Annotated in this window: 84 protein-coding genes, 1 tRNA gene and 1 riboswitch (2 of these 86 running past the window's edge); of the genes, 41 read left to right on the forward strand and 44 right to left on the reverse strand. The window is 70.7% G+C overall.

Features of this window, described 5'->3' with window-relative positions:
• From ACFO6S_RS12810 to ACFO6S_RS12830, 5 genes are all read right to left on the reverse strand, one after another.
• Window positions 1-23,422 carry the 5' portion of a non-ribosomal peptide synthase/polyketide synthase gene (locus ACFO6S_RS12810; protein ID WP_378417480.1) on the reverse strand. Its footprint begins 3,398 nt before the window's first position, so 23,422 of the gene's 26,820 nt are visible here — the first part of the coding sequence; the start codon lies at window positions 23,420-23,422; its stop codon lies off the left edge, out of view.
• 149 nt (window positions 23,423-23,571) lie between these two features.
• The gene (locus tag ACFO6S_RS12815; protein ID WP_378417481.1) at window positions 23,572-24,390 is read right to left on the reverse strand and encodes an SCO1664 family protein; all 819 of its coding nucleotides are present in this window, start codon (window positions 24,388-24,390) and stop codon (window positions 23,572-23,574) included.
• A gap of 1 nt (window position 24,391) precedes the next feature.
• Complete coding sequence (locus ACFO6S_RS12820; protein ID WP_378417483.1) at window positions 24,392-24,985, reverse strand: DUF3090 domain-containing protein; 594 nt, start codon at window positions 24,983-24,985, stop codon at window positions 24,392-24,394.
• 36 nt (window positions 24,986-25,021) lie between these two features.
• Window positions 25,022-25,756, reverse strand: a complete 735-nt coding sequence (locus ACFO6S_RS12825) for a histidine phosphatase family protein (RefSeq protein ID WP_378417484.1) — start codon at window positions 25,754-25,756, stop codon at window positions 25,022-25,024.
• Between the two features lie 9 nt (window positions 25,757-25,765).
• Window positions 25,766-26,608, reverse strand: coding sequence for an undecaprenyl-diphosphate phosphatase (locus ACFO6S_RS12830; RefSeq protein WP_378417683.1), 843 nt, complete (start codon window positions 26,606-26,608; stop codon window positions 25,766-25,768).
• 105 nt (window positions 26,609-26,713) lie between these two features.
• On the opposite strand from ACFO6S_RS12830, the gene ACFO6S_RS12835 reads away from it, so the two are divergent.
• The 6 genes from ACFO6S_RS12835 to ACFO6S_RS12860 all read left to right on the forward strand — a co-directional run bounded on the left by ACFO6S_RS12835 (window position 26,714) and on the right by ACFO6S_RS12860 (window position 31,931).
• Window positions 26,714-27,631 carry an aldo/keto reductase gene (locus ACFO6S_RS12835; RefSeq protein ID WP_378417486.1) on the forward strand — a complete coding sequence of 306 codons (918 nt, stop codon included), beginning with the start codon at window positions 26,714-26,716 and terminating at the stop codon, window positions 27,629-27,631.
• 29 nt (window positions 27,632-27,660) lie between these two features.
• Window positions 27,661-28,098 carry a TIGR03668 family PPOX class F420-dependent oxidoreductase gene (locus ACFO6S_RS12840; RefSeq protein ID WP_378417487.1) on the forward strand — a complete coding sequence of 146 codons (438 nt, stop codon included), beginning with the start codon at window positions 27,661-27,663 and terminating at the stop codon, window positions 28,096-28,098.
• 72 nt (window positions 28,099-28,170) lie between these two features.
• Window positions 28,171-28,848, forward strand: coding sequence for a biliverdin-producing heme oxygenase (locus ACFO6S_RS12845; protein WP_378417489.1), 678 nt, complete (start codon window positions 28,171-28,173; stop codon window positions 28,846-28,848).
• 169 nt (window positions 28,849-29,017) lie between these two features.
• Window positions 29,018-29,986: a heme/hemin ABC transporter substrate-binding protein gene (locus ACFO6S_RS12850; protein WP_378417684.1), complete on the forward strand. Its 969-nt coding sequence runs from the start codon at window positions 29,018-29,020 to the stop codon at window positions 29,984-29,986.
• A gap of 71 nt (window positions 29,987-30,057) precedes the next feature.
• Window positions 30,058-31,086: a FecCD family ABC transporter permease gene (locus ACFO6S_RS12855; protein ID WP_378417686.1), complete on the forward strand. Its 1,029-nt coding sequence runs from the start codon at window positions 30,058-30,060 to the stop codon at window positions 31,084-31,086.
• Window positions 31,083-31,931, forward strand: coding sequence for a heme ABC transporter ATP-binding protein (locus ACFO6S_RS12860; RefSeq protein ID WP_378417491.1), 849 nt, complete (start codon window positions 31,083-31,085; stop codon window positions 31,929-31,931). Before ACFO6S_RS12855 ends, ACFO6S_RS12860 begins: the two co-directional genes overlap by 4 nt.
• Here ACFO6S_RS12860 and ACFO6S_RS12865 read toward each other — a convergent pair.
• Window positions 31,846-32,247 (reverse strand): hypothetical protein, encoded by a 402-nt coding sequence (locus ACFO6S_RS12865; protein ID WP_378417492.1) that lies wholly within the window; start codon window positions 32,245-32,247, stop codon window positions 31,846-31,848. The two genes, ACFO6S_RS12860 and ACFO6S_RS12865, sit on opposite strands and share 86 nt — an antisense overlap.
• Before the next feature lie 177 nt (window positions 32,248-32,424).
• Here ACFO6S_RS12865 and ACFO6S_RS12870 point away from each other — a divergent pair, with 177 nt between their 5' ends.
• The 5 genes from ACFO6S_RS12870 to ACFO6S_RS12890 all read left to right on the forward strand — a co-directional run bounded on the left by ACFO6S_RS12870 (window position 32,425) and on the right by ACFO6S_RS12890 (window position 36,748).
• The gene (locus ACFO6S_RS12870) at window positions 32,425-33,441 is read left to right on the forward strand and encodes a YncE family protein (protein ID WP_378417494.1); all 1,017 of its coding nucleotides are present in this window, start codon (window positions 32,425-32,427) and stop codon (window positions 33,439-33,441) included.
• Between the two features lie 38 nt (window positions 33,442-33,479).
• Window positions 33,480-34,550 carry a quinone-dependent dihydroorotate dehydrogenase gene (locus ACFO6S_RS12875; RefSeq protein ID WP_378417495.1) on the forward strand — a complete coding sequence of 357 codons (1,071 nt, stop codon included), beginning with the start codon at window positions 33,480-33,482 and terminating at the stop codon, window positions 34,548-34,550.
• A gap of 197 nt (window positions 34,551-34,747) precedes the next feature.
• The gene (locus ACFO6S_RS12880; RefSeq protein ID WP_378417497.1) at window positions 34,748-35,155 is read left to right on the forward strand and encodes a hypothetical protein; all 408 of its coding nucleotides are present in this window, start codon (window positions 34,748-34,750) and stop codon (window positions 35,153-35,155) included.
• A gap of 172 nt (window positions 35,156-35,327) precedes the next feature.
• Window positions 35,328-35,768, forward strand: a complete 441-nt coding sequence (locus ACFO6S_RS12885; RefSeq protein ID WP_378417498.1) for a hypothetical protein — start codon at window positions 35,328-35,330, stop codon at window positions 35,766-35,768.
• 293 nt (window positions 35,769-36,061) lie between these two features.
• Window positions 36,062-36,748, forward strand: coding sequence for a DUF8020 domain-containing protein (locus ACFO6S_RS12890; RefSeq protein WP_378417499.1), 687 nt, complete (start codon window positions 36,062-36,064; stop codon window positions 36,746-36,748).
• A gap of 77 nt (window positions 36,749-36,825) precedes the next feature.
• Here ACFO6S_RS12890 and ACFO6S_RS12895 read toward each other — a convergent pair whose 3' ends face one another.
• Both ACFO6S_RS12895 and ACFO6S_RS12900 read right to left on the reverse strand, forming a co-directional pair.
• Complete coding sequence (locus tag ACFO6S_RS12895; protein ID WP_378417500.1) at window positions 36,826-37,359, reverse strand: YbhB/YbcL family Raf kinase inhibitor-like protein; 534 nt, start codon at window positions 37,357-37,359, stop codon at window positions 36,826-36,828.
• Between the two features lie 46 nt (window positions 37,360-37,405).
• Entirely contained in the window at window positions 37,406-38,788 is a 1,383-nt protein-coding gene (locus tag ACFO6S_RS12900; protein ID WP_378417502.1) for a M20/M25/M40 family metallo-hydrolase, read from the reverse strand.
• A gap of 178 nt (window positions 38,789-38,966) precedes the next feature.
• Here ACFO6S_RS12900 and ACFO6S_RS12905 point away from each other — a divergent pair.
• Window positions 38,967-39,052 (forward strand) — tRNA-Leu (locus ACFO6S_RS12905).
• A 103-nt stretch (window positions 39,053-39,155) separates the two neighbouring features.
• Here ACFO6S_RS12905 and ACFO6S_RS12910 read toward each other — a convergent pair.
• Entirely contained in the window at window positions 39,156-40,355 is a 1,200-nt protein-coding gene (locus ACFO6S_RS12910) for a S8 family peptidase (protein WP_378417504.1), read from the reverse strand.
• 154 nt (window positions 40,356-40,509) lie between these two features.
• On the opposite strand from ACFO6S_RS12910, the gene ACFO6S_RS12915 reads away from it, so the two are divergent.
• Both ACFO6S_RS12915 and ACFO6S_RS12920 read left to right on the forward strand, forming a co-directional pair.
• Window positions 40,510-41,952 (forward strand): SDR family NAD(P)-dependent oxidoreductase, encoded by a 1,443-nt coding sequence (locus tag ACFO6S_RS12915; protein WP_378417506.1) that lies wholly within the window; start codon window positions 40,510-40,512, stop codon window positions 41,950-41,952.
• 24 nt (window positions 41,953-41,976) lie between these two features.
• Window positions 41,977-43,215, forward strand: a complete 1,239-nt coding sequence (locus ACFO6S_RS12920; RefSeq protein ID WP_378417508.1) for a saccharopine dehydrogenase family protein — start codon at window positions 41,977-41,979, stop codon at window positions 43,213-43,215.
• Here ACFO6S_RS12920 and ACFO6S_RS12925 read toward each other — a convergent pair.
• Window positions 43,196-43,909, reverse strand: coding sequence for a lysoplasmalogenase (locus ACFO6S_RS12925; protein WP_378417510.1), 714 nt, complete (start codon window positions 43,907-43,909; stop codon window positions 43,196-43,198). The two genes, ACFO6S_RS12920 and ACFO6S_RS12925, sit on opposite strands and share 20 nt — an antisense overlap.
• 34 nt (window positions 43,910-43,943) lie before the next feature.
• On the opposite strand from ACFO6S_RS12925, the gene ACFO6S_RS12930 reads away from it, so the two are divergent.
• The 4 genes from ACFO6S_RS12930 to ACFO6S_RS12945 all read left to right on the forward strand — a co-directional run bounded on the left by ACFO6S_RS12930 (window position 43,944) and on the right by ACFO6S_RS12945 (window position 47,763).
• Window positions 43,944-45,293 carry a CoA transferase gene (locus ACFO6S_RS12930; protein ID WP_378417512.1) on the forward strand — a complete coding sequence of 450 codons (1,350 nt, stop codon included), beginning with the start codon at window positions 43,944-43,946 and terminating at the stop codon, window positions 45,291-45,293.
• Between the two features lie 40 nt (window positions 45,294-45,333).
• Window positions 45,334-45,819: an OsmC family protein gene (locus ACFO6S_RS12935; RefSeq protein ID WP_378417514.1), complete on the forward strand. Its 486-nt coding sequence runs from the start codon at window positions 45,334-45,336 to the stop codon at window positions 45,817-45,819.
• A 1-nt stretch (window position 45,820) separates the two neighbouring features.
• Window positions 45,821-46,867 (forward strand): nucleoside hydrolase, encoded by a 1,047-nt coding sequence (locus ACFO6S_RS12940; RefSeq protein WP_378417515.1) that lies wholly within the window; start codon window positions 45,821-45,823, stop codon window positions 46,865-46,867.
• A gap of 104 nt (window positions 46,868-46,971) precedes the next feature.
• A complete protein-coding gene (locus ACFO6S_RS12945; protein ID WP_378417517.1) occupies window positions 46,972-47,763 on the forward strand; it encodes a BPL-N domain-containing protein in 792 nt (263 codons plus the stop codon).
• Here ACFO6S_RS12945 and ACFO6S_RS12950 read toward each other — a convergent pair whose 3' ends face one another.
• On the reverse strand, window positions 47,764-50,235 hold the full coding sequence (locus ACFO6S_RS12950; protein ID WP_378417519.1) for a LuxR C-terminal-related transcriptional regulator: 2,472 nt from the start codon (window positions 50,233-50,235) through the stop codon (window positions 47,764-47,766).
• Window positions 50,236-50,721: 486 nt separating this feature from the next.
• Here ACFO6S_RS12950 and ACFO6S_RS12955 point away from each other — a divergent pair, with 486 nt between their 5' ends.
• Genes ACFO6S_RS12955 through ACFO6S_RS12970 form a run of 4 tightly spaced genes read left to right on the forward strand, consistent with a single transcriptional unit; the run spans window position 50,722 to window position 57,380 of the window.
• Complete coding sequence (locus ACFO6S_RS12955; RefSeq protein ID WP_378417521.1) at window positions 50,722-54,702, forward strand: Pls/PosA family non-ribosomal peptide synthetase; 3,981 nt, start codon at window positions 50,722-50,724, stop codon at window positions 54,700-54,702.
• Window positions 54,699-55,373: a BPL-N domain-containing protein gene (locus ACFO6S_RS12960; protein WP_378417523.1), complete on the forward strand. Its 675-nt coding sequence runs from the start codon at window positions 54,699-54,701 to the stop codon at window positions 55,371-55,373. Before ACFO6S_RS12955 ends, ACFO6S_RS12960 begins: the two co-directional genes overlap by 4 nt.
• Window position 55,374: 1 nt before the next feature.
• Window positions 55,375-56,607: a heparan-alpha-glucosaminide N-acetyltransferase domain-containing protein gene (locus tag ACFO6S_RS12965; RefSeq protein ID WP_378417525.1), complete on the forward strand. Its 1,233-nt coding sequence runs from the start codon at window positions 55,375-55,377 to the stop codon at window positions 56,605-56,607.
• Complete coding sequence (locus ACFO6S_RS12970) at window positions 56,604-57,380, forward strand: BPL-N domain-containing protein (RefSeq protein WP_378417527.1); 777 nt, start codon at window positions 56,604-56,606, stop codon at window positions 57,378-57,380. The genes ACFO6S_RS12965 and ACFO6S_RS12970 overlap by 4 nt, the downstream gene beginning before the upstream one ends.
• A 72-nt stretch (window positions 57,381-57,452) precedes the next feature.
• Here the strand turns inward: ACFO6S_RS12970 and meaB are convergent, their stop codons facing one another.
• Genes meaB through mutA form a run of 3 tightly spaced genes read right to left on the reverse strand, consistent with a single transcriptional unit; the run spans window position 57,453 to window position 62,564 of the window.
• Entirely contained in the window at window positions 57,453-58,442 is a 990-nt protein-coding gene (gene meaB / locus ACFO6S_RS12975) for a methylmalonyl Co-A mutase-associated GTPase MeaB (RefSeq protein WP_378417529.1), read from the reverse strand.
• Window positions 58,432-60,687, reverse strand: coding sequence for a methylmalonyl-CoA mutase (gene scpA, locus ACFO6S_RS12980; protein ID WP_378417531.1), 2,256 nt, complete (start codon window positions 60,685-60,687; stop codon window positions 58,432-58,434). The genes meaB and scpA overlap by 11 nt, the downstream gene beginning before the upstream one ends.
• Window positions 60,684-62,564 carry a methylmalonyl-CoA mutase small subunit gene (mutA, locus tag ACFO6S_RS12985; RefSeq protein ID WP_378417533.1) on the reverse strand — a complete coding sequence of 627 codons (1,881 nt, stop codon included), beginning with the start codon at window positions 62,562-62,564 and terminating at the stop codon, window positions 60,684-60,686. Before mutA ends, scpA begins: the two co-directional genes overlap by 4 nt.
• 179 nt (window positions 62,565-62,743) lie before the next feature.
• On the opposite strand from mutA, the gene ACFO6S_RS12990 reads away from it, so the two are divergent.
• Window positions 62,744-63,436, forward strand: a complete 693-nt coding sequence (locus ACFO6S_RS12990; RefSeq protein WP_378417535.1) for a TVP38/TMEM64 family protein — start codon at window positions 62,744-62,746, stop codon at window positions 63,434-63,436.
• Here the strand turns inward: ACFO6S_RS12990 and ACFO6S_RS12995 are convergent.
• The 3 genes from ACFO6S_RS12995 to ACFO6S_RS13005 are packed head-to-tail and all read right to left on the reverse strand — an operon-like array spanning window position 63,423 to window position 65,916.
• Entirely contained in the window at window positions 63,423-64,616 is a 1,194-nt protein-coding gene (locus tag ACFO6S_RS12995) for an SPFH domain-containing protein (RefSeq protein ID WP_378417537.1), read from the reverse strand. The genes ACFO6S_RS12990 and ACFO6S_RS12995 overlap by 14 nt on opposite strands.
• Window positions 64,616-65,047: an NfeD family protein gene (locus ACFO6S_RS13000; RefSeq protein ID WP_378417539.1), complete on the reverse strand. Its 432-nt coding sequence runs from the start codon at window positions 65,045-65,047 to the stop codon at window positions 64,616-64,618. The genes ACFO6S_RS12995 and ACFO6S_RS13000 overlap by 1 nt, the downstream gene beginning before the upstream one ends.
• Window positions 65,048-65,106: 59 nt before the next feature.
• The gene (locus ACFO6S_RS13005; protein ID WP_378417688.1) at window positions 65,107-65,916 is read right to left on the reverse strand and encodes a DUF3097 domain-containing protein; all 810 of its coding nucleotides are present in this window, start codon (window positions 65,914-65,916) and stop codon (window positions 65,107-65,109) included.
• Window positions 65,917-65,998: 82 nt separating this feature from the next.
• Between ACFO6S_RS13005 and ACFO6S_RS13010 the strand changes: the two genes are divergently transcribed.
• The gene (locus ACFO6S_RS13010; protein ID WP_378417541.1) at window positions 65,999-66,811 is read left to right on the forward strand and encodes a hypothetical protein; all 813 of its coding nucleotides are present in this window, start codon (window positions 65,999-66,001) and stop codon (window positions 66,809-66,811) included.
• Window positions 66,812-66,814: 3 nt separating this feature from the next.
• Here ACFO6S_RS13010 and ACFO6S_RS13015 read toward each other — a convergent pair whose 3' ends face one another.
• From ACFO6S_RS13015 to ACFO6S_RS13025, 3 genes are all read right to left on the reverse strand, one after another.
• Entirely contained in the window at window positions 66,815-67,705 is an 891-nt protein-coding gene (locus ACFO6S_RS13015; RefSeq protein WP_378417689.1) for a class I SAM-dependent methyltransferase, read from the reverse strand.
• An 81-nt stretch (window positions 67,706-67,786) separates the two neighbouring features.
• A complete protein-coding gene (locus tag ACFO6S_RS13020; protein ID WP_378417543.1) occupies window positions 67,787-68,293 on the reverse strand; it encodes a hypothetical protein in 507 nt (168 codons plus the stop codon).
• Between the two features lie 67 nt (window positions 68,294-68,360).
• Window positions 68,361-69,029: an AIM24 family protein gene (locus ACFO6S_RS13025; protein ID WP_378417545.1), complete on the reverse strand. Its 669-nt coding sequence runs from the start codon at window positions 69,027-69,029 to the stop codon at window positions 68,361-68,363.
• A 196-nt stretch (window positions 69,030-69,225) separates the two neighbouring features.
• Between ACFO6S_RS13025 and ACFO6S_RS13030 the strand changes: the two genes are divergently transcribed.
• Window positions 69,226-70,776, forward strand: coding sequence for a hypothetical protein (locus tag ACFO6S_RS13030; protein ID WP_378417547.1), 1,551 nt, complete (start codon window positions 69,226-69,228; stop codon window positions 70,774-70,776).
• Window positions 70,777-70,785: 9 nt separating this feature from the next.
• Here ACFO6S_RS13030 and ACFO6S_RS13035 read toward each other — a convergent pair whose 3' ends face one another.
• Window positions 70,786-71,388: a TetR/AcrR family transcriptional regulator gene (locus ACFO6S_RS13035; protein ID WP_378417549.1), complete on the reverse strand. Its 603-nt coding sequence runs from the start codon at window positions 71,386-71,388 to the stop codon at window positions 70,786-70,788.
• Between the two features lie 103 nt (window positions 71,389-71,491).
• On the opposite strand from ACFO6S_RS13035, the gene ACFO6S_RS13040 reads away from it, so the two are divergent.
• Window positions 71,492-71,959 (forward strand): PaaI family thioesterase, encoded by a 468-nt coding sequence (locus ACFO6S_RS13040; RefSeq protein WP_378417551.1) that lies wholly within the window; start codon window positions 71,492-71,494, stop codon window positions 71,957-71,959.
• Window positions 71,960-72,102: 143 nt separating this feature from the next.
• Here the strand turns inward: ACFO6S_RS13040 and ACFO6S_RS13045 are convergent, their stop codons facing one another.
• A complete protein-coding gene (locus ACFO6S_RS13045) occupies window positions 72,103-72,834 on the reverse strand; it encodes an alpha/beta fold hydrolase (protein WP_378417553.1) in 732 nt (243 codons plus the stop codon).
• 73 nt (window positions 72,835-72,907) lie between these two features.
• On the opposite strand from ACFO6S_RS13045, the gene ACFO6S_RS13050 reads away from it, so the two are divergent.
• Together ACFO6S_RS13050 and ACFO6S_RS13055 are read left to right on the forward strand one after the other, a co-directional pair.
• A complete protein-coding gene (locus ACFO6S_RS13050; protein WP_378417555.1) occupies window positions 72,908-73,606 on the forward strand; it encodes a helix-turn-helix transcriptional regulator in 699 nt (232 codons plus the stop codon).
• 121 nt (window positions 73,607-73,727) lie between these two features.
• On the forward strand, window positions 73,728-75,044 hold the full coding sequence (locus ACFO6S_RS13055) for a type I glutamate--ammonia ligase (RefSeq protein WP_378417556.1): 1,317 nt from the start codon (window positions 73,728-73,730) through the stop codon (window positions 75,042-75,044).
• An 8-nt stretch (window positions 75,045-75,052) separates the two neighbouring features.
• On the opposite strand, the gene ACFO6S_RS13060 is transcribed toward ACFO6S_RS13055, so the two are convergent.
• From ACFO6S_RS13060 to ACFO6S_RS13100, 9 genes are all read right to left on the reverse strand, one after another.
• On the reverse strand, window positions 75,053-75,385 hold the full coding sequence (locus ACFO6S_RS13060; RefSeq protein ID WP_378417558.1) for a hypothetical protein: 333 nt from the start codon (window positions 75,383-75,385) through the stop codon (window positions 75,053-75,055).
• Between the two features lie 104 nt (window positions 75,386-75,489).
• Window positions 75,490-76,548 carry a ferrochelatase gene (locus tag ACFO6S_RS13065; RefSeq protein WP_378417560.1) on the reverse strand — a complete coding sequence of 353 codons (1,059 nt, stop codon included), beginning with the start codon at window positions 76,546-76,548 and terminating at the stop codon, window positions 75,490-75,492.
• A gap of 4 nt (window positions 76,549-76,552) precedes the next feature.
• A complete protein-coding gene (gene inhA, locus ACFO6S_RS13070) occupies window positions 76,553-77,386 on the reverse strand; it encodes an NADH-dependent enoyl-ACP reductase InhA (RefSeq protein ID WP_378417562.1) in 834 nt (277 codons plus the stop codon).
• Between the two features lie 51 nt (window positions 77,387-77,437).
• Window positions 77,438-78,160 (reverse strand): 3-oxoacyl-ACP reductase FabG1, encoded by a 723-nt coding sequence (gene fabG1 / locus ACFO6S_RS13075; protein ID WP_378417564.1) that lies wholly within the window; start codon window positions 78,158-78,160, stop codon window positions 77,438-77,440.
• A 53-nt stretch (window positions 78,161-78,213) separates the two neighbouring features.
• On the reverse strand, window positions 78,214-79,194 hold the full coding sequence (locus ACFO6S_RS13080) for a VWA domain-containing protein (protein ID WP_378417566.1): 981 nt from the start codon (window positions 79,192-79,194) through the stop codon (window positions 78,214-78,216).
• On the reverse strand, window positions 79,191-80,147 hold the full coding sequence (locus ACFO6S_RS13085) for a DUF58 domain-containing protein (RefSeq protein WP_378417568.1): 957 nt from the start codon (window positions 80,145-80,147) through the stop codon (window positions 79,191-79,193). The genes ACFO6S_RS13080 and ACFO6S_RS13085 overlap by 4 nt, the downstream gene beginning before the upstream one ends.
• Window positions 80,144-81,217: an AAA family ATPase gene (locus ACFO6S_RS13090; RefSeq protein WP_378417691.1), complete on the reverse strand. Its 1,074-nt coding sequence runs from the start codon at window positions 81,215-81,217 to the stop codon at window positions 80,144-80,146. Before ACFO6S_RS13090 ends, ACFO6S_RS13085 begins: the two co-directional genes overlap by 4 nt.
• An 86-nt stretch (window positions 81,218-81,303) precedes the next feature.
• Window positions 81,304-82,983, reverse strand: a complete 1,680-nt coding sequence (locus ACFO6S_RS13095; RefSeq protein ID WP_465269192.1) for an NlpC/P60 family protein — start codon at window positions 82,981-82,983, stop codon at window positions 81,304-81,306.
• A gap of 368 nt (window positions 82,984-83,351) precedes the next feature.
• Window positions 83,352-83,870, reverse strand: coding sequence for an Rv1476 family membrane protein (locus ACFO6S_RS13100; RefSeq protein ID WP_378417571.1), 519 nt, complete (start codon window positions 83,868-83,870; stop codon window positions 83,352-83,354).
• Window positions 83,871-84,184: 314 nt separating this feature from the next.
• Here ACFO6S_RS13100 and ACFO6S_RS13105 point away from each other — a divergent pair, with 314 nt between their 5' ends.
• Both ACFO6S_RS13105 and ACFO6S_RS13110 read left to right on the forward strand, forming a co-directional pair.
• Window positions 84,185-86,989, forward strand: a complete 2,805-nt coding sequence (locus ACFO6S_RS13105; protein WP_378417572.1) for an aconitate hydratase — start codon at window positions 84,185-84,187, stop codon at window positions 86,987-86,989.
• 108 nt (window positions 86,990-87,097) lie between these two features.
• Window positions 87,098-87,664, forward strand: coding sequence for a TetR/AcrR family transcriptional regulator (locus ACFO6S_RS13110; RefSeq protein ID WP_378417574.1), 567 nt, complete (start codon window positions 87,098-87,100; stop codon window positions 87,662-87,664).
• Window positions 87,665-87,710: 46 nt separating this feature from the next.
• Here ACFO6S_RS13110 and ACFO6S_RS13115 read toward each other — a convergent pair whose 3' ends face one another.
• Window positions 87,711-89,792, reverse strand: coding sequence for a hypothetical protein (locus ACFO6S_RS13115; protein ID WP_378417576.1), 2,082 nt, complete (start codon window positions 89,790-89,792; stop codon window positions 87,711-87,713).
• A gap of 106 nt (window positions 89,793-89,898) precedes the next feature.
• Between ACFO6S_RS13115 and ACFO6S_RS13120 the strand changes: the two genes are divergently transcribed.
• From ACFO6S_RS13120 to ACFO6S_RS13130, 3 genes are read left to right on the forward strand one after another with little or no spacing between them, the layout of a single operon-like run.
• Complete coding sequence (locus ACFO6S_RS13120) at window positions 89,899-91,416, forward strand: competence protein CoiA family protein (RefSeq protein WP_378417578.1); 1,518 nt, start codon at window positions 89,899-89,901, stop codon at window positions 91,414-91,416.
• 9 nt (window positions 91,417-91,425) lie between these two features.
• Window positions 91,426-93,576, forward strand: a complete 2,151-nt coding sequence (locus tag ACFO6S_RS13125; protein ID WP_378417579.1) for a hypothetical protein — start codon at window positions 91,426-91,428, stop codon at window positions 93,574-93,576.
• Window positions 93,577-93,602: 26 nt separating this feature from the next.
• A complete protein-coding gene (locus ACFO6S_RS13130) occupies window positions 93,603-94,592 on the forward strand; it encodes a hypothetical protein (protein ID WP_378417580.1) in 990 nt (329 codons plus the stop codon).
• A gap of 51 nt (window positions 94,593-94,643) precedes the next feature.
• Here the strand turns inward: ACFO6S_RS13130 and ACFO6S_RS13135 are convergent, their stop codons facing one another.
• Window positions 94,644-94,862 carry a helix-turn-helix domain-containing protein gene (locus ACFO6S_RS13135; protein WP_378417581.1) on the reverse strand — a complete coding sequence of 73 codons (219 nt, stop codon included), beginning with the start codon at window positions 94,860-94,862 and terminating at the stop codon, window positions 94,644-94,646.
• Between the two features lie 78 nt (window positions 94,863-94,940).
• On the reverse strand, window positions 94,941-96,572 hold the full coding sequence (locus ACFO6S_RS13140; RefSeq protein WP_378417583.1) for an ABC-F family ATP-binding cassette domain-containing protein: 1,632 nt from the start codon (window positions 96,570-96,572) through the stop codon (window positions 94,941-94,943).
• Window positions 96,573-96,644: 72 nt separating this feature from the next.
• Between ACFO6S_RS13140 and ACFO6S_RS13145 the strand changes: the two genes are divergently transcribed.
• The 4 genes from ACFO6S_RS13145 to ACFO6S_RS13160 all read left to right on the forward strand — a co-directional run bounded on the left by ACFO6S_RS13145 (window position 96,645) and on the right by ACFO6S_RS13160 (window position 100,110).
• Complete coding sequence (locus ACFO6S_RS13145; protein WP_378417585.1) at window positions 96,645-97,415, forward strand: SDR family oxidoreductase; 771 nt, start codon at window positions 96,645-96,647, stop codon at window positions 97,413-97,415.
• Between the two features lie 26 nt (window positions 97,416-97,441).
• Window positions 97,442-98,566, forward strand: a complete 1,125-nt coding sequence (locus tag ACFO6S_RS13150; RefSeq protein WP_378417587.1) for a lycopene cyclase family protein — start codon at window positions 97,442-97,444, stop codon at window positions 98,564-98,566.
• A gap of 9 nt (window positions 98,567-98,575) precedes the next feature.
• Window positions 98,576-99,709, forward strand: a complete 1,134-nt coding sequence (locus ACFO6S_RS13155; RefSeq protein WP_378417589.1) for a DUF222 domain-containing protein — start codon at window positions 98,576-98,578, stop codon at window positions 99,707-99,709.
• A gap of 68 nt (window positions 99,710-99,777) precedes the next feature.
• Window positions 99,778-100,110, forward strand: coding sequence for a hypothetical protein (locus ACFO6S_RS13160; protein WP_378417590.1), 333 nt, complete (start codon window positions 99,778-99,780; stop codon window positions 100,108-100,110).
• Between the two features lie 122 nt (window positions 100,111-100,232).
• Here ACFO6S_RS13160 and ACFO6S_RS13165 read toward each other — a convergent pair whose 3' ends face one another.
• Window positions 100,233-100,583: a hypothetical protein gene (locus tag ACFO6S_RS13165; protein ID WP_378417592.1), complete on the reverse strand. Its 351-nt coding sequence runs from the start codon at window positions 100,581-100,583 to the stop codon at window positions 100,233-100,235.
• Between the two features lie 341 nt (window positions 100,584-100,924).
• Between ACFO6S_RS13165 and ACFO6S_RS13170 the strand changes: the two genes are divergently transcribed.
• The 4 genes from ACFO6S_RS13170 (at window position 100,925) to ACFO6S_RS13185 (ending at window position 107,434) form a co-directional block, all read left to right on the forward strand.
• A complete protein-coding gene (locus ACFO6S_RS13170; protein WP_378417593.1) occupies window positions 100,925-101,722 on the forward strand; it encodes a class I SAM-dependent methyltransferase in 798 nt (265 codons plus the stop codon).
• 438 nt (window positions 101,723-102,160) lie between these two features.
• On the forward strand, window positions 102,161-104,344 hold the full coding sequence (locus tag ACFO6S_RS13175) for a malate synthase G (RefSeq protein ID WP_378417595.1): 2,184 nt from the start codon (window positions 102,161-102,163) through the stop codon (window positions 104,342-104,344).
• A gap of 144 nt (window positions 104,345-104,488) precedes the next feature.
• Window positions 104,489-106,270, forward strand: a complete 1,782-nt coding sequence (locus ACFO6S_RS13180) for a substrate-binding domain-containing protein (RefSeq protein WP_378417597.1) — start codon at window positions 104,489-104,491, stop codon at window positions 106,268-106,270.
• 3 nt (window positions 106,271-106,273) lie between these two features.
• Complete coding sequence (locus tag ACFO6S_RS13185) at window positions 106,274-107,434, forward strand: metallophosphoesterase (protein WP_378417599.1); 1,161 nt, start codon at window positions 106,274-106,276, stop codon at window positions 107,432-107,434.
• Window positions 107,435-107,720: 286 nt separating this feature from the next.
• Here ACFO6S_RS13185 and ACFO6S_RS13190 read toward each other — a convergent pair whose 3' ends face one another.
• From ACFO6S_RS13190 to ACFO6S_RS13230, 9 genes are all read right to left on the reverse strand, one after another.
• On the reverse strand, window positions 107,721-108,188 hold the full coding sequence (locus tag ACFO6S_RS13190; protein WP_378417601.1) for a DIP1984 family protein: 468 nt from the start codon (window positions 108,186-108,188) through the stop codon (window positions 107,721-107,723).
• Window positions 108,189-108,275: 87 nt separating this feature from the next.
• Window positions 108,276-108,449, reverse strand: coding sequence for a hypothetical protein (locus tag ACFO6S_RS13195; RefSeq protein ID WP_378417603.1), 174 nt, complete (start codon window positions 108,447-108,449; stop codon window positions 108,276-108,278).
• A 197-nt stretch (window positions 108,450-108,646) separates the two neighbouring features.
• Entirely contained in the window at window positions 108,647-111,499 is a 2,853-nt protein-coding gene (gene gcvP, locus ACFO6S_RS13200) for an aminomethyl-transferring glycine dehydrogenase (RefSeq protein ID WP_378417605.1), read from the reverse strand.
• A gap of 176 nt (window positions 111,500-111,675) precedes the next feature.
• Window positions 111,676-111,774: riboswitch (glycine riboswitch) on the reverse strand.
• Window positions 111,775-111,881: 107 nt separating this feature from the next.
• Window positions 111,882-112,421, reverse strand: coding sequence for a MerR family transcriptional regulator (locus tag ACFO6S_RS13205; protein WP_378417693.1), 540 nt, complete (start codon window positions 112,419-112,421; stop codon window positions 111,882-111,884).
• Between the two features lie 336 nt (window positions 112,422-112,757).
• The gene (locus tag ACFO6S_RS13210) at window positions 112,758-113,231 is read right to left on the reverse strand and encodes a bifunctional nuclease family protein (RefSeq protein WP_378417607.1); all 474 of its coding nucleotides are present in this window, start codon (window positions 113,229-113,231) and stop codon (window positions 112,758-112,760) included.
• A gap of 114 nt (window positions 113,232-113,345) precedes the next feature.
• Window positions 113,346-114,083 (reverse strand): transcriptional regulator FtsR, encoded by a 738-nt coding sequence (gene ftsR / locus ACFO6S_RS13215; protein ID WP_378417609.1) that lies wholly within the window; start codon window positions 114,081-114,083, stop codon window positions 113,346-113,348.
• Window positions 114,083-114,568 carry a glycogen accumulation regulator GarA gene (gene garA / locus ACFO6S_RS13220; RefSeq protein ID WP_378417611.1) on the reverse strand — a complete coding sequence of 162 codons (486 nt, stop codon included), beginning with the start codon at window positions 114,566-114,568 and terminating at the stop codon, window positions 114,083-114,085. The genes ftsR and garA overlap by 1 nt, the downstream gene beginning before the upstream one ends.
• Before the next feature lie 168 nt (window positions 114,569-114,736).
• On the reverse strand, window positions 114,737-115,141 hold the full coding sequence (gene gcvH, locus ACFO6S_RS13225) for a glycine cleavage system protein GcvH (protein WP_378417613.1): 405 nt from the start codon (window positions 115,139-115,141) through the stop codon (window positions 114,737-114,739).
• Window positions 115,142-115,206: 65 nt separating this feature from the next.
• Window positions 115,207-115,343, reverse strand: partial view of a DUF881 domain-containing protein gene (locus ACFO6S_RS13230; protein ID WP_378417615.1) — the 3' portion only. Its footprint extends 622 nt past the window's final position; the window shows 137 of its 759 coding nt (coding positions 623-759); its start codon lies off the right edge, out of view — the gene reads right to left on this strand; it ends in the stop codon at window positions 115,207-115,209.

Raw genomic sequence — 115,343 nt, forward strand, 5'->3', positions numbered from 1 at the left:
GCTGCCACAGTGTGTAGTCGGCGTACTGCACCGCGAGCGGCGACCACTCGGGGGCGCGGCCCGCCGCCCTCGCCGCGTACGCGCGCACCAGGTCCCGGGACAACGGCCCCGTCGAGAACCCGTCGACCACGATGTGGTGTGCCACCAGCACCAGGACGTGCTCGTCGGCACCGAGTGCGAACAGCGCGCCGCGCACGGGCACGTCGGCGGAGACGTCGAACCCGGCGGACACCTCGGCGTGGATCCGCCGGGCCAGCTCGTGCTCGTCGGCGACCGGTACCGGCCGAATGGCGGGCGCGGCCGCGACCGCGGCCCGAATCCGCTGCACCGGGCCGTCGTGACCGACCGGGAAGGCGGTGCGCAGCGACTCGTGCCGGTCGACGACGTCGGTCAGCGCCGCGTCGAGAGCCGGGGCGTCGAGGGCACCGGACAGGCGCACCACGAGCGGGACGTTGTACGCGGGCGAGTCCGGGTCGAACTGGTTGATGAACCACATCCGCTGCTGCGCCGGCGACAGCGGGATCTCGTCCGGGCGTTCGGTCGGCTCGAGGACGGGGCGCCCGGACGCGTCCGCCGCCAGGTGCTCGATGCGCTCGGCGAGTGCCGCCGCCGTCCGAGCCGCGAAGAGCGCGCGGACCCCCAGATCGATGCCGAGGGTCTCCCGGAGCCTGGCGACGACGCGCGTCGCGGACAACGAGTTGCCGCCGAGTTCGAAGAAGTCGTCGCCGGTCCCCACCCGGTCCACCTCGAGCACCGTCGCGAACACCTCGGTCACCGCCTCCTCCACCGGGTTGGTCGGCGCCCTGAACACCGCCGCGGCGTGACCGAACTCGGGATCGGGCAGCGCGCGACGATCGAGTTTGCCGGTGGGGCTCAGCGGGATGTCGCCCAGCACCACGATCGACGTCGGCACCATGAAGTCGGGGACTCGCGCGGCCAACCACGCCCGGAGGTCGTCGACGGCGACGTCCCGGCCGTCGGCCGCCGCCACGTAGGACACCAGCACGGTGTCACCGCCCGGCCCTGGGCGCCCGAGTGTGGCAGCGAACCGCACGTCGGGATGCGCCGCGAGCACGGCATCGATCTCGCCGAGCTCGATGCGGAAGCCTCGGACCTTCACCTGGAAGTCGCTGCGCCCGCGGTACTCGAGCTTCCCGTCCGGGGTCCACACCCCGACGTCCCCGGTGCGGTACATCCGCCCACCGGTGCCGAACGGGTCCGCAACGAAGCGTCCGGCGGTCGTACCGGCCCGCCGGTGGTAGCCGCGAGCCAGACCGGGGCCGGCGATGTAGACCTCGCCCTCGACGCCCGCCGGCACCGGCTGAAGCCGCGCGTCCAGGACCGTCTCGGCGACGCCGCGGATCGGCCCGCCCAGCGGAATCGGCGCGACTCCCGGCACGCAGTCCTCGATGTTCACCACGATCGTGGTCTCCGTCGGCCCGTACACGTTGACGATGCGTCGCCGCGGCATCCAGTCCGCGATCAGTTCCGGCGGCCACGCCTCCCCGCCGACCATCACGCACTGCAGATCGTCGAGCCCGGCCGGGTCGATCGAGGCGAGGGCAGCCGGCGTGATGAAGGCGTGGGTGACGCGCTGCTTCTTCAGGACCGCCGCCAGATCCGCGCCGCCGTAGACGGTGCGGGGCGCGATCACCATGGTCGCGCCCGCCGCGAAGCACAGCAGGTACTCGAGCAGCGAGACGTCGAAGCTGGGCGACGAGAAGTGCAGCGTTCGGGAGTCCGCGGTCACCGCGCACCGATCCCGCTGCTCGTCGGCGTAGTTCCCCAGGCCCCGGTGGGTCAGGGTGACGGCCTTGGGCACTCCGGTGGAGCCGGAGGTGTAGATCAGGTAGGCGGGATTGTCGACCCGCAGCGGCGCCGTGCGCTCGCTGTCGGCCACCGGCGCGGATGATCGCGAGGCGCAATCCGCGGCGAATCCCGGGTCGTCGAGGGTCAGCCACGGCACGGTGTCGGGCAGCCGGTGCCGGTGCGCCGCGACGGTGAGCCCGACGAGGGCACCGGAGTCGGCGAGCATGTGCGCCACCCGTTCGGCGGGATAGTCCGGGTCCACCGGGACGAATGCGGCCCCGGTGCGGGCCACCGCCCACATCGCGAGAACCGATTCGACAGACCGTGGAATACCGAGCGCCACGTAGGTTTCCGGCCCCGCACCTCGGTCGATGAGCGCCCGCGCGATTCGGTTGGACCGAGTGTCGAGGTCCGCATACGTGAGCTCGCGCCCGCCGGCGGCCAGCGCGACCGCCTCCGGGTTGCGGGCGACCGCGGCCGCGAGGATCTCCGGGAGGGTGCGGGCGGCGGCGACCGGGGCTCCCCGAACCGGCGCCAGCACCCGGCGTTCGTCCGCGGTCAGCAGGTCCAGTCCGGCCAGGCGCCGCCCCGGATCGTCGCCGATCGCGCGCAGCACGTGCAGCAGTCTGCGGGCGGCGGCGTCGACCGTGGTCTCGCCGAGGAGGTCGGGGCGGAACTTCATCGTCAGGCGCAGGCGGTCGGTCGGGGACGCGACCACACTCAGCGGGTAGTGGGCGGAGTCGCGGACCTCGATGCCGGTCACCCGCATCCCCGCGATGTCGGCGTCCGCGGACAGCTCTCCGGGCACGGGATAGGACTCGAACACGGTGAGCGTGTCGAATCCGGCACCTGGTCCCGCCGCGCGCTGGATGTCGGTGAGCCCGACGTGGTGATGGTCGAGCAGGGACGACTGCTCCGCCTGCACCCGGTCGAGCAACGCGCCCAGCGTCTCCGCGGGATCGAGCCGGATCCGGACCGGCACGGTGTTGATGAACAGCCCGACCATCGATTCGATGCCGGGCACGTGCGGGGGCCGCCCGGACACCGTGCTGCCGAACACGACGTCGTCGCGGCCGGTGAGGAGTCCGAGGACGATCGCCCACCCGACCTCGACGACGGTGTTGAGCGTCAGATCGCGCTCCCGCGCGAGGTCCCGCAGCCGCTCGGTCGTCTCGACGTCCAACTCGTAGGGCAGGTCCCGCGACGGGGTGGACTGCGCGGCCGTGGCGGATCCGGCGCGGACCAGCAGGGTCGGCTCGTTCTGACCGTCGAGGGCATCGGTCCACCCCCGCAACGCCGCCGACCGGTCCTGGACGGCGAGCCATTCGAGATAGTCACGGTGCGGGTGCACCCGCGGCAGCGCCGAGGGGTCGCCGTCGGTCGCGTAGAGGACGACGATCTCCTCGAGCAGCAGCGGCGTCGACCAGCCGTCGAGCAGGATGTGGTGGTTGGTCAGGACCAGCTGACAGGTGCCACCGGGCAGGCGCACCAGACGAATTCGCAGCAGGGGCGGCGACGCCATGACGAACGGGGCGGCGCGGTCCTCGACCAGGATCTCGGCGAACCGCTCCGACGCCGCCGACTCGGTGGACGCGCGCAGGTCCGTCTCCGCCCAGGGCGCGGCCACGCCGACCTGGACGATCGCCACCGCCTCCCCGTCCGGAGCGCGCACGAATCCCGTGCGCAGGTTCGCGTGCCGGTCCAGCACACCCTGGAACGCACGCCGCAGGCGCGGGGAGTCGACGACGCCGCCGAGGGTGAGGATCAGCTGCACCAGGTACGCGTCCACCGAGGTGCCGGCCAGTTCCGCGTGGAAGAACAGGCCGCGTTGCATCGGCGTCAGCGGCCACACGTCGGACAGCGACGGGAACCGGTCCTCGAACCGCTCGACCGCGGACTGGTCCAGATGCACCAGGTCCAGGTCCGACGGCGTCCGACCGCCCGCACCCGGCGCGCCCGCCTGCGCAACCACCGCGCGCGCCGCGACGGTCCACCCCTGCGCCAGCCGTTCCACGTCCGCGGTATCGAGCACCCGGCGCGGGAACGCCCACGTCGCCCTGATCCGCGGGCCGTCCGGACCGGGCACCGTCACCGCGTTGACGTCGATCGCGAACGCCACCGGCATCCCGGCCGCGACGGCGTCGTGCAGACCGGACTCCGTGACGGGCAGCCAACTTCCGTCCCCCCGCGAAACGGAGCCGCCGTCGAGCCGACCGAGGTAGTTGAAGCTGATCTCGGGCTCGGGCAACCCGGTCAGCTCGGGCCGGATCTCGTCGCCCAGGTACCGGAGCAGTCCGTAGCCGATCCCGTGGTCGGGCACGGCGCGCAACTGCTCCTTGACCGACTTCACCGCCGCACCCGCGGCGGCGCCACCGCCGCGGGCCTGGTCGATGTCGATGCCGGACAGATCCAGCCGTACCGGGTAGATCGAGGTGAACCACCCCACCGTGCGGGACAGGTCGGCGCCCGGCACCACCTGGGGCTCGCGGCCGTGTCCCTCGAACGCCACCACGACATCGTCGGTGTCGACGCCGCGGTCGCGCCGCCAGTGCGCGAGAGCGAGTGCCAGCGCGGCGAGGAGTCCGTCCTCGACGACGCCGTGGAACACCCGCGGCACCGTGGTCGTCAGTCCCAGGGTCACGTCGGCAGGCAGCTCCACCTCGACGCGCTCGAGGGTGCCGGCGGTGTCGACCGACGGATCGAGTTCTCCCGCAGCGCGTCCCACCGATGCTCGGGAGACCGTCGACAGCCACAGGTCCAGCTCGCCGGTGCGGTCCCGTGCCGCTCGCACGAGCCCGTCCGCCCACGTCCGCATCGAGGTTCCGATCGCCGGTAGGTCCGGCTCCGCGCCGTCCGCGACCTGCGCGCAGGCGAGCGCGAGGTCGGGGATCAGGATTCGCCACGAGACCCCGTCCACCACGAGGTGGTGGGCGACGACGAGCAGCCGGTCCGCGTCGACACCGACGAAGTGCACCAGCTCGATCATGGTCCCGGACTCCGGGTCCAGCAGATCCGCGGCGGCTTCCACCGCGTCTCGGGCGACCGCGACGAAGCCCGCGCCGGCGACGGTCTCCACTGGGATCCGCCGCACGGCCGCGTCGGCGGGCACCGCGCCCGGCGGACGCACCTCGAGCCGCCATCCGGACTCCGAGCGGGCGTCCGGGCGCAGCCGGGACCGCAGCATGTCGTGCCGGTCCAGGACCGCGCCCAGCGCGCGCGTCAGGGTGCCGCCGTCGATTCCGGCGGGCACCTCGAGCAGGACCGACTGCGAGTAGCGGCGGAAGTCGCCGCCACGCTCGACCATCCAGCGCATGATCGGGGTGAGGGGAACGTTGCCGACGCCGCCGCCCGGCAGTTCCGGCAGCTCGACGACGTCGTCGGGATCGGTGCGGTCGGCGACCCCGGCGAGGCCCGCGACGGTACGGCGCTCGAACACGTCGCGCGGGGTGAACGTCACCCCCGCTGCCTTCGCCCGGGACACCAGTTGGATGGACATGATCGAGTCACCGCCGAGTCCGAAGAACGAGTCGTCGGCACCGACCGTCTCGACGCCGAGGATCTCCGCGAACAGCTTCGCCAGCACGCGTTCGGTGCCGGCGCGAGGTGCCGTCCCGCCGACGCTCTCGGGTCGCGGTTCGGGGAGTGCGGCGCGGTCGAGCTTGCCGTGCACGGTGATCGGGAACTCCGCGAGGACGGTCGTCACGGACGGCACCATGTGTCCGGGCAGCCGACGGCCGACGGCCTCGGTGACCGCAACCGGGTCGAGGTCGGCGCCGGACTCCGGGACCACGTAGGCGACCAGCCGCGCGCCGCCGCCGACCCGTCCGGGTTGCGCGAGCACGACCGCGGACGCGACACCCGGAACCGCGGACAGCGCCGACTCGACCTCCCCGGGCTCCACGCGGAAACCCCGGATCTGGACCTGGGAGTCGCTGCGCCCCAGGAACTCGAGCTCGTCGTGCGGGGTCCACCGGGCGCGATCGCCGGTGCGGTACATCCGGTGGGACGCCGCGAACGGGTCGGCGACGAAACGTCCGGCGGTAAGTCCGGGTCGCCCCCGGTAGCCCCGCGCCACCTGCGGGCCCGACACGTACAGCTCGCCCGCAACCCCGAGCGGTGCGGGACGCAGTCGATCGTCGAGCACCCACACCCGCACCCCGGGAAGTCCGCCGCCGATCACCGACCCGGTGGGACGCGGCCCGGTGACCGTCGCGACGTCGAGCACCCGCCACGTCACGTGCACGCAGGTCTCGGTGATGCCGAACATGTTCACCAGAGCCGGTGCGGCGCACCCGTGCCGGTCGACCCAGGGGGCGAGGCGGGCGACGTCCAGCGCCTCGCCGCCGAACACCACCCAGCGGAGCGCGAGGGCGCCCTCGTCGGCCGCGGCATCGGCCCGCGCGAACTGGTAGAACGACGAGGGCGTCTGGCTCAGCATCGTCACCGACTCGGCCACCAGCAGGCGTCGCAACTCGTCCGGGGACCGTGCGGTGTCGTGCTCGACGACGACCAGCCGGCCACCGAACCCCAAGGCCCCCCACAGTTCCCACACCGCGAAGTCGAACGCGAACGAGTGGAACATCGTCCACACGTCGGCCGCGCCGAAGCCGAGCACGGCACGGGCTCCGGTCAGCAGCGTCACCGCGTTCCGATGGGTCACCTCGACGCCCTTGGGCCTCCCGGTCGAACCCGACGTGTAGATCACGTAGGCGACGGAATCCGCGTGCAGGGGCCCGGTGCGGTGGGCATCGGTCACCGGCGCGCCGCTCAGGGAGTCCAGCTGTGCGCGCATGTCCGGGTCGTCGAGACGCACCACGGGTGCACGGGCAACCTGGTCCACCGGCACGCCCGCGTCGACCAGCACACAGGCCGGTGCCGCGTCGTCGAACAGGAACTCGATGCGCGCCGCCGGATACGACGGGTCCACCGGCAGGTACGCCGCACCCGACCGCGCGACCCCGACCAGCGTGGCGACCAGGTCCGCCGACCGGCCCATCATCACCGCGACCACCGACTCCGGACCGATGCCGCGGTCGATCAGCCAGCGCGCCAGCCGGTTCGAATGCTCGTCGAGCTCGCGGTACGTCACCCGCACGCCCGCGGCGACCACGGCGACCGTGTCCGGGCCGGCGGCGGCCGCCGCGGCGAACAGGTCCGGCAGTGTCCCGTACGCCGGCACCGCCGGCAGCGTCCCGTCCGCCGACGCGCGTCCGCCGGCGAGTTCCGCCGCCACCTCGCGCGCGAACTCCCCCGCGATGTCGATGTCCCCGACCCGGACGGAGGGCTCCGCCGCGACCGCCGCGAGCACCCGGCCGAACATGTCCGCGAGCGCCCTCGCGGTGGATTCGTCGAACACGTCGGATGCGAACAGCAGCTCGCCCGTCAGGCCCGCCGGCGCGCCGGATTCGTCGAATCGCTCGCCGATCCCGAACTGGAGGTCGAACTTCGCCTCGCCCATGGCGACGTCGAGCACCTCGACGGTCAGGCCCGGCAGGTCGACGCGGGGCCGGTCGACGTTGCGGAACTCGAGCATCACCTGGAACAGCGGGGCGTATGACGTCGACCGCGCCGAGGCCGCCCTCTCGACGAGCCGCTCGAACGGCACGTCGGCGTGTGCGAAGGCGTCCACGTCCGCCTCGCGCGTGTCGGAGAGCACCGCGTCGAACGGGGCCGCCGGATCGACCGCGGTGCGCAGCACCAGGGTGTTGACGAACATGCCGACCACGTCGTCGAGTTCGGCCTCGCCGCGCCCGGCGACCGGGGTTCCGACCACGACGTCGCGTCCGGCCCCCACTCGGGACAGCAGCACCGCGAGCGCCGCGTGCACCACCATGAACAGCGTCGAATCGTGCCTGCGGGCGAGTTCGGCGAGCCCGCGGTGGACACCGGCTTCCGCAGAGAGCCCGACCCGTCCGCCGCGCGTCGAGCGCCGGGGCTCGCGCGGACGGTCCAGGGGCAACCCCGTCACCGGCGGCGCGCCCGCGAGTCGCTCGTCCCACCAGGCGATCGCGCCGGAGACGCGCGGGCCCGCGTCGTGCCGCGAACCCAGCGTCGCGCGCTGCCACACGGCGAAGTCCGCGTACTGGACCGGCAGCGGTCCCCAGGTCGGTGCGGCGCCGCCGACCCGGGCCGCGTACGCCGTCGCGACGTCACGGGCCAGGGGTCCGATGGAGAAGCCATCGGCCACGATGTGGTGGACCACCAGCACGAGGACGTGCTCGTCCGGAGCGGTCCGCAGCAGGCGTACCCGCACCGGGACCTCGCGTGCCACGTCGAATCCCTCGTGCACGATCTCGCCGACGCGGGCGGTCACCCGGTCCGCGGTGACCGGTTCCGGCGTCAGGTCCCCGACCACGCCGGGCGCGGGCACCGTCACCTGGGACGGTCCGGCGGCCGACGACACGAACACCGTCCGCAGCGATTCCTGCCGCTCCACCACGTCGACCAGTGCCAGCCGCAGGGCCGGCCCGTCGAGGATCCCCGAGAGCCGCAACACCATCGGCACGTTGTACGCCGCCGACGCCGGGTCGAACTGGTTGACGAACCACATGCGTTCCTGTGCCAGCGACAACGGGATGCGGTCGGGCCGGACGCCTGTGCGCAGCCCGTCCTCGGGCAGTGCGGTGGTGGCCGTGCACCGCGGCGCGAGCGCGGCCGCGGTGCCGCACTCGAACAGGTCGCGCAGCCCGATCCCGCTGCCCAGCCTGCGGTTGATCCGGGCCACCGCCCGCGTCGCGCTGAGGGAGTTGCCACCCAGCGCGAAGAAGTTGTCGTCGACCCCCACCGTGTCGATGCCGGTCACCTCCGCGAACACGGCGACCAGTCCCGCCTCGGTGGAGTTGCCCGGTTCCCGGAATCGCGGTGCCGCCGAGGCGAGTTCCGGTTCGGGCAGAGCGGCGCGGTCCAGCTTGCCCACCGGGGTGAGCGGGACCGCGTCGAGCGTCACCACCGCCGTCGGCACCATGTGCGCCGGCAGGTGCCCGCCCGCGAAGTCCGTGAGGGCCGCGACGTCGACGCCGGCCGCGGAGTTCGGGACGACATAGGTGACCAGCATCGGGTCGCCGGCCTCGCGTGCCCGCGCGGCCGTGACGGCGAACCCGACCGCCGGGTGAGCGGCGAACACCGCGTCGATCTCACCGAGCTCAACTCGCAGACCCCGCACCTTGACCTGGAAGTCGCTGCGGCCCAGGTAGTCGAGCGTCCCGTCCGGCCGGCTCCGGACGACGTCACCGGTGCGGTACATCCGGCTGCCGGGCACGCCGAACGGGTCCGGGACGAACCGCGCGGCGGTCAACCCGGCCCGCCGGTGGTAACCACGGGCCAGTCCCGCTCCCGCGATGTACAACTCGCCGGGCACGCCGGCCGGGACCGGCCTCAGGAAGCCGTCGAGGATGAGCAGGTCGGTGCCGCGCACCGGCCCCCCGATCGGCACCCGCGCCCCGGGCACCAGCGGCGTGCTGATCGTCGTCAGGACCGTCGACTCGGTCGGCCCGTATCCGTTGAGCATCGTCCGACCGGGCGCCCAGTCGGCCACCAGTTCCGGACCGACGGCGTCGCCCGCGACGACCAGCACGTCGAGGTCGTCGAGGCGCTCGGGCCCGACAGTGGCCAGTGCGGCAGGTGTGATGCAGGCGTGGGTGATTCGCTGACGGCGCAGCAGTCCGGCGAGATCGTCCCCGCCGTACACCCGCGGCGGCGCGATCACCAGCGTCGCGCCGGCGGACGCGGCCTGCAGCAGCTCGAGGACCGAGACGTCGAAGCTCGGCGAACACACGTGCAGGCAGCGCGCCGTGGTCGGAATCACGTAGTGGTCGCCTTGGGCGGCGAGCAGGGACGACAGCCCGCGATGGGTGACGCTCACGCCCTTCGGTGTGCCCGTGGATCCCGACGTGTAGATCAGGTACGCCGCGTCGTCGACGCGCACCGCCCTCGCCCGCTCCTCGTCGTGGACGGCATCCGCCGGCCGTGCGGCGAGGTCCGCCGCGCAGTCCGGGTCGTCGAGCACCAGCCATGCCGTGGAGTCCGGCATCCGCCCGCGATCGGCGGCGAGCACCAGTCCCACCGCGGCATCGGAGTCGGTGAGCATGTGCTGGACGCGGGCGGGCGGGTAGGTCGGGTCCACCGGGACGAACGCCGCACCGGTCTTCGCCACCGCCCACACCGCCGTCACCGACCGCGCCGACCGCGGCAGCGCGATCGCCACCACCGCGCCCGGTCCCGCGCCCGCACCGATCAACTGCCGCGCCAGTCGATTCGACTCCGCGTCGAGGCCCCGGTACGACAGCCGCGTGTCCTCCGAGTCCACCGCGACGGCGTCGGGATCGATCCCGGCCCCGGCTACGAGGATCTCCGGCAGCGGGCGCGGCGGACTCGCCGCACCCCCGCGGATCGGCGCGGCCGCGGCCCACTCGTCCGCGGACAGCAGGTCAACCCGGGCGACGGGGCCTGCACTTTCGTGCGTCACGGTCGCGAGCGCCCGCCGCAGCCGGTCGGCGATCGACTCCACCTCGGCCGGGTCGAGCAGGTCCGGCCGGTACTTCAGGACCAGCCGCAGGCACTCGTCCACGCTCGCCAGCACGGTCAGCGGATAGTGCGTGGCGTCGAAGCCCTCGACACCCGCCACCCGCAGGCCGGCGACGTCGGTCTCGCTCGCCAGCGCCGCGCGGTCGACGGGATAGGACTCGAAGACCGTCAGGGTGTCGAACACCGCCGCCGGACCCGCCTCCCGTTGGATGTCGGCGAGCCCGACGTGATGGTGGTCGAGCATCGCCGCCTGCTCCGCCTGCACGCGGCTCAGCAGCTCACCGACGGTTTCGCGGGGATCGAACTCGATCCGCACCGGCACGGTGTTGATGAACAGCCCGACCATCGACTCGATCCCGGGCACCTGTGGCGGACGGCCCGACACCGTCGCACCGAACACCACGTCGGTGCGTCCGGTCAGGGCGGCGAGCACCAGCGCCCAGGCGACCTGGACGGCGGTGTTGACCGTCACGCCTCGCTCCCGGGCGGCCGCCGCCAGCGCCGCGGTCTCCTCGGCGGGCAGAGTCAGCGTCACCGCCCCTGGTTCGGCCGGGACCGCGGCACCGTCCGCCCGCGGCACCAGCAGCGTCGGCCCGTCGGCGCCGGCGAGGGCCCGCCGCCAGGCCTCGACGCCGGACGCGTGGTCCTGCGCGGTCAGCCACGCCAGGTAGTCCCGGTAGTCGCCCGCCGGCGGCGGCTCCCGGTCCGCGGCGTACAGGGTGAGCAGCTCCTCGAGCAGCAGCGGCGTCGACCAGCCGTCCAGCAGGATGTGGTGGTGGGTGAGCAACAGCCGATACTCCTGCGGTCCCGTCCGGATCAGGGTGAAGCGCAGCAGCGGTGCACGGTCCATCGAGAACGGCGTCGCCCGATCCGCCGCCAGCAGTTCCCGCCAGCGTTCCCGACCCGTTGCCCCGTCGAGTCCGGGCAGGTCGATCTCGCTCCAGGGCACCGGAATCCGGCCCTCGACGACCTGGTACGTCTCGCCCGCGCCGTCCTGCACGAAGCACGCCCGCAGGTTCGGGTGACGGTCGAGCAGGGTCCGCGCGGCCCGGCGCATCCGCTCCCGCACGGGTCGGCCGTGCAGCTCGACGACGAGCTGGACCAGGTACGCGTCCACCGACCGCTCCGCGAGGCGGGCGTGGAACAGCAGCCCGGACTGCAACGGGGTCAGCGGCCACACGTCGGTCAGCCCTGGTCGCCGCGCCTCAAGCGCGTCGATCGCCGCCTGGTCGAGCGGGACGAGGTCGGCGTCGGACGGGGTGAGGCCGCCCGCGCCGGGGCTGTCGGCGTAGGCGGCGAGCGCGCCGAGCGCGCGGTGCCACAGGTCGGCGAGCCGGCGCACCTCGTCGGCATCGAGGACCCCGGTCGGGAACGTCCAGGACGACTGCAGGACGGCGCCTCCCGGCCGCGGCACGAACCCGGCCGCGATGTCGACGACGGCCGTCGCCGGCATCCGTGGGTCGGCGGCGCCGCCGAGCCCGTGCCGCCCGGTGGGCAGCCACGCCTGTGGATCGTCGCCGGAGCCCGCCGTGATCCGCCCCAGGTAGTTGAGGACGATCTGGGGCTCGCGCCACCCGCGCACCCGGTCCCCAGGCTCCCCGGCCATTCCCGCCCCGGGTTTCCCGGCCAGTTCGCGGAGCAGTCCGTACCCGATCCCCCGGTCCGGGATCGCCCGCAGCGCCTCCTTCACGAGCTTGACCGCCGCACCCGCCGCCGCGCCGCCGGTGAACGCGGCGGCGATGTCGATCGACGACAGGTCGGGGCGCACCGGCGACAGCGTGGTGAACCAGCCGACCGTGCGCGTCAGGTCCGCACCGGGCACCGCCGTCTCCTCCCGCCCGTGTCCCTCGACGCCGAGCAGGACGTCGGACCTCGGGGCCCCCCGCTCGCCGCGCCAGCGGACCACCGCCATCGCGAGGGCCGTGAGCAGCCCGTCCAGCACGGCGGTGCGGAGCGACTCCGGCAGCGCGGTGAGCACGGCGGCGGTGACCTCGGGCGGCGCCTCCCAGGTCAGCACCTCGCTCGTGGCCGCGACGTCGCGCGCGGGATCCAGCGGCCGCGACCCCATCGCCGGGTCCGGTCCGTCGAGGATCCGCTCCCACATCGGCAGTTCCGGGACCCGCTGCGGGGCAAGTTCCTCCAGCGCGATCGCCCACCGGCGCATCGACGTGCCCACCGGCGGCAACGCGGGCACCCGCCCCGCCGACGCCTGCGCCCACGCCGACGCCAGGTCCGCCACCAGCACTCGCCACGACACGCCGTCGACGACGGCGTGGTGGACGACCAGCAGCAGCCGGCCGACGCCGGACGGTCCGTCGAACCACACGAGTTGCACCATCGTGCCCGCGGCCGGATCCAGGCGGTCGGCCGCGGCATCGGCGGCAGCCGCAGCGCGGACGTCGAAGGCGGCGTCGTCCACCGAATCCACCTCGTCACGCGTCAGCACGGCCCGGGCGGTGACACTGCCGGTGCCGGAAACCGTCATCCTCCAGCCACTGGCGCCGTCGGGTGCGAGCCGGGCCCGGAGCATGTCGTGCGTGTCCAGGACGGCCTGCACCGTCACCTCGAGCACGGCCCGGTCGGCTCCGTCGGGCAGCGCCAGCAACACCGACTGGGAGAACCGGTCGATCCGTCCGGCGCTGCGGCCGAGCATCCACGCGAGGATCGGGGTGAGAGGCACCTCCCCGACACCACCGCCGGGCAGTTCCTCGAGCGTCGACGGCGCCGCGGCGGTGTTCGAGTCGGCCACCGCGGCGAGCCCGGCGACGGTGGGGTGATCGAACACGTCGCGTGGGGTGAGTGACAGCCCCGCCGCCTTCGCGCGCGCCACCAACTGGATCGACATGATGCTGTCGCCGCCCAGGGCGAAGAACGAGTCCTCCGTCCCGACGGTGCCGAGCCCGAGAACCTCCGTGAACAGTCGGCCCAGGGTCTCCTCGGCCGCGCCGGACGGCGCCCGGCCCACCGACACCTCCGCCCCGCGGTCGGGCGTCGGCAGGGCCGCCCGATCGAGCTTGCCGTGCACGGTCATCGGCAGCTCGGGGAGCACCACGAGGTGTGCGGGAACCATGTACCCGGGCAGCCTCGCCGCCAGCGCCTCGCGCAGGCGCGCCGTGTCCACCTCCGCCCCCGCGGCGGCCACCACGTACCCGACCAGGCGATCTCCCCCACGCCCGACCGCGCGCACGTCGGCCACCGCCTGAGCGACGGATCCGTCTGCCGTCAAGCACGATTCGACCTCGCCGAGCTCGATCCGGTTGCCGCGCACCTTGACCTGACGGTCGGCGCGACCCAGGCAGACCAGCCGACCGCCGACGGTCCAGCGCACGAGGTCTCCCGTGCGGTACATCCGTTCGCCTGGATCCCCGCCGGGTTCGGCGACGAACCGGCCGGCCGTCAGCCCCGAACGCCGGTGGTAGCCGCGGGCCAACGCCGGGCCCGCGAGGTACAGCTCGCCGGGCACCCCGACCGGTACCGGCGCCAGCCTGCGGTCGAGTACTCGCACCCGGAACCCCGGCCCCGGGCCACCTATCGTGACGGGCTCGCCCGGGCACAGCGGGTCGCTGACACTCGCCGCGACGGTCGCCTCCGTCGGACCGTACGCGTTGTACATCTGCCGGCCCGGGGCCCAGCGGGCCACCACCTCGGGCGGGCACGCCTCACCGCCCGACAGCACGCACACGAGGGAATCGAGTCCGGCCGGATCCGTCGCCGCGAGCGCCGTCGGCGTGAGCATGCAGTGGGTCACCCGCTCGGCGGCGAGCAGATCCCTCAGCTCGCCGCCGCCGTACACGGTGGGCGGCGCGATCACCATGGTCGCCCCAGCGCCGAACGCGAGGAGGAACTCGAGGATCGATGCGTCGAAACTGGGTGACGCGCAGTGCAGTGTCCGGGAGCCGGGCATCGTCCGGCACCGCCGCTGCAGGTGGTCGGCGAACGCGGCGAGCCCGCGGTGAGTGACCGTCACGCCCTTCGGGGTTCCCGTCGAGCCGGACGTGTAGATCAGGTAGGCCGCGTGGTCGAGCCGCAGCGGGGCCGTCCGCTCGGTGTCGCGGATCGGTGCGGCGGCGGTGGATTCGCCGATCAGGCGGCCGGCGTCGAGCGCCCACCAGCGCGGTCCGTCGGGCAGGGCGTCCCGGGACCGCGCGAGCGTCAGTCCGAGGACCGCACCCGAGTCGTCGAGCAGGAAGGCGATCCGCTCCGCCGGGTGCGCCGGGTCGACCGGGACGAAGCCGGCACCGGTCTTCGCGACGGCCCACAGGCCGATCACGAACTCGACGCTGCGCGGCATGGCCAGCGCGACCACCGATCCCGGTCCGACGCCCGTGCCGATCAGGCTGCGGGCGAGCCCGGTCGACGCGCGGTCCAGGTCGCGGTAGGAGATCTCCTGGCCGTCGAATCGGATCGCAGGCGCGTGCGGATCGATCGCCGCGCCCGCCGCGAGCACCTCGGCCAACGTGCGCGGCGCCGCGCCCGGCGGGCCCTCCACCGCGGTGAGCCCGGTGCGCTCGGCACCGTCGAGAATGTCGATGTCCGCAACCGGCAGGTCCGGGGACTCGGCCGCCGCCTGCAGGATTCGTACGAACCTGTCGGCGAGGGTACGCGCGGTGGCCTCGTCGAACATGTCGGTCGCGAACACCAGGCCGGCGGCCAGGCCCGCTGCGCCGCCCGCGTCGTCGAACTCCTCCGCCACGGTGAGCTGCAGGTCGAAGTTCGCGGCCACCTCGCCGGAGTCGAGTGCCTCCACCCGCAGACCCGGCAGCGCGAGGTCCGGCCGAGCGATGCTCCGGAACTCGAGCATCACCTGGAACAACGGCGTGTGCGCGCGCGAGCGGGGCGGATCCAGCGCCTCCACGATCCGTTCGAACGGGATGTCCGCGTGCGTGAACGCACCCAGGTCGGTCTCCCGGACCCGGTGCAGCAGCTCACCGAACGAGCACGCGCCGCCGACATCGCAGCGCAGGACCAGGGTGCCGACGAACATCCCCACCAGGTCGTCGAGGGCGGCCGCGCCGCGGCCGGCGATCGGGGTGCCGATCGCGATGTCGTCGCTGCCTGCGAGCCGGGACAGCAGAGCGGCCAGCGCGGCGTGCACCACCATGAACACGCTCGCGTCGTGGCGGTGGGCGAGCGCGACGAGGCGTCGGTGCAGCCGCCCGTCGACCGCGAACTCGACGCGCCCACCGGACTGTGAACGGTCCGCCGGCCTGGGCCTGTCGCTCGGCAGGTCCAGCACCTCGGGCAGGCCGGCCAGCGTGGTGGTCCAGTAGTCGAGCTGACGGGCGAGCGGGGACGACGCGTCGTCCTCGCTTCCGAGCCAGTCACGCTGCCACAGTGTGTAGTCCGCGTACTGCGCGGGCAGCGGCGGCCACTGCGGTGCGCCGCCGCCGAGGCGCGCCGCGTACGCCGCGGCTACGTCCCGCGCCAACAGGGTGAGCGAGAAGCCGTCCGCGAGAATGTGGTGCAACACCACGGTGAGCACATGGTTCGTCTCGTCGACCCGAAAGAGGCTTGCCGACAACGGGACCTGCGCCGCAACATCGAAGCCGCGGGCCACCGTCGCCCGCACCCGGGAGCGCAGGTCGTCGCCGTCGCGCACCCGGGAGACCTCGAGTCCGGGGCCCGCGAGCTCGACCGGCAGGATCCGCTGGCAGGGCCCGTCGCCGGTGAGGGGGTAGACCGTGCGCAAGGATTCGTGCCGGGCGACGACGTCGCCGAGCGCGGCCCGCAGCGCCGGGGCGTCGAGGTCGCCCGACAACCGAAGCGAGAACGAGATGTTGTAGGCCGGGGACTGCGGGTCGTACTGGTTGACGAACCACATCCGCCGCTGCGCCGGCGACAACGGGATCCGGTCGGGCCGGGCACCCGGGTTCAGCGGTGGCCGGTGCACCCCGCTGCCCTCGCCACCGGCCCGCAGGGCGAGCTCGGCGACGGTCGGGCCGTCGAACACGTCCCGGATGCCGAGCGCGGCGCCGGTCGCGTCGTTGATCCGGGCGACCAGTTGCGCCGACACCAGCGAGTTGCCGCCGAGCGCGAAGAATCCGTCGCCCGCGCCGACCCGGTCGACGCCGAGCAGATCGGTGATCACGCCCGCGACGATCTCCTCGACCGGGTTCCGCGGCGCGACGTAGGAGTCCGCGGCGGCACCGGGTGCAGGCAGGCCGGCGCGATCGAGCTTGCCGTGGGCGGTGACCGGCAGACGGTCCAGGGTCACCACCGTCGACGGCACCATGTAGCCCGGAAGCGATCGGGCGACGGACGCCCTCACCTCGTCCGGGTCCAGGGCCGCACCGCCGTCGGGCACCACGTACCCCACCAACCGGATCCCGAGGGGGCCCTCGTCCGCCACCACGACCGCGGACGCCACCCCCGACGCGGCCGCGAGCGCCGACTCCACCTCCCCCAGCTCCACCCGGTAGCCGCGCACCTGCACCTGGTGGTCCGAGCGGCCCGCGTACTCGAAGGTGCCGTCCGTCCGCCACCGGCCCTGGTCGCCGGTGCGGTACATCCGTGCGCCGGACCCGGACGGGTCGGCGACGAACCGCGCGGCGGTCTCCGCCGCGCGACGCGGATAGCCGCGCGCCAGCTGCCCGCCCGAGACGTACAGCTCGCCCACCACACCGGGCGGGACGACGTGCAGTCGCTCGTCGAGCACCCGCACCCGCAGCCCCGGCAACGGACGGCCGATCGACCCCCGGCCACGGGCCGCCGACGCCCGGGTCAGCGGGGCGTGGGTCACGTGCACGCACGTCTCGGTGATCCCGTACATGTTCACCAACTGCGGTGCCGAATCCCCTCGGCGCGCGAACCACGCGGTGAGCCGCGCCGGATCCAGCGCCTCCCCGCCGAAGATCACGTACCGCAGCCGCAGCAGGGCGGCGTCCACGTCGTCGGCGCGGGCCCGCTCGGCGGCGGCGAGCTGGTAGAAGGCGCTCGGGGTCTGACACAGGACCGTGACCGCCTCGTCCTGCAGCAGCCGGAGGAGCTCGCGTGGCGACCGAGCCGTGGTGTGGCCGACCAGCACCACGGTGCCTCCGTGGATCAGCGCTCCCCACAACTCCCACACCGCGAAATCGAAGGCGTACGAATGGAACATCGTCCACACGTCGTCGCCGTCGAATCGGAACAACTCCTGCGCGTGGGCGAACAGCGTGGTCACGCTGCGGTGCGACACCGCAACCGCCTTGGGCCGTCCGGTCGATCCGGACGTGTAGATCAGGTAGGCGAGCGAATCCGGGTGCAGCGGCGCGGTCCGGTCAGCGTCGGTCACCGCCGCCGACGACAGCTCGTCGATCGCGGCCGTGACCCGGGGATCGCCGAGGTCGACGACCGGAATGTCGTTGCGCCGCAGAACAGAACCGCTTGCGGCGCCGTCGACCAGGACACACGTCGGAGACGCGTCCGCGAGCACGTAGGCGATACGGTCCGCCGGATAGTCCACGTCCACCGGGACGTAGGCGGCGCCAGCCGTGAGGACCGCAAGCAGCGCGACCGGAAGGTCGACCGAACGCGTCATCGCGATCGCCACCAGGGACGACGGCCCCACGCCCCGGCCGATCAGCAGACGGGCCAGCCTGTTCGCGCGGTCGACCAGGTCCGAGTAGCTGACGCGAGTGGTCCCGGAGACGACCGCGCACGCGTCCGGTCTCCGTGCCGCGGCTGTCGTGACCAGCTCCGGCAGTGTGCTCGCCGGTACCGCGGCAGCGGGCGGCTCCCGCGCGACGAGCGCCCGCTCCTGCTCACCGGTGATCTCGATGTCGCCCACCACCGCGGTCGGATCGGCGGTCACCGCGGCGAGGATCCGCACCAGCCGGAGGCCGATCGCGGCGACCGTGGCCGGGTCGAACAGGTCGGTCGCGAACCGCAGGACCGCCGACAGGCCGGCGGCACCCCCCGATTCGTCGAACCGTTCCCGCACACCCAGCTGGAGGTCGAACTTGGCGACACCCGGATCCACCTCGACCGCCTCGGCGGACAGTCCCGGCATCGCCACCGCCGTGGGCTCGCCGTGCGCAAACTCGAGCACCACCTGTACCAGCGGCGCATGCGTGGGAGACCGGTCCGAGGCAAACTCGTCGACCAGCCGCTCGAACGGCAGCTCGGCGTGCGCGAACGCTCCCAGGTCGACATCGCGTACCTGCGCGAGCAGGTCGGCAAAGGTGACCTCGGGCCGGACGTGGCTCCGCAGGACGAGTGTGTTGACGAACATGCCGACCAGCTCGTCCAATTCGGGTTCACCGCGACCGGCGACCGGCGTCCCCAGTGCGACGTCGGGCCCCGCGCCGAGCCGGGCGAGCAGCACCGCGAGCGCGGCGTGCAGGACCATGAACAGCGTGCAGTCGTGCTCTCTCGCGATCCGGACGAGATCACGGTGGATCCGGGCCTCGACATCGAACTCGACCCGGTCGCCGTCCGCAGTCGCACGCGCCGGCCGCGGGCGGTCGTGCGGCAGCGAGATCGTCGCTGGAAGATCGGCCAGCCGGTCGCCCCAGTAGGCCAGTTGCCGGGCCGCGAGCGACTGTGGATCGCCCTCCGCGCCGAGCAGTTCGCGCTGCCACAGGCCGTAGTCGGCGTACTGCACCGGCAGTGGATCCCAGTCGGGCGCGCGTCCGGCCGCCCGCGCCGCGTATGCCACCGCCACGTCGCGGGCCAGTACCTCGACGGACCGCCCGTCCGCCGCGATGTGGTGCAGCACCACGGCCAGGACGTGGCATCGCGGCGCGGTGCGGAACAGGGCGACTCGCAGCGGAACCTGTTCGCGGAGGTCGAATCCCTCGGCGGCCGTCGCCGCGACCGACTCCGCCAGCCGTGCCGGGTCCGCCGCGACCGGTGTCAGGTCCACGGCCGCGCCTGAGTCCGGCCGGATCACCTGGTACGGCCCCCGCGCGTCCGCGGGAAACACCGTCCGCAGGGTCTCGTGCCGCTCGATCACGTCGCGCAGCGCCGCCTGCAGCGCAGCCCGGTCGAGTTCGCCCGTCAACGTGACCGCGAAGGGGACGTTGTATGCCGGCGACGCGACGTCCAACTGGTTCACCAGCCACATCCGCTGCTGCGCCGGGGACAGCGGGAGCCGGTCCGGGCGCTCCCGGCCGACCAGCGCGGGCCGGTCCCGTCTCGGCCCACCGGTGCCCGCCCCCTCGAGGAGCCGGTCGACGTGGTGTGCCAGTCCCTCGACGGTCGGTTCCTCGAACAGGTCGCGCACGCTCAGCTGTACCGGCAGCGTCGCGTTCACCCGCCCGACCACCCTCGTGGCGACCAGCGAGTCGCCGCCGAGGTCGAAGAAGCTGTCGTCGGTGCCGACCCGCTCCTCCCCGAGCAGGTCCCCGAACACCCTCGCGACGGTGCCCTCCGTCGCGGTGCGCGGCGCCCGGTACTCGGCGGCGAATGCGCGCGAGCGGGGCGGCGGCAAGGCCTTTCGGTCCAGCTTGCCCGCGGGAGTCAGTGGCATCTGGTCGAGAGTGACGACGGCGGCAGGCACCATGTGCGCGGGCAGCGACTCCGCGGCGTGGGCGAGGAGTTGGGCCTCGTCGATCTCGACGCCGGCCGCGGGCACCACGTATCCAACCAGCACGACGTCGCCCGAGGGCCGGGTGTGCCCCACGGTCGCCGCGGACGCGACGCCCGGATGCGCCCGGAGCACGCCGTCGATCTCGCCGAGTTCGACCCGGAAGCCGCGGATCTTGACCTGGAAGTCGCTGCGGCCGAGGTACTCGAGCTCGGGTGCGGCCTCCGCCGACGTCACGTCGCTCGTTCGAGCCTGCCACCGCACCAGGTCGCCGGTCCGGTACATCCGCTCACCGGTGTCGCTGAACGGGTCCGCCACGAAGCGGTTCGCGGTCTGCCCCGGCCGGTGCCGGTAGCCGCGGGCCAGCCCGTCGCCCGTCAGGTACAGCTCCCCCACCACGCCCACCGGCACCGGCTGGAGCCGCCGGTCCAGGACCATCTCCCCGCACCCGCGGGACGGTCCGCCGACGGTGACGGCGGCGCCGGGCCGCAACGCGGTGCTGATGCCGGCGACGACGGTGGCCTCGGTCGGACCGTACGCGTTGAACATCCTGCGCCCGGCACCGCGGGAACTCGGGGATACCGATGCGGCCCACTGCCGGACCAGCGCGGGCGGGCACACGTCACCGCCGGTGACCACGCACTCGAGACGGTCGAAGCCGGTGGGATCGACCGACGCCAGCGCCGCGGGGGTGACGAACGCGTGGGTGACCCGCTCGCGGCGCAGCAGGTCCGCCAACTCCTCGCCGCCGTACACGCTCGGCGGTGCCACGACCATCGTCGCGCCGGAGCCCGCCGCCATCAGCAGTTCGAGCACGGACGCGTCGAAGCTGGGCGACGAGAAGTGCAGGGTGCGAGAGTCCGCGGTGATCGCGAACCGTTCGCGTTCCTCCGCGGCGAGGTTTGCCAGCCCGCGGTGGGTGACCACCACCCCCTTGGGCAGGCCCGTCGACCCGGACGTGTAGATCAGGTAGGCGGCGTCGTCGAGATGGACCGGACGGGCCGCGCCGGAGGCCGTGCGGACCGGCGCGGAGATCGGGTCGTCCAGGACCAACCACGTGGCGGTCTCGGGCAACTGGCTGCGATGCGCCCGGACGGTCAGGCCGATTTCGGCGCCGGAATCGGAGAGCATGTACTCGATCCGGTCCACCGGGTAGTTCGGGTCGACGGGCAGGAAGGCGGCCCCGGCGCGCGCCACCGCCCAGAGCGCGGTCACCGATTCGACCGAGCGAGCAATCGCGACGGCCACAACGGAATCCGGCCCGACACCGTGATCGAGCAGACGGGCGGTCACGGTGTCGGCGAGCTCGTCGAGTTCACGGTAGGAGAGCCTGCGCCCGTCGGCGACGACCGCCTCGTGGTCCGGATCGAGGGCGACCGCATCGGCGAGGATCTGCGCGAGGGTCCGCGGGGCGACGTCGGCCGGGCCCGCCACCGGGGTCAGGCCCGCGGTCTCCGCGGCGGTCAGGATGGGCACGTCCCCCACCGGCCGGTCCGGATCCTCGGCGACACCGGCGAGCAGGCGCTCGAACCGGTCGATCAGCGTGGTGACGGTGTGCTCGTCGAGCGTCGCGCTGTCGTAGGTCAGTCGCGCGTCGATGCCGGCGGGCGTGCCCTGCGCGGTGAAGTGCTCGGTGAAGTCGACCGTGAGTTCGCTGTCCTCCGGAGCGATCGCGGCGGAGGGGGCGGTGTGGACGCCGACGCTCACCTGGGGCCGGGGTGCGCCCGACGCCTCGATGACCCGCTCGAGCGGGGTCTCCGGGTGCGCGAACGCGCGGCGCTCCCGCTCGTCGGTCTCGTGCACCAGGTCGGTGAACGCGGCGGACGGGTCGACCGGGGTGCGCAGGGCCACGGTGTTGCGGGTGCCGGGCGGGTCCCGGTTCATGTCGGGCGACCTGGCGGACCGGGACGGCACCGGAGCGGCGACGACGATGTCGTCGGCGTCGGCGTCGGCGTCGGCGAGCCTGCTCAGCACCGCGGCCAGTGCGGTGTGCAGCATGGTGAACGGCCCGACGTCGAGACTGCGAGCGAGCGCCGTGGTCGCGGTGTGCAGGTCCCGGTCGAGTACGCGCGCGACCGATCTCCGACCGGTCCGGCCGGTCGGCGCCGGGCCGGCGCGGGGCAGCACCGCCGATTCCGGCTGCCCGGCCAACTCCTGCGTCCAGAACGCCAGCTCGGCGGTCTCGTGCAGCATGCGCTCCCCGAGCTCGGCAGACTCGGCATGGAGGTCCGACAGCACCGCGGTCGGCTCGGCGGCGAGCAGGGCCTCGACGAGTTCGACGAAGCGCCGGTGGTGGGTGCGCAACTCCTCCTCTTCGTATCTGTTGGGGTTGCCGCGGAAGTCGACGAGTGTCCTGGCCGGCGAGCCGCTCTGGTAGATGTTGACCAGTAGGTCCCGCACCGGTCCGGAGGTCACGATGTGGTACTCGCCGACGATCGACCCGAGGGTGATCTCCTGGCGGAAGAGCATCACGTTGACCATCGGCCCCGACAGTCCCTGCTGCGCGCCGGTCAACCCGGCATCGCGCCGGATGTCCTCGAGACTGCACCGCTGGTGACGCAGCGCGCCCATCAGCTCCAGCTGCACCCGTCGCACGAGGCCGGCGACGGTGTCGTCGGGATCGACGGTGATTCGGAGCGGGGCGACGTTGACGAGCATGCCGCCGGAATGCTGCAGCGGCGCGGTGGTGCGCGCGGACACCGGCATGTTCACCAGGACGGCGCGGCTGCCCGTCATCCTCGACAGGTAGCAGGCGAACCCCGCGATCAGTACGGCCGCGGACGTGGCGCCGACCAGGGCGTCGGAGGAGTTCAGCCGATCGAGCGCCGAGTCGCTCAGCTCTGCGCTCGCCAGCCGGCTCCGGGCCGCCGCCGGGCCGTCCCGGTGCGCGAGCGTGGAACCGTCCTCGATCCCGCGCACGTGCTGGGCCCAGTACTCCCGGTCACCCTCGAACCGGCTCGACGAACGGTACTTCTGGTCCAGCTGGTAGAGCGTGCGCAGGTCGAGTGCCCGGTTCGGTTCCGGCTCAACTCCTTTGGATGCGGCGGTATAGAGGGCCGCGATCCGGTTCAGCATCGTCATGCCGCTGTAGCCGTCGAGCGCGACGTGGTGAATTCGCGTGTACCACAGATAGTCCCTGTCGCCGACCTGGAGGATGGTCATCTCCACCAGACGGTCCCGTGTCAGTTGGATCGGGGTGACGTAGTCGTGGTCGATCCACGTATGAGCCGCGCCGACCGGGTCCTTCTCCTGTCGGAAGTCGAACAACGCGATCGTGGTGTCGATCGAGTGGTCGACCGTCTGGCTCGGTTCCCCGCCGGTGTCCACCAGACGCAGGAACGGCGACCCGAACTCACGGGCCGCGGTCACTGCCGCCGAACGCAGCAGGTCGAGGTCCACGTCGCCGTGCAATTCCACGTACTGCGCAATGAAGATCGGCGCCGTCGGGCCGAGTTGCTGACCGAACCACACACTTCGCTGGACCGCAGACAACGGAAACGCGTCCGACGAGCCGTACGGTTCGGGTACGACTGCCAGCGGCTGCGCGGCGTCGCGGTGCGGATCAGGCGATGAGAAGTTCTTCATCCGGATCCTCACGCAGTGGGAATCACTTCATTATCGGCACAGGCTGCTCGTCCAGGGTATAGGGACGCGACGGTCGTCGCCTCAATTGGTCGACGCGAGGATTCGGCGGTTCGTGGTGTCACGGTGGCATCCACCGGCAACCGGCGATCTCAGAAAGGCGGCCAGGGAATGGTGCGGTGCCCGAACGGCCTCGGCATCACCGGCCGGGCCAGCAGCGCGGCGGTCCGGGCCCGCAACGCGTCCACCTCGTCACCGGTGATGTGCTCGTGCAGTCGGTCCGCGAGCTCACCGTCCAGCCGGCCGGCGAGCATCTCGATGTCCGGCAGCAGCGCGCCGACCACCGGCTGACCGGCCCAGCCCCACAGCACGGTGCGCAGCTTGTCGTCGGTGTGCAGGCAGATGCCGTGGTCCACCCCGTAGACCGAGCCGTCGACGCCCTCGAGCGCGTGCCCGCCCTTGCGGTCCGCGTTGTTGATCAGCACGTCGAGCACCGCCATCCGCTGCAGTCGCGGGTCGTCGGCGTGAATCAGCGCGACGTCCTCGCCGTCGGCGCCCTCGGCCCGCAGCACGTCGAACCAGCCCGGCGGCACCTCGTCCGGCGGGCACACGTCGACCAGGCCCAGGCGCTCACCGAGTTCCCCGGTCGGTTCGGGCGTCTCGACCCACTCCTGCACCATGCCGGGCCCGTACGGCCCGTCCCGCAGGACGGTGCGCGGGATGACGCCCCAGCCGGTCGCCTCGGACACCAGGTACGACGCCACCTCGCGGCCGGCGAGCGTGCCGTCCGGGAAGTCCCACAACGGCCGTTCCCCGCGGATCGGCTTGTACACGCAGCGCAGGCTCTGGCCGTTCGAGGACGCCTCGCAGACCAGCGTCGCGTTGCTCGCGGTCACGATCCGTCCGAGGACCGTCAGTTCGCCCGTCGCGAGCAGGTCGAGGTCACCGGGGTCTGTCAGGTCGGCGGTCAAGTCAGTTCTCTTCGGTGGGTTCGACGGCGTGTCCGAATGTGGCGCCGCGCCGGTAGCCGTTGGTCCGGATGCAGATGTGACCGTCCGGCGCGAGCGGTTCACCGCACAGCGGGCACGGCGCGCGGCCCGCGGCGATCACCCGGACCGACCGCAGCGCGAACTCCCGGGCCTGCTCGGGCGTCAGGAACACCCGCACCGCGTCGGGGCCCTCCTCGACGTCGTCGAGGACCACGGACTCGTCCACCTCCGACTCGCTGACCGCCAGCAGTTCGACCACCACGGCGCCCGCGTCGGAGTCCCAGCCCAGGCCCATCGTGCCGACCCGGAACTCGGAGTCGACCGGCATGATCAGTGGGCTCAGGTCCGACAGGTCCGTCACCTCGGGTGGGATCGCGGTGCCGAACCGCCGGTGCACCTCGTCGAGCAGCAGTCCCATCCGGTCGGCGAGCACCTGGACCTGCTGCTTCTCGAGCATCACGCTGACCACCCGGGAATCGTGGACGGCCTGCAGGTAGAACACCCGGTCACCGGGTTCGCCCACCGTGCCGGCTATGAATCGATCAGGGGTGCGAAATACGTGAATCGCTCGGGACATCTGCACCTCCACCTGTTCGAATCAGCTGCTCACTGGTCATTCGGGATCGGTCCCGCCCTCATTATCCGCCTTCGCGGGAGATCCCACCTCTCCGCCCGGCACGGCGTCCGACGCGCCGACCCCCGTGTCCTTCGACCGACCGGCGCCGTCCAGCCCGGACAGATCCCCGCCGGTGTCGTTCATCCGCAGCACGAACGGGCGGGTGGTGGTGTAGCGGACGACGCTGATGGAGGCGGGATCGGTGACGATGCGCTGGAAGCCGTCGAGGTGGGTGCCGAGTGCGTCGGCGAGCACGGACTTGATCACGTCGCCGTGGGTGCAGGCCAGCCACAACACGTCCCGGCCGTGCTCGTCCGCGAGCCTCGCGTCGTGCGCTCGGACCGCGGCGACCGACCGCGCCTGCACCTGGGCCAGGCCCTCGCCGTCGGGGAAGACCGCGGCGGACGGGTGCTGCTGGACCACCTTCCACAGCGGCTCGCCGAGCAACTCCTTGATGGGCCTGCCGGTCCACTGCCCGTAGTCGACCTCGACGAGCGCGTCGTCGACCACCGGCGCCAGTCCGCGCTCGCCCGCGAGCGGGGCCACCGTGTTCTCACAGCGCAGCAGCGGGGACCGGACGATCGCCGCGAGCGTCAGCCCGGACAACCTGGCCACCAGCCCGGCCGCCTGCTCGCGACCGCGGTCGTCGAGGTCGACGCCCGCCGAGCGGCCGGCGAGCGTTCCCGCGGTGTTGGACGTCGAGCGCCCGTGCCGCAACAGAATCACCGTCATGGCATCAGCCTAGGTGGCTGCGATCACACCGGTGCCGAGCAGGGCGAGCAGCACCACGCCGAGGATGATGCGGTAGCCGACGAACCAGTACATCGAGTGGTTGACCACGAACCGCAGCAGCCAGGCGATCGTCGCGTAGCCGATGGCGAAGGCGATCAGCGTGGCCACCAGGAGCTGGGCGCCGCTCGCGTTGAGGCCCTCACCGGCCGGCTCGAACGCGTCGGGCAGGCTGAACAGGCCTGCCGCGGTCACCGCGGGGATGGCCAGCAGGAACGAGTACCTGGCGGCGGCCTCGCGGGTCAGCCCGAGGAACAGGCCGGCGCTGATGGTGCCGCCCGAGCGGGAGACGCCGGGGATCAGGGCCAGCGCCTGCGCCGAACCCATCAGGATGCCGTCCTTGAGGGTCAGCGCCTCGATCGGCCTGCGCTTGCTGCCGTAGTACTCGGCCGCCGCGATGACCACCGCGAAGACGATCAGCATGGTGGCCACCAGCCACAGGTTTCGGGCCCCGGTGCGGACCTGGTCCTTGAAGATCAGGCCGAGGATGCCGACCGGGATGGTGCCGACGATGACGTACCAGCCCATCTTGTAGTCGTGCCCGCGGCGGCCGGCGTCGCGCAGCCCCCGGAACCACGCCATCGCGATCCGGCCGATGTCCTTCGCGAAGTAGACCAGCACCGCGGCCTCGGTGCCCAGCTGGGTGACCGCGGTGAACGAGGCTCCGGCGTCCTCCTGCCAGAGCACCTCCGAGACGATCCGCAGGTGCCCCGAGGACGAGATCGGCAGGAACTCGGTCAGGCCCTGGACGACACCGAGCACGATCGCCTGCAGCCAGGTCATGGATTCGCCGATCACCGGTCAGCTCCAAAGTAATTCACGCAGTGCACGGTACCGGGCGGGTTGCTGCGGCAAATGGCTCCCGACCCCACTACGCTCCAGATCTGTGGTGAACATCTGATGAAGCAGCGCACTGTCGGCAACAGCGGGCTCCGGGTATCGCAACTCGGGCTGGGCACCCTGTCGTGGGGTCGGGACACGGACGGCGACGAGGCGGCGGCTCAGCTGGTCGGGTTCACCGAAGCCGGTGGCACCCTTGTCGATTCGTCACCGTTCTACGGCGGCGGCACCGCGCAGCGGATCCTCGCGGAACTGCTCGACGACGTGGTCCCGCGTGAGCAACTGGTGATCTCGAGCAGCGGCGGAATCCATCCGGGCCGCGAGCGGGTGGACTGCTCCCGGCGTGCGCTGCTGGGCCAGCTCGACGCGACCCTGCGAGACCTCGGCACCGACCACCTCGACCTGTGGCAGGTCGCGACGTGGGATCCCTTCACCCCCGTCGACGAGGTGGCCGCAACCCTCGACTACGCCGTCTCCTCGGGCCGGGTCCGCTACGTCGGCGCCCGCGGCTACCTGGGCTGGCAGCTGGCCACCGTGGCGTCAAGCGCCCCGCTGGTCGCCACCCAGGCCGAGTACTCACTTCTCGCCCGCGGCGTCGAGGACGAGCTGATCCCCGCGGCCGACCACCACGGCGTCGGGCTGCTGGCGGCGGTCCCGCTGGCCGGCGGTGTACTGACCGGCAAGTACCGCGACGGCGTTCCGGCGGACTCGCGCGGCGCCTCCGAGACCGGCGCGGAGCTGATCGCCGGCTACCTGACCCCGGAGACCGCACGGGTGGTCGAGGCGGTGGTCACCGCGGCGGACGGCCTGGGCGCCTCGCCGCTCGCGGTCGCCCTGGCCTGGGTGCGGGACCGCCCCGGGGTCGCCAGCGCGATCGTCGGCGCCCGCGACTACGCACAGCACACCGGTGTACTGGCATCCGGGGAGCTGGAGCTGCCCGCCGCGATCTCGGCGGCGCTGGACGACGTCAGCGCCTGACGGAGCCCCGGCCACCTAGGCTGGGGACCGTGCAGGCCGACGAAGAGCGTCGGCGGTTCGCCGCGGCGCGGGTGGCACGCATGGCCACCGTCACCGCAGCGGGCCGCCCACACCTGGTGCCGCTGGTGTTCGCGACGGCGGACGACCTCGTGTACTCCGCCGTGGACGACAAGCCGAAGTCCACCCGCGACCTGCGTCGGCTCGACCACATCGCGGCCACCGGCCGGGCCAGCCTGCTCGTCGACGAGTACGACGAGGACTGGACCCTGCTCTGGTGGGTCCGCGTCGACTGCGAGGCCCGCGTGGTCAACGCCACCAGCCCCGACGGCACTGCCGGGATCCGGGCCCTCGTCGCCAAGTATCCGCAGTACACGGCGCATCCGCCGGCCGGACCGGTGATCGTTTTCCGCCCCGATCGGTGGGCCGGTTGGTCTGCCACTGCAACGCGTTCCGGAAGGGCAGGCTAACCTAGTTACAACTCGACGACCGCGCTCCGCGCAGGTCTCGACAAACCACGACAAACCCACTGGGAGATGAGCATGACGACGCTGGACGCGACCGACACCACGGCGCCGGGACTGGCCGAACGAATCCGGTCCGAGACCGACGCGGCGCACCGCAACACGGAGCAGTCCCGCTTCGTCGGCGACCTGCTCGGCGGCAAGCTGACCTCGGCCGCCCACGCCGCCCTGATCGGCCAGACCTACCTGGTGTACGTCGCGCTCGAGGAGGCGGGCCGGGCCAAGGCGAGCGACCCCGTCGCCGCGCCGTTCATCGGCGAGGAGCTGCTGCGCACCGAGGCCCTCGAGGCCGACCTCGAGTTCCTGCTCGGGCAGGACTGGCGCGAGCAGGTCACCGCGCTGCCGGCGACCACCCGCTACATCGAGCGGATCAACGAGGTCGCGTACGACTCGTCGACCGGTTTCGTTGCGCACCACTACATCCGGTACATGGGCGACCTGTCCGGCGGCCAGATCATCCGCCGGATGCTCGAGCGCGCCTACGGCTACACCGAGGACGGCCTGCGCTTCTACATCTTCGACAAGATCGAGAAGCCCAAGGTCTACAAGGACGAGTACCGCGCCAAGCTCGACGCGGCCCCCCTCTCCGAGGATGAGCAGCGCCAGCTCATCGACGAGGTGAACCTGGCCTACCAGCTCAACGGCGACCTCTTCTCCGCGCTCGAGGCCGACATCGAGAGCTACCTCGTCAAGTAATTCCTTCCTGCCCCACGGCAGGAGATCTCAGGCTCGAACCGCACCAAACCGCGAAAGGAGGATGGCGCCTTCACGCTCCTCGGCACGAGGAGTCACCGGCGCCAACCATCCGATGATCAATCACCGCCGCCGCGTTCTCGGCGCACTCGCCGCCGCAGTCACGGTGATCATGGTGACCGCGGGGTGCGGCTCCCAGGACGACGCCGCCACCAGCGGCCAGACCGGGCGCAGCACCGCCACCCTGGCGAGCCTGGACCCGCAGCCGATCGCGGACAACCCGGCCGCCACGCTGCCGGTGACCGTGACGGGCGCGGACGGGGTCGCGGTGACGATCACCGACACCAGTCGCATCGTCACCGCGGACCAGTACGGCACGCTGACGGAGACGGTGTACGCGCTCGGCCTGGGCAAGAACCTGGTCGGACGCGACACCGCCTCCGGGTTCCCCGCCGTCGCGTCCGTGCCGGACATCACGCCGGGCGGGCACTCGCTGTCCGCGGAGGCGATCCTGAACCTGCGCCCGACGGTGTTCCTCACCGACACCACCATCGGCCCGCGGGCCGTGCAGGAGCAGTTGCGGGCGGCGGGCGTGCCCGTGGTGTTCTTCGACCCGACGCGGACGCTCGCCGGTGTCCCCGGCCAGATCCAGGCCGTCGCCGACACCCTCGGCGTGCCCGCGGCGGGCGCCGAGCTGAGCCGGCGCACCGCCGACCAGATCGCGGCCGCGACGGCCATGGCCCCGACCGACGGCGCCAAGCCGAAGATCGCGTTCCTCTACATGCGCGGCACCGCCATCACCATGATGGCCGGCCCGGGCTCGGGAGCCGACTCGCTGATCGAGGCGCTCGGCGGCGTCGACGCCGGCACCGAGGCCGGCCTGACCCAGAAGTTCCAGCCGATCACCAGCGAGGCCATGGTCGCCTCCGCGCCGGACGTGTTCCTGATGATGTCGAACGGCCTGGACTCCATCGGCGGGCTGGACGGGCTGGCGAAGATCCCGGGCGTCGCGCAGACCCCCGCCGGCCGCAACCAGCGGGTGGTGGACATGCAGGACAGCGTGCTGCTCAGCTTCGGCCCCCGCACCGGCGACGTCCTCGCCGCGCTGGCCACGGCGCTGTACACCCCCTCGGCCCAGTGACCACCACCGCCGACCCCGTGACCGCCGACCCCGAGAGCACCACGCCGCCGACCACCCCCGCCCGCCGCCGGGTGCGCGGCGGGACGGTGCTGATCGCACTGACCCTGCTGCTGCTGGTGCTGGCGGTGGCGTCGGCCTGCATCGGTCAGGTCCCGACCGCCCCCGCCGAGGTGATCGGCAGCATCCTGCACCGCATCGGCCTCGACATCGGACCGATGCCCGCGCACCCGAGCGGCGAGGTCACCCTCTGGCAGGTGCGCTTCCCGCGGGTGACCCTCGCGGTGATCGTCGGCGCGGCGCTGGCCTGCGCGGGCGCCCTGCTCCAGGGTGTCTTCGCCAACCCGCTGGCCGAACCCGGCGTCATCGGCGTCTCCGCGGGCGCGGCGGTCGGTGCAAGCCTCGTCATCGTCACCGGCGGCGCGTTCGTCGCGGGCAGCGCGGTCGCGGCGGGCGCCTTCGTCGCCGGCCTGATCACCACCGCCCTGGTCTACCTGCTGGCCCGCTCCGAGGGCCGGACCGAGGTGGTGACCCTGGTACTCACCGGCGTGGCCATCAACGCCTTCGCAGGCGGACTCATCGCCTTCTTCACCTTCGTCGCGAACCCCGCCGCCCGCGACCAGATCGTCTTCTGGCAGCTGGGCAGCCTCAACGGCGCCACCTGGAACGCGGTCGCGATCGTCGCCCCGATGGCCGTGATCGGCATCGCGGTGAGCATGGCGATGGCGTCGAAGCTGGACCTGCTCGCCCTCGGCGAGAGCGCCGCCGCGCACCTCGGGGTCAACGTCGAGCGCCTGCGTCAGCTCGCCGTGGTGGTGGTCGCGCTGCTGGTCTCGGCGTCGGTCGCGTTCACCGGCATCATCCTGTTCGTCGGCCTGGTGGTCCCGCACCTGATGCGGATGATCGTCGGACCCGGCCACCGGCTGCTGATCCCGGCCAGCGCCCTGTGCGGCGCGATCGTGCTGCTGGCGGCCGACCTCGGCGCGCGCACCCTGGTGCCCAACGCCGACCTGCCGCTGGGCATGCTGACCTCCCTGATCGGCGGGCCCTTCTTCTTCTGGATGCTGCGGCGCACCCGGCACCAGCAGGGAGGCTGGGCATGAGCGCGATCGCCCGCCGGGTGCAGAGCATTCTCGCCCGCGAACTGCCGGTCCCGACCCCGCCCGCGCCCGGCGAGGTGAGCATGCGCGCCGTCGGCGTCAGCGTGGACCGCGGTCGACGCCGGGTGCTCGACGAGGTGAGCCTGGACGTGCGCGCAGGCGAGGTGCTGGCGCTGGTCGGGCCCAACGGTGCCGGCAAGTCGACACTGCTGGCCGCGTTGTCCGGCGACCAGGCGCTCGCCGGCGGCACCGTCGAACTCGACGGCCGGCCGCTGGCCGACTGGACGGGCACCGACATGGCCCAGCGTCGTGCGGTGCTCCCCCAGCAGCACACCGTCGGTTTCTCGTTCACCGCGACGCAGGTGGTCCGGATGGGCCGGGCGCCGTGGCTGCGGACGCCCCTGCGCGACGAGGACGACGAGGCGGTGCGGGAGGCGATGTCGGCGTGCGACGTCGAGATCTTCGCCGACCGGTCGTTCGCAGCCCTCTCGGGCGGCGAGCGGTCCCGGGTTGCGCTGGCCCGGGTGCTGGCCCAGCGGACCGGGACGCTACTGCTCGACGAGCCGACCGCGGCCCTGGACCTCGGGCACCAGGAGGCGGTGATGTCGCTGGCACGCGATCGGGCCCGCGCGGGCGCCGCCGTGGTCGTGGTGCTGCACGACCTCGCGCTGGCGGCGGCCTACGCGGACACCGTCGCGGTGCTCGCCGACGGCCACCTGGCCGTGCACGGCAGCCCCCGAGAGGTGCTCACGGAGTCCCTGCTCAGTCGGGTGTACGGCCATCCGGTCGAGGTGCTCGCGCATCCGGTGACGGGCGCCCAGTTGGTATTGCCGCACCGATCCGAGTGAGCAGCGCGCGCAGCGTCAGCCCGTCGCGGTCCGGGTCCACCGGTTCGGCGCGGGCGACCGCGTCACGCACCACCGCGGTCATGCTCCGCTCGTCGGTGAGGTCGACGTCGGTGATCTCACACTCGGCGGTGGCCACCACGTCGGCCTGCTCGGGCACCTCGGACTCGTAGCCGCGGCGGTACACCTCCAGGTGCAGCAGGTGCCCGCGGACCCGGAACGCGAAGGTCTCCCCGTCGTCCGTGCGCCCGAACCCGCAGGCGTGGACGCCGACGGTCAAGTCCTCGAGAACGAACCGCGGCGGGTCGTCTGCGTCCATCTGCTCACCCCTCCCCCCGGCACCCCGTGAGCCGTGCCAAAACCCACGCTAGCCCGGCGCGGCCCCGAATGTCCGACTCGGATTCCCGCCCCGGATCCGGATCAGGGATGCTAAAGGGAACACACGTCGACACAGACACCCGTCGGCACAGGCACACGGCGACACGAGGAGACACACATGCGGAGACCGGCGGCGCGCACCACGACCGTTCTGGCGGGGGCGCTGCTACTGCTGGCGACCGGTTGTTCCGCGGACGGTGGTGACGGGGGCGAGGACCTGCAGACGATCACCGCCGCGACCGCCGCCGTGTCGCCGGCCGTCTCGAACCAGCCGGCCGGCGCCGTGGTCCCCGTCGGACAGCCCGTCGGTGCCGCCGCCTTCGACGCCGAGACCGGCACCGTCGTGCTGCTCACCGACGACGCGACGCACCTGCTGCTCTACCCGGCCGGCGACGTCGCCGCACCGCCGCGGGACGTGCCGCTGCCCGGCGGGGTCGCCGCGCTGTCCGCGCCGCACGCCGGCACCGTTGTGGTGCCCGCCGGCCGCTCGGTGGTGCGGGTGAACCTCGCCAACGGCGAGACCAGCACCGTCGACGTGGACGGCGAGGTGCGCTCGGCCACGCTGCTCGACGACGGCGGCATGGTCGTCGGCACCGAGGACGGCACGGTGCTCGAACTCGACGCCGACGGCGCGCAGACCGCGAAGGTGACCGGCTTCGCTTCGGTGGACGCACTCGGGGTCACCGGCGACCAGGTGACGGCGCTGGACCGCGAGCAGACCTCGGTCTCGAACGTGCTCCTGGACAAGGGACAGATCGGGATGGCCCTGCGGGCCGGCGAGGGTGCGACCAACCTCGCCACCGACCACTTCGGCCGGATCCTGGTCACCGACACCACCGGCGGTGAGCTGATCGCGCTGACCACCGACCCGCTGATGATGCGTCAGCGCTACCCCGTGCCGAATTCCCCGTACGCGGTGACGGTCGACGAGAGCACCAACCTGGTGTGGGTGACCGTGACCGGCACCAACGAGGTCATCGGCTACGACCTCGCCAGCGGCATCCCGATCGAGAAGCACCGTTACCCGACCGTCCGCCAGCCCAACGCGGTCGCGGTGGACTCGAAGACCGGCACCCTGTTCGTCGCGTCCGGCACCGGGGACGGGCTGCAGCGCATCGAGACCGCCGGACAGTGACCAGAACACTCGGTAACCAGGAAACACAGGGAGACCCGTTGTACCGCTTGCTGCTTCGACTGATGTTCCTCGTTCCGCCGGAACGCGTGCACCACCTGGCCTTCTGGGCGATGCGTGCGGTCACCGTGTTCGGACCGGTCCGCGCCCTGGTGGCGCGGGTGCTGAGCGTTCGGGACCCGGTGCTGCGCAGCACCGCGTTCGGCGTGGAGTTCCCCGCGCCGCTAGGCCTGGCCGCCGGGTTCGACAAGGACGCCGCCGGCGTCAACGCGTGGGGTCCGCTCGGTTTCGGGTTCGCCGAGATCGGCACGGTGACCGCGCAGGCCCAGCCCGGTAACCCGGCCCCGCGACTGTTCCGGCTGCCCGCCGACCGGGCACTGGTCAACCGGATGGGGTTCAACAACCACGGCGCGGGCGCGGCCGCCAACCACCTGCGCCAGCGTCGCGCCGGCATCCCGATCGGCGCGAACATCGGCAAGACCAAGATCGTGGCCGCCGAGGACGCCGCCGGTGACTACGCCACCAGCGCGCGACTGCTCGGTCCGTTGGCCGACTTCATGGTGGTCAACGTCAGCTCGCCGAACACCCCCGGACTGCGCGACCTGCAGGCCGTGGAGTCCCTGCGGCCGCTGCTGCAGGCCGTGCTCGACTGCGTCGAGCTGCCGGTGCTGGTGAAGATCGCGCCCGACCTGTCGGACGAGGACGTGGACGCGGTCGCCGACCTGGCCCTCGAGCTGGGCCTGGCCGGGATCGTCGCGACCAACACCACCATCAGCCGGGCCGGCCTGGCGACGCCCGACGCCGAAGTCGCCGCCATCGGCGCAGGCGGGCTGTCCGGCGCTCCGGTGGCCGATCGGTCCGTCGAGGTGCTTCGGCGGCTCTACGCGCGGGTCGGCGGCAAGCTGACGCTGATCTCGGTCGGCGGCATCGAGACCGCGGACCAGGCCTGGGAGCGGATCCTGGCCGGCGCGTCGCTGGTGCAGGGCTACACCGGGTTCATCTACGGCGGACCGTTCTGGATGCGCCGGATCCACAAGGGCCTGGCGCAGCGGCTGCGCGCGGGCGGGTACCGGTCGCTGTCCGACGCGGTCGGCGCCGAGCACCGGGTCTGAACCCGCACCCGCTGTCACGGAGAACTAGAGCAGCCCCGGCCGAGAATCTCGGCCGGGGCTGTCGGCTTTGACGAAGCGACGGACTGCCGGTCCGAATGCCCCCGGGGCCTCCCGGCGCGGACGTAGGCTGACAGCAACCTTCGGCCGGCGCCGGTGCTCACGACCGGGAGCTGACCACCAGGCAGGGAGGACCGTCGATGAGACAACGTCACCGTCTACGCCGAGCATCCATCGTCGCCGGAGCTGGATTGGCGCTGCTCTCCGCGGCACAGCCGGCCGCCGCCGCCGCGCCGACCGACACCGTCTTCCCTGTCCCCGTGGTGTGGATCGGGCACACAGCGACCAACCTCCCCACCGGCGACATCAACTACGTGACGGCCAGCACCGACCCGGCAATGCCGGGCATCACCCGATTCACCGGGACCCCCTACACGGTCCACTGGCGCAATCTCTCGACCGGCGCGGCCGGCACCGTGCGCGTCGAAGGGCCGAGCGTCGAGGTCCACACCGGGTCCGGACCGGTGGTCGCCACCGTCACGTCGGGCGGCGTGGCGTTCTTTGCACTGACACTCCTGCCCGGCGGCGGCGCCTGGATGGTCCCCTGACCGCCGGAGGGAGCGCCGCCGACCTGCGCAATCCGTGAGGGGACCGTCGCCGAACGGTGTGACGCTGTCATCGCGCGGGCGAATCTCCGCCAATCCGCTGCGGATCGGGCGTCACGCTCGAAATCGCTCACATCCTGCGTAACACACGGCCTGCCGAAACCGACTCATCAGTATGAAGAAATGGCCGCCGGCAAACCTGTCCCTCATTGCACTGGCGGCCTGTGCCGCTGCTGCGCTGGGGGCCGCACCTACGGCCTCGGCCGAGGTCGTCGACCTGACCATCTCCCCCGGCCTCAGCGCGGGACCGACCACTCCGTTCGGAGTCGGATGCACATATCTGGTGGTGGCCCGTACCGAACGACTGGTCGAGCCGCGTACCGACATTGTCGACTACACCAACGATTCGACCATGTTCCCCCAGGACCTCGCCTGGAACATCGACCCGTACTACAGCACGCCGGTGATCCTCGGGCACAAGGTCACGTTGTGGACCCCGACGGCGCCGGGCGAGCATTCACTGATGGCATATCAGACCTCGGCCGGCGGACCCGTCCAGACCGTCACCGTCAACCCCGCCACTCCCCTCGGTCCGGGCTGCATTGTCGCTCCGTGAGGGGAGCCGGTAGCGCGGCAGGCAATGCCGAGGAAGCGGTGACTCACACCGGCGGGCGTACTGGTTATCGCTCATCCAATAGACAACACACCCATGAAATGCGTTGAATACCAGACACTCCGGAGAATTCGGGCAATTCTCGCGGCGAGCCGCGGTTGAGTGCGGCGATTGTAAGCATCTGGTCACCAGCCGCCACCTGTTGGACACCTAGCGTCAAACGAGTGGACGCATTGCGCCTCTACGTTTCATCTCGTCAGCGTCCCCCTGGACCAACGAGAAGGAACACACCGAGAATGAAGATGACCAACCCGATGGCCGTCGCAGCCATGACCATCGCGTCCGTGGGAATCGTGGCCGGCACCGCCTACGCCGCGCCCGCACCCGCGCCGGCGCCCGCCGTCGGCTGGAACGTCACCCAGGACGGTGACCACGTCATCGTCTCGACCAGCGCCGGCTCGCTGAGCAACGAGAACAACCGCCTCGTGGTCAAGGACGCGAACGGCGTGATCGTCGACTCGGTGCCGCTGGCACTCGCCGTCGACGGCATCTCTCACCCGGTCGCCGCCAAGATCGACGGCCGCACCGCCACCCTCACCGCCGACACCAACCCGGCCGTCGCGACCCCCGTCGCCCTGCCGGTCAACGACATCGGCCTGCCGATCAAGGACATCGACCTGCCCGCCGCGGTCGCCGGTGTCAAGGACAACCTCACCCTGACGGGTGCGGTCGGCGGCTTCCTCGGCGGCGCGACCGGCCTGGTCGGCGGCTGCCTGCTCGGCGCCGTCGCCGCGGGCGTGGTCTCCGCTCCGGCCGCAATGCTGTTCGGCGCCGGCCCGATCGCCGGTTGCATCGGTGGCGCACTGCTGCTGGGCTCGGGTGCCTCGCTCGTCGGCACCGCGGTCGGCGGCCTCGGCGCCATGGCCGCCAACGCGAACCCGTTCATCACCCTGCTGAACGCGCCGCCTGCCGCCAAGAAGTAGTTCGCACCGCTCGTTGCTCAACACTGAACGGGAGTTCCTCCGGGAACTCCCGTTCAGTCGTATCCGGGCAGGCTCGCTCAGTGACCGAACGTCGCGGTGAGCGTCGCCCGGGCGATCGCGAGGCCGAACAGGTTGAACCCGAGGAAGGCCGGAGTGGAGTCCGCGGTCAGTCCGTCGACGGTCTCCACGCTCAGGGCGTGGACGGCGAAGATGTAGCGGTGCGGGCCGTGCCCGACCGGCGGCGCCGAGCCCAGGTAGCGGTGTCCGCCGCCGTCGTTCTTGAGGGTGACGGCGCCCGCGGGCAGTCCCGCGCCCGTGCCGTCGCCGGCGTCGGCGGCCAGCGAGGTGACCGAGGCCGGGATGTTGGCGACGGCCCAGTGCCAGAAGCCGGACGCGGTCGGCGCGTCCGGGTCGAACATCGTCACCGCGAAGCTCTTCGTCTCGGGCGGGAACCCGGACCAGGACAGCTGCGGAGAGACGTCCTCGCCGCCGGGGACGCCGAAGATGCCGCTGCGCTGCGCGGGGGGCACCTCGCCGCCCTCGGTGATCTGCTCGGAGGTCAGCTCGAAGGTCGGCAGCACCGGGAGCGGTCCGTACGGGTCGTGCGACATGGGGTTCCTTTCGTCGAAGGGGCGGCTCGGCCGGCGTGAAGATCTCTCAGCTGCTCAACAAGAAGTGCTCGAGCACCCGGGTACCGAACTCTAGTGCGTCCACCGGCACTCGCTCGTCGACGCCGTGGAAGAGCGCGGTGAAGTCCAGTTCCGGCGGGAGCTGCAGCGGAGCGAAGCCGAAGCACCGAATCCCCAACTTGGCGAACGCTTTTGCGTCCGTGCCCCCGGAGAGCATGTACGGCACGGTGCGACCGTTCGGGTCGTGCGCCAGGATCGCGGCGTTCATCGCGTCGACCAGGTGGCCGTCGAAGGTGGTCTCGTAGGAGTCGAGCTTGGTGATCCACTCCCGGGTGACGTCGGGTCCGATCAGCTCGTCGACCTCCCGCTCGAACGCCGCCTGCCGGCCCGGCAGCACCCGGCAGTCGACGACGGCCGACGCGGTCTGCGGGATCACGTTCGCCTTGTAGCCGGCGGCCAGCATGGTCGGGTTGGCGGTGTCACGCAGCGTGGCGCCGATGATCCGCGAGATGGTGCCGAGCTTCTCCAGGGTGCCGTCGATGTCGGGCGAGTGCGGGTCGAACTCGAGGCCCGTCGTCTCGCCGACCGCCCCGAGGAACTCGGCGACCGAGTCCGGCACGACCAGCGGGAAGGTGTGCCTGCCGAGCCGCGCCACCGCCTCCGCGAGGATCGTCACCGCGTTGTCCTCGTGCAGGAAGGAACCGTGTCCGGCGCGGGCCTTCGCGGTCAGCCGCATCCACCCGAGTCCCTTCTCCGCGGTCTCGACCAGGTACAGCCGGGCGTCGCTGCCGTCCGGACGCGGCACGGTCAGCGAGAAGCCGCCCACCTCGCCGACCGCCTCGGTGACGCCGTCGAACAGGTCCGGTCGGTGCTCGACCAGCCACTGCGACCCGAACTTGCCGCCCGCCTCCTCGTCGGCGAGGAACGCGAACACCAGGTCGCGCGGCGGCACGGTGCCCTCGGCCTTGAACTGCCGGGCCAGCGCCAGCGTCATGCCGACCATGTCCTTCATGTCGATCGCGCCGCGGCCCCACACGTATCCGTCCGCCACCGCACCGGAGAAGGGGTGCACGCTCCAGTCGGCGGGTTCGGCCGGCACCACGTCGAGGTGGCCGTGGATCATCAGGGCGCCACGGGCCGAGTCGGCGCCGCGCAGCCGGGCGAAGACATTGCCGCGGCCGGGCGCACCTGACTCGACGTACTCCGTCTCGTAACCCACCTCCTCGAGCTGGGCCGCCACCCACTCGGCGCACTCGCGTTCGCCCTTGGTGGTCTCGGGCTCACCGGTGTTCGAGGTGTCGAACCGGATCAGTGCGCTGACGAGCTCGACCACCTCCGCCTCGGCACGGCCGCGGGCCGGTTCGGACTGCTGGGACTTCTGGGGCTGCGGGGATTTCGCCGTCTCGGACACCTCCCTTTCCTACCACCGCCCACCGAACGCCACCCGTTTCCGCCGCCGAGCCGTGGATCCACCCACAAAACAGCCTTCTGACCTGCAGATACGGGACGATTTGGGGCTTTGACCCTCTCTGGGTTAATCTTTTCCAGCACGCAGCGAGAGCAGCGAGCAAGCAACACAGTGTGTGCAAGCGCGAGTGGCGGAATGGCAGACGCGCTAGCTTGAGGTGCTAGTGTCCTACTAATGGACGTGGGGGTTCAAGTCCCCCCTCGCGCACTCTGGTTGAGACAGAACTGAGAAGGTCCCGGATTTCGATCCGGGGCCTTCTTTGTTTTGCAGTCTCACTTCTCGGCCGGACCGCGTTGTGCCGCAACTGTTCTCACCTCGCGGACATCACCGGCTCCCGATGCGCCGTCCGCGTACCGGCCTGCTCGGCCGCCGTCAGCTCGCGCATCGCGAGTTCCCGCGCACACGCCAGCAGGCTGCCGCCTGCGCTCGCTCGTGGGTACGTCAGGCCGCTGTGCCCCACGTTGTCGTGTTCGTCGTCGCCGTCGTAGATCACCGCGGCGCCGCGGTCCAGCCAGCGGAGCAGGTCCGCGACGGCAGGCAACCGTCCCGTCGTCCGCAGGCAGAAGGACTGCAACAGCGCCACCAGGCCGGCTGCGACCGGCGTCGCGCGGCTGACTCCGTTCTGGAGCGACTCCCCGGTGTCGTTGCTGATCCCGGTGGAGGCGACCGGTGATGCCGGCGCGAACACCGACGTGGCGCACGGCCCACCGAGCTTGTGGTGCAGGCGCTGCGAGAACGGGGTCAGCCGGTCCGGCGCCGTGCTGAAGGCCTTGGCACCGTCGCGGTACCGGAACGGTCCCTCGTCCGCGTCGTAGACGGAGCCGACGCTGATCGCCTGCCGGAAGATCGCCGGGTAGCTCATCCCCTGCAGACCGCCGTGCGCGTAGTACTCGCTGCCCGCGCTGACGCAGCAGGCGACGTCGGCATCCGAAAGCTCCTGCAGCAGTGCCCCGATCGCGTCACCGGGCATGTCGGTGTCGGTGACCCGGTTGTCCGAGGCGCACATCGCCATGCAGACCGCGGAGATGCCCAACGCCTCACGGTGGTCGAGCACCCAGTCCAGTCCGTCCCGGATGTCCGCGAAGCTGCCGGTGCCGTCGTCACGCAGGACCTTGATCGGCACCACCCGCGCGTTCGGTGCCACGCCGGTGTGGATCCGGCCGGCGCAGGCGATGCCCGCGACGTGGGTGCCGTGGCCGTGCCGGTCCGTGACGTCGGCCGGGTCGCCGCCCGTCAGGTTCCGGCCCGGCATCACCCGGCCCGCGAAGTCCACGTGGGTGGTCCGCAGCCCGGTGTCGAGCACCGCCACCGTGACGCCCGCACCGCCCACGTTGAAGTCCCGTCGCGCCTCGGGCACCCGCACCAGTGGATCGATCTCGGTCAGCTCCGGCAGGAACGGGCCGTCCTTCTGCACCGGCGCGCATACCGGCACCACCGACTCCGCGTGCAGGGTCGGGTGCCACGCCCCGCTGCCGTCCGCGCTGTACTCGTTCGTTCCTTGCTCGTTCATGACTCTGGCCTCCCTCGGCCCCCCGACACCAAGAATTTTCCTCGTGCCCGGCACCGATGTCACCAGTTGGCAGCGGGCGAATCGGCTGGTGGCCGCCGACTCGGTAGGATCTGCGGTGACCAGTACGACGAGATCAGAACTGAGCTTGCAACCGATGGCACATCCAATGACAGGTATCGATCCCGCCGACCTGGAGACCTGCATCCGGGTACTGGCCGCGGCCGGCGACCTCGACGCCGACCACCCCGATTCCCAGCTGCTGCAGCGCGCCAGCGGCAAGATGTTCAAGGAACTCAAGCGTCGACGCCGGATCCAGGCCCGCGACCTGGTCTCCGAGGCCGACCGCGCCGTGGTCGCCGCGACCGCGACCGGCTCGCCGGAACGCATCGACGACGAGACCGCCGGCGTACTGATCAGCTCCAACACCGCGGGCGCGAGCGCCGGAACCCTGATCCGGCCGCGGCCCTGCTACATCTGCAAGCAGCGCTACACGGTGGTCGACGCCTTCTACCACCAGCTCTGCCCGGACTGCGCGGCCAGCAGCCACGCCAAGCGCGACGCCAGCACCGACCTCACCGGCCGGCGTGCCCTGCTGACCGGCGGCCGCGCCAAGATCGGCATGTACATCGCGCTGCGACTGCTCCGCGACGGCGCCCACCTGACCATCACCACCCGCTTCCCCAACGACGCGATCCGCCGGTTCAAGGCGATGGAGGACAGCGCCGACTGGATCCACCGGCTCCGTGTCGTCGGCATCGACCTGCGCGACCCCGCCCAGGTGGTCTCGCTGGCGGACTCGGTGGCCGCCCAGGGCCCCCTGGACATCCTGATCAACAACGCCGCGCAGACGGTGCGTCGCTCCCCCGGCGCGTACTCCGCGCTGGCCGAGGCCGAGTCCGGTCCGCTGCCCGCAGGCGAGCTGCCGGACGTGCTGACCTTCGGCAAGACCAGCGACGCCCACCCGGCCGCCCTGGCCAGCTCGCTGCCCGAGGCCGCGCAGTCGATCGTGCACCAGGTCAGCGAGCTCGCCATGGTCGCGGGGTCGGCCTCGCTCGAACGCATCGAGCAGGGCATCGCCATCGACGCCGGCGGCCTGGTGCCGGATCTCGCCCACACCAACAGCTGGGTGCAGACGGTCGCCGAGGTGGACCCGATCGAGCTCCTCGAGGTGCAGCTGTGCAACTCGGTGGCCCCGTTCATCCTGGTCTCGCGGCTGCGTCCGGCGATGGCCGCGTCGAACTTCCGGCGCAAGTACGTCGTCAACGTCTCCGCAATGGAGGGCCAGTTCTCCCGGGCCTACAAGGGCGCCGGGCACCCGCACACCAACATGGCCAAGGCCGCGCTGAACATGCTCACCCGCACCAGCGCGAAGGAGATGCTGGACGAGGACGGCATCCTGATGACCGCGGTGGACACGGGGTGGATCACCGACGAACGCCCGCACTACACCAAGGTGCGCCTGGCCGACGAGGGCTTCCACGCTCCGCTCGACCTGGTGGACGGCGCGGCGCGGGTGTACGACCCCATCGTGCAGGGCGAACTCGGCGTGGACCTCTACGGCTGCTTCCTCAAGGACTACCAGCCCTCGCCGTGGTGACCTGCGCCACCTAGGCTCGGCGGCATGACCCGCACCCGCGACCTCGACGTCGTCGTCTACGGCGCCTCCGGCTTTGTCGGCAGGCTCACCGCCGAGTACCTGGCCCGCCACGCGCCCGACGGCACCCGGATCGGCCTCGCCGGCCGAAGCAGGGAGCGCCTCGAGCGGGTGCGGGAGTCGCTGCCCGGCGCCTCGGCGTGGCCGATCCTGATCGCCGACGCCGACGACCCGGAGTCGCTGACAGCGCTGGCGCGCTCGACGCACGTCGTGGTCACCACCGTCGGCCCGTACGCGAAGTACGGGATCGACCTGGTGCGGGCCTGCGCCGAGGCGGGCACCGACTACGCCGACCTGTCCGGCGAGGTGCTCTTCGGCCGCGAGAGCATCGACCGGTTCCACGACGTGGCGGCGGCCTCCGGGGCCCGGATCGTGCACTCCTGCGGCGTCGACTCCATCCCCTCGGACCTCGGCGTGCACGTGCTGCACCAGCAGGTCAGCGCCGACGGCGAGGGCGACCTCACCGACACCACGCTGCTGGTCAGCGCGTTCAAGGGCGGGGTCAGCGGCGGCACCATCGACTCGATGCGCAACCTCGTCGACACGGTGAAGCTGGACCGCGGCGCCCGCCGGGTCGCGGCAGGCCCGTACTCGCTGAGCCCCGACCTCGCCGCCGAACCCGACCTGGGCCGGCAGTCCGACTTCGAGATGGTGAAGGGCTCGGACATCGCGCCCGGCCTGCGCGGCCGCACCGCTCCGTTCGTGATGGGCTCGACGAACACCCGGGTGGTGCGCCGCAGCAACTCGCTGCGCAAGTGGGCCTACGGCCGGGCCTTCAGGTACCGGGAGGTGATGAGTGTCGGCCAGTCCGCGCTCTCGCCCGTGTACGCCGCCGGGGTGTCCGCCGGCCTCGGCGCGCTGATGGCCGGTCTCGCCTTCGGCCCCACCCGCTACCTCCTCGACCGCGTGCTGCCCGCGCCCGGCGAGGGTCCGAGCGAGAAGACCCGCCGGACAGGCCATTTCACGATGGACCTCTACACCACCACCAGCACCGGCGCCCGGTACGCGGCCCGGGTGCGGGCGCAGGGCGACCCCGGGTACGCCGCGACCGCGGTGATGCTCGGCGAGTCGGCGCTGGCGCTGGCGTTCGACGGCGAGAAGCTGCCGGACGCCGCGGGCGTGCTGACCCCGGCCACCGCCATCGGCGACGCCCTCGTCGACCGGCTCCGGGCCGCGGGATTCGAGATCAGCGTCCGGCGGACGTAGTCGCCGCGGGGGTGCCGGCGGCCGTCGACCGGGTGGCCGCCAGCACCCCGAACACCAGCAGCGCCTGCCCGACGATGTAGGTGAGCATCACCGCGAAACCCTCGAGCGGCGGGTGGTACCAGTCCGCGAACGCGCCGAGCGCGATCAGCGAGTCGGACAGCAGGAACAGCGCCCCACCGACGGCCGCGACCCGGCCGAGCGCCGTGCTGAGCACGGCCATCGTGCCGAGACAGACGCCGTAGACCAGGGCGGGCACGAGCAGCGGGCCCGCCCCCGGCGCGCAGGCCGCGACCAGGGCGACGATCACCGCGACGTAGCCACTCGCCGCCGGTCGGCGCAGCACGCTCGCGGCACGGTGTGGCCAGAACGCGGCGATGTACGCCAGCTGCGCCAGCAGGAAGAACCCGATCATCACCAGGAACGCGGTGTCGCCGTCCGCGAGGTCCGGCGCGGCGTCCCCGAGCCAGGACAGACCGAGCGCCACCAGCGTCAGCCGGACCAGCCGGGGGCGCGGCGCGGGGGTCGCGAGCGCCAGGAACCCGGCGAGCAGCGGCATCAGGAACCACTGGCTCACGTTCGCCACACCGTCCGCGCCGACGAGCTGCGCGCCCAGGTGGATCACCGAGACCACGGCGAACGCGCCCAGCGCGGCGGCGGGCCTGCGACCGAAAGTCCGTGCGGGGTCGGCAATCATCCGCCCAGGCTAGCTGGGGGTATAGCGTCCAGGGATGGTGTCCGCCGAGTTGCTCCTCACCGACTACCAGAACGGCTGCGGGCTGCCGCAGTCCTCGGGGCGCGTGGTCTTCCCGCCCGCCGACGGCTACCTCTCGTCCCGGCTGCCGGTCGCCGCCCTCGCCCTGGGGTCCGTCGGCGCGCTGTGCTCGGCCGTCGACCGGCTGCTCGTCGCCCGAGGACTGGAGCCACACCCGTGGGTCCTCGACCCGGAGCGGGTCGCCGCGTCGTTCGCGGGGGACGCGATGATGCGCATCGACGGCGAACCGGTGTCCGGCTTCGCGCCGATGTCGGGGTTCTTCGCCGCCGCCGACGGGTGGGTTCGCACCCACGGCAACTACCCGCACCATCGCACCCGCCTGCTGGACGCGCTCGAACTCGGGGCGGACGCCGACGCGGGCGTGCTGTCCTCGCGGATCGGCACGATGTCGGCGCAGGAGGTCGAGGACCGGGCCGCCGAGTCCGGTGCGATCGCGGCGCGGGTGCGGACCGAGGCGCAGTGGGCACGCCATCCCCAGGGCGTTGCCTCCGGCGCCGGGCCGATCGTGCGGATGACCACGACCGGATCGGCGCGCGACACCGACCCGACCCCGCTGGGTCACGCCGGCAGTGCCACCGATCCGGCCCGTCCGCTCGCCGGGCTGCGGGTCCTGGACCTGACCCGGGTGCTGGCCGGCCCGGTCGCCGGGCGGGCGCTGGCGCTGCTCGGGGCGCAGGTGCTCCGCGTCGACCCGCCGCACCTGCACGAGATCGACTGGCAGCACCGCGACACCGGCCAGGGCAAGCGGTCGGCGCTGCTGGACCTCGGTTCCGACGACGGGGCACGGTCGATGCGCGAGCTGCTGCCGGACGTCGACGTACTCGTCACCGGCTACCGACCCGGCGCGCTCGACCGGTTCGGGCTCACCGAAGCCGGGAAGGTGCACGGCTCGGTCAGCGCGTGGGGCACCGACGGTCCGTGGGCACACCGCCGGGGATTCGACTCCATCGTGCAGGCCGCGACCGGCATCTCGCTCGTCGAGGGCGGCGAGCATCCCGGCGCGCTGCCGGTGCAGGCGCTCGACCACGCCAGCGGGTACCTGCTGGCCGCGGGGATCGTCGACGCGCTGACCCTGCGCAGCGGCGACGGCGCCGGGCGGGCGGTGTCGGTGTCGCTGGCCAGGACCGCCCGCTGGCTGATCGACGCACCGGGTCGGGTCGCCGATCCGCCGGCCGCGCGGGTACCCGGCCCGGACACCACCGTCACCCACGGGGCGGTCACCGCCGCCCGTCCCCCGTTGCCGGGTTGTCAGGACTATCCGTTTCCCGCCCACGAGTGGGGCGCCGACGCCCCGCACTGGGTCTGACCGGAGCGCGACGGGCTCGCGGGCTGGCAGAATCGGCGGGGTGCGCGAACATCGCTACGACCTCACCGTGACGTGGACCGGCAACGTGGGCAAGGGCACCGCGGACCCTGGCGCCTACGACCGCGACCACGTCGTCTCGGCGCCAGGGAAGCCGGACCTGCCGGGCAGCTCCGACCCCTCGTTCCGAGGCGAATCGTCGCGCTGGAACCCGGAGGAACTGCTGGTCGCCTCCCTGTCCCAGTGCCACATGCTCTGGTTCCTCGGCCTCGCGGCGGCGGCCGGGGTGGTGGTGACCGGGTACGTCGACCACCCGAACGGCACGATGACCGAGGAGCCCGGCGGCGCCGGACAGTTCGCCGAGGTGACGCTCCGGCCGGAGGTCACGGTGCCTGCGTCGACGGGATCGGCGACGGACGTCCGCGACCGACTCGACGCGCTCCACCACCGGGCCCACGAGATGTGCTTCATCGCGCGCTCGGTGAACTTCCCGGTGCACCACCAGGCCGACGTCCGGATCGAGGCCTGAGATGACCGACGAATCGGCAACGGTCCCACTGATCCTCGACCTCGACACCGGCATCGACGACTCACTCGCCCTGCTGTACCTGCTGGCCAGTCCCGAGGCCGAGATCCTGACGGTGGCGAGCACGGCCGGGAACGTGCCCGCCCCGCAGGTCGCCGCCAACAACCTGGCCTGGCTTGACCTCTGCGGACGGCCGGACATCGAGGTCACCCTCGGCGCCCCGGGTCCGCTGACCGACCCGCTGCGGACTACCGAGGACACCCACGGCCCCCAGGGCATCGGCTACGCGGAACTGCCCGCGTCGACCCGACAGGTGTCGCGGCGAAGCTCCGCCCAGGCCTGGGTCGAGGTGGCGCGGTCACGGCCCGGCGAGGTCACCGGGCTGGTGACCGGACCGCTGACCAATCTCGCCCTGGCCCTGCGGATGGAACCCGAACTGCCGCACCTGCTTCGGCGCCTGGTGGTGATGGGCGGCGCGTTCAACCACCCGGGAAACACCACACCCGAGTCGGAGTGGAACATCTCGGTGGACCCGGAGGCCGCGCACGAGGTGTTCGCCGCCTTCTCCGCGGCCCCCGCCGACCGCCTGCCGATCGTCTGCCCACTCGACATCACCGAGACCATCGAGATGCGACCCGAGCACCTGCACCTGTTGGCGCTGGCCGCGGGCAGCACGCCCGCCGAACCGGTCACCGAGGACGATCCGGCCGGAACCCGTTCCGTCACCTCCAATCCCGTGATCCGGGCGCTGACGGACGCGGTGCGGTTCTACCTGGAGTTCCACCGCGAACACGACCAGGGATTCCTCGCGCACATGCACGACCCGTTCGCCGCCGCGCTCGCCCTGGACCCGTCGCTCGCCACCCTGCGGCCCGCCACGGTGGACGTCGAACTGACCGGAACCCTCACTCGCGGTTGCACTGTCGCCGACTGGCGGGGCATGTGGGGCAGGCCGCCGAACGCCGAGGTCGCGGTCGCCACCGACCCGGCCGCGTTCTTCCGGCTCCTCGTCGACCGGGTGGGCACCCACGCGGGGACACACTGGCGCTGACCGCGGACACGAATTGCCCGAGCTGATACCTACATCACATTGACCGCGAAACCAGTTACCGTCGAACCAATCCCGGCACGGGACATCACGAGCGGGAGGTCTGCATGATCGATCGACGGAGGCTGCTCCTCGGCGCCGCGGGCGCCGGACTACTGGCGGGAACCGCCGGGCTCTCGCCCGCCGTCGCGCAGTCGAGCGGGGCGCTGCCGCCGAGACTCTCCGTTGGCGAGCCGCCGTTGCCGTTGGCGCTGGTCTACCGCGGGCCGGCGTCCGTGCCGGGCTGCCCCGAGTCCGTCGCCACCCTGCTGCAGACCTCGCCCCGCCCCTTCCGCACGGCATTCGTCGGGCCGAAGGAGCCGCTGAAGATCACCCGGGCCGTCCTCGACACCGCCACCGTGTACGCGCAGCCGGGCGGTGGCTCCCTCTCCTCGGCCTGGTCGGTGATGCAGCCGCATGCCAACGTCATCCGGAACTGGGTCTCCGGCGGCGGAAACTATCTCGGCTTCTGTCTGGGCGGCTACCTGGCCGGCGCGACGCCGGGGTTCAACCTGCTGCCCGGCGACACCTGGCAGTACATCACCGCATCCAACGCGACGGTCAAGACCACCGCGGCCACCCGGATCACGGTCAAGTGGCGCGGCGTCGAACGCACCCTGTTCTTCCAGGACGGTCCCGCCTTCGCCCTGAACCGGAACCACACCGCACAGGTGCTCGCGACCTACGCAGGCGGTCAGCCGGCCGCGGTGGTCGCCGACTACGCGGCAGGCCGGGTCGGCGTCGTCGGTCCACACCCGGAGGCGCACGCGGGCTGGTTCCGCGCAGACGGAGTCTCGCCGACCAACGCGATTCATCCGGAACTCGGGCACGACCTGATCGAGACCACCGTCTACGGCTGACTAGACGAGCCCGATCTCCCGTGCCACCCGGATCGCCTCGGCTCGGGTGTGCACACCGAGTTTGCGGTACATCGACTGCAGCTGGGTCTTCACCGTGTTCGGCGAGACATACAGTGACACGGCGACTTCCGCGACCGTGGCACCGCCGGACACGGCCCGCAGCACCGCGGACTCCCGTTCGGTGAGCCTGATCCACCGGATCGGCGCCGGGAACTGCTCGACGCGGTCGCCTGGATCCAGGCTCCGCCAGCGACCGGGTGCCGGGCGCTCGGCCGCGGCGAGCGCATTCACCGTCTCCGCAGGCACCGTCGAGAACGCACCCACCGCCCCGGTCTGCTCGGCGATCGCCACCGCCCGCCGCCAGGCCCGGCCGGCGGCGGTACCGTCACCGAGGTCGTGCAGTGCCGCCGCACCGAGCAGCACCGCCTCCAACCGGGTCCGCACCCAGGTGTCGGACCGGCGCCCCAGCGCGACGCAGGCCTCCGCGGCGGCCCGCGAGTCGCCGGCCAGGAAGTCGGCGCGAGCCCGGGCCAACGCGACCACCGGGTCGAGTCCGTACGCGTCGCCGGTTCGTGCGGTGGACGCACGCCCCAGCGCGCTGCCGAGCTCCACCTCCACCGAGGCCAGCAGCGGACCGGCCACCGCGCCGGGCGCCAGCCACCGGCCGTACACCGCGGTCGCCCGCCGAATCCGGTCGAGGCCGTGCTCGGCCTCACCGGTGGCCAGCGCCAGCAGGCAGTGGGCGTAGGTGACGAAGCCCCACAACTCCTCCCGATCGGACGGGTCGCCGAGCGCCGCCAGGGTGTGGGCGGCCCGCTCGGTCTCCGACCGGCCGACGGCCACGAGAGCACGGGCAACGAGCCCCGGGACTCGCACCATCGGCCCGACCCAGCCACCGACCGTCCCGAAACGCGCCTCGGCCTCGAGCCACCGCTCCGCGTGAAGATACTCACCCGCCAGCGCGTAGTTCAGCGCGAGCGCCCCGGCCGCGTTCCGCGGCACGAACTCGGCACCGGGCACCGCATCGCCCTCGTACGCCAGTCGCAGCTCGTCCGCGGCGCCGGCGAGGTCACCGGCCAGCTGCCTGGTGATCCCCCACTGCAGCCGCAGCAGCGGCAGGATCTCGCCCACCGAGTCCCGGCACGACGGCGCCAGGACGAGGACCGATTCCGATTCTCGGGCCGCCAGCTCGGCGGCCGGACCGAACTCGCCGGCCAACCGCATCAGGATCAGCTGCAGGGTGTTGAGCGCCATCCGCTCGCGGGCGGCCACGCTCACGCGTGGCACGCCGACCGCGGCCGGATGCGGCGGCCGGGTCTTGTCCGATTCCCACCGGCGGAACAGGTCCCGCGCCGCGACGAGCGCGGGGGAACCGTGGAGTGCCTCCGGCGGCAGCGCGGCGAGGCTCTCCCACACCAGCTGCGGGCGGGTGCAGATCATCTCGACCCAGTGCGTCCGCAGAATCGAGGCGGCGCGGTCCCAGAGTCCGGCGTCGACCGCATGGAACAACTCCTCGTCGAGGTCGCCTGCCTCGTGAAAGTGCGCCGTCAGCACCGCCGACTGCGGGAGGGTCCGCACACCGGACTCCGCCCGCGCCGCGCGCACCAACGACGCCCGGTACGCGGCCGGGTAGCGCCACTCGTCCAGCAGCGGACCGGCCGCACGCACCAGCACGCCTGCCCGTTCGAGCGTCGAGATCCGCTCGCGCGCACCGTCGCCGGTGAGGGCGAGCGCGACCTCCACGGTCAGGGTCCGGGCGACCGCGGTGGACAGCAGGAAAGAGCGGTGCGGCGCCAGCACCGGATCGTCGAGGATCCGGCGGTAGACGTAACGGTCGACGGCCAGGTCCAGGGACCGGGCGGCACGGGCCCACTCGTACTCGAAGTCGGCGTCGAAGGCCCGCGCCAACCCCACCGCAGAGGTCACCAGGGCCGCATGGCCACCGACGGTCTCGTGAATCTCACGGTAGGCCCGCCGGTCGAGGTGCACACCCGCCCGCACGAAGCTCGCCGCGACCTCCTCGACGGTGAACGCCAGTTCGGTCCCGAGGATCACCGTCGACTCGACGTCCGGGAACGAGCACGTGGCGAACTCCGACGCCACCCGGGTGGTGACGATGACCCGGAGCCCCGGAAGCGCCCGCAGCAGGGCACGTATCCGCGCGCGGGCATCGCGCGCCCCGATTCGCTCGGGGAGGTCCAGGACCAGGACGGCAGCCCGATCGTCGGCCGACCCGCGCAACGCGGCGTCCACCTCGTCCCAGAACCCCGCCGTTCCGGAAACGGCATCCGGCGCGGCGAACGTCACCGCCCGCAGATCAGCTGCCTGAGGAGTAGCGAGCCACGAATGCACGAGGGCGGACTTGCCCGAACCCAGTGGTCCGCCGATCACGGTCAGCGGGTTTCCCTCGGCGATTCGCTCGAAGAGTCTCGGCCGGGGCGTGAGGGCGTCGCCGCGCAACGATTCGAGCACTCCCCAACACCACCCCAGTCCACAGGCATCTTGATCGATTCAAGTCACCGCTATTGTTCCGCAATCTTACCCGCAGCCCCTCCGGCGGCCGCAATCTATCCATGACTCCAAGTGACGCATATCGCGTCCGCACCCCAGGATCGGGTGAAGATCAGGGGTGAACTTCACCCGCGTCTTTCGACAACCCGCCGGTGCGGGCGCCGACCGACCTCGGGCACCGGCCGGAACGGCTGCGGCACAGACCCGCCGTCGGACCGCCGCTATGCCGGAGCATCCTGCGGCAACCCGCGGCGGCAGCAGCCCGGCAGCCACCGCGACAGTCACAACCCGAACCCGCAGGTGAGCTACACCACAAGCTACCAATTGGTCAGAGCGGCCCGCGGCGGCGTGGTTCGATGGGCAGGTCGCCACGCCACCCGTCAGTCGTTGGGCGCATAAGTTAGCTAGATGTTTGCCGCGCCCTGAGAAGGTGGAATGAACGACGAGATGACAGGCCCGATTCGTCGGGTGGAGTCGGTGCTGCCCGGACCCCGGACAGACGCGCCACACGGCCGACGGCTCAATCATGTCTTCGAGGCCTCCTGCGATCGGGCGCCGCGCAGCGTCGCGGTCGAGTGCGGCGATGCCCGACTGAGCTACGAACAGCTCGAGTACCGGGCCAACCAGCTCGCCCACCAACTGGTCGCGGTCGGCAGCGGTGTGGGTTCGCGGGTGGCGATCCTGCTCGAACGCTCCGTCGAGACCTACGTCGCACTGCTGGCCATCCTCAAGGCCGGCGCGGCCTTCGTGCCGATCGACCCCGCCTCACCCGCGGACCGGATCGACTACATCACCTCGGACGCCGGCGCCGACCTCGTGATCACCACCTCGTCGTTCGCCGAGATCCTCTCCACCCTGCACACCGACTGGCTCGAGGTCGACACCCAGGCCGACGAGATCGCCCGGCGGCCCAGCAGCCGCCCGATCCTCGAAGTCCTGCACAAGGATCCGGCAGCCTACGTCATCTACACCTCCGGCTCGACCGGCCGTCCCAAGGGCGTCGAGGTCGCGCAGTCGAGCATCTGCAACTTCCTCGACGTCGTGCCCGAGGTCTACGACGTGCAGCCCACCGACCGGGTCTACCAGGGCATGACCATCTCCTTCGACTTCTCCATCGAGGAGATCTGGCCGACCTGGGCCGTCGGGGCGACCCTGGTCGCAGGCCCGACCGACGCCGGCCGACTCGGCGGCGACCTGGCCGACTTCCTCGACCGGACCGCCATCACCGTCCTGTACTGCGTGCCGACCCTGCTCGCCACCATCCCGCGCGAACTCCCGGGCCTGCGGAGCATCCTGGTCGGCGGCGAGGCCTGTCCCCGCGAGATCGTCGAGCGCTGGGCACGACCCGGCCGGCGCATCCTCAACACCTACGGCCCGACCGAGGCGACCGTCACCGCGACCTGGTGCGAGCTGCTGCCCGGGCGTCCCGTCACCATCGGCGTTCCGCTGCCCACCTACTCGGTGGTGATCCTCGACGAGGACCGGTACCCGGTCGCCGACGGCGAGGTCGGCGAGATCTGCATCGGCGGCCCCGGCGTCGCCCGCGGCTACGTCGGCCGCCCCGACCTGACCGAGGACCGCTTCTTCCCGCACCCCTTCGCCGGTCCCAGCGGCCGGCTCTACCGCACCGGCGACCTCGGCCGGATCACCGCGGACGGCGAGATCGAGTACCTCGGACGCGCCGACGCCGAGGTGAAGATTCGCGGTCACCGAGTCGACCTCGGCGAGATCGAGAGCGTGCTGCTCGAGGACCCGGCGGTCGCCAGCAGCGTCGTCGCCCTGGTCACGGTGTCCGGTTCCCAGCACCTCGCGGCCTACCTGGTGCTGCGCTCGGGCGTCGCCCGGCCCGGCGACGTCGCGGAACTGGTCGAGCGTCTGCACGGCGAGGCCCACTCCCGGCTGCCCGACTACATGGTCCCCACCTTCGTCGACATCGTCGACGAACTGCCGATGATGCCCAGCGGCAAGGTCGACCGCCCCCGGCTGCCCGAACCCAGCGGCCAGCGCCTCGCCGTGGCCACCGGCCCCGTGGTGGCCGCCGGCTCCGAGCTCGAGCGCACCCTGCAGCTGGTGTGGGCGGAACAACTCGGACTCGAGGTCGGGTCACTGTCGGTCGACGCGAACTTCTTCACCGAACTCGGCGGTCACTCGCTGCTCGCCGCCCAGCTGGTGACCACGCTCCGCGAGCGTGGCATCGACGACGCCCTCGGCATCCGTGACGTGTACGCGCACCCGACGGTCCGCGAGCTCGCCGCCGCCCTGGCGCCGACGTCCGGCCACGGCGCGGTCGCGGCGCCGCCGATCGACCGGACACCACCGCGGGTGGCCAGCACCGCGGAGGTGGGCAGGGCAGGGGGCGCGCAGGGGGCGATGCTGCTGCTGATCCTGCTCGTCGTCACCCTGCCGGTCTCCGTCGTCTACAGCGTGCACAACGGCCAGCCGTCCGTCGGTGCGTTGATGGACCTGCTCCTGGCAACCGTGCCGACGTATCTGCTGGTCCGCTGGGTGCTGCCGGTACTACTGGTCCGCCCGCTCTCCCGGGGCATCGAGCCCGGCACCTATCCGCTGTGGGGGGGCACCTACGTCCGGTTGTGGATGGTCGAGCACCTGATGATGCTCTCGCCGCTGCCCGTGCTGAGCGGGTCGCCGATGATGTCGCAGTTCCTGCGCTCGACCGGCGCAAAGGTGGGCCGGGACTGCTACATCGGGACCAGCGCGCTGCCCTTCCCGTCGATGGTGACCATCGGTGACGGCGTCTCGATCGGCTACAACACCGACGTCCGGCCCTGGCACGTCAAGAACGGCTGGGTCACCCTCGAGCCGATCGTCGTCGGCGACGGCGCCTTCGTCGCCGAGAACTGCGTCCTCGAACCGGGATCCGGGCTCGGCGACGGCGCGATGCTCGGCGAGCAGTCCACCCTCACCCGCGGCAGGCGGATCCCGGACGGCCAGCGCTGGATCGGCTCTCCGCCGTCCGAGGTCCCCGCGCTGAGCCCGACCGTCGAGCAGATGCACGCCGCCGACCCCGCGCCGCGGTGGACAGGCGGACTGCTGGCCGCCGCGTGGGCCGGACTCGCGACACTGGAACTGCTGGCCATCGCGACCATCGTGCCGTCGCTGGTGCTGGTCTGGGCGGTGCTGCTCGAGTACGGCATGATCGCCGCGCTGCTCGCCACCCTGCTGTCGGGCGCCGTCTACGTGCTCACGGTCTGCGCCGTGGTCGCGGGCGGCAAGCGCCTGATCCTGCCGACGCTGCCGGCCGGCGAGTTCACGGCCGCCTCCGGCCTCGGGGTCCGGAAGTGGATGACCGACAAGCTGTTCGAGATGAGCCTGACCTACACCAACTCGCTGTACGCCACCCTGTACACGACGCCGTGGCTGCGGCTGCTCGGCGCCCGGGTCGGCTCCGGCGCCGAGGTGTCGACGGTCGCGCACATCGACCCCGACCTGCTGACCATCGGCGACGAGAGCTTCGTCGCCGACATGGCCAGCCTGGGCGGATCCACCTTCTGCAACGGCCGAATGTCGTTCGCGCGGACCGAGGTCGGCACCCGCGCCTTCATCGGCAACGCCGCGATGGTGCCCAGCGGCACCCGGACCGGGGACGGCTCGCTGATCGGCGTGCTCACGGTCCCGCCGGCCGAGGGCGTACCCGCCGACACGTCGTGGCTGGGCTCGCCCGCGATCTTCCTGCCCGCCCGCCAGGACAGCGGCGAGTTCGACGACTCCGAGATCTTCAACCCGACCCGGGGCGTCATTGCGCACCGACTGTTCATGGAGTTCTTCCGGATCACCCTGCCCGCCACCGTCGTCGGCGTCAGCCTGTACTTCTACCTGCTCGGGCTCTCCCAGTTCGCACGCACCACCGGCATGCTGGTGACGATCCTGACTGCGCCGCTGCTGGCGCTCGGGACGGCGTACTGCGTGGTGCTCTACGCCGCGGCGGTGAAGCGAAACATGGTGGGCACCTACGTCCCCCGGGTCGAGCCGTTGTGGGCGAAGTTCGTCCGACGGGCCGAGTTCGCCACCGGCGTGTACGAGGCGGCCGCGGTACCGGTGCTGCTGCACCAGCTGATGGGCACCCCGTTCCTGGCCCCGCTGCTGCGTGGGTTCGGGGCCACGATCGGCCGACGGGTCTGGATCGGCACCACCTACCTCACCGAGTTCGACCTGGTGCGCATCGGCGACGACGCGACCGTCGGCGCGGGAGTCTCGTTGCAGACCCACCTCTTCGAGGACCGGGTGATGAAGATGTCCACGGTGACCGTCGGCGACGGCGCCTCGGTCGGCACCCGCTCGATCGTGCTCTACGACGCGGTGGTCGGCGACGGCGCCGAGCTCGACGCCCTCTCGCTGCTGATGAAGGGCGAGCAGTTGCCGCCGCACACCCGCTGGCACGGGATCCCCGCGCAGGGTGTCCGGTCGTGACCACCCGTCGGCCGCTCGCACTGGTCTACCGCGGCGGCGCCACCGAGCCCGGCTGCCCGGAGTCCGTCGCGGCACTGCTGCGCCGCAGCCGGTGGAACTTCGACGTGCACTACGTCGGCCCGCGGGAACGGGTCAAGCTGACCCGCGCCGCCCTCGGTGTCGCCACGGTCTACGCCCAGCCCGGCGGCGCCACCCTCGGCCCGGCCTGGCGGCAGATGCGCAGGCACCGGGACACCGTGCGCGAGTTCGTCGCCGGCGGCGGCCGCTACCTCGGCTTCTGCCTGGGCGGCTACCTCGCGGGCGCCACCCCCGGATTCGACCTGATTCCCGGGGACGCCGACCAGTACATCGCCTCCACCGGGGCCGGTGTCGCCACCACCGACGCCACCACCGTCGAGGTGCGGTGGCGCGGCTACCGGCAACCCCTCTACTTCCAGGACGGACCCTTGTTCGAGCTCAGCCCGGCGCCCCACACTCCCGTGGACGTCCTCGCGAACTACGCCAACGGCCAGGTGGCCGCGCTGGTCACGGACTTCGGCTCCGGCCGGGTCGGCGTGGTCGGCCCGCACCCGGAGGCGGACTCCCACTGGTTCGCGGACTCCGGACTGCGCACCCCCGAGTCCAGCGGCGTCGCCGCCGGGCTCGACCTCATCGACGCGGTGATGTGCTGACATGTCCACCACCGCAACCCCCGTCACCGCTCCCCCGACCCGCAAGGCCTCGCGCCTGGCCGGCATCGACGCCACCCGAGGACTGGCCATCCTCGGCATGATGGCCGTCCACTCCCTCAACGAGTACGACGACGCAGGCGACCCCACCTGGATGTACTCGCTCTCCGCGGGCCGGGCGGCGGCGATCTTCGCCGTCCTCGCCGGCGTGAGCATCGCCTTCATCTCCAAGCGGCGCCGGCAGCACCGCGGACCCGAGGCGACCGGGATCAGCGCGTCGCTGGCCGCCCGGGCCGTGGTGATCGGGCTGATCGGGCTGTTCCTGGGATACACCGAGATCGAGTTCGGCGTGGTGATCCTGACCTACTACGCGGTGATGTTCCTGCTCGCGATTCCGCTGATCTACCTCTCCACCCGGACGCTGGTGGTGCTCACCGTCGCCGCGGGGCTGCTCCTGCCGGCGGCGAGCCAGCTGCTGAGACCCGTCCTTCCCGAGTTCCTCGACGGCCAGCTGTCCTTCTCCCACCTGGTCCACGATCCACTCGGGGTGCTCGCCACGCTCGTCTTCACCGGCGAGTTCCCGGCGCTGGTCTGGATGACGTACGTGGGCGCGGGACTCGTCGTCGGCCGGCTCACGCTGTCCTCGCTGCGAGTCGCCGCGTCGCTGTTCGGCACCGGTCTCGCCCTGATGCTCGGCTCCGCCGTGGTGTCCTGGGCTCTGCTGAACCCGTTCGGCGGGCTCGACCGGATCGACGCCACGACCGACGACGCCGTCATCACCGAACTGCTCCTCTTCGGCGGCGACGGCACCGTCCCCACCACCACCTGGTGGTGGCTGGGCGTCAACGGCCCGCACACCGGCACCCCGTTCGACCTGATGGCCACGATCGGCAGCTCGCTGGCCGTGCTCGGGGTGGCACTGCTGCTCGGGCACGTGACCCAGCGCTACCTCGCCATCGCGGTCCGGGTCCTGTTCGTGCCGCTCACCGCCATCGGCAGCATGTCGCTCACGGCCTACGTCGGCCACATCGCGTTCATCAACTCGGACTTCGACGTCTACGGACCCTGGTCCGGCTACCTGCGCCAGGTGGTGGTGATGATCCTGCTGGCGATCGTCTGGCGGGCCACCGCCGGACGCGGCCCGCTCGAGGGCCTGGTCACCGCGGTCACCACCCGGGCGCAGCGGCGTGCCCGGGATTGGGCCCGGCACCGGACCGCCACTAGCCTCGACGCGTGAACCCCGGACGACGGACCCTGACCCGACGCGGACTGCTGCTCGGTGTCGGCGCCGTCGCCCTCGGCGGCGGCGCGGCGGCCTTCGCGCTGCAGCCCAGAACGGACGACCGGCCTGTGGCCCTGGTGTACCGCGGCAAGGCGGCCTGCCAGGGCTGCGCCGAATCCGTTGCACAGCTGCTGGAAACCGCACCGACCCCGTTCCGGGCCGTCTACTGCGGGCCGGGCGAGGACGTCGAGCTGACGGCGGAGGCGCTCGCAGGCGCCGCGGTGTACGCCCAGCCCGGCGGCGGCGAGGTCGGCCCCGCGTGGCGTCGGATGCGGGCGCATGCCGACGACGTCCGGGCCTTCGTGCACGGCGGCGGCAACTACCTCGGCTTCTGCCTCGGCGCCTACCTCGCAGGCACCGGACCCGGGTTCGGTCTGATCCCCGAGCAGGTGAACCGGTACATGGACACCGAGGGCTCGGAGGTCCACGACACCGACGACACCGTCGTTGCGGTGGACTGGCGCGGCGGGCAACGGCACATGTTCTTCCAGGACGGTCCGCAGTTCACCGGCGACTGGGTCGCCGCGCCTGCGACCACGGTGCTGGCGCGGTACCGCACCGGGACCGTCGCCGCCGCCGTCACCGGCTACGGCGCCGGACGCGTCGGGGTGGTGGGCCCGCACCCGGAGGCCGACGAGAGCTGGTACAGCGGACCCGGACTGACCAATCCCGACGGCATCCGGTTCGACCTCGGCCACGACCTGATCGCCACGACCGTCGAGCGCTAGCCGGCACAACCAACGTGGCCGCCCACCCCTGCCTGGGGTGGACGGCCACGAATGCGACGGACGAACCGACCGTCAGCTGTCGAACGCGTCCAGGATCTGGTGCGCGGCCAGGGCCGCCGTGAGCGAGCCCTCCCGCACCTGCTGCTCCACCTCGTGCCGGATCGTCTTGACCTTCGCGTCGTCGTCGAGCCGGCGCAGCAACTGGTCGTGGACCATGGACCAGGTCCAGTCCACCTGCTGCTGCTGACGCTTGCGCTCGAGCTCCCCGGCGTCGCCGAGCACCTTGCGGTGCCGTAGGACCTCGTCCCAGAACTTGTCGACACCGTCGTTCTCGAGCGCACTCATGGTGAGCACCGGCGGCTTCCACAACGCGTCGTGCGGGTAGATCAGCCGCAACGCGCCTGCCAGTTCCCGCGCCGCGCCCTTCGCCTCGATCTTGTGCTTGCCGTCGGCCTTGTTCACCGTGACGATGTCGGCCAGCTCGAGCACGCCCTTCTTGATGCCCTGCAGCTGGTCGCCGGTGCGGGCGAGGGTCAGGAAGGTGAAGGTGTCGACCATGTTCGCGACGGTGACCTCGGACTGCCCGACGCCGACCGTCTCGACCAGGATCACGTCGTAGCCGGCCGCCTCGAGCAGCACGATGGTCTCGCGGGTGGCCTTCGCGACGCCGCCGAGCGTCCCCGAGGTCGGGGACGGCCGGATGTACGCGTTCGGCTCCACCGACAGGTTCTGCATCCGGGTCTTGTCACCCAGGATCGACCCGCCGGTCCGCGTCGAGGACGGGTCGACGGCCAGGACCGCGACCTTGTGCCCCAACGAGAGCAGGTACATCCCGAGCGCCTCGATGGTGGTCGACTTGCCCACCCCGGGCACGCCGGTGATGCCCACCCGGATGGCACCGCCTGCGTGCGGGAGCAGGCGCAGCAGCAGCTGCTGCGCCTGCTCCCGGTGGTCCGCCCGGGTCGACTCGACGAGGGTGATGGCCTTGGCGAGCTGAGCCCGCCGGTCGGCCAGTACCGCGTCACCGAGTGCGGTCAGGTCCAGGACCGGTCTAGCTGCCACTCAGATCGTGCCCCAACTGTGCCGACAGCTTCTCGAGCAGTCCGGTGGCCGCATCCGCGATCACCGTGCCGGGCGGGAAGATGGCGGCCGCGCCGGCCTGGTACAGCTCCTCGAAGTCACCGGGCGGGATGACGCCGCCGACCACGACCATGATGTCGGGGCGGCCCACCGCGGCGAGCGCCTCCCGCAGCGCAGGCACCAGAGTGAGGTGTCCGGCAGCCAGGGAGGAGACACCGACGACGTGCACGTCGGCGTCGGCGGCCTGGTTGGCCACCTCTTCGGGGGTCTGGAACAGCGGTCCGACGTCCACGTCGAAGCCGAGGTCGGCAAACGCCGTGGAAATCACCTTCTGGCCGCGGTCGTGTCCGTCCTGGCCCATCTTGGCGACCAGGATGCGGGGACGACGACCCTCGGCCTCGGCGAACGCCTCGACGAGTTCGGTTGCGGTGGCGATGTTCTCCGCCTTTCCGGCCTCGTCCCGGTACACACCGCTGATGGTCCGGATCTCGGCCTGGTGACGCCCGTAGACCTTCTCGAGCGCGTCGGAGATCTCCCCGACGGTGGCCTTCGCGCGGGCCGCGTTCACGGCGAGCGCGAGCAGGTTGTTCTCCATGCCGCCCTCGGCGGACGCCGCCGCCCGGGTGAGCTCGGCGAGCGCGGCCTGCGTCGCGTCCTCGTCCCGCTCGGCCCGCAGCGCTGCGAGCTTCGCGAGCTGCTCGGCACGCACCTTGGAGTTCTCGACCTTGAGCACCTCGATGCTGTCGAGCTCGTCCGGCACGTACTTGTTGACGCCGACCAGCGGCTGGCGGCCGGAGTCGATCCGCGCCTGGGTGCGGGCCGCGGCCTCCTCGATGCGCAGCTTCGGGATGCCCTCGCTGATGGCCTGCGCCATGCCGCCGGCCTCCTCCACCTCGGCGATGTGCGCACGCGCACGGTTCGCCAGCTGGTGGGTGAGCCACTCGACGTAGTGCGAGCCGCCCCACGGGTCGATCGGCCGGGTGGTGCCGGACTCCTGCTGCAGCAGCAGCTGGGTGTTACGCGCGATGCGGGCCGAGAAGTCGGTCGGCAGCGCGATGGCCTCGTCGAGCGCGTTGGTGTGCAGCGACTGGGTGTGGCCCTGGGTCGCGGCCATCGCCTCGACGCAGGTACGCCCGACGTTGTTGAACACGTCCTGCGCGGTCAGCGACCAGCCGGAGGTCTGCGAGTGGGTGCGCAGCGAGAGCGACTTCGCGTTCTTGGGCTCGAACTTCTCGACCAGTTCGGACCACAGCAGGCGACCGGCACGCAGCTTGGCCACCTCCATGAAGAAGTTCATGCCGATGGCCCAGAAGAAGGACAGTCGCGGCGCGAACTCGTCGATCTCCATGCCCGCGTCCAGACCCGCGCGGATGTACTCCACGCCGTCGGCGAGGGTGTACGCCAGCTCCAGGTCGGCCGTCGCTCCGGCCTCCTGGATGTGGTAGCCGGAGATGGAGATCGAGTTGAACTTCGGCATCTTCGCGCTGGCGAAGGCGAAGATGTCGGAGATGATCCGCATCGACGGCTTCGGCGGGTAGATGTAGGTGTTGCGGACCATGAACTCCTTCAGAATGTCATTCTGAATGGTTCCGGCGAGCTGCTCGGGCGTGACGCCCTGCTCCTCCGCGGCAACGACGTAGAGCGCGAGGATCGGCAGCACCGCGCCGTTCATCGTCATCGACACCGACACCTGGGACAGGTCGATGCCGTCGAAGAGCTGACGCATGTCCAGGATGGAGTCGATGGCCACTCCGGCCATGCCGACGTCACCGGCCACCCGCGGGTGGTCCGAGTCGTAGCCACGGTGCGTGGCCAGGTCGAAGGCGACCGACAGGCCCTTCTGACCGGACGCGAGGTTGCGGCGGTAGAAGGCGTTCGACTCGGCGGCGGTGGAGAACCCGGCGTACTGACGGATGGTCCACGGCTGGTTGACGTACATCGTCGGGTACGGCCCGCGCAGGAACGGCGCCGCGCCCGGGAAGCTGTCGAGCGGGTAGCCCTCGGCCTCGGCGGCGTCGCGGTCGGCCTTGGTGTAGACCGGCTTGACGTCGATGCCCTCGGGGGTCGACCACACCACCTCGTCGGCGGTGTAGTTGTTCGCGGCCGCCGCCTCCGCGATGTGCGCGGTGGTCCGGTCCGCGGTGGGCGCCTGCGGGGCGGGCGCGGCCGGGTCCGTCAGCGGGACGTCGGCGAAGCTGCCGATCAGGTGGCCGACGCGGCTGGTCATTTCACTCCCAAGGTGTCAAGCAGGCCGGACAGGGCCGACACTGCGTCGATACGAGCGGTGAGGAAGCCGTCGGGGCGGTCGGAACCCTCCGCGTCGGCAAAGGTCTTCTCGGGACCGGCGAGCAGCACCGTCTCGATGCCGGCTGCGCGCAGCGCGTCGACCGCGGGCACACCGTCCGCGCCGTAACGCTTGTCGGTGCCACAGAGCACCGCGACCGTCGTGCCCGAGTCCCGCACGACGGCGGGCAGGGTGCCGAGGTCGAGAGTGCCCGGGTTGACCGCCTCGATGCCGCCGGAGGCCAGCAGGTTCGACGCGAAGGTGGTCCGGCCGTTGTGCTCGGCCACCGAACCGAGCGCGGCGAGCAGCACCTTGGGCCGCGAGCCGTTCTCCGCCAGGTAGCTGTCGGACCGGGTGCGGAGCGCCTCGAACGCGGCGCCGTAGCGGGCCACGCCGTCGAGCGGCGAGGCAGCGTCGGTCAGTGCCTTCTCATCGAGGTTCGGGAACTCGTTGACGCCGGTGACCGCGGTCTTGCGGTGCGCGATGTCGGACTCACGGGCCGCGCGGGTGGCCGCGATCCGGTCGTCGACCAGTCCGGACTCGAGGGCCGCGACGAAGCCGCCGTCCGCCTCGATCTGCTGGAAGAACTCCCAGGCCTTGGCCGCGATCGAGGAGGTGAGGTCCTCGACGAACCAGGAGCCCGCGCTCGGGTCGAGCACCCGACCGAGGTGCGACTCCTCGAGCAGCAGCAGCTGGGTGTTGCGAGCGATGCGCGCGGCGAAGGACTTCGAGGTGTCCAAGGTGCCCGCGGGCACCGCGGCGTCGAACGGCAGCACCGTCACCGAGTCGGCACCGCCGACGCCGGCGCCGAAGGCGGCGAGCGTGGTGCGGAGCATGTTCACCCACGGGTCACGCTGCGTCATCATCGCGGCCGAGGTGACCGCGTGCTGCGGTGCGCCACCGAACTCGGAGGCGCCGCACACCTGCGCGATGCGGGCCCACAGCTGGCGGCCGGCGCGGAACTTCGCGATGGTCTGGAACTGGTCGTCCGAGGCGGAGAACCGGAACTCGATCTGGCCCAACGCCTTCGAGATGCTCACGCCCGCAGCGGTGAGCGAGCGCAGGTACTCGAGCCCGGCGGCAATCGCCGCGCCGAGCTCTTCCGCGTCGCTCGCGCCCGCGTTGTGGAACACGGTGCCGTCGACGGTCAGCGCGCGGACGGTCTCGTCCCGGCCCGCGGCGGTCTGCGCGAGGGCGACGGCGGCGGCCAGGTCCACGTCGGAACGGCCGGCGAACCGGCTGGTCAGCGGCGCGGCACCGAGGCTCACCGTGACCGCGGCGCGGTCGGTGACGCCGTCACCGGCGGCGGCGCGGGCGTCGAGCAGCGCGAGCACCTGCTCGGCGGCGACGGTGGTGTCCGCTCCCGCGTCGAGGGTCAGCGGCGCGAGGTCGAGCAGCACGCCCTCGAGCGCCTGCGCCAGACCGGCGGCGGGCACCGCGTCGGCGCCGACGGAGAGCCAGATCGCGCTGATGCCGTTGTCCAGGCCGTCGAGGATCGTCTGGTTGACGGCCTCGGCGCTGGACTCACCGGCTCCGAAGGCGGCGCTGACGAGCCACCCGCGGTTCACGTCGCGGTGGGCGTCACGGCCACGCACGAACGGGAACTCGCCGGGCAGCGTGTTCTCGGCGGCCTCGTCGCGACGGGTGTACAGCGGCGCGACGGTCACACCGTCGTAGGTGGGGGTGTCGAGCAGTCGTTCCGGCTCGGCGGGCAACTCGGACACGTCCACCCGGCGGGCCTTCGCGAGCACCGCCGCCACAGCCTGCTGCCACGCCGCGTAGTCGCGGGCGGCGTCCTCGGCCTGTGAAGCGTGTGACACAGGAGCTTGTGACACGGTGTCTGCTTCCTCTCGATATTCGGGCACAGTCATTGTCCCGTGATGCTAGCTGCAGCGAAATCCGTGTCGATCAGGCCCACCACCTACTCATTGGTAACTTCTGTACCAGTGCGGTCCCGGGGCACTGACGACCGCAACCGGGCCGGGTAGCCTGGGCGATCGTGACGAAATGGCTGCGCGACCCGAAGCTGGTCGGGGCGTTGCTCCTGCTGATCCTGCTCGCCGCCGTGGCGGTGCTCGTCCCGCACCCGTCGATCGACCAGGTCCGCGAATGGTCGGTCGCAGCCGGGCCCACATTCCCGCTGCTGTTCTTCCTGGTCCACGTGGTCGTGACGGTGGCGCCCGTCCCCCGCACCCTCTTCACGCTCGCCGCGGGGGTGCTGTTCGGGTCGCTCTCCGGCATCCTCCTCGCGGTCGCGGCCACCACCGTCAGTGCGGCGCTGGCCCTGCTGCTGGTGCGCGCGGTCGGCCGCGACGTCGTCGCCGCCCACCTGACGCATCCGTCGGTGCAGAGGGTGGACGACCGCCTGGCCCGCCGCGGCTGGCTGGCGGTGGGGTCGCTGCGGTTGATCGCGCCGGTGCCGTTCTCGGTGCTCAACTACTGCGCGGGGGTCTCCTCGATCCGGTTCTGGCCCTTCGTGGTGGCCACCCTGGTCGGGGTCGTCCCCGGCACCGTCGGCGTGGTGTTGCTCGGCGACGCGCTGGGCGGGCAGACCAACCCGGCGCTGCTGGCCCTGTCCGGGGCGTGCATCGCCGTCGGCGCAATCGGCCTGGTGCTGGACACCCGAATGCCGGTGCCCGGCACCACCGTCGCGCTGTCGGAGTCGGAAGTGCCGCCCGTCAGGACGGATTGAGCGGGTCCACCAGCAGATCCATCACCGACTGCGACGACGGGTTCGGCTGCGTCGGCGGTTCGACCTGCAGGGGTCCCGGCGCAGGCGCGTCCACCGACTGGTGCGCGACCGCCTCGGCCGCCGCGACCGCCTTCGCCACTGCCGGATCCGACTTGGTCTCGAACCACTCCGCGACCTCGTCCGAGTCGTCCACCGGCGGCGCGACGTCATCCGAGGCACTCGGCTCGAACCGGAACACCCCGTCCTCGCCCGGCGCACCGAGCGACTTCGCGAAACCCTTGAGCGCGTCACCGAAGTCGCTCGGCAGCAGCCACACCTTGTTCGCGTCACCGCGAGCCATCTCCGGGAGCGTCTGGAGGTACTGGTAGGCAAGCAGTTCCGGCGTGGGCTTGCCCGCCTTGATCGCGGCGAACACCTTCTCGACGGCCTTCGCCTCGCCCTGCGCCTGCAGGTACTTCGCGGCCCGCTCACCCTGCGCGCGCAGGATCCGGGACTGCCGCTCGCCCTCGGCGGTGAGGATCGACGCCTGCTTGGCGCCCTCCGCGGCGAGGATCCGGCTCTGCTTGTCGCCCTCGGCGGTCTTGATCGCGGACTCCCGATGACCCTCGGCGGTGAGGATGGTGGCCCGCTTCTCGCGGTCCGCCTTCATCTGCTTCTCCATCGACTCCTGGATCGACGGCGGCGGGTCGATGCTCTTGAGCTCGACGCGGGCGACGCGCAGGCCCCAGCGTCCGGTGGCCTCGTCGAGCACGACGCGGAGCTGACCGTTGATCGAGTCCCGCGAGGTGAGCGTCTCCTCGAGCGTCATCCCGCCGACCACGTTGCGCAGCGTGGTGGTGGTGAGCTGTTCGACGCCGACGATGTAGTTGTTGATCTCGTACACCGCGGCCTGCGGGTTGGTCACCTGGAAGTAGACCACCGTGTCGATGGAGACCGTCAGGTTGTCCTGGGTGATCACCGGCTGCGGCGGGAACGAGACCACCCGCTCACGCAGGTCCACCTTGGCCCGGATCCGGTCCACGAACGGCACCAGGAAGGTGAGCTGACCGGACACCGTGCGCACGTAGCGGCCGAGTCGTTCGATCACCGCAGCCTCCGCCTGCGGGATGATCGCGACGGACTTCGCCATCGTGATCACCACCAGCACGACGATCACTGCAAGGACAATGAGTGCGGCCATTACGGTCCCCTCCACACGACGGCGGTCGCGCCGTCTATCTCCATCACGGTCACGGTCGTGCCCGGCTCGTACACCTCGGTCGGGTCGAGTGCGCGGGCGGTCCACACCTCGCCGGCGAGCTTGATCTGGCCGCCGTGCTCGGCGACCTCCGCCAGCACCACCGCCTGCCTGCCCGCCAACGCGTCGGCGTTGGTGACCAGCAGCGGCGGCTTGGCGAAACGACGCAGCAACGCCGGACGTACGCCCAGCACCAGGACCAGCGACGTCAGCGCAAAGATCACCGCGTCCGCCCAGACCGGCAGGTCGGTGACCGTGGTGACCCCGGCGGTCGCCAGCGCGCCGCCGGCCAGCATCAGGAGAAAGAAGTCTCCCGTCATCGCCTCGGCGGCGGCGAGCAAAACGCCTGCTACCAGCCAGATTATCGCTGCCACGACCTCATCTAACCAGAGTCGTCGCCGAGGCTGGGGTCCATCGCGGCGACAGCGCTCGCCTACGGCTCGGTGACGAAGTCCACCAATCGCTCGACCGCCCCGATCAGCGGCGCCTCGAGGTCCCGGAAGGTGGACACGGCGCCGTAGACGCGGCGCCAACCGTCCTGCGGGGTGCCCCAGCCGAGTTCGCGGCAGATGCCGGTCTTCCAGTCCTCGCCGCGCGGGATCGACGGCCAGGCCGCGATACCGACGGCCTTGGGCCGCACCGCTTCCCACACGTCGATGTACGGATGGCCGGTCACCAGCACGTGCGGGCCGAGGTTCTGGGTCATCCGGGTCTCCTTGGAGCCCTCCACCAGGTGGTCGGCCAGCACCCCGACCTTGCGACCCGGGCCGGGACCGAACTCGGCGAGCCGGTCGGCGAGGTTGTCGAGGCCCTCGATGTGCTCGACAACGACGCCCTCGACCCGCAGGTCGTGACCCCAGACGCGTTCGACGATGGCGGCGTCGTGGATGCCCTCGACCCAGATCCGGCTGGGCAGCGCGGTGCGGGCCCGCAGTCCTTCGACCCGGGTGGAGCCGGACGCGGACCGCGTCGGTTCGACCTTCTTGGCGGGCGTCGGGCGGACCAGGGTTACGGTCTGGCCGTCGATCAGGAAGGCGGAGTCCCGCATCGCGAACAGTCGGGTCTGACGGCGACCGTCCTCGAGTCGGACGAAGTCGCCGTCGTAGGTCTTCTCCATGCCGACCACCGCGCCGCAGTAGCCGGTCGCCGCGTCCTCGACCACCAGACCCCGGTCCGCCGGCACCTTTGGCGCCGCCGGGCGATGCCTCCGGGTGTGGCCGGAGAAGATGTTGCCGCCGTACATGTCACGTGAGCTCACGGACCATCACGGTAGGACACCCGCTCGGTTCGGCCGTCCCCGCCACGCCGTCCTATGCTTGATTACCGTGTCCTGTCCGAGTACCACCCTGGCCGTGTGGGCCGCCTCCTGGTTGGCCGGCGCCAGTTCGCCCGACGACGTGATCGAGGCCGTCCGCGCATGGGCGCCGATGCACCTGGTCCACGCCGGTGACGCGCAGGTCGCGGTGCAGTGGGACCTGCCCTGGCCCGACCCCGAGGACGCGGGCCCGGTGCTGCTGCTGCGTGCGGTGCGACGGCTGACCGATCAGCACCCGGACTCCGTGATCACCCTGGTGCTGCCAGCGCCGGGTGACGTCCGCGGCCTGCCGCTCGGCACCGCGTTCGCGGCCGCCGCGACCGAGGCAGGCCAGGGGGTGCTCCTCGGCCCGCCGGGGCGCCCCGGGATCGGCATCGTGCCGACCGTGGACGGACCGGACGTCCTGCGATGGACGGCCTTCCCGGTGCCTGCCGTCCCCGGCCCCGTCGAGTCGATGGGCCTCGGCGAGGCCGAGTTCGAACTGCGCGAGGCGGTCCGGTCGGCGGCGGAGGCGTTGGCCTCGATGTCCGGCGGGTTCAGCCCCGACGGCGACGACCCCCGGGACGCGATCGCGCGCGCGCTGGCGGGCACCGCACACCACAGCTACCCGGACGGCACCCCGACGCGGGCGCTGCGGATCTTCGACACCGCCGACCAGGTCGCCGCCATCCTGACCGTCGCCGGGGACCCCGGCGGCCGGGCCCAGTCGGCCGCGGGCGGCCAGGCCCGCGAGCAGACCCTGCGTCCGCTGTGGTCCGCGGTGCGGCGGGCCCGACTCGGCGCGGTCGGCGCGTGCCTGCGGGAGTCGCTGCCCCGTACCTGACGGCTACTTCACCGCCGTCAGGTACGACGAGCTGGCCGGCAGGTCGGCGAGCTCCGGCGGGAGCTCCGGTATCGGCAGGCCGTAGTCCTCGGCGAGCGCGAAGGGGTTGAACTGCTGCACCGCCCAGTCGTGCTCGGTCAGCCACCCCTCCGGGTCCGCCCGCGGGTCCTCGTAGAACAGCGCGGCGACGTCCAGGTCGCCGAACAGGCTCTTGGCGACGTACTTCTCCCGGACCGCGTCGAACTTCCGCATGTCGGCGCTCGACCCGAATCCGTCCACGGCGAGCCGGCTGCCCGGACCGGAGAGCCCGTCGATCCGCTCGAACAGGGCGTCGTGCGCATCGCCCGGCAGGTACGGCAGCAGCCCCTCCACCGCCCACGCTGTGGCCCGGTCCGGGTCGAAGCCCCGCGCCTCGAGCGCCGCCGGCCAGTCCTCCCGCAGGTCGGCGGCTACCGCCCGCCGGTCCGCCTTCGGCCGGGCGCCGTGCGCGGCGAGCACCTCGTCCTTGAACTCGAGCACCTTGGGCTGGTCCACCTCGAACACCGTGGTGCCCGCGGGCCAGTCGAGCCGGTACGCGCGGGAGTCCAGGCCGGCGGCCAGGATCACCGCCTGGCGCACCCCGGACGCCGCCGCGGCGGTGAAGAAGTCGTCGAAGAACTTGGTCCGCAGGCCCATGAAACCCTGGAAGACGAACGGCGTGTCGTCGAGCTGGGACGGGTCGGCGAGCAGACCGATGAAGTGCGGCTCGCCGGCGGCCTCGACGAACCAGCGCGCGTACTCGTCACGGATCAGTGCGTCGGGCCGGCTCGTCTCGAGTGCCCGGAAGGTCGCCACCCCCAAGGCGGTCAGGCCCACGCTGCTGACGATGTCCCAGGTGTCCCCGTCGGTTCGCATCATCACCGAAATGCCTCGCAATCCGCGTCTACGGACCCGGCTGGGGTGCGACGCGACCTCGCCGGCCGACAACCGCCGATTCTACGCCCGGGCGCCGTGCTCCCCGCGGTCCATCGCGATGTGCCGGTCGATGCGGATGTGCTCGTCGAGCGTCGGATATCGCAGCCCGGTCTCGCGCCCGTAGTCGCGCTCGCGCAGCCAGCCGTAGACGTCTCCCCAGAGCCAGATCCCGCCGGAGACGGTGTTGAACGGCACCGGGAACGGCGAGGCCGCGTGCCGCACGCCGCGCACCCACTGCCCCACCGCCTGCCGGGTCACCCCGGCCCGGTCCGCGATGTCCTGGCGGGTCACCAGGTCCGGATGCGTCCGGTACGGCCGCACCCCCTGCGCTACCAGTCGATCGACGACGTCGACGGCGGTGGTGACGGCGCGCATCCCCTCCGCGGCCACGGTCAGCAGTTGCAGCCCGTTCGCCTCACCGGCCCGCGAGGCGAGGTCGGCCGCGAGGGTCTGCTCGCGGGAGACGGTCAGCAGCGGCACCAGGAAGGTGAACTCGTAGCGGTGGTAGAGGTCGTCGGCGTCGTGCACCCCGTGAACGTAGGCCGCCGCGGCCCGCGTTTCCAGTAGGCAACGGCAACGAACCGCAGTCCACGGGTCAATGTTGCGGAACGGGATGCCCCTCGGAGGCCTGGACGACCACGACGCCGTCGCCGGTCAGGCACAACTGGTATGCCTCACCGGAGCCGCGGCCGATCGCGGCGGCCAACTTCGCGGTCTTGCGGATGGTCGACTGCAGGCCCGTCGACCACAACACCGCGCTCTGCATGTCGACAAAGGTCGGGGTGTCCACGTTCAGGACGACGGGGGTGCCGTACACGGTGATCGCGAGTACACCGGTCCCGGTGAAGGTGGTGTTGAACAATCCGCCACTGAGCATCGATGCGCCCTCGACACGATTGATGTCCCATTGCAGGGTGCTCTCGAACGCGAGAACGTTCGAACCGTTGACGGTCACCGACTCGTCCTCGAGTTCGAGCAGGAAGATCTCGTCGGCGTCGCGGGCGAGGAAGACATCGCCGCTTCCCGACACCTTCATCAGGGACATGCCCTCGCCGGTGAGCGCCTTCTTGAAGAGTTTGCCGAGGCCGCCGCTGCCTTGGTAGTCGAAGCCGACGTCCCCCTGGTACGCGACCATGGACCCCTGCCGGGCCAGGAAGTGCCCGCCGGTACCGGCGAGGTCCACCTTGAGCATTCGGGGGTTCTGGAGCACGAAGGTCCCCGGCTCACCACTACGTTCGGCATTGTTCATCAGGGTGCTCCGCATGCCCGAAAGGCTACCGGAGCAGGGCCGCACGAACGCATCGTGGCGGGCCGGGAATCGACCCGAGGCAGGCACTTTCGGCCAACGGCGCTCGTGACCGGCGGCGACCGGTTACCGTCCGAAACCGTCCGCAGTGAACGCAGTCCGGAGCCGGTTGTCGCCGTGCCGTCACCTTCGTAGCCGAGGAGAACCCGTACCGATGTCGACACAGCGCACCCGATCCCGCCGTACCGCGGTAGTCCTGACCGCCGTCAGCCTCCCGCTGGCGTTGTCGGCGGAGCCCGCCGCCGCCGACGCCCCCTCCGCGGTGACCGTCGTCGTCGACGCGAGCAGCCCCGGACGCACGATCCCCACCGACTTCGTGGGCCTGTCCTTCGAGGCCAACCTGATGCACGAGCAGTGGCTGGCGCCGGGCTCCGGCAACGTCTCGACACTGATCGGCAACCTCGGCCACGGCAATCTGCGGTTCAGCGCGAACCAGGTGGACAACACCGCCTGGACGCCGGACCCCGCCACGCCGGTGCCGGCCTGGGCCAAGGGCCAGCGGGTGACCCCGGACGACCTGTCCCGGTTGGGCACCCTGGCCCGCGACGTCGGGTGGAGCGTCGACATGGGCGTCAACCTCGCGCACTTCGACCCGGCGGCCGCCGCCGACCAGGCCCGCGCCGCCAAGGACCGCATTGGGTCCTCGCTGCGGTCGGTGCAGATCGGCAACGAACCCAACTTCTACCTCCTCGGCCCCGTCCTCGGGGCAGGCGAACGCAAGCCGTACCTGCCGGCGAGCTACGCGGACGACGCGCGCAGGTACCGCGACGCGATCGCCGCGACCGCTCCCGGTGTGGCCGTCGAGGGACCGAACACCGCGGGCGCCGGGCTGGGCAGCCCCCTGGTCGACCCCCTCATCACGGCCGGTCTCGTCGGCCCGTGGCTCGACACGTACGTGGACCGGTTCGGGGCGGAGAGCCGTTTCCTCAACCAGCACTACTACCCCTTCGTCAACACCGCGCGCGTCGGGCTGTCAGGCGGCAGCTCCGACGCCCTCGGCGGCCTGCCGACGGCGGACAAGCTGATGTCCCGAGACACCTCGGACCGGCAGACGGCCTTCATCCGTGGCCTGGTGGACAAGGCCACGAAGGCCGGCCTCCAACCGCGCCTGGCGGAGACCAACTCGGTGGCCAAGGAGGGCCTGCCCGGGGTGACGAACAGCCTCGGCGGCGCGCTGTGGACCGTGGACTACCTGATGACCGCCGCGCGCGAAGGCGTCACCGGGGTGAACCTGCACATGCAACCCAACGACTGCGAGAGCTACCCGCTGTTCTGCTTCCCGGACGACGCCGCGCGGGCGGCGGGCCAGGCCCGTCCCAACCCGAACTACTACGCCGCCCTCGCGGTCAGCCGGCTCGCAGGCGGTCGGATCCTGCCCACCACCGTCGATTCCGGCGGCCGCCATGTCTCCGCGTTGGCGGTCCGGATGCCCGACGGCGCCGTGAAGGTCATGGTCGACAACCTCGAGCGCGCCGACGCCGACGTCACGGTGAAGATCGAGGGCGCGGCCGGGACGGCGAACGCCGAGCGGCTCACCGGTGGCACGCCGGAGTCCACGGACGGCACCACCTTCGCCGGGGCCGCGGTGGCGGCGGACGGCAGCTTCACCCCCGCTGCGCCGGAGGCCGTTCCGGCCGTCGGCGGCGGGTACCGCCTCGGCGCCGACGCCGCCAGCGCGGTGCTGCTGACCGCGCCGGGTCGCTGACGCGGGTTCTCAGTCCGTGGCGCCAGTCGCGGGTGGGGCCCCGAGGCGCATCTCGAGCAGCGCACCGAGCTGAACGCGGGCGTCGTCGAGGGGCCGCAGGGACTTGGTGGCGCGGCACTGGATGATGGCGCCCTCGATCGCACTGACGGTGAATCCCGCCAGCGACGCGGCCGCGTCGGCGTCGAGTCCCCGTCCGGCCAGCGCTGCACCCAGCTGCGCGCACCAGACCGTGAAGACCGTCCCGGCCGCGGACTCGACACCCGGCAGGTCGGGGCCGGCGAGCGCGGCCGCGACCACCGGGCAACCGGCCTCGAATCCGTCCCGCTCGAGCTCGCGCTGCCACCAGTCGACGAGGCCGTCGACGAGGCCCTCGGCGCCGCCGCGCACGTACAGCGACTCGAGCAGCCCGGACATCCGTTCGCCTGCGGCAAGAGTGGATGCCTCGACCAGTTGGGCCTTGCCCCCGGGGAAATGCTGGTAGATCGAGTTGCGGGCCGCACGGCTGTGGGTCAGGAGTTCCGCGACGCCGGTGCCGTGCACACCGCGTGCACGGACCAGCGCGATCGCGGAGTCCACCAGCCGCTCGCGAGGACTCGCATCGGCTTCACTCATGCTTACCCCCAGGTCAGTACCGTAGACCGAACGTTCTAGACCGATCATTCCACAGTGGGCTATCGTCGCATGGACCAATCGATCCACAACCAAGGATGCCGCCATGACTGACACCGCCGCAACCGACACGCCCGCCTTCGACCCGTCGACGATGACGGGCCTCGAACTTCTCGAAGCGCTGACGCCGATGCTGGAGAAGGTGCCGAACATCGGTCGCCTGCTGGGCATGCGGACCGATCACCTCGAGCCAGGCATGGTGGTCTTCAGCCTCGAGACCCAGCCGGACTTCGCCAATCCGCTCGGCACCACGCACGGCGGCATCTGCGCGACCCTGCTCGACTCCGTGATGGGGTGCGCTGTGCACACCACGCTCGAGCCCGGGGTCGGCTACGGCACCCTCGAGTTGAAGGTCAACTACATCCGCTCGGTGCCCACCGACGGCAGGCGCCTCACCGCCACGGGCACCGTCGTCCACGCCGGACGCCGGACCGCCACCGCGGAGGGCCGCGTCGTCGACGAGGACGGGAAGCTGGTCGCCCACGCCACCACCACCTGCATGATCCACCGCTAGCCGTACTGACCGGACACCTTGATCAATCGTGAGAATGGATCGACTGCCTACCCGGTATCGCCCGACCCAGCTCTTGACCGTGGGCTCGGAGAAGGAAAGGGGCCAGCCGGATTCGGCTGACCCCTTCAGGTTGTGCGTGCAGTTCAGTTGGTTCGAGAAGCCGCTGAGTGAATGGCCTCGGCGAGATCACGGGGACGGCTCCACATAGGCCAATGCCCCGTCGGGAGGTCGATGACGTCGAGGTGTTCGAGGTTCGCGACTTCGGCAAACATGGCATGGCCCGCTCGGGCCAGCTCTAGCACCTGCGCGCCCGGGATCGAGCAGCACACCAGGGTGGTCTGGACCTTGTGGCGGGCGTCGTTCGTGAGCTCGACGGGCTGACGAAGCACGGGGCCGGGCTCGGGGACGGCCCGGGCCCGAAAACGCCCGAGGACCTCTGCGCTCAGGCCGTCGAGGCTCGCCTGTTGTGCGAGGGTGTCGAAGGAGGGCAGCGGAAGCTCCTCCATCCCGTCGGGGAGGTCTGGGGCGAAGACACTTCCCGTCGCCACCGGGCCGGAGTCGACCCACACCACCCGGTGGACAAGCTCAGGGTGTCGGTCGACGACGAGACTGACGGGAGCGTTGGCTCCACTGTGAGCGACGAGGACCGCGGGCTGATTCCCGTGTTGAGCAATGACGCCCAGGATCGCTGCGGCTTGATCGTCGAGAGTCTTCGCCGCACGCCCGGGATCGCCCCCGTCGAGACCAGGCAGCGTCATCGCGACTGCACGAGAATGATCGGTTTCCAGGTGTTCGAGAACGTCGTCCCACGCCCAAGCGCCCAGCCAGTGACCGGCGATGAGGATGATGGTCGGCCTGCCCACAGTTGTTGTCATGCCACAACTCTCCCAGGCCCTACGGACAAAGGTATGTCACTATTTATGTCATGAATTTGCCGGGGTCTGAACAGTGAAGCGAGCAGAACGGCTCCATGCTCTGTCAGAGATGTTGCGCCGCAGCGGCGCGCGGGGGGTCTCCGCCGAACGGTTGGCGAGAGAGTTCGAGGTGTCCGTGCGCACAGTCAAGCGAGATCTCGATGCGTTGGAGAACAGCGGCGCGCCGCTGTGGTCGCGCCCGGGTCCGGGCGGTGGATACGGATTGGCTACGGGCGCGTCCTTGCCCCCCGTCAGCCTGTCTCCGGCGCAGGCTGTGGCGCTCATGGCGGCCGTGTCCGCTGCGCCCGATGCCCCCTACGCCGATCTGGCAGCAGCCGGCATCAAGAAGGTCTTGGATGTTCTCGATCCCAGAACGCGAGCAAGGGCCGACGATCTGGCCCGCCGTGTGTGGGTCAACGCGGTTCCCTCATCGTCGCGCGCAACGAAGTCGGCCCTGGAGGAGGCGATGGCCGAGCAGCGAGTGGTCCGTATTCGCTACACATCGGGAGACGGCACCACGACCACCCGCGACGTCGAGCCCGTGCTGTTCGCCTCCACGAACGGCCAGTGGTACTTGATTGGATGGTGCCGAAAGCGCGACGCAATGCGATGGTTTGCCGTGTCGCGCATCGAGCAGGCCACCACAACCAAGACGGCCTGCAGCGGCCACACCATCCACGAGGTCGGGGAACCCCCAGCGAACGCCAGACCGGTACACGGTTGGGGGGAGTGAGTCACTCAGTCAACCTCTCCGGTCGGTACAGCCAGCCGCTGCCGGTCGCGCGCCGAGGTGGGACACTCAGGAGCGCCACAGCTCGACACCACAGGCAGCACCACACGAGACGAGACATGCGATGTCCACCGTCCACCGCTCCTCGGGCGCCCCGCTCGGGCGGGTGATCGGCTCGGTGGTGGACATGAGCGGCATCTCCCGGGCGAAGGTGATGCCCGCCGCCCGCCTGCCCACGTTCGCGTCGGCGGGAGCAGGCGCCTCCCCGAGTTGGTGCGTCTTCTGCGTCGACGACCACATCGCGTTCACGCCGACCTTCTCCGCGGTCGGCGACCTCCGCCTCCGGATCCAGGCCGACCAGTTGCGCGATCTCGGCCAGGACGCGCGCTGGGCGCCGGCCGACCTCGTCGACCAGGACGCGCGCCCCCACGGCGCCTGCCCGCGCGGCGCGCTGCGCCGGGCGGTGGACCGGCTCGCCGATGCGGACCTCGAGGCCCGCATCGGCCACGAGATCGAGTTCTGCCTCTTCGACGCGCTGCCCGCCGACGAGTGGTCGGCCTACGGGCTGACCGCGGTCCTCAGCCAGGAGCCGTTCGTCCGGGACCTCGTCGAGGCCGCGGACCGGGCCGGCCTGGCGATCGAGCAGGTCCACGCGGAGTACGGGCCCAACCAATTCGAGATCTCACTGGCCCCGACCGACCCCGTCGCCGCGGCCGACGACTCGGTGCTCGCCCGGATCCTCGTCAGCAGGGCGGCCCGCGCGCACGGAATGCGGGCCTCGTTCTCGCCGCTGCCCACCCTCGACGGCGCGGGGAACGGCGCCCACCAGCACCTCTCGCTGTCCCGGCGGGGTCGGCCGGTCCTGTCCGGCGGCGACGGCCCGCACGGACTGACCGCCACCGGTCGCGGCGCCGTCGCCGGCCTCGTCCGAGCCCTGCCCGAACTGATGCTCGTACTCGCCGGGAGCGCGCTCTCGCACCGACGACTGCGGCCGAACACCTGGGCCGGCGCCTACGCCTGCTGGGGGCTGGAGAACCGGGAGGCCGCGGTCCGACTGTGCGCCGACACACCGGGGAACCCGCACGGCGCCCACCTCGAGGTGAAGCCGATCGACCCGTCCGCCAACCCGTACCTCGCCAGCGCGGCGGTCCTCGGTGCCGCGCTGGACGGCATCGAGGCGGACCTGCCGCTGCCCGGCGAGGTGACCGTCAACCCCGACCAGCTCGGCGAGGAGCGGCGGCGCGCGCTCGGCGTCGAGGCACTGCCCACCGAGCCGGAAGAGCTGCTCGGCCGGTTCCGGGCGTCCCGGCTCACCCGGGAACTGTTCGACCCCCTGGCACTGGAGGCGTTGTACGCCGTCAGGAACTACGAGATCACCGAGTACCGGGACGCGCCGGCGGCGGAGGTGGTCGACCGGTTCCGCTTCGCCTGGACGATGTGACCGACCCGTCAGGTGGTGGACGGGAAGGTGTAGATGCGGCACCCGCCCATGTTCGCCGTGGACACGACGCTCTCGGCCCGGGTCGAGTCGCCCTGCTTGTTCAGGTTGTTGGCCAGTGCCGCCTGGTCGTCACAGAACGGCTGGTCCTTGGGGTCGTCGGTCTTGTTGCTGATGAACTCGTCCGACGGCATGGCGGTGGGTGCGGCGCTCGTGGTGGGTGCGGAACTCGTCGTACTGCCCTGCGCGCCCGCGAGCGGTGTGGTGCCGGTCAGCACCACACCGGAGATCTGGGTGACGGCGGCGATCGCGAGGAACGCTGCCGCGGCGATACGACGGGTCATGACCTTCTCCCCGCTACGGCATGGACGAGATGATGACCCCATCCTGCACCGAAGCGTGCCCCGACACCACCCCCGACGGGTGCGAGCGCGAGGTCGGAACGGTTCTAGTTCAGCGCGCGCTCGCCGCGCCGGCGAGCCGGTTCGCAGCACGCCGTCGCGCACAGGGCGCCGTTCACCCCGGCGCCGTACAGCGGTTCGGCGCCGAGCCGGGCCGGCGCCGTGCCGCTCAACTGCTCGCTGACCAGCGCCGTGACCAGTTGGGCAAACCGGGGATCGGTGCCGGGCGTGCCTGCGCGGACGTAGCCCAGCCCCAGCTCGGCAGCCTTGTCGCGGGCCTCGGTGTCGAGGTCCCAGATCACCTCGAGATGGTCGGAGACGAAGCCCACCGGGCAGACGATCACGGCCTCGGTTCCACCGGCCGCGAGCGCGTCGAGGTGGTCGCAGATGTCCGGTTCGAGCCACGGCACCTGCGGCGGACCCGACCGGGACTGCCAGACCAGGTCGTGGTCCGACACGCCCGCGGCCTGCGCGCACAGCCGCGCGGCCTCGGCGACCTGGCGGCTGTAGAGCCGGCCGCCGTCGGCGGGCGGGCCGGCGCTCGCGTCCGCGGACACGGGCACCGAGTGGGCGGTGAACACCAGGCGGGCGCCGGCGCGCTGCGACGGCGGCAACTGCGCCCTGGCCGCCTCGATCGCGTCGGCGAACGCCGCGACCAGCAGCGGGTGGTCGAAGTACTGCCGCAGCTTCACCAGCTCGGGCGCCCCGTCGCCGACCGCGGCCCGCGCCCGCAGCACGTCCTCGTGGTACTGCCGGCATCCGGAGTAGCCGCCCCACGCAGACGTCGGGAACACCAGGGCCGAGCGGACACCGTCGTCGCGCATGCGAGCGACGGTGTCCTCGACCATCGGGTGCCAGTTGCGATTGCCGAAGTAGATCGGCAGATCGATTCCCGCACCGGCGAAATCGGCCTGCACCGCGCCGATGATCTCGAGGTTCAGCCGATTGATCGGCGACACCCCGCCGAAGTGCAGGTAGTGCTCGACCACCTCGTCGAGGCGCTCGGGCGGCACTCCCCTGCCCCTGGTCACGTTCTCCAGGAACGGGCGGACGTCGTCGGGCTTCTCGGGCCCGCCGAAGGACAGCAGCAGGAGGGCGTCGTACACCGCGTCAGCCCATGAAGTTCTCAGGGAACCACGTGTTGTGGCTGGCGCCGCCGTCGACGTAGATGATCGAACCGGTGGTGGCGGGCAGGTAGTCCGACAGCACCGCGCAGACGCTGGTGCCCACGACGCCCGGCTCGTCGACGTTCCAGCCGATGGGCGACGCGCCGTCCCAGTAGTCGTTCAGCATGTTCAGCTTCTTGGCGTCGTCGGTCGCCGTTCCCGAGATCGCCTTGGCCGCAAGCGTCTTGATCGGTCCCGCCGCCACCAGGTTGGAGCGGATCTTCTTGGCGTAGCCCACTTCCCGCGCCACGTACCGATTCACCGACTCCAGCGCGGCCTTGGCCACACCCATCCAGTTGTAGTCCGGCATCGCAGTCCGCGGATCGAAGTCCATTCCGACGATCGAGCCGCGCTCGTTCATGACCGGCAACACGGCGCGCGCGAGGGAGGCGTAGCTCCACGCGGAGATCTCGAATGCCTTGGCGACGTCGGGTCCGGGGCCCTCGAGGAACGGCAGGGCGTCGGGCCCCATCAGGGTCCTGGGCGCGAAGGCGATTGAGTGGACGACACCGTCGATCCCCTCGGGGGCCAGCTCACTGACCTTGTCGGCGAGTGCGCCGAGGGACTCCTCGTCGGTCACGTCCAACGGGATTGCCGGCGGCACCTCCTGCGGCAGACGCTTGGCGATCCGGTCGATCAGCCGCAGCCGCTCGGGGATGCCGGTGATGATCACCTTGGCGCCCTGCTCCTGTGCGACCTTCGCGGTGTGGAACGCGATCGACGCGTCGGTGATGATGCCGGTGACGAGGATGGTCTTGCCTTCGAGCAGTCCGCCCATGGTGATTCTCCTGTGATGAAAGTCTGTGTGTGGGTGAAGGTTCGAGCGGACCTAGTGGCCCATGCCCATGCCACCGTCGACCGGGATGACCGCACCGGAGACGTAGGCGGAGTCCTCGGAGGCGAGGAAGCTGACCACGGCGGCGACGTCCTCGGGCTTGCCCACTCGCTGCAGCGGGATGAACTTCTTCGCCATCTCTTTCATCTCCTCCGGCAGGTCCGCGGTCATGTCGGTCTCGATGAAGCCCGGCGCCACCACGTTGGCGGTGATCGATCGCGAACCCAGCTCCCGGGTGACCGACCGGGCGAGACCGATGACGCCGGCCTTGGAGGAGGCGTAGTTGATCTGCCCGGCCTGACCGGCCATGCCCACCACCGAACCGAGGAAGATCATCCGGCCCCACTTGGCCCGCAGCATCGCGCGGTTGGCGCGCTTGGCGCAGCGGAAGGCACCGGTCAGGTTGGCGTCGATGACGTTGGTGAACTGCTCCTCGCTCATCCGCATGAGCAGGACGTCGTCGGTGATGCCCGCGTTGGCGACCAGCACCTCGACCGGACCCTGGTGCGCCTCGACCTCGGAGAACGCCCGGTCCACCGACTCCGAGTCGGTGACGTCGCACTTGACGCCGAACAGGCCTTCGGGGGCACCGGATCCGCGGTGCGTGACGGCGACCTTGTGGCCGTCGGCGGCCAGTCGCTGGGCGACCGCGAGACCGATGCCGCGGTTGCCTCCGGTCACGAGCACGGAACGGGAAGGGGTGGTGGGGATAGACATTCGACAAACCTATCTGGTCGGCTACCGCTCGTGGGTGGTGGTCGGCGAATCTGTCAGGGCAGTCGTTGGCGCAGCACCAGTGCCGTCGCGAGCCCCGCAGCGGTGCACAGTACCCCGAGCACCAGCCACGGCCGACTGGCGTCGCCGCGGGCGGTCTCGAAGCCGATCTGCTCCTCGAGGGTGTCGTACACGGTGCGCAGTTCCTCGAGGCTCGACGCGGAGAAGAAGTTGCCGCCGGAGAGCCGGGCGATCTCGCGCAGCGACGGGTCGTCGACCGCCACCGGGATCCGCTGGTCCTCGATGTCGACGGTGCCGTAGCTGGTACCGAACGAGATCGTCGAGATCGGCACCCCCTTCTCCTTGGCCAACTGCGCCGCGGTGAAACTGCCGCGCGGGTCGGTCTCGAAGTCCGGGACCGTCTGCTTGCCGTCGGAGAGCAGCACGATCCGGGCCGGCGGGGCCTGGTCACCGCCGCCGAGGATCGCGCCGAGGGTCTCGATGGACTGCAGCGAGGTGAAGATGGCCTCACCGGTCGCGGTCCGCTCGGCCAGCGTGAGGTGGTCGATCGCGGTCTTGGTCTCCTCACGGTTGGTGGTCGGCGAGACCAGCACCGAGGCGGTGCCTGCGAAGGCGACCAGGCCGAGGTTGATGCCGGGAGTGAGTCCGTCCGCGAACGACTTCGCGGCCTCCTGCGCGGCCGCGAGCCTGGTCGGCTCGACGTCGGTCGCCTTCATCGACAGCGACACGTCGATCACCAGCATCACGGTCGCCCGGTTGCGGGGCACCCGCTTCTCCGTGCTGGGTCCGGCCAACGCGACGGTGAGCAGCAGCAGCCCGCAGAGCACCAGCGCGGTCGGCAGATGCCGCAGCCGGCCCGGCTGGTTCGGGGCCACCCGCTCGAGCATCTCCAGGTTCGAGAAGCGCAGCACGTTCTTGCGTCGGCCGCGCTGGACCAGGACGTAGCCGACGGCCAGCGCGGCGACCACCGCCGCGAACGCCAGCCACCACGGCGACGCGAAATCCGTGAGACTCACTGGCGCGGCGCTCGATTCACCCGAGCACCATAGCTGTGCCGGCGCGCGGCGACGAAGCGTACGACGTCACCGATCCAGTCCCGGTCGGTGCGCAGGCTCATCACCGATGATCCGCATCCGTGCAGCGTCCGCTCGACCGCCTGGCAGTGGGCCTGCGCCGCGGCCGCGAAGTCGGCCCGCAACTCGGGGGTCGTGTGGAACTCCCGGGTGCGACCGGTCTCGGGGTCGTGCAGCACCACCTCGCCCAGGTCTGGCAGTTCCAGGTCCCGCGGGTCGAGCACCTCGATGCCGAGCACGTCGTGCCGACCGGCGATCGCCCGCAGTGACCGCTCCCAGTCCAACGGTCCGAGGAAGTCGCTGATCACCACCGCAAGCCCGCGCCTGCGTTGCGGGCGACGCAGCGACTCGATGGCACCGCGCAGGTCCCCGCGCACGCCGTCCGGCGCGTGCGGGGTGGTGGCGATGGTGCGCAGCATCGCCTGGGCGTGCGCTCGACCGCCGCGGGCCGGGATCCGCACGGTGTGCTCGCCGGTGGCCACGATCGCGCCGATCCGGTTGCCGCCGCCGCTGGTCAGGTGCGTCACCGCGGCCGCCGCGGCGATCGCGAGATCGCGCTTCTCGGCGCCGACCGTGCCGAAGTCGAGACTGGCGGACAGGTCGATCACCAGCCACGTCTCGAGCTCACGGTCCGCGACGGACTGGCGCACGTGCGGGTGGGTGGTGCGCGCGGTCACCGACCAGTCCATCTGCCGGACGTCGTCGCCGGGCTGGTACATCCGCGCGTCACCCGGTTCGGTGCCCGGCCCCGGGATCAGACCGAGGTGCTCGCCGTGCAGCACCCCGTCGAGTCGGCCGCGGACGGTCAGTTCGAGGGTGCGCAGCGCCGCCGCGAGCTGGGGGTCGCGCAGTTGGCCCGAGCGGAACGACGGCAGCGCGCGCGCCGAGTCCGTCACCGCTGCTGGCCACCGACCGTCGCGGTGGGCTGCGGCACGGCCGGGCCCGGAGCCTGGACGGGCGCCGGGGCGGCCGGGGCCTGCGCCGTCGGGACCGGCGCCACCGGCTGCGCACCGACCTGGGGCAGACCGACCGTCTGCAGCACCCGGGTGATCACGTCGTCGGGCGAGACCTCGTCGGCGAGGGCGTCGTAGGACAGCACCAGCCGGTGCCGGAGCACGTCGGGAATCACGTCGAGTACGTCCTGCGGCACCACGTAGTCACGGCCCCGCACCATCGCCAGCGCGCGCGAGGCGGCGATGATGCCGAGGGTGGCGCGCGGCGAGGCGCCGTAGGAGATCCAGCCCGCCACGTCGGTCAGACCCAGGTCGGCGGGCGTGCGGGTCGCCGCGATCACCCGGACGACGTAGTCCACGAGCGCGTGGTGCACGAAGACCTCGCTGGCGGCCTTCTGCAGCCGGACCAGCTCGTCCGGTCCCAGCACCTGCTTGGGCTCGGGGGCCGCGACACCCATCCGGTAGACGATCTCGCGCTCCTCCTCGACCGTCGGGTAGTCGACGAGGATCTTGAACAGGAAGCGGTCGCGCTGCGCCTCGGGGAGCGGGTAGACGCCCTCGTTCTCGATCGGGTTCTGGGTGGCCATCACCAGGAACGGGTCGGGCATCGGGAAGGTCTTGCCGCCGATGGTGACGTGCCGTTCGGCCATCACCTCGAGCAGCGCGGACTGCACCTTGGCCGGTGCCCGGTTGATCTCGTCGGCGAGGACGAAGTTCGCCACCACCGGTCCGAGCTCGGTGTCGAACTCCTCGCGACCCTGCCGGTAGATGCGGGTGCCGACGAGGTCCGTCGGGACCAGGTCCGGGGTGAACTGCACCCGGGAGAAGGAACCGCCGACCACCGTCGCGAAGGTCTCGACGGCCAGCGTCTTGGCGACACCCGGCACGCCCTCGAGCAGGACGTGCCCGCGGGCCAGCAGGCCCACCAGTATCCGCTCGATCAGTCGGTCCTGACCGACGATGACGCGCTTGACCTCGTAGATCACCTTCTCGAGGAGTTGACCGTCCGGCATCGTGCCGGCCCCGTCCGCTGAGGTCACCGTTGAATCCACCGCTTTCACATTCGATCGCACCCGAGCCCTGTCGATGACGACGGGCTTCAGGCAACCATTCGGACCACGTAGGGGGTCATGCCGTCCCACCGCACGGGCGAGACCTTGACGATCGATCCCGACTGCGGAGCCTCGAGCATCTCCCCGTTGCCAAGGTACAGCGCGACGTGCTGGCTGGCATTGGGCCCGTAGAAGATCATGTCGCCGCGTTTCATCTGCGACGTCGGCAACTGTTCACCGGCGGTGTACTGGTAGCCGGTGTAGTGCGGCAACGAGACTCCGATGCCGGCGAAGGCGTAGATCATCAGGCCCGAGCAGTCGAAGCCGACCTTGTTGAAGTCGCCGTAGCTGTCCGCGACGCCGCCGTCGCGGATGCCCAGGGTCGGACCGTTCTCGTCGCCGCCGCCCCAGGCATAGGTGATGCCCAGTTGCGACATGCCACGGTCGATGACCGTCTCGATCGCCCCGCTGCCCGAGACGGACGGCTTCGGCTTGGCGGGCTTCGGCTTCGTCGGCTTGGGTGTGGTCGGCTTCGGCTTCGGCGTGGTCGTCGGCGCGGTGGTGGGTGCGGACTCCTCGGTACCCGACTCGTCGGTACCGGACTGGTCGGTCCCGGACTGGTCGGTGCCGGAATCGTCGGTGCCCGAGTTCTCGGCGCCGGAATCACCGCCGCCCGACTCCTCGGTACCAGACTCGTCGGTGCCGGAGTAGTCCGTGTCGCTCGGTGGGTCGTCCTCGACCTGGGTGTGCGAACGCTGACCCTCGGCCAGTGCCTCGGCACGATCCCGCGCCGCCTGGTTCGCCGCCACGCGGGCCGCGGCCTCCACGGCAGCCTGCTTGGCAGCGGCCGCCGCGGCCGCCGCGGCGGCCTGCTCGGCAGCGCGCTGGGTGTCCCAGTTCGCGAAGGCCTGCCGTTGGTTCTGCAGTCCCGACACGTTCTCCCGGGCCGCGGTCAACGCGGCCTCGGCGGCCGCCTTGTCCGCCTCGATCTTCGCCTTCTTGCCGGCCTGCTCCGCCAGCGCGGTGCGGGCCACGACAATCGCGTTCTCCGCCTCCGCCTTCTGCGATTCCGCGGCGTCGGCGGCCGCGTCCGCGGACTGCTGGGCCTCGCGGGCCGTGGAGTTCTTGTTGGCCTCGGCGGTGCGGGCGCGCTGCAACCCGTCGAGCACCGAGTTCTTGTTGGTGGCAAGCAGCTTGAGCAGTTGGGCTCGATCGAGAACATCGGCGGGTCCGGCGGATCCGAGATAGGACGCGACCGACGCCACCCCGGTGCCCTGCCGGTAGGTATTCGCAGCGAACTCGTCGAACTTGGTCTGCGCCCAGTGAATCTGCGCGCCCGCGTCGTGGAGCGCCTGCAACGTGCCGGCAACCGCGCCCGCTGCCTCGGCGGCCGCGTCACGGGCGTTCTGCAGGTCCACCAGCGCCTTGTTCACGCCCTCGCGCTTGATCGCCACCTCGTCGTCGAGGGCGCTCAATTGCTGGTCCGCCGAGGCGACTTCGCTGATCAGGATGCCGACCTGGCCGAGCCGCGAGTCGACGCCTGCCGAGGCCTGCTGCAGATCGGAGTCACTGGGGTTCGGCGGTGGCGGCGGAACCGCGGCCACCAGGCCCGGGGTAGCCGTCAGCAGGGACGTCACGGCGGCTAGTCCGACGAGCATCTGTGCACTGCGCCGACTGGTGCGTGAGAATCTGCGGCGATGTGTACCGCGCGCCGTTCTTCGCCTCACAGTTACTCCCTCGGTCTTACCACCACGGTCATCGGCTCCGGTTTCACGGAACCGACGTGGTTGTACCGCCGAAGGGAAGGCGTGCGCGAACAGCGGTCACCTGCATGCAGATCGACGCCGGCGACGATGGCGCTACCGCGACACTTCTTCCCCTTAAGTGCCAATGGCACCGTACGACACTTTGCCCACGTGCGGTAACTCTAACCACAAATAACACTGGAGTAGTTCCCCGTCACAACCACGGGCGCGTCGTTTGCGCAACGACCGAATAGATCCGTGTGCGGAAACGCGAGCGGTCGGACCTGAGTACAGGTCGGACGCAAATAACACGAGGCGGCGCGAGAGCCGGCGGGGAAGAAAAAGGGGTGTCAGTCGCCGTCGCGGGCGACGCCCGACTTGCGACGCGAGCGCACCACCCAGGTGGCCGCGACCGCCCCGCCCACCAGAACCAGCAGGCCCGCGGTGATCAGACCGTACGGTTCACCGGGACCGAGGATCTCGTCGGCGAAGTTGGACGCCGACTGCACGGCGTTGCCGGTGTAGGCGTGGTCCTGGGCGTCCTCAACGGTGACTCGACTGAGGGTGTCGCTGTAGGAGCCGACCCAGCTCGGGCTGAGCACCAGCACGGTGCCGCCGTCCTCCCGCCCGACCGCCGACGCGATGTCCCGCAACTGCTCGTCCCGCCACGGGTTCTGGGCCAGCACCACGACCTTCAGGTCGAGGCCCTGCTCCTTGGCGCGGGCAACCACCGCCTGCAGACCCGGCACGTCGGCCGAGGGCGCGGACACCCCGTCGTCCGCGACATCCGCGACGACGGTGTCGATGTTCACGTCGGGCGGAATGTCAGCCGGAGCCGGGAGGAACGCAAAGGTGTGAGCAGCAGGCATCTTTCATCCGGATCGGTCTGGCGCGTGGACTGCGCGGCGCGACGAGTCGTCCGCACCGCACACTACGGGACGGCCCGTCGCGTTCCGGTCTGCGTTGCGGGGTGTCCTCGCCTAGACGAGAATTCTCACCGCGTACGCGGCCCCGAGAAACTCCCGAGCGCACCCCTATGCCCGAAAGCTTCACAGGACAAGCGTACTGTTAGGATTGCACGCGAGGTGCTTCGGCGCGACCGATTGGTTCGCCGCGACGAGCCTCGCTTCAGCCGTCGGCACAGCCCCGCCGACGGCGAACCTCAAAGACGAGTGGAGCTGACGTGACCACCAGTATTGATTCATTTGGTGCCAAGGGAACCCTCGAAGTCGGAGACAACTCCTACGAGATCTTCCGACTTTCGGCCGTTCCCGGCACCGAGAAGCTGCCGTACGCACTGAAGGTTCTCGCCGAGAACCTGCTGCGCACCGAAGACGGCGCGAACATCACCGCCGACCACATCCGCTCGATCTCGAGCTGGGATCCGTCGGCCGACCCGAGCATCGAGATCCAGTTCACGCCGGCGCGCGTGATCATGCAGGACTTCACCGGTGTCCCCTGCATCGTCGACCTCGCCACCATGCGTGAGGCCGTCACCGCCCTCGGCGGCGACCCGAGCAAGGTCAACCCGCTCTCCCCCGCCGACATGGTCATCGACCACTCGGTCATCCTCGACGTCTTCGGCCGCGCCGACGCCCTCGAGCGCAACGTCGACCTCGAGTACCAGCGCAACGGGGAGCGTTACCAGTTCCTGCGCTGGGGCCAGGGCGCGTTCGACGACTTCAAGGTCGTCCCCCCCGGCATGGGCATCGTGCACCAGGTCAACATCGAGTACCTGGCGCCCACCGTCATGATCCGCAACGGTCAGGCGTACCCCGACACCTGCGTCGGCACCGACTCGCACACCACCATGGTCAACGGCCTGGGCGTGCTGGGCTGGGGCGTCGGCGGCATCGAGGCCGAGGCCGCGATGCTCGGCCAGCCGGTCTCCATGCTGATCCCGCGCGTCGTCGGCTTCAAGCTGACCGGTGAGATCAAGCCCGGCGTGACCGCCACCGACGTGGTGCTCACCGTCACCGACATGCTGCGCAAGCACGGCGTCGTCGGCAAGTTCGTCGAGTTCTACGGCAAGGGCGTCGCCGAGGTGCCGCTGGCCAACCGCGCCACCCTGGGCAACATGAGCCCCGAGTTCGGTTCCACCGCCGCGATCTTCCCGATCGACGAGGAGACCGTGAACTACCTGCGCCTGACCGGCCGCAGCGAGGAGCAGCTCGCGCTCGTCGAGGCGTACGCCAAGGAACAGGGCATGTGGCACGACGCCGACGCCGAGCCCAACTACTCCGAGTACCTCGAGCTGGACCTCGGCTCCGTGGTGCCGTCCATCGCCGGCCCGAAGCGCCCGCAGGACCGCATCCTGCTCTCGGACTCGAAGAACGCGTTCCGTCGCGACATCCACACCTACGTGGAGGATCACGTCGCGGCCGACCACAGCAAGCTGGACGAGGCCGTCGAGGAGTCCTTCCCGGCGTCCGATCCCGCCGCGCTGTCCTTCGCCGACGACGCCGCGGGCGCCGTGGCGTCGGCCGCGAACGGCGCCGAGGGCCGCCCCTCCAAGCCGGTGCGCGTCACCACCCCGGAGCAGGGCGAGTTCGTGCTCGACCACGGCGCCGTCGTGGTCGCGGGCATCACCTCCTGCACCAACACCTCGAACCCGTCGGTGATGCTGGGCGCCGCCCTGCTGGCCCGCAACGCGGTCGAGAAGGGCCTGTCCACCAAGCCGTGGGTCAAGACCAACATGGCGCCGGGCTCGCAGGTCGTCAACGACTACTACGAGAAGGCCGGCCTCTGGCCGTACCTCGAGAAGCTCGGCTACTACCTCGGTGGCTACGGCTGCACCACCTGCATCGGCAACACCGGTCCGCTGCCGGAGAACATCTCCAAGGCGATCAACGACAACGACCTGTCGGTCACCGCGGTGCTCTCGGGCAACCGCAACTTCGAGGGTCGCATCTCCCCCGACGTCAAGATGAACTACCTGGCCTCCCCGCCGCTGGTCATCGCCTACGGTCTCGCCGGCACCATGGACTTCGACTTCGAGGTCGATCCGCTCGGACAGGACACCGACGGCAACGACGTCTTCCTGAAGGACATCTGGCCGTCGACGAAGGAGATCGAGGAGACCATCGCCTCCTCGATCAACCAGGAGATGTTCGTCAACTCCTACGCCAACGTCTTCAAGGGCGACGAGCGCTGGCAGAACCTGTCCACCCCGGAGGGCGACACCTTCGAGTGGGACGAGAACTCGACCTACGTCCGCAAGGCGCCGTACTTCGAGGGCATGACGATGGAGACCACCCCGGTCACCGACATCACGGGCGCCCGCGTCCTGGCGTTGCTGGGCGACTCGGTCACCACCGACCACATCAGCCCGGCCGGCCCGATCAAGCCCGGCACCCCGGCCGCGCAGTACCTGGACGCCAACGGCGTCGAGCGCAAGGACTACAACTCCCTGGGCTCGCGTCGCGGTAACCACGAGGTGATGATCCGCGGCACGTTCGCGAACATCCGCCTGCGCAACCAGCTCCTCGACGACGTCTCGGGCGGCTACACCCGCGACTTCACCCTCGAGGGCGGCCCGCAGTCGTTCATCTACGACGCGTCGCAGAACTACCAGGCCGCCGGCATCCCGCTGGTCGTCCTGGGCGGCAAGGAGTACGGCTCCGGTTCCTCGCGCGACTGGGCCGCCAAGGGCACCAGCCTGCTGGGCGTCAAGGCCGTCATCACCGAGTCGTTCGAGCGTATCCACCGCTCCAACCTCATCGGCATGGGCGTTGTGCCGCTGCAGTTCCCGGCCGGCGAGTCCGCCGGGTCGCTGGGCCTGGACGGCACCGAGACCTTCGACGTCACGGGCATCACGAAGCTCAACGAGGGCGTCACCCCGAAGACCATGAAGGTCACGGCCACCAAGACCGACGGCTCCAAGGTCGAGTTCGACGCGGTCGTGCGCATCGACACCCCCGGTGAGGCGGACTACTACCGCAACGGCGGCATCCTGCAGTACGTGCTGCGCAACATGATCAGGGGCTAGTCAGCCTTGATCATGTGGTCTAGGTAGATCGCACAGAGCGCGGACGGCGGGCTCGGGACGTCTCGTCTCGAGCCCGCCGTTCCCGTTCGGTACGAAAGGATGTCGGCTGTGCCCAAGGTCAGCGAGGACCACCTCGCGGCACGACGGAGCCAGATTCTCGACGGCTCCCGGCGGTGCTTCGCGGAGTACGGCTACGAGGGCGCCACGGTGCGCCGGCTGGAAGAGGAGACCGGGCTCTCGCGCGGCGCCATCTTCCACCATTTCAAGGACAAGGACGGGCTGTTCCTGGCCCTGGCCCACGAGGACGCCCGGCGGATGGCCGACGTGGCGGCCGAGCAGGGCCTGGTCCAGGTGATGCGGGACATGCTCGCACAGCCGGACCAGTTCAACTGGCTCGGCACCAGGCTCGAGATCGCCCGGCGGCTGCGAACCGACCCGGAGTTCGCCCGGGACTGGACGCAGCACAGCGCCGAACTGACCGAGGCGACCGTCAACCGGCTCGAGCGGCAGAAGTCCGCGGGCCGGCTCCGGGACGACCTGCCGACCGAGGTGCTGCTCGGCTACCTCGACCTGGTGCTCGACGGCCTGGTCGCCCGGATCGCGTCCGGGCACGGGACCGAGAACCTTTCCGCGGTACTCGATCTCGTGGAGGAATCGGTGCGGCGCCGGGACTAGTACGTCAGGTGGCCGCGGCGGCTTGTTCCGCCGCGGCCACACAGCGTCACGGCTGCCAGGGGAAGGTAAGTTCGAGTACCCCGCCGGTCGCAGCGCTGGAACCGGCGACAAGCCTGATTGAATGGACGACGGCCAGCACTGTGTTCGGGTAGCAGTTCCGAAAGTGTTCTGCCTCGCCGTCCGTCAGCACGACCTCTACATCGCGAACTTCACCCGCCTGTACCTTGACATTGAGGCGCTCGTCACCGCACCGAACATCGAGGTTGCACGACTCAACGCCCGCCGCGAATTCGACCCGATACCCTGCATTCTCGTAGTAAGCGCGGACCACATCCACCGCATGTTTGGCATATCCATCGAGACGCTTGGCCGGTCCGCTCTGATCTGAAGGACGCGACGACCGTGCCCTCGGATGAGCGACGGTCGCTTTCGACACCACCCTGTTCAATGCAGGCACGGCTGCACGTCGCGGAGCGGAAGTGGCAGGAGCCTTCGCGGCCGTCCGGGCAACGTGTGCCGACGAAAACCGGCTCCGACGGGTTGAAGCCAAGTGCGCGGCGACGAAGCGGTCCAGCATCTGTTCCTGCTGCGAAGCGCCTCCTTCCGGTTCGTCGACCAACTCCAGTCGACGAAGGACGATGCGCGCCGCGTCATCTCGAGCTGCCTTCACGTTGCGCAGCCTCCTTCCTCGAACTGCGACAGTCTCCTCGAGTACTCCACTCGTCAAACGCAATTCGGCGACATAGAACCGATTGTGGTCGGGCCCAGATTCATCAACGATGACGTACTCGGCGTCGAATCCCACTGCAGCGCACCTGCCCTGCAGGGCTGTCCGGGCATCTTTCTCACGACTGACGCCCGGTGCCATCAATGATCCAGAGAGCTGCCATTCTTCAGGCAGATCGACGAACAGCTCCGATGGCGCGCCCTTCGCCACGTACAACGCGGCGACCAATGCCTGGAATGCATCGACGACCATTGCCCGTTCCACACCTTGCGCCCGCTGTCCTCGCCCGAGCATCAGCATGTCGCCTATTCCCAACGACAGCGCGGCCTCACCGATCGCCTCACCTGACTGCGTCGCAATGTGCACGGCTTCCGGAAGCTCTCGCAAGACCGTGCGTCCGACGGCCCTCGTGTACTCGTACTGGACGATGTGCGAACCGACGAACGCGAGCACCCGGTTGTCTTGTTGCCAGGTCCGCTCAATCGAGACCTTGTTCTCGTATGCCCAGGAGCTGTGAACGAAGGCCTGCTCTACAAGCCCCCTCCATTCCGCCCCAGTTCCAAAGCCATCGACGACCTCGGCAACCCGCCGTTGCCAACTGAACGTCGCCATGTCCAGCTCTTTGGGCAAACGATAGTTGTCGGCCTTCCTGGCCACGTTGCTCAGAGAGCCATGCCGCCTGATGAACTCCCCCGCTGCTGCGGCCCGCGCGGATTTCTTGCTACGCGCAGTCCCTGTAACCGACCGTCCCTTAGCATCGGCAAGTGTCGCAGCAAACCGCGTGTCGTGATCGGGCCCCTCCTTCGTGTACGACCAGCTCTGTTCATCTGCGGGCAGGATCGTCGTGAGGTCAACGCCCAGACCAGCGTTGGCCTCAGCCTCATCCAGAAACGAATCCAGGAAGCCGCGCAACAAGTTTCGGGCAACATCATCGACACCCACTGAGACGAGCGCTCCCACTACCTGCGACATCATGCGGGTCATCACTTGGGGTGAGACGATTGATCTGGACTCACCCTGACCGAGGTGTATGAACGAACGCAGGTCGACAGAGGCGCACACCCACGACTCGAACCGCCGCCAGGCCGAGCCATGCAACTGCGATATTCGCCCTGGCCCGTCGTACCGCCGATCCAGATAGAGTCGTATGGCGAACTCTCGCCCAACCCAGGCCTTACCGACAGCCTCGAGGGCACGCAGTACGCCGGGAGTCACATGCAGAAGTATCGGTCGATTCTCATGCAGGTAGCTGTCGTGCACGAACGCGGTACTCATTGCACGTGCCATCCGCTCGGCACGCGGATCGGACGGCTTGACCCCGAGATATGCGAGTATCGCGGGCACGTCAATCGCCGTAGCCATCACCTGTAGAAGATCCTCGTCAGACGTGACCTGTCGCACCGTGTGTGCCTCCCTCACATGACCAATTGGGCGGATTCTATTCTTGACCGGTGCGAGCACACGTTGCACCCCACACGCCATCCGATGAATAGGACTGCAACCCGACGTGTTCACTGCGATCGACTGGGCCTCCGGTCTGTTGGTAGGCGCTGCGCAGGCCCACCGAGGCCGCTTCTACCGCTGCCCCTGCTGCCTCGGTGAGTCATTCCCCCGCGCAGGCACATCACGGACACCACATTTCGCGCACAAGTCGAGTGGTGTCAGCATCGACTGCGAGGATTACCACCCAAGTCATGGCCGGCTGACGTCTTCCTTCACTGGTCTACTGAGCCGCGGAGCTACCGAGTATCTCTTCCTCGATCTCAAGCGATCTCGCTGGCAAATGTTCGTAGAACTGGACGAGATCCCATTTCAGGAGAGTCGCGGCACTGCCGCATCCCTTCTGCTACTCAACGAGATCGAAATGCGTCGGCACGGGAAGGCTCCCCAGGTATTCTCCCTGGACCAACTCTGGCCCGGTTCTGCACGCAATCTCGTCACCGTTGAACCTTCCCCACACGAGACTCGGGTGAACCCGACAGGCCAGTGGCCGAGTTCTGTCGATCGTGCACGCTGGCAGCGGGTCCTCCCCGGCATCCCGTCGGTAGGAATCGTCTTTGTCCAGTACCGAGGCGGCTCATTTCGCCGCTACGACCCTTCGATGCCAGTGCATTGGGGCCATCGCATCATTGTGGTCGGCTCAAAAGGATCGACACCACCACAGCAAATGAATCCGCTTCCACTGGAACCCGTCCGCACGCCCGAGGCGACCTGGCTTGCGTGGGTGGTGGACCTACCGATCATGGAATCGCCGTCAGCAGCTCGATGGCTAACCCGCTTCGGCATCGTCGCCGCTCCAAGGCAGAGTCGCACCCAGTTGCTGTCGCCGCCGATCTCATACACCGATGACGGTGCTCCTCTGTTTCTCATGAATGAACCGACTGTCGCGCTACCGGCAGCAGGAGCAGAATTTCTCGTCGCCGAATCTGCCGGCGAGGTGCGCGGCTCCAACCTGCCCCGCACGAACCGCGCGATGGAGCAGCGACTCCGCGCAATCACCGCAAGATCTCCCGGACCGGTCCGCATCCGGACCGACAAGGTGGGTGACACGACCACATACGAGGTCGCGGCCGACCTCGACATACGACCCACCCCACTGAATACGCAATGGTCAGTCGAATTCTCAGATCAGACGATCTCGCCATTCACCACGATCACGGCTATCTCCCGTCCGGAGTCGGTTGTGGTCGAGTCAACGGTTCCGGACCTTCGATTCACCGTTCGCACTCTGACCGCGACCGCCGGTACCCAAACCGCCCGCGACCTGAAGGCATCAGCAGCTACGCGATGGCTGAACGAGCACTCCAGCTCGGCCCAGGAATTGGAAGTTGATGCGGGCAACCTTGGATTCGTGCGTATTAGGTTCTCCGAGCCTCACCCCGAGGTCGTCCGGCGTCGCCGAGCAAAGCCAGGCTGGGCGACTGCCTATGAACTATCCGTGGGACGGAGCGGTACCGAGCACCGCACGCACTGGCTGTCTTCGCAGACCGGACGTGGTGCAGCGGGCCAGTATCGGCGTCCGTAGCATGTGCGCGTGACAGTAACTCAGGGAACACGGGTAGTCGGAGCCGTCGACTGGATTGGCGACCGGACCAGCAGGATCGCGGGCGTACGACCGGTCTACAACGACTCGGCCGACGGCTGGGTCTATGCCGACGCCTTGGACTATCCACATAGAGGAACAGTCTTCTGGTGGAACCCTTTCGACATGCCAAAGGACTCAGCGGTCATCTTCGAGCTCGGCGAAAACCAGCCGGGAAAAGACGACGCATTCGTGGTCCACAAGCCGGAATTCCTCGCACCTGCCCTGAAATTCCAGCACCTTGCCTACGCAGAGGCGATCCACCACGTCACCAATCTGTCGTTCCCGGTAACTGCCGAGGTCCGCGCCGGCACAAGCGTGTACGTGCTATGCCACGACGACATCATCCTCGGCCCTTTCGAGACCCGTATCGAAGATGACCGCTACCTGGTTCCGGCGGATAGAATCCGCATGGAACGAGTGCCCTTCCGAGAGCGAGAAGAGTCCATCTTTGAAGTGGGCTCCAAAACCTACTGCGCCCCACGAACACCCTTCATGGATCACCTGGACTGCCGTCCCGACAACGAGATCCTCAGGACCGCGCTCAAGCACGCGGTCGAGATTGCCAGGAGGTCTGGATCCGACGTACCAAAGTTCCTCGGTACCAAGAATCTGCTGAGCCAGGCGGCCGCCGAACTTATCGAAAGCGAGAATCGAACTGAACGAGTCATCGACTTTCACCGCGTCGAGCGCGCCCTAGCCATCTGCGAGAACAGCGCTGCCGTTCAGGACAGCGCCGCAAACCTTACGTCTCTCCTGCTGAATCACCCACGCATTGCCGACAGCATCGAAACCGCACAGACACTGGCCAGAGAGGATGCCCTTGCCTCCGCAAGGGCCGGACTCGAAACTGAAATGTCCACTGAGCGAGCGGAACTCAAGGCGCTGCGCGACACCAACTCTGCCCTGCGAGACGAGTACGCCGAACTCACAGCCACTGTGTCCGAGTCTCGACGCGTGGCCAAGGAAACCGATGCGACCGTTGCGCGCGAGCTCGCGTCGCTCGAATCCTCGGTTGCCGCGCGAATCGCTGGTCTCGTCGTGGATGCGAGCGACCTCCTCGGAGAGTCTGTGATCATGCGAGCCCTCGGCGCCGGCAACGTCACCACCTCGCACACTGCACCCACCAACGTGACCCAGTCGCCCTTCCCCGACAACACGTCGTACCCGGCAGCTAAGTGCACTGAGGACGTCAAGCGGGTCTTTGCACTAGCCAGCGATACAACGGGAATCGAGGCGACCGCGCTTCGTCGTATCCACGCAGCGCTGCAATCACGACTACTCCCAGTGGCTACAGGCAACGGAGGGCCCGCTGCCCTGGCCGCATATGCCGTCGCGGCACGTGGAAACCGGATTACGACGCTGCCCATCACGCACGACTTTCTGCACCCAGTCGACATGCTCGGTGTGCACGCAGCCGACTTCTCCGTCCCACGCCTGCACAGCGACCAGCTGCAAGCCGCCGACAGATCCGTGCGCGCAAACGGCCCCGGACTACTGGTGCTCGACACCTTCAACCGCGCGCCGACCGAGTCGTATCTGATGCCATGGCTACAGGCACGTGACCGCGCAATCGAGGTGCCGGCCGCTGCCCAGCGAATCGCAGGAACCGACCGCTTTGTCCCACACCACGACCTCATTCTCGCGGCCACAGCCGCAGCAGGTGCGACGACTGCGCCGTTGAGCCCCGACGTCTGGGGATTCTGTGTCTCGATCGACGTTCCATTTCCCTCATACCTCGGGACTCCAGCGCTCGAACCCGAAGTCCTGCTCGACCTGTCGTGTCCCACCCCTGTGCCGACTCACGTCGCGGTGCTGGTCGACAGCATCCAGTCGACCCTTGCCGGCTACTGGCCGATCGATGACGGCGTCCTCGGTGTGGCACGCCGATTCGGCACCGCACTCGACAGGCTCGATTCAGCTGACGAAGTTGCGATCGCAATCATCGAATGTGTAATCGTCCCGGCGTTGGCAACGTCGTTGTCGGAGACCGAGCTTGTGGAGGCAGTGCACGCCGTGGCCGTGTGCTTGCCCGGACTGTCGCGGGACGAGCTGCCTCGACTGCACCGGCTGGCCCGCCGCCTGCACCACCGATTCGCATGACCGTCGATCCCCTACGGATTGGGCGCTTGGACGAGGACGAGGCTGCACGACAGGTCCGACTTGTGCTGGAACTCGACCAGGACGCGCCCGATGATGTGGTCTCCTACGAAGTTCTGCGCACGATCGCTTGGGCGTCGACACGTGGGCAGGTACCCATTTCGACTCGCGCCCTCCTCGACCGGGCGATGGGAGCACACATTGCGGCAGTTCATGGATCGACGGACGAACAAACCCTCCGCCGAGATCTCCGCGGGCGACTGGACATGCTGGCTGCGGTCGGTGACCTTGCGCCACTCGGACGGGGCCGCTGGCTTTCGGTCATCGGCTCAATCGTGCGACTCGATGATTCCGACGAACTCCTCCTCGTCAGCGGAATCCCGCTCCGCTACTTGGATTCCCGTGGATCGATTGCAGCATTCGGACCGACCCGCACCACAGTCGACCGAACGACTGCAGATCGACTTCGGCTCCCCGTCGTCGGCCTCGAGGAGTGGGCTCGTGTACCCCGACAGTCATTGGCCACGTGGACCCGTGAAGTGCTCGACCAAGCAACGACACGCTCGGACTTCGACCCGAGCGACTCCTTGACCCAAATCTACGCTCCGGAAAATTCCGAGCCGTCTGCGCCACAGCGCCGTCGGTGGACCACCGATGTCCCGGAGACGACTGGCCCCCGTCTTGCACGCAGGAGTGTCTACGGACGCTGGACGGATCATGCTGTGGTCGATCTCGACTCCGGACGGGCCGTGAGCGTTCGAAACTGCGACCCTCGCGACGCCAGAAGGTTGATGTACGGAATTGATCAGTCGCTGGACAGCCCATCCACGACGCTCTGGCTGGAATCCGGTTCGACGACCCGCTTACACTCGCCGAATCCACTCCCACATGCCGAGACCCGAATGCTCCTCGCCCTCGGTGCCATGCCGGACAGTAATGGGTGGAACGTCCCTCGCCACAAATCCACGGTTCATCGACTCCTTTCGAATCTCGGCATCGACATCCGTGCCAACAACTGACGAGCGTCGAACACCCGAGAAAGCCAACACAGCCAACGAGCAGGTGGCGAGTCACGCCATCCGGTGTCGATTCGGCCCGCCCCGTCCGCGCAACGCCACCCCGGACTCGGTCAGGACGGTGCGGATGAAACCGTACGAGCGGCCGGTGGCCTCGGCGAGGCTGCGGATGCTGGCCCCGCGGAGATACCGGTCCCTGAGCTCGCGGCTCAGTGCGTCCCGGCTCCCACCGGAGATGCGGATGCCCTTACGGAGCGGCGCGGGTTCGGACATCGACGACCTCCAGCGAGCGAGCGCGAGTGCGGTCAGCAACAACCAGGCTACCCACACCGCGCTCGTCGCGGCAATCGCTCAGGCGAGCTGGATGAGCTCCAGGTACTCCTGCGACCAGTGGTCCTCCTGGCCGTCGGGCAGCAGGATGACCCGCTCCGGGTTGAGCGCCTCGGCCGCGCCCGGGTCGTGGGTGACCAGTACGACCGCGCCCTTGTAGCTGCGCAGCGCGTCGAGCACCTGCTCGCGGGAGATCGGGTCCAGGTTGTTCGTCGGCTCGTCCAGCAGCAGCACGTTCGCCGCGGAGGACACCAGCCCGGCCAGCGCAAGACGGGTCTTCTCACCGCCGGACAGGGTGCCGGCCGGCTGCTCGAGCTGCGGTCCGGTGAACATGAACGCGCCGAGCAGCGAACGCAGCTCCTGCTCCCCGGTGTCCGGGGCGGCGTGCCGGATGTTCTCCCACACCGACGCGTCGTCGTCGAGGGTGTCGTGCTCCTGGGCGAAGTAGCCGACCTTGAGTCCGTGACCGGGCACCAGCTGACCGGTGTTGGGCTTCTCGGTCCCGGCCAGGATGCGCAGCAGCGTGGTCTTGCCCGCGCCGTTGAGTCCGAGCACCACCACCCGGCTGCCGCGGTCGATGGCCAGGTCGACGCCGGCGAAGATCTCCAGCGAGCCGTACATCTTGGTGAGGTTCTCGGCCATCAGCGGCGTCTTGCCACAGGTGGCGGGCTCCGGGAAACGGATGTGCGCGACCTTGTCGGAGACACGGACGTCGTCGAGCGCGGCCATCAGCTTGTCGGCACGCTTGGCCATGTTCTGGGCGGCGGTGGCCTTGGTGGCCTTGGCGCCGAGCTTGGCGGCCTGCACGCGCAGCGCGCCTGCCTTCTTCTCGGCGTTGGCGCGCTCGCGGCGTCGACGCTGTTCGTCGGTGGCGCGGGCGTCGAGGTACTTCTTCCAGCTCATGTTGTAGACGTCGGCCTCGGCGCGCACGGCGTCGAGGAACCACACCCGGTTGACCACGTCGCCGAGCAGTTCCACGTCGTGGCTGATCACGATCAGTCCGCCGTCGTGGTTCTGCAGGAACCCGCGCAGCCAGGTGATCGAGTCGGCGTCGAGGTGGTTGGTGGGCTCGTCGAGCAACAGGACCGTGTCCGAGCGCCCGCCGCTGCCGTCCGACGCCGCGAACAGGATCCGGGCGAGCTCCACGCGGCGGCGCTGACCACCGGAGAGGGTGCGCAGCGGCTGCCCCAGGATGCGGTCCGCCAGCCCGAGGCTGTTGCAGATCCGGGCCGCCTCGCTCTCGGCGACGTAGCCGCCGAGGGACGAGAAGCGGTCCTCGAGCTGCCCGTACTTGCGGACGGCCTTGTCCAGCTCGACCGGGTCCACGAGCTCGGCCATCAGGGTCTGCTGCTTGTCCATGTCGCGGAGCAACGCGTCGAGGCCGCGGGCCGAGAGCACCCGGTCCTTGGCGAGGACGTTGAGGTCGCCCTCCTTGGGGTCCTGCGGCAGGTAGCCGAGGTCTCCGGTGCGGATGACCTCACCGGCATACGGCTCGCCCTCGCCGGCGAGGATGCGCAGGGTGGTGGTCTTGCCTGCGCCGTTGCGGCCGACGAGACCGATACGGTCGCCGGACTGGACGCGCAGGGCGGGGCCGGGCGCGGAGAGGAGGGTCCGCACACCGGCACGAACTTCGAGGTCGGTGGCGGTAATCACGCCTGCCGAGTTTACCGGAGTTTACGGCCGCCTCCCGCCACCGTCGCAGTGACTCCGCTAACGTGCAGACGCATGAGCGAAATCAGGGACCTGACAGGGCGAACGGCGCTGGTGACGGGCGCGAGCCGCGGTATCGGCAAGGCCATTGCCGCCGAGTTCCTGGCCCGCGGGGCGAAGGTGGCGATCACCGCTCGCAAGCCGGAGCCGCTCGAGGAGGCGGCCCGTGAGCTGCGGGCCGGCTGCGAGGGCGCGGTGGTGCTGCCGATCGCCGGGAACGCCGGAGACGCCGACGCCCGCGCGGAAGCCGTCACCCGCACCGTCGCCGAACTCGGGTCGCTGGACATCCTCGTCAACAACACCGGCATCAACCCGGTCTACGGCTCGCTGATGGAGGCGGACCTCGACGGCGTCCGCAAGATCTTCGACGTCAACGTGGTCGCCACGCTCGGCTACGTCCAGCAGGCCCACCGGGCGTGGATGGGCGAGCACGGCGGCGCCGTGGTGAACGTCGCGAGCGTCGCGGGCCTGCGGTCGACCGGTGTGATCGCCGCGTACGGCGCCTCGAAAGCGGCCCTGATCCGGCTCACCGAGGAGCTGGCGTGGCAGCTCGGGCCGTCGATCCGGGTCAACGCCGTCGCGCCCGGCGTGGTCAAGACCAAGTTCGCCGAGGCGCTGGTCGCAGGCGGCGAGGACCAGGCGTCGGCGATCTACCCGATGAAGCGGCTCGGCAGCCCCGAGGACGTGGCCGCGTTGGTCGGGTTCCTGGTTTCCGATGCGGCCGCGTGGATCACCGGCGAGACCGTCCGGGTGGACGGCGGGCTGCTGGCGACGGGTTCGCTGTAGCCGCGGCGACCCGCGCCGATCTCGTGGTGGTCGGCCTCGGTCCGGCCGGCCGGGCGCTGGCGCACCGGGCCGCGGCCACCGGGCTGGACGTGGTCGCGGTCGATCCGCACCCGGACCGGCCCTGGACACCCACGTACGCGGCCTGGCTGGACGAGCTTCCCGGCTGGCTCGGCGGCGGCGTGGTCGCCGCCCGCGTCGAGCGGCCGCGGGTCTTCACGACCCGGGAGCTCACCCTGGACCGACCGTACGGCGTGCTCGACAACGACGCGCTGCGCCGCGGCCTCGACCTCGGCGGGGTGCGGGTGCTGTCCGGCACGGCCGAGTCGCTGACCGAGCACGCGGTGATGCTCCGGGGCGGCGGCGAGGTCCGGGCCGGCCGGGTGATCGACGCCCGCGGCGTGCGCCCGGATCCCACGCTGGCCGAGCAGACCGCGTACGGGGTGATCGTCGACGCGGCGGTCGCGGCGCCTGCCCTCGGCGAGGGCGACGCCTGGTTCATGGACTGGCGACGGGACAACGGCGCCGAGACCGGCGCCGCGCCGTCGTTCCTGTACGCGGTGCCGGTCGGCCCCGGCCGGGTGCTGCTCGAGGAGACCTGCCTGGTGGGCCGGCCCGGCCTGTCGCTCGCGGTGCTGCGGGGCCGCCTCGAGGCCCGACTGCGGGCTCGCGGCGTCGAGATCCCTGCCGACGCGGAGCGCGAGCGGGTCCGGTTCCCGGTGCAGGCGCCGCACCCAGGCACCGCGCCGACCCGATTCGGCTCGCGGGGCGGCCTGGTGCATCCGGGCACCGGCTACAGCGTGGCCGCGTCGCTGCGGGCCGCCGACGTACTGGTCGACGCCGTCGTGACCGGCCGGGATCCGGGAAGGGCGTTGTCGCCGTTGCCCGTCCGGGCGGTGCGGATGCTGCGCGGGGTCGGCCTGCGCGCGCTGCTCCGACTCGACCCGGACGCGGTGCCGGAGTTCTTCGACGCCTTCTTCGCGCTGCCCGGGCACCTGCAGCGCGCGTACCTGTCGGATCGTGACCGGCCGGCGGAGGTGAGCTCCGCCATGTGGGCGGTGTTCCGCAACGCCCCGAACCCGATTCGGCGCACGCTCGCCGGCGCCGCGCTGCCGGATCGGAACCGCAATCCACCTGTCGGTGGGTCGTCGTAGAATTAGCACATGCATTCGAATATCGGCGATGGCGGCCCCGGCCAGGTGCAACACCACCTGACCGAGCTCGACGACGCCGTCGTCGGACTGCTCGACGCCACCCTGACGTCGCTGCCGGACGCCGAGGTCACCGACACCATGAGGCGGCTCGAACTCGCACTCCGCCGGGCCGCCGCGATCGGGCACCGACTGGTCGTCGAATCCGTCGAACGTGGACTCCCCGGCCGCAACGGCTGCAGTTCGGTGAACAACTACCTCATCCAGACGCTGCGGATCTCGGTCGGCGACGCCGCCCGTCGGGTCACCGCAGCCCGCACGGTCGGCACCTGGCACACCCTCGCCGGCCAGGCACTCCCGGCGGACCTCCCCGCCACGGCCTCGGCGCAACGCGACGGCGCCATCGGATCCGACCACGTCGAGGCGGTCCGGCACGTGATCCGCAAGATCCCCCGCACCGTCCCCGCCGCTGACGTCGAGGTCGCCGAGGAAGTGCTCGCCGAACTCGCCCGATCCGCCACCCCGGAGGACGTGCGAAGGGCCGGAATCGCGGTCCTCGCCCGCCTCAACCCCGACGGCAGCCTCACCGACGAGAAGGACCGCGCCCGGATGCGCGGCCTCACCGTCGGCAGGCAGGACGCCGACCTCATGACGCCGATCGCCGGACTCCTCGACCCCGAGGCCCGGGCCCTGATCGAACCGCTCCTGGCGAAGTGGGCACGACCGGGAATGAACAATCCCGACGATCCCAGCTCGCCGCACGGGGATCCCGAAGCGCCGCACGCCGACCGAGCGGCGATGGCGCAGGCCGCGTCCCGCGACACCCGCACCGCCGCCCAGCGCAACCACGACGCACTCAAGGCGGCCCTGCGCGCCTTGCAGGACTCACGGGTTCTCGGCACTCACCGGGGGCTGCCGGCCGCGACGATTCTCACGTTGGGCATCGATCAGCTCGAGCGCGAGACCGGCGTGGCCACCACTGCCTCCGGCGGGTTGGTCCCTATCCGCGACGCGCTGAACCTCGCCGCCCGATCGCACCCGGTCCTGCTGCTCTTCGACCGAAACGGGCAGCCTCTGCACCTCTACCGCACCGAACGTCTCGCCAACGCCGACCAGCGGCTGGCGCTGATCGGCGGCTGGCGCTGATCGGCACCGACATCGGCTGCACCCGACCGGGCTGCGACGCCCCCGCGACCATGTCCGCGGTTCACCATGTGACGGACTGGGTCAAGCTCGGGCAGACGAACATCGACGAACTCGGATTCGCCTGCGATGCCTGCCACGCACTGATCCACGACGGCCCCGGCGGTTGGCGGACCCGCATCGCGCCCGCCGACGCCGAGCACCCCAGCCGCGTCGAATGGATCGCGCCGCCGCACATCGACCCCGAGCAACGACCACGGGTCAACCACCGCCACCACCCCGCCGAGCTGCTCGCCCGGGCCCACGCGCACAGGTGTGCAACGCGACACCGGCACCCGGAACCGGCGCACGGTGGCCGCCGCGAGGGCGGTGGCGGGAACCAGACGGACGGCGACGTCCCGTGACCGCCACCCGCGCAGCAGAGCCGGCGACGGACTCACCGGGTCCATGCCGCGTCCCCACGAGCGAAGGACGCTCGTGGGGACGGGATCCGGCCGGCTGTGCCGGGGTCAGGACACGACGTCCGTCATGCGCGGGCGAGTCCGGGACGAGACTGGATCTTCGTGGGACCACTGGTCGACTCGTCCTGGGACAGCTCGGGCTGGGTCTCGACCCGCCCGGGTCCGGTGTTCGATCCCGCCTTCGCCGGAAGGTGCCACTCGCCGTCGGCGCCACACACCAGGCCGTGGCTGACATCGCCGGGCTTGTGGTTGATCACCGTCTCGTTGCCCTGATCGTCCGTGTTCACCACCGGGCACGAGCCGGTGGGGCCGTTCGGGCCGATCGGCTCGGCGTTGGCGGCCGCGGCGCCGAAGACGCCCAGGATCGGCAGGGCGACGAAGGCAATGGCGGCGGCGGTGCGACGGGCGTTGATCATGTGGGTTTCTCCTGGGGATGTCGGGTGGAGTGTTTCGGTGACAGGGAGAACTCTGCCCGGATCCGGGCCCGCGCTGAAGGAACCCTGGGGTGCACTGACCGACCCCCCGAGATGGATTCCGCCGCCCCCTCGGACAGTCGGGAGTGACGGCGCGGACACAGGACCGCCTGCGCGGATCGTCACGAGGTCGAAATTCGTCGGCGACCTTCGCGCCGTCCGGCGGTGCGGCGCTTGGCTACGCTGACCATCGCGAAGGCGAGAGGCGCTGCGACGGACTTGGTCCGCCACGCTCGACTTCGGACGACACGATCAAGGGCGTCTCCGATCCGAGGAGACGAACATTGAGGAATCCGGAGACCACGTGGGGTGTCGGCGACTACCCCCTGATGGCCCGATACCTCCGGCCTGCGGCGCTGGCCGCTGTCGAGGCGGCGGCGGTCGCGCCGGGCGATCGGGTGGTCGACGTTGCCACCGGCACAGGGAACGCAGCGCTGTTGGCCGCCGAGCGCGGCGGCAAGGTAGTCGGCGTCGACTTCGAACCGGCACTGCTGCGGCTCGCTGCGGAGCGGACCCGAAACGCGGGAATCGAAGTCGAATGGTTGTGTGCTGATCTCGACGCCCTACCCCTCCCCGATCGCTCGGCCGATGTCGTACTCTCCGTCTTCGGCGTGATGTATGCGGCCGATCATGCGATCGCAGCGCGGGAACTCGCGAGGGTCGCCGCCCCCGGCGCCAGGGTCGTGCTCGCGTCGTGGGTTCCGGGAAGCCTGATGCCGGCGATGGGACAGATTCTGAGCGAGTACCTGCCGCCACCGCCGGCAGGCAGCGGTCCGCCCAGCCGCTGGGGTGACTCCGTTGCACTCGCCGCCCTGCTCGAACCGCATCACCTGCAGGTCACCGCGAATGCGCCCGGGCGGATCACCCCGCTCTTTTCCTCCGCTGGCGACGCAACCGACTTTCTGATTCGCACGGCGGGCCACATCGTGTGCGAACAGGACAGGCTGATCGCGGATGATCGCTGGGACGATCTGCATCAGGATCTGTTCCGATTCGTCGAGCAACGGGCAGAGCACGTCGGCAACGGTCTCGGCCTTCCGCTCGACTACCTTCTCGCCTCGGCAGTCAAGACACCCGACTAACCGGTCGCTCGGAGCTCCGTGCTTGCGCCAGCGCACAGATGCGGCAGGATCCCAGCACCGTCTCAGCGCCGGACACCGGTCTCCGAAGTGTCTTCACTCGGGCACCGTGGGTGAGTCACCGCGCTCCCTCGTCGCCGCAGATGCACGGCTGCTAGGTTTGGTCCGCCGCGACAGACCCGTGACCAGGACACCACCGACCTGGACATCGGCGGGTGCGTCGACCCGACCTGGTTCACCAACCATGTCGCTCGATTCCGCGGCGACCGGGCCGACTACGCCCGCGACTGTCCACACTCGCCTCCCGTGCCGCACCTCTGCGCCGGAGCTGCCGCGATGTATGTGCGCCCCCTCTCGCACCTGGACAATCAGTAAGAGGATTACCAGCGAGTAACATGTGGCTTGTCTGCATGCTTTCCCTTAGAAAGAGCGAGGAATTTCATGACTGAGCGCGTTCAGGTCGGTGGACTTCAGGTCGCCAAGGTTCTCTACGACTTCGTCAACAACGAGGCCCTGCCGGGCACCGGTGTAGACGCCGACACCTTCTGGTCGGGCGCGGTCAAGGTCGTCGAGGACCTTGCCCCGAAGAACAAGGCACTGCTCGCCAAGCGCGACGAGCTGCAGGCGCAGATCGACGGCTGGCACCGTGAGCGGGCCGGCCAGCCCCTCGACGCCGCCGAGCACAAGGCCTTCCTGGAGGAGATCGGCTACCTGCTGCCCACCCCGGCCCCGTTCGAGATCACCACCGCGAACGTGGACGCCGAGATCGCCGCCACCGCAGGCCCGCAGCTGGTCGTCCCGATCCTCAACGCCCGCTTCGCGCTCAACGCGTCGAACGCCCGCTGGGGTTCGCTCTACGACGCGCTGTACGGCACCGACGTGATCTCCGAGGCCGACGGCGCCGAGAAGGGGAAGGGCTACAACAAGGTTCGCGGCGACAAGGTCATCGCCTGGGCACGCCAGTTCCTCGACACCGCGGCCCCGCTGGCCGCCGGCTCGCACGCCGACTCCACCCGCTACTGGATCGACGGCACCGAGCTGAAGGTCGAGCTGGCCGACGGCACCGTCACCGGACTCGCGCAGCCGGAGAAGTTCGTCGGCTACCTCGGCGAGAAGGACGCGCCCACCTCGGTGCTGCTGCGCAACCACGGCCTGCACGCCGAGATCCAGATCGACGCCGCCTCCCCGATCGGCTCGACCGACCCGGCCGGCGTCAAGGACGTCGTGCTCGAGTCCGCGCTGACCACGATCATGGACTTCGAGGACTCCGTCGCCGCCGTCGACGCCGACGACAAGGTCGTCGGCTACCGCAACTGGCTGGGACTGAACCGCGGCGACCTGGCCGAGGAGATCAACAAGGGCGGCAAGTCCTTCACCCGCACCCTGAACGGCAACCGCACCTACACCGCGCCGGACGGCTCCGAGCTGTCCCTGCACGGCCGCTCGCTGCTGTTCGTGCGTAACGTCGGCCACCTGATGACCAATCCGGCAATCCTCGACGCCGACGGCAACGAGGTCCCCGAGGGCATCCTCGACGCCCTCGTCACCAGCGCGTGCGCGGTGCACGGCCTGTCCACCGGCGACGGCAACGGCCCGCTGGCCAACAGCCGCACCGGCTCGATCTACATCGTCAAGCCCAAGCAGCACGGTCCCGAGGAGGTCGCGTTCACCGCGGAGCTCTTCGGCCGCGTCGAGCAGGTCCTCGGCCTGCCCGCGAACACGCTCAAGGTCGGCATCATGGACGAGGAGCGCCGCACCACGGTCAACCTGTCCGCGTGCATCAAGGAGGCCAGCGAGCGGGTCGTCTTCATCAACACCGGCTTCCTGGACCGCACCGGCGACGAGATCCACACCTCGATGGAGGCCGGCGCCGTGGTCCGCAAGGGCGAGATGAAGAAGCAGCGCTGGATCTCGGCCTACGAGGACTGGAACGTCGACACCGGCCTGGCCGACGGACTGCAGGGCAAGGCGCAGATCGGCAAGGGCATGTGGGCGATGACCGACCTGATGGCCGACATGATCGAGCAGAAGATCGGCCAGCCCAAGGCCGGCGCGAACACCGCATGGGTGCCCTCGCCCACCGGCGCCACCCTGCACGCGACGCACTACCACGAGGTGGACGTCTTCGCGGTGCAGGATCAGCTCAAGGGCAAGCCCCGCTGCACCGTCGACGACATCCTCACCATCCCGCTCGCCCCGTCCACCGACTGGTCGGACGCCGAGAAGCGCGAGGAACTCGACAACAACTGCCAGTCGATCCTCGGCTACGTGGTGCGCTGGATCGACGCCGGCGTCGGCTGCTCGAAGGTGCCGGACATCCACGACGTCGCGCTGATGGAGGACCGCGCGACCCTGCGCATCTCCAGCCAGCTGCTCGCCAACTGGATTCGCCACGGCATCGTCACCGAGGCCGAGGTGGTCGAGGCGCTCGAGCGGATGGCCCCGGTGGTGGACCGCCAGAACGCGGGCGACGCCGACTACCGTCCGATGGCGCCGAACTTCGACTCCAACATCGCCTTCCAGGCGGCCAAGGAGCTGATCCTCGAGGGCGGCACGCAGCCGAGCGGCTACACCGAGCCGATCCTGCACCGCCGTCGACGGGAGTACAAGGCCGCCAACGCCTGACCCGCACCGACACCACGGCCGATGCCGCCGTCCCGACCCCGGGGCGGCGGCATCGTCGGTCTGCAGGCAGGACGCGTCCGTAGACTGGCGTCCGGCCGATCAACGACCGACGAGTCCGCGCGGGGCGGACGGAGACGAGGGCACGTGGGGCAGCATCGCGGGGACGAGGGCGCCAGGGGTGTCAGCAAGGGACCGGTCATCGCCGGTGTCGCACTGGTCCTGGTGGTCCTCGCCGTGTTCGGCTGGATGAAGCTGCGCGACCGCATCTCCGAGCAGGGCACCGCGGCGGCCCAGACCTGCGTCGAGGGCGACGCCGTCCTCGACGTCTCCGCCGACCCGGACATCGCCATCCCGCTCGGCGAACTCGCACGCCGCTACAACGACACCGCACCGGTGGTCCGCGACCACTGCATCAGCGTGACGGTGACGCCCGCACCGGGCACCGCCGTCGCCGACTCGCTGGCCACCGGCGATCCCGCGCACTGGTCCGGGCCGGGTCCCGCTCCGGCACTGTGGATCCCGCAGAGCTCGCAGACGGTGAACCGGCTCGCTGACCACCCCGGCCTGGTCAGCGGGCAGCCGAAGTCCATCGCGTCCTCCCCCGTCGTGCTCGCCGCGCCGCCGCTGCTCGCCGCCCAGCTCACCCAGCGCCGGACCGGCTGGCAGGACCTGGCCGGGCTGCAGTCCGACCCCCAGTCGCTCACCGCCTCCGGGCTGCCCGGCTGGGGCTCGCTGCGCCTCGCGCTCCCGACCGGCCCCCAGTCCGAGCCGACCGCCCTGGCCGCGGAGGCCGTCGCCGCCGCGGTCTCCGGCGCAGGCGCGGGACCGGTCACCGCCGAGCAGGCGGCGTCCGGCCCCGTCGTCACCGCGCTCTCCCAGCTCGGGATCGGCTCCGCCTTCCTCGCCGGCGGTCCCCCGGCCAACACCGCCGACGCGTTGACCGCCCTTGCCGCACAGACGGATCAGGCCGCGGGCACCCTGCACGCGGTGCCGGCCACCGAGCAGCAGGTCTATCGCGCGAACCGGACCGACGCCGCGCTGGCGACCTTCACGCCGACCGGCGCCACCCCGGTCGCCGACCACCCGGCCGCGGTCCTCGCCGCGGGCTGGGTCGACGAGACCCGCAGCCGGGCGGCCGCCCAGTTCGCGGACTTCCTGCTTCAGCCGGAACAGGCGCAGACGCTGCACGACCAGGGATTCCGGGCCGGCGACTCCGAGCGCGCCGGCGCCGACGCCGCGGTGCCGTTCGCCCCGGTCACCACCGCACTCGCGCCGAGCAGCGGCGCGGTGTCCGCCGCGCTGACCGACGTGGTGGCCCATCCCGTCGAGGCGCGCAGCACGACAGTGCTTCTCGACGTCTCGGGCTCGATGTCCGCGACCGAGGGCAGCGACACCCGTCTGCACAACACCGCGACGACGCTGGCCGCGCAGATCACGGCCACGCCCGACGGTTCGGACGTCGGCCTGTGGACCTACTCCCGCGGACTGGACGGCACCAAGCCGTACCGCGTGCTGGTCCCGACCGGGCCGCTCACCGGACCGGTCGCAGGCGTCGCCCGGCGGCAGGCCCTCGAGACCGCGCTCGGTTCGCTCACCCCGGCGACCGCCACCTCCACCTACGCCTCCGTCGAGGCGGCGTACCGGGCGGCGGTGAACGGCTACGCCTCCGACCGGCCCAACTCGCTTCTCCTGATCACCGACGGACCCAACGACGACACCTCGACGAGCGCGCGGCAGATGCTGTCCGCGGTGGCCGCTGCCGCGGATCCGGATCGGCCGGTGCGGATCGACGTGGTCACCATCGGCCCGAACTCCGACACCGCGACGCTCGAGCAGTTGGCGCAGCAGACCGGCGGCACCCTGATCCCCGTCGCCACCTCCGACGGACCGGAACTGGGCCAGTCCATCGGAAAGCTGCTGTCCTAGAACATGATCCGAATTCTCCTGTTCGGCGCCTTCCTGGCGCTCGTCAGTTGGCTGCTGCACCGGCGCCTGACCCGGTCGCTGGGGCTCGGCCCGCGCGGTACCCGCGCGACCGGCGCGGCGCTGGTCGTGGCATGGCTGTTCGCCCTGGTCGGACTCGGCAGCGGTGAGGTCTTCGACCCGGCCTGGGCCAGGGTCCCGGGGTGGGTCGGCTGGGTGTGGCTCGCCGTGCTGCTGTACCTGGCACTCGGCCTGCTGCTCGTCGCCGCCGGTGCGGGGGTGGCCCGGCTGGTGACCACCTCGCCGTTCGGTCGGCGCCGGGTCGCCCCGCACGAGACCGACCAGTCCCGACGTCGGGTGCTGCGCGGCGCGACTGCGGCGGTGGTGCTGGCTTCCTTCGCGGCCGTCGGGTTCGGGGTCGCCGCCGCGGCCACGCCCCGGATCCGCCGGGTCCGGGTTCCGCTGCGCCGGCTGCCCGCCGAGTTCGCCGGTACCCGGATCGCACTGGTGACGGACCTGCATGTCGGACCGGCGCGCGGGGTCGGCTTCACCGGCAAGGTGGCCGCAGCGGTGGCCGCGGAGCGACCGGACCTGATCCTGTTCGGCGGTGATCTCGTCGACGGGACGGTCGCGATGGTCGGCGCGGACCTGGCGCCGCTCGCCGAACTGACGGCCTCGCTCGGGGTGTACGGGGTGAGCGGCAACCACGAGTTCTACGCGGGCGACGGTGGCCGCTGGCTGGACCTGTGGGACCGCCTGGGCATCCACACGCTGCGCAACGCCCGCGTCGAGCTGCGCCGGGGCGACGCGGTCATCGACCTGGCCGGCATCCACGACGCGACCTCGCCTGCGCCCTTCGAGCCCGACCTGGGGGCGGCGCTGGCCGGACGCGACCCGGACCGCTTCGTGCTGCTGCTCGCGCACGAGCCCAAGCAGGCGATCGAGGCCGACGACCTCGGCGTGGACCTGCAGCTGTCGGGACACACCCACGGCGGCCAGATGTGGCCGCTCGGCTACCTGGTGCCGTTGCAGCAGCCGTCGGTGACGGGCCTGGACCGGATCGGCGGGACGGTGCTGTACACGAGCATGGGCACCGGCGCCTGGGGTCCGCCGGTGCGCGTCGGGGCGCCGCCCGAGATCACCGTCATCGAACTGGTCCAGGCCTGACCTGTCGGACTGTCGGACAGTCGGGCAGTGCCGTGAATTCCTGCCGAAAGAAAGGGTGCCCCGAACCCGCCCTCACCGGACGGGGATCAGCACGTGGTGATGAGGTGTGCGCGGTGCACGGTCAGATGTGCGCGGTGCCGGGCTGCCCTGTTGCCGGGTTTCGCTCCCGGCGGCGCTGCCCTCCACGCCTCTCTGACGGCCGGAATGACCGCCGGCCACGGTGTGTGCTCGCCTCCCCGGCCGGCTACCCGCTCCGACCTCTCGGCTGCCCAGTCCACTCCATTGGTCAGTCGAGCAGGTCCACCTCCCAGTTGACCCGCTGGACCGCCAGGTCCACCTCACGGATCTCCCTGGCGACCTGGTCCGCGGTGGTACGCAGCTGCGCGACCGGCACCGCGGCGACGAACGCGAGCTCGGAGCGCAGCTGCCGGCCGTAGCCGTGCTCGTCGCGACCCGACGCGGCGTCGGCCGCGGCGGTGATCGCGCCGTGCCGGATACGCAGCACGTCGCGTCGGGCCAGCGCGTCGGTGACCGTGCCCGAGCCCAGCGCCGCCCGCGAGTTGGTGCGGTTGACACGGCGGATCAGCGACTCGAGTTCGTCGAGTGCGAGATCGAGCTCGGCGAGCAGCGCGACGGCGTCCTCGGCCGGCTGTTCGCCCTCCTGGTGGCGCGCATTGGCCACGATCCGCGCCCGCAGCTGCGTCACCCGCTTGGTGACGTCACCACGCAGCGCCAGTCCCTCGGCCAGTCTCATGCCGCCCATCGTAGAGCGGCATCCGGCCGGTGCCGGCATCGAACACGCGCAACGGCCGAGCGGGCCGGAACCCTCAACCTAGGAGACTCAGAGGCACCAGACGAGATCCGCGGAGCCCGGCAGCGGGACCGAGAAGCAGATGTTCAGCGACCCGTTCCCGAGTGGACGGCCGGGCTCGGCGGAGGCGATCGGGGCGGTGACCGCGCCGAGCGCGACAACGACGGCGGTGGCGGCGACGGCTCTTGCGATGATGGACTTCATGGTCTGCACCTTTGGGCTAGACGACGGCGGCCTTCGGCCACCATCCGCAATCGTCCTCCTGGCATGACGTTGTACACAATGACCGTTCGGCTCGCTCACGAGTTGCCGCCGCGACACGCCGCCGCACCCTGGTACACAAATGCCACAGCGACCGCCCGCAGGGGCAGTCGCCGTGGCATTCGGGAGTTTCGAGGGCGCTAGTCGGCGAACGCCTCGATCGGCGGGCACGAGCACACCAGGTTCCGGTCGCCGTGCGCGCCGTCGATCCGCCGCACCGGCGGCCAGATCTTCGGCGCGTGCTTGCCCGCGGGGAAGACCGCGAGCTCACGCGAGTACGGGTGGTCCCAGTCGCCGACCAGGCAGGCCGCGGTGTGCGGGGCCCCACGCAGCGGGTTGTCCTCCACCGGCCACTCGCCCGCACCGACCCGGGAGATCTCACCGCGGATGGCGATCATCGCGTCGCAGAACCGGTCGATCTCCGCGAGGTTCTCGCTCTCGGTGGGCTCGATCATCAGCGTGCCCGCCACCGGGAAGCTCATGGTCGGGGCATGGAAACCGTAGTCCGCCAACCGCTTTGCGACGTCGTCGACGGTGACGCCGGTGTCCTTGGTGAGCGGGCGCAGGTCGAGGATGCACTCGTGCGCGACCATCCCGTTCTCCCCGGTGTAGAGCACCGGGAAGTGCTCGTCGAGGCGCCGGGCGATGTAGTTCGCGGAGGCGATCGCCGTCAGCGAGGCCTGCCGCAGTCCCTGCGCTCCCATCATCCGGATGTACGCCCAGGTGATCGGCAGGATCGACGCGCTGCCGTAGGGCGCCGCCGAGACCGCCCCGCCGCCACCGAGTCCGGGTGCCAGCGGGTGACCGGGCAGGAACTGCGCGAGGTGCGCGCCCACCGCGACCGGACCGACGCCCGGGCCGCCGCCGCCGTGCGGGATGCAGAACGTCTTGTGCAGGTTCAGGTGGCTGACGTCGCCGCCGAAGCGCCCCGGCCGGGCCAACCCGACCAGTGCGTTCAGATTCGCGCCGTCCACGTACACCTGGCCGCCGGCGTCGTGCACGGCCGCGCAGATCTCGGCGACCTCGTGCTCGTACACCCCGTGCGTGGACGGGTAGGTGATCATGATGGCGGCCAGCCGCTCGGCGTGGTCGGCGATCTTCGCGCGCAGGTCGTCGACGTCGACGTCACCGTTCGGCCGGCAGGCGACCACCTCGACGCGCATGCCGGCCATCACCGCGGAGGCCGCGTTGGTGCCGTGTGCGCTGGACGGGATCAGGCAGGTGTCGCGGTGGTCGTCACCGCGGGAGAGGTGGTAGTTGCGGATCGCCAGCAGGCCGGCGTACTCGCCCTGGCTGCCGGCGTTCGGCTGCAGGCTCACCGCGTCGTAACCGGTGATCGCCGCCAGCCAGCCCTCCAGGTCGGTGATGATCTCCAGCAGACCCTCGGCGTCCTCGGTGGGCCCGAACGGGTGCAGCTTGGTGAACTCGGGCCAGGTGATGGCCTCCATCTCGGCGGCCGCGTTGAGCTTCATCGTGCAGGACCCGAGCGGGATCATGCTGCGGTCCAGCGCGATGTCCTTGTCCGAGAGCCGGCGCAGGTAGCGCATCATCGCGGTCTCGGTGCGGTGCTCGACGAAGGCCGGGTGGGCCAGGAACGCCGAGGTCCGCGCGAGCGAGGCCGGCAGCGACTCACCGGTGCCGTCGGGACCGATCACCACCTCGCCCATGCCGAACGCCGCGAGGACCGACTCGAGGTGCGCCTCGGTGGTGGCCTCGTCGCAGGCGATGCCGACATGGTCGGCGTCGACGAGCCGCAGGTTGACGTTCCACGCCTTCGCCGCCTCGACGACGGTCGCGGCGCGGCCCGGCACCCGGGCCAGCACGGTGTCGAAGAACTCCGCGTGCACCACCTCGACGCCTGCGGCGCGCAGCCCGGCGGCGAGTGCGACGGCGTGGCCGTTGACCCGGCGGGCGATGGCCCGGAGTCCGTCCGCGCCGTGATAGCTGGCGTACATCGCCGCGACCACCGCGAGCAGCACCTGAGCGGTGCAGATGTTGGAGGTCGCCTTCTCTCGACGGATGTGCTGCTCACGGGTCTGCAGCGCCAGGCGGTAGGCCCGGTCCCCGTCCGCGTCGACGGAGATGCCGACGAGGCGACCGGGCAGCTGACGGGCGTGCTTGGCGTGCACCGCCAGGTACCCGGCGTGCGGGCCGCCGAAACCCATCGGCACACCGAAGCGCTGGGTGGTGCCGAAGCAGGCGTCCGCACCCTGCTCGCCGGGCGGGGTCAGCAGAGTCAGGGCCAGCAGGTCGGCGCCGACCGCGACCAGCGCGCCACGCTCGTGGGCGGCGGCGATCAGGTCACCGTGGTCGACGACCCGACCGGACGCGCCCGGCAGCTGGGCCAGGACGCCGAAGAACTCGCCCTCGGGCAGCCCCTGGGTGAGGTCCGCCGCGACGAGCTCGATGCCCAGCGGGGTGGCCCGGGTCTCGATCACGGCGCGGGTCTGCGGGAACAGGTCGTGGTCGACCACGAACCGCGGCGAGCGACTCTTGCTCGCGCGGCGCAGCAGCGTCATCGCCTCGGCGGCGGCGGTGGCCTCGTCGAGCATCGACGAGTTGGAGACCTCCATGCCGGTCAGGTCGGAGACCATGGTCTGGAAGTTGAGCAGCGCCTCGAGGCGTCCCTGGCTGATCTCGGGCTGGTACGGCGTGTAGGCGGTGTACCAGGCCGGGTTCTCGATCAGGTTCCGCACCAGCACCGGCGGCGTGAGGGTGTCGTAGTAGCCGAGGCCGATCATGGAGGTGGCGACGGTGTTGCGGCCGGCGCGACGCGCCAGCTCGGCGAGCGCCTCGTGCTCCGAGAGCGGGGCGGGCAGCACGTCCAGGCCGGCACCGATCCCGTCGGTGACCTCGTCCAGGATGACTGCGGGGACAGCCTTGCCGGCCATCTCGTCCAGACTCGCAACCCCGATGACATCGAGGATCCGAGTTAGCTCGGTGGTGTCGGGTCCGATGTGACGGTCGACGAAGTGACTTCTGGCGTCTGACAAGGCAACTCCCGCGCAGGTGAAGGATCCACAGGACACGCGCCGCAGTCGTGCGGTGCGCCCCTCCCCCTCTGTCGCCTGCTCGTCGAGACGAGCGCCTGAGAGATTCGGGACCGAGAGAATCCTCGGCCCCTTTCCCCGTGGGCGGGTGGGTGCTCCCACCGCTTTCCAGAGGCGTCGATGCCCGCGCGGTCCCTGGTACCTGAGAGATTGACGGGGAGGTGCTGCTCCTTCGGTGCCCGGGGCGGTGAACCCCGGAACTCTCCCGCGCGACGGCGACGCACCCGCAATTCTAGGCTACGAATTCGTGCGGTCGCACCGCGCGGGTCGGCACGGTCGACGGATACCGCCACGGACCTCGCGGCACCCCCGACCCCGGTGCCAATCAGCCGATCTTGCGGTTTGCCCGGTCCTTGCGCCGCGACGCCAGCTCGTCCTCGGGACTCGGCTCGCTCTCGCCGCCGTCGGCCCGCTCGGCCGGGAAGTCCGCGATCGCACCGGTCAGCTCGCGCATCGCGCCACTGACGGCGATGCCGAACACGCCCTGACCGCCCTGCAGCAGGTCCACGACCTCCTCCGCGGAGGTGCACTCGTAGACGGTGGTGCCGTCCGAGAACAGCGTGATCTTCGCGAGGTCGCCGACGCCGCGCTTGCGCAGGTGATCCACCGCGACCCGAATGTTCTGCAGCGAGATTCCGGTGTTCAGCAACCGCTTGACGATCTTGAGGACCAGGATGTCCTTGAACGAGTACAGCCGCTGACTGCCCGACCCGGCGGCGCCACGGATCGAGGGCACCACCAGCGAGGTGCGCGCCCAGTAGTCGAGCTGGCGGTAGCTGATGCCGGCGATCTGACAGGCGATGGGAACTCGGTAGCCCACCAGGTCGTCGGGTATCGAGTCGTCCGGGAACAGGCCCGGTTGCATGTCCTCGACGTCGAAGTTCGGTGCGGCGTCGTGCTGGGCGGTGTCGCCATTCGGGGAAACCGCGCCTGCCGATTCGTCCCGGACATCCGGGGACGATGCGACGTCGCGCCAAGGCTCCTGCGGCTGATCTACCACTGACTGCCCTCTCTCGCACGGACGTATCCCACACGGGCGGATCCATGATCAGGGTACGCCCTGAACCGAATCACATCGTTGGAATTTACCTAACCACACGGTAGGGCGCCGTACACCTGCAGTCAACGCAACTCGCCCGACACCGGTGTCACAAACCCACCAACTTTGCAGGTGATTCACATCACAGCTTGGTCAACTTTGTTATGTGTCGGTGGCTTTGAAGTCGTCCGGGGACACCGATTCGAGAAACTCCTTGAACTTCTCGACCTCGTCCTCGCGCTCGTCGGGCATCACCAGACCCGCTTCGGCCAGCACCGACTCCTCCGCGAAGATCGGCACCCCGGCCCGCAACGCGATCGCCACGGAGTCCGAGGGCCGCGCCGAGACGCGCAGGTTCTCCTCGAACACCAGGTCCGCGTAGAAGGTGCCCTCCTGCAGGTCCACGATTCGCACCTCGCGCAGCGTGTGGCCGAGCGCCCCGATCAGGGTGGCGATGAGGTCATGGGTGAGCGGGCGAGCCGGCTCCACCCCCTGCTGTTCGAGGGCGATCGCGGCGGCCTCCGTCTGGCCGATCCAGATCGGGAGGTACCGGTCGCCGTCAGCCTCCCGCAGCAGCAGCACGGGTTGATTCTGCGGCTGCTCGACACGAATCCCGACCACACGCATCTCGCTCATCGTGCCTGCCTCCCGTCTGCTCTGACATGCGCCGCACCAGAGGCGGTACCGACGATTCTATTCCGAGACCGCGGTACGTTCGAATTTCGCTGCGGGTCGCACCAGACAGGTAGGTCAGCGGTCCAGCGCGCCGCGCACCGCCGTCTTGACCAGGCAGGTGTGCAGCGTCAATGACAGTGCGGCCAACTCGCGAACCATCTCCTCGGCCCGATCCCGCGCGCCCGCGTCACGGCCCTTCGCCACCGGTCCGGCGATCTGGGCGACCAGCCCGGCCTCCCGGTCCGCGGCCAGCTTGAACGCCCGCAGGTGCCGCACCTCGAGACCGAAGGCGGACATCGCCTTGGCGGTGCGCGCCAGCGTGACCGCCTCCTCGTCGAAGAATCCGGCGGCACCGGGCACCACCAGACCCGCCCGGATCAGCTCCGTGAGGAACACCTCGTCCGTCCCGGTGCGGGCCAGCAGGTCTGTGCGGCTGATCCGCACCTCGCGGTCCGGACGGAACTCCTCCGGCGAGACCTCGCCGGGGGCGATGGACAGGATCCGCGGCCGCCGCAGTGGGGTCTCCGTGGACCCCACTGCAGCCGCTCCGCTGTCGATCGCCTCGAGCTGCTCCTTGATGACCTTCAGCGGCAGGTACTGGTCCCGCTGCGCGGTGAGGACGTACCTGAGCCGCTCGCTGTCCGCCACGGAGAACCGCCGGTACCCGGACGGGGTGCGCTCCGGGCTGATCAGCCCCTCCGCCTCGAGGAATCGAATCTTCGAGATGGTGATGTCCGGGAAGTCGGGGCGCAGCCGGTCCAGGACGGTGCCAATCGACATCCCACCCTGTGCCCGCTGCCGGACTGCGGTCATCAGCCGGCCGAACCCGCAGCCAGGTCGCCGGACGCGCCACGGGGACCGGTCAGGAACACCAGGCGGAACTTGCCGATCTGCACCTCGTCGCCGTTGGCGAGCGTGGCGCTGTCGACAGGCTCCCGGTTGACGTAGGTGCCGTTGAGGCTGCCCACGTCGACAACCTGGAAGTCGTTCTCGTCCTGACGGAACTCGGCGTGCCGACGGCTGACCGTGACGTCGTCGAGAAAGATGTCGCTGTCCGGGTGCCGACCGGCCGAGGTGGTCGGCTGGTCGAGCAGGAATCGCGAACCCGCGTTGGGGCCCCGCTTGACGACGAGCAGCGCGGAACCGACGGGCAGGCCCTCCACACCGGAGACCGGCGCCTCGGCTGCGGGAGTGGCCGTCGCCGTACCGTCCAGTTCGCTGAGGAAATCGGCCCGGAAAACCGATGTGGTTTCAGCGGGCGATTCCCCAAGAACCCCGTCGTTGTCGTTCTCGCTCACCGTTTCTCCTCCTCAGTCCGACCGATCCGAGAGCTCTCGGACAAATCTATAACCACAATCACATTGAAGCTGCGGACCTGCACCCCGACACGGCGAAGGCGTTGACTTCGACCGTACCCTGCGGCGGGCCCTCCGCGTAGACAGACGCCGGTCGTGGCGGACGTGTCTCTACTCGCCCGCGATCTCGCGGTAGGCCTGCGCGTCGAGCATCCCGGCCAGTGCGGCGTCGAGGGTCGCCTCGTCGGCCACCTCCAACTCCACCAGCCAGCCGCCAGCGTACGGAGCGGAGTTCACCAGTTCGGGGCTGGCCTCCAGATCAGCGTTCGCCGCAATCACTTTCGCGTTCAGCGGAGCGTAGATGTCCGACACGCTCTTGGTCGACTCCACCTCGCCGAACGACTCCCCCACGGTGACGTCCTCGTCGACGGCGGGCAGCTGGACGAAGACGACATCGCCGAGCTGCGACTGTGCGAAGTCCGTGATTCCCACCCGCACCGTGGCAGGCCCGGTCCGCTGGATCCATTCGTGCTCTGCCGTGTAACGCAATTCGTCCGGCGTACTGGTGTCACTCACCGTGAGGTTCCTTTCCACGATCTTCCGACGGCGTGCTGTGCGCACTGTTGACGAATCGGAAGATCTCAGTTTCCGGGCTGAGCGTATTGGCGCGGTTTCACCTCTCGCAAGGCGGTGATCGTGACCTGCTGCGATTGCTCGACGGTGACCGCGCCACCGGCGCGGGCCACCGTGTCCACCACCCCACCGGGAATGTTCAACG

Origin of the sequence: Rhodococcus kronopolitis (assembly GCF_042654025.1) — a bacterium.
Classification (GTDB): Bacteria; Actinomycetota; Actinomycetes; order Mycobacteriales; family Mycobacteriaceae; genus Rhodococcus_G; species Rhodococcus_G kronopolitis.

Bases quoted from the DNA above. Each gene is read 5' to 3' on its own strand.
- ACFO6S_RS12865 (WP_378417492.1), bottom strand. From the start codon at position 32,247: ATGGACGCAGACGACCCGCCGCGGTTCGTTCTCGAGGACTTGACCGTC.
- ACFO6S_RS13135 (WP_378417581.1), bottom strand. From the start codon at position 94,862: ATGTCCGAACCCGCGCCGCTCCGTAAGGGCATCCGCATCTCCGGTGGG.
- scpA (WP_378417531.1), bottom strand. From the start codon at position 60,687: ATGACCAGCCGCGTCGGCCACCTGATCGGCAGCTTCGCCGACGTCCCG.
- ACFO6S_RS12890 (WP_378417499.1), top strand. From the start codon at position 36,062: ATGAAGATGACCAACCCGATGGCCGTCGCAGCCATGACCATCGCGTCC.
- ACFO6S_RS12845 (WP_378417489.1), top strand. From the start codon at position 28,171: ATGACGACGCTGGACGCGACCGACACCACGGCGCCGGGACTGGCCGAA.
- ACFO6S_RS13015 (WP_378417689.1), bottom strand. From the start codon at position 67,705: ATGCGAACCGACGGGGACACCTGGGACATCGTCAGCAGCGTGGGCCTG.
- ACFO6S_RS12850 (WP_378417684.1), top strand. From the start codon at position 29,018: ATGGTGACCGCGGGGTGCGGCTCCCAGGACGACGCCGCCACCAGCGGC.
- ftsR (WP_378417609.1), bottom strand. From the start codon at position 114,083: ATGACCGCAGTCCGGCAGCGGGCACAGGGTGGGATGTCGATTGGCACC.
- ACFO6S_RS12835 (WP_378417486.1), top strand. From the start codon at position 26,714: ATGAAGCAGCGCACTGTCGGCAACAGCGGGCTCCGGGTATCGCAACTC.
- ACFO6S_RS12930 (WP_378417512.1), top strand. From the start codon at position 43,944: ATGGTGTCCGCCGAGTTGCTCCTCACCGACTACCAGAACGGCTGCGGG.
- ACFO6S_RS13090 (WP_378417691.1), bottom strand. From the start codon at position 81,217: ATGCCGGACGGTCAACTCCTCGAGAAGGTGATCTACGAGGTCAAGCGC.
- ACFO6S_RS13155 (WP_378417589.1), top strand. From the start codon at position 98,576: ATGCATTCGAATATCGGCGATGGCGGCCCCGGCCAGGTGCAACACCAC.
- ACFO6S_RS13040 (WP_378417551.1), top strand. From the start codon at position 71,492: ATGACTGACACCGCCGCAACCGACACGCCCGCCTTCGACCCGTCGACG.
- ACFO6S_RS13195 (WP_378417603.1), bottom strand. From the start codon at position 108,449: ATGAAGTCCATCATCGCAAGAGCCGTCGCCGCCACCGCCGTCGTTGTC.
- ACFO6S_RS12895 (WP_378417500.1), bottom strand. From the start codon at position 37,359: ATGTCGCACGACCCGTACGGACCGCTCCCGGTGCTGCCGACCTTCGAG.
- ACFO6S_RS12825 (WP_378417484.1), bottom strand. From the start codon at position 25,756: ATGACGGTGATTCTGTTGCGGCACGGGCGCTCGACGTCCAACACCGCG.
- ACFO6S_RS13185 (WP_378417599.1), top strand. From the start codon at position 106,274: ATGATCCGAATTCTCCTGTTCGGCGCCTTCCTGGCGCTCGTCAGTTGG.
- ACFO6S_RS12880 (WP_378417497.1), top strand. From the start codon at position 34,748: ATGAGACAACGTCACCGTCTACGCCGAGCATCCATCGTCGCCGGAGCT.
- ACFO6S_RS13035 (WP_378417549.1), bottom strand. From the start codon at position 71,388: ATGAGTGAAGCCGATGCGAGTCCTCGCGAGCGGCTGGTGGACTCCGCG.
- ACFO6S_RS12915 (WP_378417506.1), top strand. From the start codon at position 40,510: ATGGCACATCCAATGACAGGTATCGATCCCGCCGACCTGGAGACCTGC.
- ACFO6S_RS12940 (WP_378417515.1), top strand. From the start codon at position 45,821: ATGACCGACGAATCGGCAACGGTCCCACTGATCCTCGACCTCGACACC.
- ACFO6S_RS12910 (WP_378417504.1), bottom strand. From the start codon at position 40,355: ATGAACGAGCAAGGAACGAACGAGTACAGCGCGGACGGCAGCGGGGCG.
- ACFO6S_RS13190 (WP_378417601.1), bottom strand. From the start codon at position 108,188: ATGAGACTGGCCGAGGGACTGGCGCTGCGTGGTGACGTCACCAAGCGG.
- ACFO6S_RS12925 (WP_378417510.1), bottom strand. From the start codon at position 43,909: ATGATTGCCGACCCCGCACGGACTTTCGGTCGCAGGCCCGCCGCCGCG.
- ACFO6S_RS12995 (WP_378417537.1), bottom strand. From the start codon at position 64,616: ATGGCCGCACTCATTGTCCTTGCAGTGATCGTCGTGCTGGTGGTGATC.
- ACFO6S_RS13175 (WP_378417595.1), top strand. From the start codon at position 102,161: ATGACTGAGCGCGTTCAGGTCGGTGGACTTCAGGTCGCCAAGGTTCTC.
- ACFO6S_RS13165 (WP_378417592.1), bottom strand. From the start codon at position 100,583: ATGATCAACGCCCGTCGCACCGCCGCCGCCATTGCCTTCGTCGCCCTG.
- ACFO6S_RS13060 (WP_378417558.1), bottom strand. From the start codon at position 75,385: ATGACCCGTCGTATCGCCGCGGCAGCGTTCCTCGCGATCGCCGCCGTC.
- ACFO6S_RS12820 (WP_378417483.1), bottom strand. From the start codon at position 24,985: ATGTCCCGAGCGATTCACGTATTTCGCACCCCTGATCGATTCATAGCC.
- ACFO6S_RS13210 (WP_378417607.1), bottom strand. From the start codon at position 113,231: ATGAGCGAGATGCGTGTGGTCGGGATTCGTGTCGAGCAGCCGCAGAAT.
- inhA (WP_378417562.1), bottom strand. From the start codon at position 77,386: ATGGGCGGACTGCTCGAAGGCAAGACCATCCTCGTCACCGGCATCATC.
- ACFO6S_RS13030 (WP_378417547.1), top strand. From the start codon at position 69,226: ATGTCGACACAGCGCACCCGATCCCGCCGTACCGCGGTAGTCCTGACC.
- ACFO6S_RS13025 (WP_378417545.1), bottom strand. From the start codon at position 69,029: ATGCGGAGCACCCTGATGAACAATGCCGAACGTAGTGGTGAGCCGGGG.
- ACFO6S_RS12955 (WP_378417521.1), top strand. From the start codon at position 50,722: ATGACAGGCCCGATTCGTCGGGTGGAGTCGGTGCTGCCCGGACCCCGG.
- ACFO6S_RS13055 (WP_378417556.1), top strand. From the start codon at position 73,728: ATGTCCACCGTCCACCGCTCCTCGGGCGCCCCGCTCGGGCGGGTGATC.
- ACFO6S_RS12920 (WP_378417508.1), top strand. From the start codon at position 41,977: ATGACCCGCACCCGCGACCTCGACGTCGTCGTCTACGGCGCCTCCGGC.
- ACFO6S_RS13005 (WP_378417688.1), bottom strand. From the start codon at position 65,916: ATGTACGGCGGCAACATCTTCTCCGGCCACACCCGGAGGCATCGCCCG.
- ACFO6S_RS12870 (WP_378417494.1), top strand. From the start codon at position 32,425: ATGCGGAGACCGGCGGCGCGCACCACGACCGTTCTGGCGGGGGCGCTG.
- fabG1 (WP_378417564.1), bottom strand. From the start codon at position 78,160: ATGTCTATCCCCACCACCCCTTCCCGTTCCGTGCTCGTGACCGGAGGC.
- ACFO6S_RS13100 (WP_378417571.1), bottom strand. From the start codon at position 83,870: ATGCCTGCTGCTCACACCTTTGCGTTCCTCCCGGCTCCGGCTGACATT.
- ACFO6S_RS13045 (WP_378417553.1), bottom strand. From the start codon at position 72,834: ATGACAACAACTGTGGGCAGGCCGACCATCATCCTCATCGCCGGTCAC.
- ACFO6S_RS13205 (WP_378417693.1), bottom strand. From the start codon at position 112,421: ATGCAACCGGGCCTGTTCCCGGACGACTCGATACCCGACGACCTGGTG.
- ACFO6S_RS12945 (WP_378417517.1), top strand. From the start codon at position 46,972: ATGATCGATCGACGGAGGCTGCTCCTCGGCGCCGCGGGCGCCGGACTA.
- ACFO6S_RS12965 (WP_378417525.1), top strand. From the start codon at position 55,375: ATGTCCACCACCGCAACCCCCGTCACCGCTCCCCCGACCCGCAAGGCC.
- ACFO6S_RS13145 (WP_378417585.1), top strand. From the start codon at position 96,645: ATGAGCGAAATCAGGGACCTGACAGGGCGAACGGCGCTGGTGACGGGC.
- ACFO6S_RS12860 (WP_378417491.1), top strand. From the start codon at position 31,083: ATGAGCGCGATCGCCCGCCGGGTGCAGAGCATTCTCGCCCGCGAACTG.
- ACFO6S_RS12885 (WP_378417498.1), top strand. From the start codon at position 35,328: ATGAAGAAATGGCCGCCGGCAAACCTGTCCCTCATTGCACTGGCGGCC.